Genomic DNA, 115,343 nt, shown 5'->3' on the forward strand with positions numbered 1-115,343 from the left:
AAGCTTTGCATCACCAATCGCATATCCAATACGAAAAGCAGCTAATCCATATGCTTTTGAGAATGTGCGTAGCACCATAAGATTTTCGTACTTTTCAAGAAGAGGTAATGTTTGCGGATAATCTTCTGCCCCAGCATATTCATAATATGCTTCGTCCATAATAACGAGCGCTGACTTTGGAACTGATTCTAAAAATGAAAGTAATTTTTGTTTTTCTACATATGTACCTGTCGGATTATTCGGATTACAAATCCATACAATCTTCGTTTTCTCATCTACTTGTTGTAACATTGCATCTAAATCGTGAATGCCATCTTTAAGTGGTACTTCACGAACTTCTGCTCCTTCAATAACAGCATGGTGATGGTATTGCGAGAACGTAGGGTTCGCCATTACAACATTTGTTCCATTATGTAGCAAAGCACGACTAATCATTTGAATGACTTCATCTAGCCCACTACCAAATAAAAGTTGTTCCGCTTTTACACCTAAATGCTCTGCTACTTTCTCACGAAGCTCAAAAGCCGCCCCGTCCGGATAGAGTGCATATTGATTAGCTAACGAAGTTAATGCTTCTGTCACACGCGCAGAGCAGCCAAATGGGTTTTCATTCGACGCTAACTTCACAATTTTTGACAATCCATATTCTCTTTTTACTTCTTCAATATTTTTCCCAGGTACATATGCTCTCAAAGTTAACAATTGCTCTTTTACTCTCACTTTTCTTCCCCCAGTCATTGATATGATTTATAATGTCTTACTGTCACCTTTAATCATAACCGTCACCATTACGAGAATACCTTTAAATATGCATTTCATACCTGTTCTACGACTTTTTTACACCATATCCTTTTGAAATGCTTCTAACGCAATATGAACAGTCTCATCTGAAATAGATACGACATTCACTCCCCCATATTCCTGCATAAGCACCATATGAATTGTTCCAGCATTTGCTTTTTTATCTTGTTTCATCAACTGAACGAGACGTTCTACATTCAAGTCACTTGGCATTTTTGGATAACCGTATTTCAAGAACCACTGCTTCATTTCTTCATAAGAAAGATCAACTTTGTACACTTGCTCACTTAAAAACATAGCAAATAGCATGCCAACCGCTACTCCATCACCGTGAGTAATATTCCCATATCCTAACTCTTTTTCAAGAGCATGTCCTAACGTATGCCCAAAATTCAAATGGGCACGTACACCTTTTTCTGTTTCGTCTTGCGACACAATATTCGCTTTCACAGGAATCGCCTTCGTTAATATATGAATTAACTTTTCATCACGAAGATCCGTTAACGTTTGCACTTCTTCTTTTAACCAATGATATAGCTCTACATCACCAATAAGAGCATGCTTTATCACTTCTGCATAACCTGATCGCCACTCTTTTTCAGGAAGTGAATGTAAAAATGGCGTATGATATACAACAGCTTCTGGCTGATGAAATGCTCCAATCATATTTTTTCCTAGTGGATGGTTAATTGCTACTTTCCCGCCTACTGCGCTATCGTGAGCTAATAAAGTCGTTGGAACTTGGACAAAGCGAATACCACGCATAAACGACGCAGCAACAAATCCAGCCAAATCTCCAATCATTCCGCCTCCAAGTGCGATGATTAAAGAATTTCTATCTAATTTATTTTCAAGAGCCGAAGTGTGAGCCTCATAGAAATTTTCAAAAGACTTCTCTTTTTCGCCACTCGGTACAACAAACGAAAATACTTTTTGCTCTACTTGCAATGCATCAACAACTGTCTGTAAATGCAGTGATGCAACAGCTTCATCAGAAATGATCATTATGTTCGATACTGCAGGATTCATTTTTTGAATAAGCGTTGTTAAGTGTGACAACGCCTCCCTTCCAACATGTACATCATATTCTTTTGATTTCGTTTGAATATGTATGTTCTCCATTAAAATCCCCTCGCATATTCATTATGTTTCTCAATATTTTCACGTATAAGATCGATACGATCTAATCCAAATTGTTCAATTAAAGCTGTTGCGAGCTCCCAAGCCACAACAGCTTCAGCCACAACGCTAGCTGCTGGCACTGCACAACTATCTGAACGTTCAATACTCGCTGTAAAAGGTTCTTTCGTATCAATATCAACACTTTGAAGCGGTTTATATAATGTCGGTATCGGTTTCATAACACCGCGCACAACAACCGGCATACCAGTTGTCATGCCACCTTCTAATCCACCTGCATTGTTCGTTTTTCTTCTGTACCCTTGCACTTCATCCCAAAGGATTTCATCATGCACTTCACTTCCAGGTCTATGTGCTGCTTCAAAACCAATTCCAATTTCAACACCTTTAAAAGCGTTAATACTCATAATTGCCGCTGCTAATTTTGCATCTAATTTTCTATCATAATGTACATAGCTACCTACCCCAATTGGCATTCCTTCTACAACTACTTCAACAATACCACCGATAGAATCACCATTTGCCTTCGCATCATCAATTGCTTGCATCATCTTTTTACCGGCCTCTTCATCTAAACAACGTACAGGAGATGCTTCTGTAGTACTTTGTAATTCCACAATAGAGTTATATTTAATATTTGCTGCCTGTACACCACCAATCTCGATAACATGTCCCGCTACTTGTATACCTAATTCCGCCAATATTTTTTTTGCAACTGCACCAGCTGCAACACGAACTGTCGTTTCACGTGCTGAAGAACGCTCTAATACATTCCTCATATCTCTATGACCATATTTAATCGCACCATTTAAATCAGCGTGTCCAGGTCTAGGTTTCGTAACTTGTCTTTTCATTTCTTTCTCTTCCTGCTCAGTTAACGGCTCTGCACCCATAACCTTTGTCCAATGTGTAAAATCACGATTTTCAACAACAAGTGCAATCGGGGACCCCATCGTCTTCCCATGCCTAACACCACTTACAATTTGCACTTGGTCTTTCTCAATTTGCATGCGTCTACCGCGTCCATATCCTTTTTGTCTTCTAGCTAATTCTTCATTTATATCATTCGCTACTAAAGATAACCCTGCCGGAACACCTTCTAAAATTGTCGTAAGTTGCGGACCGTGGGATTCACCAGCTGTAATATATCGCATACGTTATTCCTCTTTTCGCATATGTATTTATCCCGCTACATAAAGCAGCTATATTATCTTCCATCACTCTTTAAAATACAAAGAAATTATATAGTAAATCGAATGTTTGCTTTCCCTACTTGTAATTGCTCGATTATTTTCATAATAGTAGACCTTTTACTTTACATACCAATATATCATAACAGTCCTAACTTCGTAACTGATCGAAATAAAAAAAGTGCAAGAAGAATACCCCTATTCTTCTCGCACTTTTTACTATTATCACAGTTATTAAAGCGTTTACAAATTATTTCAAAATAATTAGTAAATCCATTGATTCATTAATTTTGAGTAGTCTACTAATTCTTCTTCCTTAAAGAAAATAGCAATCTCGCGTTCTGCACTTTCTAAAGAATCCGAACCGTGGATAATGTTTTTCGCAACAGTTACACCGAAATCTCCACGAATTGTTCCAGGAGCAGCTTCATGTGGTCGTGTTTTACCCATCATATTGCGTGCTGTATCTACTACACCTTCACCTTGCCATACCATTGCGAATACAGGACCAGATGTAATAAAGTCTACTAATTCACCAAAGAAAGGTCTTTCTTTATGCTCACCGTAGTGTTGTTCAGCAATTTCCGGAGTAACTTGCATTAATTTTGCACCAACTAATTGAAAGCCCTTTTTCTCAAAACGAGCTACAATTTCCCCAATGAAGGCACGTTGTACACCGTCTGGTTTTACCATTAGAAATGTTTTTTCCATAAAAAATCTCTCCACTTCTGAATTATGTATGTAATTGTATATCCCCACACACATATTAACACCCTTATCACAATTGCGCAATAGTTTTGAAATAGAGAGATTATTTTATTTTTTAGACAAAACACTAAAATTTTCGTTTTCCAATATACTTTGCGACATTTTGCAACGCATACTTCGCCTGTCCACGAGGGAGTGGTTTTATTATTTCTAATGCTTTATGTAAATAACGTTCACTAAACGAAAATGCTTTATCAATAGCTTCGCTCGCTTTAATATCATCAATAATTTCTTTCATTTCACTTGCTGTTGTATTTTCATGTACAGATGTAATTTTTTGACGAAGAACTGGATCTTCCATGGCATACAAAACAGGTAATGTAATGTTACCTTGTAATAAATCACCACCAGCAGGCTTTCCAAGCTTCTCTTCTGTCGATACGAAATCTAAAATATCATCAATAATTTGATAAGACATACCAACAAAATATCCGTACCAAAATAGACGATTTACAGTATCACGATTAGCACCAGCAGCAATCGCTCCCAACTGACAACTTGCGGCGATTAACAATGCTGTTTTTCGTTTTATCCTTCTTAAATACGTTCTTAAATTTTGATCATAGTTATACTTATCTTTAATTTGTTCGATTTCACCTTTACAAACTTCTAAAATTGTATGAGACAACGCTTGATGTGCATCTGGAATTTCTATATTTGTTATACATTCAAGAGACTTCGCAAACAAGTAGTCTCCTGTATACATTGCAATACGATCTCCCCATTTCGCATTCACTGTTGCGCTACCGCGTCGTAAAAACGCAGCATCAATGACATCATCGTGAACAAGCGAAGCCATATGAATTAGTTCTAATGCAACCGCAACATGCTTAATTGCATCTAACTTATAATCCCCAAATTTCCCTGCAAGCAAAACAAAAACAGGGCGAATCCGCTTCCCACCTGCTTCAATAAGCTGTAATGCCGCTTCTTCTACTAACGGCTGCTCAGAAGCAACTGTCTTCTTCAATTCTTTTTCTATAACATTAATATCCGATCGTAAAAAAGAGTACATAAGTTGTAACTTCATATTGTTCACCTTAACCTAAAACGTCTTTTTTCTATTTTCTATTTTGATTCTGGTTTAATACCTAAATGCATAGCTGCTACACCAAAAGTAAATGGTTTCACTTGCACATTCTTAAGCCCAGCTTCTTCAAACATACGTGCTAACTCTTTCATCCCTGGGAATGTACTAGCAGATTCCTGAAGCCATGAATATTCTTTATAACTTTTCGCAAACATCTTTCCAAATAACGGCATGATATATTTAAAGTATAAGACATACCCTTGACGAAAACCTATCATCGTTGGTTGGGATGTTTCCAGGCAAATTACTTTTCCACCAGGCTTTACTACACGCGTCATTTCTTTTAATACTTGCATGTAATCCGGAACGTTACGTAACCCAAAACCAATCGTTACATAATCAAACGTATTATCTTCATAAGGAAGTTCCATTGCATTTCCATGCATAAGTTCTACTTGCTTTAATTCTAAAGCTTCTACCTTTTGTTTACCGACAGCTAGCATATTTTCGCTAAAGTCTAAACCGTAAACCTTCCCATCTTCACCTACAGCTCCCGCTAGTGCAATTGTCCAATCTGCCGTCCCGCAGCATACATCAAGTGCCTTACTCCCGGGTTTCACATCCATAATTCGCATCGTTTCTTTGCGCCATGCCTTATGCCTTTGAAAACTAATTACAGAATTCATCACATCGTATTTATCAGAAATTTTCTCAAATACGTCATGTACTCTTTCTTCTTTTGATTGTTGCATGCTCGTACCTTCTTCCAATGTAAAGTTGCTTATTTCCTTGATTTATCTCTTAACATAGAAATTATCTCATTAACTTCTGTATGATTCTCTAAAAAATTTTCTTCCTGCTTTCTCATTTCCATAAGCCATTCATTAATTACTGTTTCCAGATTTTTATCATCATCCAATGAGATTTTTTGGACTGCTTGAAAAACAGGTGAATTTTGTTTATCAGCATACAATTGACACTCTTTTTGAAGACGATTTTTTCCTAACACATAAGTTATATATGGTTTCCAATTAGATAACTGAAAATGATCACATGTTTTTTGCAAAAGCGCAGATTCAATTATTACTACACTTTCCATTATGTCTTGAATCGCCACATGTGCTTTTTGATATAGCATAATTTTATGTTCATTAATCTCCTTAATTCCTTCAGCAAGTGCACGAATTAAGATAATATCACAATTCATTGACAATAAGTAATAGTATAGACCACTATAATAATCCCCTGCAAGAACTGTCAATTGACGACGCTTATGGAATCCACTCGTCTCTTCGTTTGCTTTATTTGATACTTTTTCATGTGTATCAAGAGCAATTTGTACAAGCATAATCGTTACGACATAATGATCAATTTGTTCTTTATGTATATTTGCACTTTTTAATGCACCGTATAACAGCGCTATTTTTTCTTCATCAATAAATGGTTCTTCAATATAGTTTATAAAATAAGGATGGCGTAATTTCTCCATCAATTTCTCTTTAATACCCGCATACCCTCCGTAGATGTCACACACAAAAAATCACCCTTGTTTTCTAATTCATAAAATTTATTATAACACATACATTCTATTTTCTATAATCAAAACTTGGCTACTTCTGCCAAACTGCCACCGAATAAAGCCTCAACTTTTATTCATACAAGTTATCTTCGTCTCTAACAACTACAAACATTCATTTACACAAAAGGCAGAAGTAATTTTCAACCTTTATATTCTTGCTCTTTAACATTAAAACTATATCATTTTTTTGTATATAAAAAAAAGAAAAGCAGTTTCCCGCTCTTCTTTAATTCGTCTTAATAAACGATAAAATTTCACTACGTGCTGCTGCATCATTTTCTAACACGCCGCGCACCGCAGTCGTTACTGTTTTCGCACCAGGCTTTTTCACACCACGCATCGTCATACACATATGCTCTGCTTCTACTATTACCATTACACCATGCGGCTCTAGTACTTCCATAATAGAGTTAGCTACTGTTGATGTAATTCGTTCCTGTAGTTGTGGACGACGCGCAATCGTGTCTACAGTACGAGCTAATTTACTTAGTCCTGTTACTTTTCCACCTTGCGGAATATATGCAACGTGAGCAACTCCATAAAACGGAACAAGATGATGCTCACACATCGAATAGAATGGTATATCTTTTACTAGCACAAGCTCTTCGTGGTCTTCTCCGAATACTTTGTGTAAATGCTCTTTCGGATCCTCATGCATTCCTGAGAATACTTCTGCGTACATTTTCGCAACACGTTTCGGTGTATCAAGTACTCCCTCGCGATTTGGGTCATCTCCGATTGCCTCTAAAATAAGACGTACTGCATGTTCAATTTGTTCTAAATTAACTTTTGCCATCCGCTAGCCCTCCCGAAAAACCTAAAAGTGATACGAACACATTCTAGCATATTTATGTTTTTAAAAGCAAAAAGAAGAGTTTCCAAAAAGGAAACTCTTCTTCCCTGTTAATATGTAAGGATTATTTAACCGCATCTTTTAACGCTTTACCAGGTTTGAATGCAGGTACTTTACTTGCAGCGATTTCAATCTCCTCACCTGTTTGTGGGTTACGACCTTTACGAGCCGCACGCTCACGAACTTCGAAGTTACCGAATCCGATTAGTTGTACTTTATCACCTTGTTTTAAAGCTTCTAAGATAGAATCAAAAACAGCGTCCACTGCTTTTGTTGCGTCCTTTTTAGAAAGGGAACTTGCTTCTGCAACAGCATTGATTAAATCTGTCTTGTTCATGCCATTCACCTCCTCCCAAAGATAAGACTGTATAATGATCATAAAATGAGTCTTACTTTCATTTGTAGGCAATTTTTACAAATTCTATACTACAAAGATGTAGATAAATCATTATCAACGCCTATATTATACGATTCTCCTTTATAATTCAATATTTTTAAGGAAATTGTTACTCTAAAAATGTGAAATTCTGATGAAACTTGACAATTTACAACAAAATATTAGATAATGACTGTTTATTTTTCTATTACGTACTCAAAAAGAAAAAAATCCCTCTGCAATTAGAGGGATTTTTTTCTTATAATATAATCGCAATTAATCCGCCAGATCCTTCATTAATAATTCTTTCTAGCGTTTCTTTTAATTTATAACGAGCGTTTTCTGGCATTAGAGATAACTTCGCTTGAATTCCTTCTCTAACAATAGAGCTAAGAGAGCGCCCAAATATATCAGAATTCCAAATTGATAGCGGGTCATCTTCAAAATCTTGCATCAAGTAACGAACTAGTTCTTCACTTTGTTTTTCAGTACCGATAATTGGTTCAAATGTTGATTCTACATCCACTTTAATCATATGAATAGACGGCGCAACCGCTTTTAATTTAACACCGAACCTTGAGCCGTGACGAATAATTTCCGGTTCATCTAAGCTCATATCAGCTAATGCAGGCGCTGCTACTCCATATCCGGTTTGTTTTACCATCCGCAAGGCATCCGCCACTTGGTCATATTCTGTTTTCGCATGAGATAAATCGAGCATAAGCTTTAATAAATGATCTTTCCCTCGAATCTCTACTCCTACTACTTCTTTTAAAATTTGATCATACAATTCATCTGGCGCATATAAATCAATCTCTGCCACACCTTGCCCCATATCGATGCCAGCTAGACTCGCTCGATCAATAAATTCATATTGACTAAACTGCCAAACGACACGGTCCACATCACGAAGACGTTTTATATCCTTTACAGTCTCTTGAACCGCTTCCTGATAACTTTGGCGTAACCAATGCCCTTCATTTAGTACCATTACCCAGCTCGGAAGGTTTACATTCACTTCTAAAACCGGGAACTCGAATAATGCTTCTCGCAGTACGTTATACACATCTGTTTCTCTTAAACTCTCTACACTCATCGCAATTACTGGGATATCATATTCTTCTGATAAACTTTGACGTAACTGCTCCGTATCTGGATGGTATGGCTGTACAGTATTGATAATCATAATGAAAGGCTTTCCTACTTCTTTTAACTCATTTACAACGCGTTCTTCTGCCTCTATATAATCTCTTCTTGGAATTTCACCAATTGTTCCATCTGTTGTAATAACGACACCAATTGTTGAATGCTCTTGAATTACTTTACGTGTTCCGATTTCTGCAGCTTCATGGAATGGAATAGGCTCTTCATACCAAGGAGTATTAATCATGCGCGGACCATTCTCATCTTCATAGCCTTTTGCTCCTGGAACCGTATATCCAACACAATCTACTAATCGAATATTCACTTCAAGACCTTCATCTACTTCGATAGAAACCGCTTGGTTTGGAACAAACTTCGGTTCCGTCGTCATTATTGTACGACCAGCAGCACTTTGAGGCAGTTCATCCTGCGCTCTTTGACGGTCTGACTCATTTTCAATATTGGGAATAACAACAAGTTCCATAAATTTTTTAATAAATGTTGATTTCCCTGTTCGAACAGCTCCTACAACTCCAAAATAAATATCACCGCCTGTGCGTTCCGCAATATCTTTAAAAATATCTACCTTTTCCAAGTGATTCCCTCCCTCAATATTTTTGGGAATAATTCCACGTTTATAGTCAACTAATACCTTCTCTAATGTTGCCTATAATATCTGATATAATATAATGGTATTCTAGAAGTTCGGACAATATATCATATAATTTTGTCCAATTTCATATGACTATTTAAAAATACCTTTTGTTTGCATCGCAAGTTGTATAACATAAAAAACCTTTCTTCTAGAACTTATTCACTAAAAGAAAGGTTCATGACTTATGATTTTAAAAAAATTGGTTCTCCATTTTTTACTGTGTACGGCAAAGAATATGCAGGAACAAACGGGGAATCCTTCGATAGTATACTCCGGATATCTTCACCTTCTTTAAATTGTCCTTCATTTTTTTTCAACGCTTCATATAAGTCGATTCTATAATCAACAAACAATTCTCCTTTTTCATTAATTACAAGAGGGAGACCTTTTCCTGAGTACGGACTTGTCACTTGTGGTACATCTTTATATCCTAGTTTTTTGAAGTCTAATTCATAAACACCATCTGTAATCACTTTTTTAAAAGGTGGATATTGATGTTCATCACGATACATCCTTAGCTTCAATGCCACTTCTTGAATTTGTTCCGCCATTCTCACATCAATTAACTTTACTGTCGGATTTTTTTCAACATCTATTAATACATATTGATATACCCCGCCACTTTCATACGCATTCCCTGGCGCCTCTTGTATGTACCTTGGAGCAATTTTTTGAAAATCAATTGGATACTTCTGATAAATCGGCGTACTCATATCACGCGTCTTAATTGGTAATAAACCATCCGTTTGCTCCTTATATGTATTAATGGCTTTTTGTACAACTTGCAACTGGTCTTCATAAGGAATAGCACTTTGTTTCATATTTTCTCTTGGATACATACACCCTGTTAAAATGCTCATGCAACAAAATATTAAAATAATATGGATTTTTTTCACTGACAATCACCTTTTCATGCTAGTATGGACTGTTGCTTTTGTAACATTTACCGACTACACATCCTTTATTGCTCAATAGGGCCACTAAATACAACAAGGAAAATAACAATTCCCGATACAATCATGAGGGTGTACGCTACTAAAGCTGTAATCCCTTTCAAAAATTTATTCTTCATTTTATGCCTACTCAATAAAATAAAACTTACTGCAAGAAACATAAATCCAATTGCCCCTAAAGCAAACCACATTTTCATAAGTCCTTCCGACATATATACACCCCTTTACTTTCAATCTATTTTTATACTATTTTAACAAATTAAAATCTTTAAACAAATAAAAATCATCATTTTTCCGTGAATTGATGATTTTTATTTAAAATAATAAAACCGAAGCACGAAATGATGCGCTTCGGTTGACCAAATATGCCCTTAACAGCTCTATTCCCATTCTTTCATAACTATCATATGCATTCTCTAAACTCTTTGTTTCTCATAATTTATTTTTTAAACATTTTACTTAACGAACCAAAATCCGCCGGCATATTATTGTTAATAATCGCTTTTACAATTTGATCCTCTTGCTCTTTCGGCACTTCGCGTCCTGCCATTAGAGCAACTTGATGAATCAATTGGCGAAGCACTGTCTCATCACGTAAGTTCGCATTTTGAACAGACGACGCTAATTTAAAAATATCTTCTTTGTTCACTTTCGCTTCTTTTTCAATGTTATTAAAAATGTTGTTATCCATTCTTTTCACCCTCTCCTCAAGTTACTCTTCATCCTATGCAGAGATGAAAAATTGGTGAAAAGACCCATAAAAAATAAAAAACGGTAGAAGTACGAAATGTACTTCTACCGCTTTCTTTATAACAAATCAGGTATCGCTTCAACTTCATGTTTTCGAACACGTCCCATCAATGAGCCTACTGCATCTTTCACATTATTCCCATTGAACAGCACGTCATATAAAGCAGCTGTAATCGGCATTTCAACTTCCATTTTCTCTGCCAATTCATGAGCAGCTTTCGTTGTTCTTACACCTTCTACAACCATACCCATACTTTCTAGCACTTCTTCTAAAGAGTGCCCTTTTCCAAGCATATTTCCAGCGCGCCAATTTCGGCTATGCACACTTGTACAAGTTACAATTAAGTCTCCCATACCAGTTAGACCAGCAAACGTTAACGGATTTCCGCCCATTTTTCTTCCTAAACGAGCAATCTCTGTTAAACCACGTGTCATTAATGCCGCTTTCGCATTATCACCTAATCCAAGCCCGTCAGATATCCCCGCAGCTAGTGCAATAATATTTTTTAAAGCACCACCAAGTTCAACTCCAACGATATCTGGGTTTGTATATACACGGAAATAGCTATTCATAAACAAATCTTGTACTCCCTCAGCCGCTTCCATACGCTTTGCTGCAGACGTAACAGTTGTCGCTTGACGCAATCCAACTTCTTCAGCGTGACTCGGCCCAGATAGTACAACAACATCCTTAATCAAGCTCTCTGGAATTTCTTCCTCAATCACTTCCGAAATACGTTTTGACGTACCTGGTTCGATTCCTTTACTTGCATGAATCCAAGTAATTGGCTCTGTAACAATTTCTTTCATCTCTTGCAATACGTCTCTGTACGCTTTCGTCGGTACTACTAGCAGTACTGTATTTACATCTACTAATGCTTCTTCTAAAGAAGAGTAGGCTACGATTGTGCTTGGCAATGTAATCCCTGGAAGATATCTACTGTTCTCACGCTTCGTATTAATTTCATTCATGAGTTCAGGACGGTTTCCCCAAATACGTACATCATGCCCATTGTCAGCTAATACCATCGCTAACGCTGTTCCCCAGCTACCTGCTCCTATTACTGTGATTTTTGTCATAAAATCACATCCTCTCCATTAGTCTCTTGCTCTAGCGATAATGTGAATCGGCGTTCCTACAAAACCGAACGCTTCACGTAAACGGTTCTTTAAGAAGCGCTCATATGAAAAGTGCATTAATTCTGTATCGTTTACAAATATAACAAATGTTGGTGGTTTTACCGCAACCTGTGTCGCATAGAAGATTTTCAGACGGCTACCATTATGTGTCGGCGTTGGATTCATCGCTACCGCATCCATAATTACATCATTTAATACATTCGTTTGTACACGGATGCTATGGCTTTCATTTACCTCATTGATAACCGGTAATAACGTTTGTGTACGCTTTTTCGTTTTCGCAGATAAGAATACAATCGGTGCATACTCTAAAAATTGGAAATGAGCACGGATGTTTTCTTCAAATGCTTTCATTGTTTTTTCATCTTTTTTCACTGCATCCCATTTGTTTACGACGATAATAACAGCACGTCCTGAATCATGAGCATATCCAGCGATTTTTTTATCCTGTTCAATAATTCCTTCTTCTCCGTCTAAAACGACTAAAACAACGTCAGAACGTTCAATCGCTCTAAGTGCACGAAGTACACTATATTTTTCTGTACTTTCGTATACTTTCCCTTTTTTACGCATACCAGCTGTATCGATGATTACATAATCTTGATCATCTTTACTATATGGTGTATCGACAGCATCACGTGTCGTTCCCGCTATATTACTTACAATTACACGTTCTTGACCAAGAAGTGCATTTACAAGTGATGATTTCCCTACGTTTGGACGTCCAATTAAAGAGAAACGGATTGTTTCATCGTCATACGCTTCTTCTTCAATCTTTGGAAAATGATTTGCAGCTTCATCTAACAAATCACCAAGTCCTAAACCGTGTGTACCTGAAATCGGGAATGGCTCGCCAAATCCTAATGCATAAAAATCATAAATATCACTACGCATGTCTGGATTATCAACCTTATTTACCGCAAGTACAATTGGTTTTTTAGAACGGTATAAAATTTTAGCAACTTCTTCATCTGCTGCAGTTACACCATCGCGACCATTCGTCATAAAAATGATAACATCCGCTTCATCAATCGCTACTTCCGCCTGTTGACGAATTTGTGTCAAGAACGGCTCGTCTCCAATATCAATTCCACCTGTATCAATAATGTTAAACTCATGATTTAACCATTCTCCCGCACTATAAATACGGTCTCGCGTTATACCTGGTATATCTTCTACGATTGAAACTCTTTCTCCAACAATTCTATTGAAAATAGTAGATTTCCCTACGTTCGGGCGGCCTACTATTGCTATTACTGGTTTCGGCATATACTTTCATCCTTTCAACTTGCTTCTGTTTATTATGTAAAAAACCCTTCTTTGTGCAAGAAGGGATTTGCATTCCAGAATATTTCTCAACGTATCAAAACACCTCACATTATACCACACGTTACTAATGTTTCACAATAATATATACATTATCTTGTAAGCGATGTGCAATACCATCTAAAATAGCCTCTAAATTATTTGCAACAAATTCCAGTTCCTCTGTCGACTCGCAAATAAATAAAGGAGCACCACCTGCAAATTTCTCTGGCGTTGTTGTAATGACTGCGAGAATAACACTTTCTAACATCATCTCTTATCTCCCCTTCCTTTCGGAGCTTCTGATGACATATGAACAGCACTCTCTAATGTTGGTACATTTCCGATTACCCCTATCGCTTTTTCTGCATCTTGATCTTGCGGCAGAACAAAAACCCCAACTCTCCCATCCTCTAAATCACGCTTCGCTAACGGTACAAGTGCCGGCGTTCCAGAATCTCTATATATTCCTAAAGCAACCGAAACATCATGTAAAATAGCTTGCCGTTGTCCTAAGTTTGAGATTGTAACCATCGCATCTATCGATTTTGGTTTTAAAATAAATCCCATTCCATATTTCATAATTTCTTCTTGCCTTGCTGGCAATCCAATATTCATAATGTAAATATTATCAATATAAAGTCCCGCTCCTTCAAAACGAAGTGGAACATGCTCTATTTCTACAAGGTCATGAAGTCTTTTACCTGACATTAATTTTTTCGCAATGAAAAAACTTACTATACCAGTAATTACCCCGGCAATCCATGAATCGAATCCTATATACGCAAACGTTGTTATAAACGACGTTAACATCGCCAAGTAGTTACGACTTTCAAATACTAATGCAATTCCTTCAATGTATGTATTACCACGTGGTACGAGCTCATATCCATCTAATTGTTGAAGTGTATTTCTTTCCATATTGCGCACATCACGAAATTGCGTCGCTGCTAACGTAAGAAATGTAATTGCAGAGAAATCTTTTTTCAAAACAGACGGAATCGCAATTGCTCCTAAGGCAGCCGCAATTAATCCCATCGCGATATGAATAATTTTCCCGTGAAGCCTCGTCGGATATTGCCTCGTATCGGTACGAAGCATTAACAACCTAGTTATTGTACCTGCAATTACGCCACATAAAATAGCTGGTGTATATTCAGTCATGTATTACCCTCGCCTTTCTTTTACGTGTTTTCCTCTTAAATTGTTCCATATATACCGATGCCTTTGTAATCCAAAGTAAAATCGCCATAAATAAAGTGGAAACAGCAGCAACATCTAAAAAAGCTAAACTGCCGTATTCATAAGGAAAATGTAATTTACGAAAAATCAGCGTCACCAATAATTCTCCTTGTAACATCCCTATATATAAGGAGCATAATCGTAATATGCGATCCCCGTGCAATAAAACCGATGCATACACAAGTGCACCACTTAACAGCAACAACCTATCAACCACAATCCAAATTGGATCATATACTTCTAACAAATGAAAGCTTGTATATAACATTGCGATAATAAGTGCCGAAAGTAAGGTATACAATTTTTTCCAAATAGAATATAACGCGATACCTACAAAAGAAATAATACAAAGCAAAAGGGCATTTACCGATATCGTGAAAGAAGCAATCGTCACATTTAACGGAGAACAAATAATAAAAATTAATATACAAGCACTTATCTTCCAACGAATAGATTCCTTTTTCATAAAAAAGGTCACGACAATCCACCCTATCCAAGCAACAAAATAAAAAGTACTCCCATCCATCATTTCACCTCCTATGATTTCCATTATGGGAACTTTTTATGAAAGTTAATCCTCCTTTTCTTTGTGCATAGTTTTTCTCATAACAGCAAAACTTTTAATAAGGAGGTGTAACTCACAATGGGTAAAGATCGCCAAGAACGAAAGCTAAGAGAATCACGCCGCGTTGAATCTGATCGCGACCAATCACTTCAATATCCCGGTGCAACAAGTCTTGATACACCGGAGCAAGCTCGAAAGCAAAATCAGCATTAAATAAAGTGAAACCTCAGTGGGGGGGATCCATCCCCACTGATTATTAGCCCACACCAATCAAGCTGCCCTCAAATAGGCAATACAAAAAGACGGTTTCGATATTGTACGAAACCGTCTTTTTACACAATTATTTTATTTATTTCTACTCGTAATATAATTCTTTTGTTTTCGCATTATAAACCCTATCACTCAACGAGGCATCAATCGTAACTACACCTGTTGTTTTTTTAGAATATGTAATAACATAATACGTATGTAGAGAAGGATTTTTACTCTTTACCTCTACACGTACATAATCCGTCTCTCCTATCTCATTTAACTTTCGCTCAACCTCTTTTTTCGCACCTACAATATCTTCTTTTTCTCCTTTAATTTCCCTACTCACAATGGTATTTCCTTGATCAGAAAGTAATACTACTTCAGCATTACTTAAACTCACTTCATTTGGTATATTAAAATAATAAATTGCATACGAATCTTCCGATGGATTTTTGTCTTCTCCTAATTCCCTTGGCAAAATTAGTGCTTCTATTCCCCTTCCTTCATTCACCGTTGGATTCCTATACAATTTATTCCCGACTGCGATTGCAATATTCGCCATTTTAATTGCTAATTGTGCTGTTGTTGAACTAGAATCTCCTTCTCTTACATTTGAAGTTAATGAAATTTCAACCTTTTTATTATATCCAGAAACCGCTGTATCTTCTCTTATATTTCGTGCATGGATGTTAACATCTTCACTATTATATGTAATGCGTCCTATTGTATTTTTACTATTTGAAGATACATTATCTCCTTTTTTATTAACATCCTCATCCCCTAAATTATCGTAAATTTTTCCTTGTTTCTTTTGACTCTTAAATAGCAATCTCTTATCTTGTTTTATCGCTAACCAGCTATATAGAGAGGAATACTTTCTTACTTTTACCATGTTTTTCTCCACCAACATGGCAAAAGTAAGATTCCTCCAATAATTCAGCAGCACATTTTCTACATTTCTTCATTTTTATAACCCTTTTTTCAATTTTAGCTTTTCTGCACGATATTTGTATATACTTTTATTATAATATAAATTCTCTCTTTTTTCCATTTATAGAATTATATAGAATGATAATTTCTCGCCCTCCCTCTTCATTTTACGAAAATAAAACGCAAAAAAATCAACCGGATGGTTGATTTTTTATCGCCTACTATAATGTGCAGTGTCAATCCCTCGCTGAGCTAACCAATGGTACGTTTCACCTTTTACAACAAGAGGTACAGATTGTAACTCTTCTATCGTCTTCACGCCAAGAGCTGTCATAATAAATTTTAAATCTGTATGTAAAAGATCAATTTCATCCACTAAATTCTCAACACCATCTTGCATTAAAATACGTAAAAAGTATCCAGCAAACGCAGTTGTATTCGCCCCTAATGCGATTGCCTTCGCCACGTCAAGTGCTGTTTGTATACCCCCAGATGCAATAAAAGAGAGGTTATTATTTGTAGAGGTTGCTTCAATAATCGAGGTAGCTGTTTGTATGCCCCAGTTATTAAAATAAGAAAGCATTCGCTGTCTTCTTTCATTTTCAACAGCAGCAAAATTCGTACCACCTTGTCCGCCAATATCAATTGCTGTTATACCTATATTCGCTAACTGTTGTACTGTTTCCTTACTCATTCCAAAACCGACTTCTTTTACGATGACAGGTACTTTACTTTTTAAAACTATTTTCTCAATCCGCTGAAGTACACCAGTAAAATCACGGTCTCCTTCTGGCATCGTTAACTCCTGTATGACATTTAAATGAATTTGCAGTGCATTCGCTTCGATCATATCAACGGCACGCTCTGCCTGTTCGACAGTTGCCTCACTTCCTAAGTTTGCGAAAAAAATCCCATTCGGATTTACTTTCCTAACAACTTTATACGAAGCCGCTTCACTTTCATCTTTTAAAGCTGCCATTTGCGAACCTACAGCCATAGCAAGGTTATGATGTTTCGCTACATATGCTAATTGCTCATTAATATGTAATGTTTGCTCTCCTCCACCACCAGTCATCGCATTGACAAAAATCGGCGAACTTAGTGAAAGTTCGCCGATTTTTGTTTCACATGTTATAGTGTCATAACTTGAATTTGGCAAGCTTTGATGCACAAAATCAATATCATGAAAGCCATGCGTACGAGACTGACCAGTAGAAAGAGCATATTCAATATGATCTAATTTACGTTTTGCCCTTACCACTTGTACCCCTCTTTATTTCTTTAATTTTTTCAGTTGTTCACCAATAATATCACTTAACTGGAAAGTAGCAGAATCAGCATTTGGCTCATATTGGCTATAATCTTCTGTTACATTATTTTCTTCAAGCGTTTCTTTTATGCTTAAAGAAATACGTTTTTCTGCTACATGGACTTCAAGTACTTTCACTTTTACTTCTTGTCCCATTTCCAATACTTCATTTGGATTTTTCACGTGACGATTTGCAATTTGAGATACATGCACAAGCCCTTCAACACCAGGTAAAATTTCAACAAATGCGCCGAATGTAACAAGGCGTTTTACTACTCCCTCACGAATATCTCCAGCCTTTATTTCGCCAGCAACATTTTCCCAAGGTCCCGGCTGAGCTGCTTTAATTGATAAAGAAATACGTTGCGTATCAGCATCAACAGATAACACTTTTACCTTTACCTTTTGACCTTGCTCTAATACCTCAGAAGGTTGCTCTACACGTTCGTGTGAAATTTGTGAAATGTGAACTAAACCGTCCACACCACCAACGTTAACGAAAGCACCAAAATCCGTTAATCGTTGTACTGTTCCTTCAACAATATCCCCTTCTTTTAACGAAGAGATTGCTTCTTTTTTCTTAGAATCTAGTTCTAGTTCTACTACCGCTTTATGTGAAAGAATAACACGATTTTTTTCACGGTCTAATTCAACAATTTTCACCGCTAATGTTTTTCCTTTATAGTCAGCAAAGTCTTCTACATAATGTACCTCTACAAGTGAAGCTGGGATAAAACCACGAACACCAAGGTCCACAACTAACCCACCATTCACGATATCTTTTACCGTAACATCAAATACATGACCAGAATCAAATTTTTCTTGTAATTCTACCCACGCTTTTTCTGCGTCAACAGCTCTCTTAGATAAAACAAGATCATCATCTTCTAATTTAATAATTTTCAATTCAAGTGTTTGATCTAATTCTACAACATCGCTTGCTTTTTCAATATGAACGTTAGCTAATTCACTAATCGGAATTACGCCATCTGTTTTGTATCCAACATTTACAAGAACTTGTTTCTCTTCAACTTTCGTTACAGAACCTGTAACAACGTCACCAACTTGTAATTCTTTTGAATTCATAACTTCTTCATTCATTTTCTCTACCATGGAAATACCTCCCTACAGAATTGACAAAGCATTTTTATGTATATACGAAATGAAAACAAATGTTTTCATTTGCATGTTTAAGAATTTATCATCACATATTCTGTTTCAATACAGTTCACAAGAAACTATATTAAATCTATATAAATAGTATACAGCAAAATCATCTTGAAGAAAGTATGATTTGAAATATAATAGCGAATATATTCTGACAGTTTTTTTCCTCTGTAACTAACTTCTTACAAATTAGCCCATTTGTCAAGAAAAGAGACTTATAATTAACTTATCCTTTACATTTCAAAAAAAAAAAAAAAAAAAGAAAGAGGATAGTCCTCTTTCTTTATTTCGCAAATACTCCTGAAACAATACCCATAATTTTTTGGACAACTTCTTCAATTGATAAAGAAGTTGTATCTAATTCCAATGCATCATCAGCTTTTTTCAAAGGAGAAACTTCGCGTTCTGAATCTAATTTATCACGCCTAGCAATTTCTTCTTTTAACTGCTCTAAATTAGAATCGAAACCTTTATTCATATTTTCTAAATGTCTTCTTTCCGCTCTTTCTTCTACAGAAGCAAGCATAAAGATTTTCACTTCAGCATCTGGTAGTACATGTGTACCAATATCACGGCCATCCATTACTACGCCGCCTTTTTTAGCTAATCCTTGTTGACGACGTACCATTTCTTCACGAACAAGACGATGCTTTGCTACAATAGATACGCGATTCGTCACATCTGGCGTACGAATCACCTCAGAAACATCTTGTCCATTTAAAAATACAAGTTGTGTATTTTCCCCTTGCTGAAATTCAATATTTACATTTTTTACGACTTCCATTAACTTTTCTTCATTTTCAATATCCACTTTTTGTTCAAGGGCTGCATATGTAATAGTACGGTACATTGCGCCTGTATCAATGTAAACATATGAAAGTTTTTTTGCAACAACTTTTGCAACTGTACTTTTCCCAGCAGCCGCTGGACCATCTATAGCAATCGAAATTCGTTTATCCATTGTAACACCTCATTTTTCACTTATAAAACAAAACGAAAAGCAGGTATTCTCCCCCTGCTTCTTCTCATTTGCCTCACGTCATTAAATCCTCAATAATTGTAGCATAATCCATCATAGAAGAAAATGAAAACTACTTATTCACCTGTAAGATTTCCGCCTTATTTTTCGTGACGACACCTTCGTAATAAACAATTTTCGATAAATATTTCACTGAAGATTTATGTATAAAAAGCAGTTGGACGACAGAAAGAAAAATAAATTGAATCAGTAATATACGAATTATAATTTTCTCCACTTTTTTCAAAAAAACTCACTCCTTCCCTCTCTACACTTACACATCTACTCTCATAAATTTCCATAAACAAAACCTAACCTAATAACCACTTACCGGAGCACACTTAAAGTAATTTATTTTATTGTCATTTTCTAAGCATACTTTTATACATTTTCATTGTCGAATTTACTCAAAACATGTTATGTTCTAAATGTATTTTTCAACTTGAAAGGGGTATAAGCATTGAAAAGAATCCTAGTTTTACACACAGGTGGAACAATTGCAATGGAGGAAGATAAAGAAACTGGGGTCGTACAACCAGGTAAAAAGAATCCTCTTTTAAAATTTATTCCTGATTTAGAAGGCGATGTTGATTTAATTGTCGAAGATGTGTTCCATCTTCCATCTCCTCACATGACTCCTAGCGAAATGCTACAATTGCAAGTCATCATTGACGAAAGAGTAAAACAAGACGATATTCACGGCGTAGTCATCACGCATGGTACCGATACATTAGAAGAGACAGCTTATTTTCTTGATTTAACAGTTCAAGCAACTATCCCAATCGTTGTGACAGGGGCAATGCGTTCTAGTAATGAATTAGGTGCCGATGGTCTATATAATTTCTTATCAGCTGTAAAAGTTGCTAGTAGTAATGAAGCTGCTGAAAAAGGCGTTCTAGTCGTATTAAATGACGAAATACATTGTGCTACAAATGTAACAAAAACGCACACAAGTAATGTCGCGACCTTCCAAAGTCCACAGTACGGACCAATTGGCATGGTAACAAAACGTGGTGTTGTTTTCCATCATGCTTTAGTGCATCACGAAACATGCACAGTACGACAGATTTCTAAAAACGTTGTCGTTCTAAAAGCATACGCAGGTATGGATGATACATTATTATCAGCAATCGAAACACTACCAGTAGACGGAATTGTTATTGAAGCACTTGGACAAGGTAATTTACCTCCAAGAACACTTCCTAGTCTAGGGCGATTAATAGAAAAAGGCATTCCAATTGTATTAGTTTCACGCTGCTTTAACGGTATCGTTCAAGACGTATACTCTTATGAAGGTGGCGGAAAACAATTAAAAGATATGGGCATTGTTTTCACCTACGGTTTAAACGCTCAAAAGGCGCGAATTAAATTACTAGTCGCACTAGAAAACACAAACTCTCACGAAACAATCCAACATATGTTTATGCACGATTAAAAAGAAGCTGTCGAAGATTTCGACAGCTTCTTTTTATTCTTCTCTTGATGCAATGGTTTGCGCAATCGCATCTCCATGGAATCTACCGTTCTCGATAAATATTTCATTTGCGTTATTCCCCGCAGCAATTACACCTGCAATAAAAATATTTTCAGCGTTTGTTTCCATACTACCCTCTATATAAATCGGGCGCCCTGTTTCTTCATCAATCCGAACTCCCATTTTTGTTAAGAAGCTGTGGTCTGGATGGTAACCCGTCATAGCAAATACAAAATCGTTTTGAATTGTATTTGCCTCACCATCTACTGTATACGTCAACGTATGCTCAGTAATTTCTTTTACATGCGCATGGAAATGCATTTGAATTATCCCATTTCGTACTAACGCCTCAAATTCCGGCAAAATCCACGGCTTAATACTTGGCGAGTATTCCCCACCACGGTATAGAACTGTTACACGTGCACCCGATTTAACAAGCTCTAACGCTGCATCTATACTTGAATTTTTACCACCTATTACAACGACATCTCGATCAAAATAAGGGTGTCCTTCTTTGAAATAATGAGCTACTTTCTCAAGTTTCTCACCAGGTACATTCATATAATTCGGATTATCATAATATCCAGTTGCGACAACAATATATTTCGCAACATATATTTCTTTGTTTCCGTCACGCTTCGTCGTTTCAACTTTAAAAACATCACCATCTTTTTGAACTTGTTCCACTCGTTCAAATGCATTTACACGTATAGATTTACGCTTTACTACTTCACGATAATACGCAAGCGCCTGATTACGAAATGGCTTACGATTTTCTGTAATAAAAGCAACTTCACCAATTTCTAATTTTTCACTAGAGGAGAAAAATGTTTGATGAGTTGGATAATTATAAATTGCATTTACAATGTTTCCTTTTTCGATTACTAACGGATTTAACCCCACTTTTTGCAACGAAATCGCCGCTGCTAATCCGCATGGACCGCCTCCGATAATAATAACTGTTTCTTTTTGCATACTTAGTTCACTCCTAGTCTTCTACCTCTGCTCTATTTATATAAACAAGAAAAAACCTACTTACAGCAGTAGGCATCTATCTTTATTGTATTCATTTTTCATATATTTGTCATCTAAACGAAACATACATCCGATAGACATCTGCTAAAAACTGCTGAAATTTAATTCCTTGTTGCCCTAATACATTCTCAGGATCGATTTTCCGAGTAGGATCCAACGTTTTGTGTGACACAATAGCCTTTTTAGGATTTAAACCGAAATTTTGACATAAATAAGCGTGATACCACGTAAAACGAGTATACGCCTCCCAAAAGTTTACGTCGCCACCATAGCAAAGTTCAACCCCAATTGCAGCCTTATTCGCATCATAACCGAATAACTCATTATCCGTTGGCACATTGTATCGAACATGGTACGCAACTTCATTTATAGGGACAATTTCTAATATTGTTTTATCATCAATAAATGTATGCGCTGAAGCTTTCGGTTGTATTTCATTAAAGTAATCCCGATTTCCTATCGCATTGCTACCAGGGTTCCCCGTGTCATGACTTACAATAAATCTTACTTTTGAAAGAGGAATTCCTGGTCGTGAATTTCCATACCCAATATAGTTACGCTCTATAGGGAACATCGCCATTACTACCAACTCCCGCTCTAAAAAATTACCTTACTTCCTTATATATGTATTCGGTGGCAATGTCCTTATGGCATATTTCTTATGCGAAGAGAACATCGAAAATATTTGATGTGAATACCATAAATAATACAATACTTACAGCCACCCCATAAAAACCGTAAAACCAAACACAATCTTCTTTCGTATCTAAACCGAAAAACTTATTTACCGATTGTAATAATGTGCCACGCTTGCTTTGTTTGTTTCGTAATACTTCCACTCGTTCTACAACATCTGCTGGCATCATAAATCTTTGGTCTACTGTCATTTTCATCATTTATCTCTCCTTAAAATCATTTCCGTTTTGCTTATCTAAGGAAAGTATAGCACGTTTGTTCGTACAGAACAAGCGTTCTTTTTTATTTTTTATTCTATTTTTCAACAAGCCAAGTAATAATTGTGAATATAAACGCGATAATTGGTCCAACTACAACTGCACCAAATATTAAAAACAATAATCCTTCACCGGACACCCGAACGATACTTGTTTTTCGGGCTCTCTTAGCTCTTGCAAGTTCACCCTCTAACACCTTAACCTTTTCTTCTAATTGGTCTACTCGTTCCATCATTTCATTCCCCATATACAACACCTCATTTAATACTTCAACAAAAAAACGCGATTCCCTCGAAAGGAAATCACGTTTTCTCAAAACATTATATATTATACCCAACCTCTGAAGCGACTAGCCTCAGCCATTTTACGAACACCAATCATGTATGCAGCTAAGCGCATGTTCACTTTACGAACTTGTGATGTTTCATAAATTGAATCGAATGATTTTACCATTACTTTTTCTAAACGTTGTTCTACTTCTTCCTCAGTCCAGTAGTAACCTTGGTTATTTTGTACCCACTCAAAGTAAGATACCGTAACGCCACCAGCACTTGCTAATACGTCTGGAACAAGTAAGATACCACGATCTGTTAAGATTTTTGTTGCTTCTAATGTAGTTGGACCATTTGCAGCTTCAACCACAATTTTCGCTTTAATCTTATCAGCATTTTCTCCTGTAATTTGGTTCTCAATTGCAGCAGGAACTAAAATGTCGCAATCAAGTTCTAACAGTTCTGTATTTGAAATTGTATTATTAAATAGTTTTGTTACAGTACCGAAGCTATCGCGACGATCTAGTAAGTAGTCAATATCTAATCCATTCGGATCATGTAGTGCACCGTAAGCATCTGAAATTGCAATTACTTTCGCGCCTGCATCATGCATAAATTTAGCTAAGAAGCTACCCGCATTACCAAATCCTTGAACAACAACGCGTGCACCTTTAATATCAATGTCACGTTTTTTCGCAGCTTCACGAATACAAATTGTTACACCTTTTGCAGTCGCTGTTTCACGTCCGTGTGATCCACCTAATACAAGTGGTTTACCTGTAATAAATCCTGGTGAATTAAATTCATCGATACGACTATACTCATCCATCATCCATGCCATAATTTGTGAGTTTGTAAATACATCTGGAGCCGGAATATCTTTTGTCGGACCAACAATTTGGCTAATTGCTCGTACATAACCGCGGCTTAATCTTTCTAATTCACGGAAAGACATCTCACGTGGGTCACAAATGATTCCACCTTTACCTCCACCATATGGTAAATCAACAATACCACATTTTAAACTCATCCAAATAGAAAGTGCTTTCACTTCATTTTCTGTTACGTTTGGATGGAAGCGAATTCCACCTTTCGTTGGACCAACAGCATCATTATGTTGTGCACGATATCCTGTAAATATTTTAACAGTCCCGTCATCCATACGAACTGGAATTTTCACTGTCATCATACGAATTGGTTCTTTCAATAATTCATATACTTCGTTTGGATAACCCAATTTTTCTAATGCTTCATTAATTACAATTTGTGTTGAATTTAACAATTCAAAATGTTGTTCCCCTTGTTGTTGTGTTTTCGTTTGAGTTCCCTTTTCGGCTACCATAGTAAGTAAACCCCCTGTAATTTCACTTGTTTAGTAAACCTTCATTGCCTAGTATACACCGTTAAATTTGGAATGCAATAGAAAACGCTAACAAATATATACAAACTATTTTGTATTGCAAGCGTTTTCACTATTATTATAGTCCTTTTATTGCTTTTAGAAAAGTAAAATACTTAAATATTTAAATATTTTTTATTTTCATCAAAATACATTCGATAAAACAATTATTTCATCAAGAAATACTGATTACATTTTAACATACAGATCGGCTAGTCTTGTTACCTACACTTCGTTTTATAGATTTTAGATTTTCAACTGAATAAAAATAAAACCTCAAGCTACGTTACATTAGCTGAGGTTTTGTTTTTTCACAAAGTAATTGTATATTTGTTCAATCGCTTGAGAATCCATTAATTCTTTACCATATTCCATTACGCGGTAAATTGTTGCTGTTGACGGATTACCGTACTCCGCTAAAATAGCTATAAAATCCGCCTTCAATAATTGAAATTGCTCTTCTTCTTCTATCCAAAGATAAAAACGATCATCCCACGTATACAACTTCCCATCAGTTACACCAAGGTTATATAAGCGATTTGACAAATTGATTACATCATCTAATGTAGCAAACTCGTAAAGTATATGTTCACTTTCATCAAGAGTCACTTGCATTTCAATAAACTCGTCACGGAACTCATCTTCTGTGTCCACTTCGTGATTTTCTTTTGTTACAATTACAACCATACCTTGAGCTTGTAGAGAAAATACTTCAACAGCAATCGGTCCATCCGCTTCAAACCCTAATTCTGTATTTGCTTCTTGCATCATATCACGGAATAGTTGCTGTACTTTCGGTGCATTTCTCCACAAATCTTCTTTCGTTAATCCTCGTTCAGATAAATCATCAAATGTTAGGAAAATTTTAATCTTATTATAATTTAAACGTTCCAGTCTCATCTCATACCCTCCCTACGTAACCATTGCATCTAATTTTTATTATATGAAATAGAAAATAGATGGTTCTTTTCGAACGACTATTCCGACATCTTTAACCATCCATCCCATTCTTCTTTCGTGTTACCAATTAGGATATTTTGAAGATTTAATTGATCTCCAATGCCTTTTCTTCCTATAAAACCACCAGAGATGTTTTCATTTTTTTCTTGTAACAAGTCAATAAATTCTACTGCCTCTTCAAGTTCTCGTTCATCATCAAAAGATATAAACAAATATTTAGGTTGTAATTGTTCAATAGCTAGTAAAATACCTTCTTCATCTAAACTTGTCCCCATATACATTGTTTGATATCCTTTTAGTCGTAAATACGTCGCGAAAATAAATCCTTTTAATATATTATTTTCTAAGACGAAAACTTTGTTAACGGAAGAATACACCGACGCATTATGATAGATCATTCCTAAACGTGTTTGTAAGAATGATACAACATATTTGAATTGCGACATTGTAATCTCATTATTACTTTTTAAAGTTAACAACTTGTTTGCCACTTGAAGAATGATGCTTGCAACAACCTTTTCCGTTGAATATATACTAAAAACCTCGTTTAATAATGCAGAAATTGTAATTTCATCAAATTCTAACAAAGCTTGTAGTATATCGTCCACTAAAACAACTTCTGTATCAGTAATTTTTTCTTTTTGAACGTTGTTCTGCAACCGATTCCCTTCTAATAACTGAACTGCTTGTCCAATCATCATCCCCTCAGAAACTTTGTTCATTAACCATTTCAAAATATGAATATGCTCTTCTGTATATAAACGATGCCCCGCACGATTTCTCTTTGGGGCAATAATATGATAGCGTCTTTCCCATGCGCGAAGTGTACTCGGTTGAATTCCGAGTATATTTGAGACAGCTTTTATATTATATTTTCCATTTGAATTCGGCATTATTTCCCTCCGCATAACGTAATGATATGTGTTTGGGAAGGTGCCCGAAAACGAAGAGGGAACAATGTTGTTCCATACCCATTACTAACAAAGAGAGTCGTATTAGAATGCTTATATACGCCACCCTTTAAATACTTTTCAGATGGAAACAACCGAATCTGGCCTCCATGTGTATGTCCACTTAATACGAGCGAAATTTGTTCATTACCAGACATTTTCTTTATTATATCTGGGTTGTGACTAATTAAAATGCGAAAACCTTCTTCTTTACAATCAGACAACGCTAAATCTAAACGATCTCGTTCTAATCCAACATCATCGATACCGAGTAAGCAAATTTTCTCTCCTAATTCAGACTCAAATACAACTCTTGTATTATCTAATACCTTCACATTATTTTCTATTAATAAAGCATCTAATTCGTGATATTCAATTTCATAGTCATTATTTCCCCATACAAAATATACAGGGGCTATTTCTCTTAACTTTTGAATATTTAAAGAGATTTGCGATAAAGGTACTCCTTTTTCAGCTAAATCACCGCCAATAATTACGATATCTGCTTTTCCTTTCACTCGTTCAATTAGCGAGCTAGAAATGATCCTTCTATGAATATCCGAAATAAAAAAAACTTTAACTTTTTGAAAACTTTCCGGAAATTCTTCGAATACTAAAGTATGTTCCAACACTGTATTACGCATCGCTTCTTTATACATTCCAAGAAGACATACAAAACCAATGCATATGAGAGTACATAATAATATAATCCATGACATATATTTTTTACTCTCCCTCCTCGTAAAGTATAGTCCTTAATTTTATGTGGAGCTATATATCACTCATTTAGCTAGCTCTCATACTTCGTGGACTTATCTTTTATAGGAATTTTCAATTCTTGTCCTACCTTCACTTCGTCTTCTTGTAAATCATTATACTTTTTTATTATTTCTATCCCATCTTCATCTGAGAAATATTGCTTCGCTATACTTTCTAAAGTTTCTCCATCTTTCACAACATGAGTTGCTACTTTCTCAGACTGCTTCTTTGATTCAGTCTTAGCGGAATCAAAGAAAATTACTTCAAACGCACTTTTCTCAGCATTATTACTATCACTTTTTACCTGTATATATTTATCCGTATACCATAGGATACTAATAGGTAACAATATGAACAAAAATGTTAACACTCGGACGAAAATGTGATTCATTTTAAACTTTGGTTTATTCTCTTTATTTCTATGAATTTCACTACGCGGCGGTAAACTTTCATCTTCTTCCACTTGCTCAACTTCTAACTCCTCTTCAAAATCAGGAATTCGTTTTCTCATGTTGTTCACCACCACCTTCCATTTATTTTCTTAATTGGAGCCCCATTATAAAATCAACAAGAAAGTGTGCAAAGATTGTTATAAACAAATTTCCTGTCCACTCGAATACATACCCAAAAACAAAACTAATAAAGCAGACGAAACAAAACAAAAAAGGCTTCGTTATATACCGAATATGTAACACAGCAAAAATTAAACTCGCTATTACAATTCCGAAATGAGTCTGCACTACACCTCTAAATAAAAACTCTTCCGCAAAGCCAATAATAAACGTGATAACGAGTAAATGCATGACAGAAATCCCTTGAAACATTCTATCGTTAATGCCACCATCATCAAACCAAGATTCTGGAAACACTCGCATTGCAACATAATCTAATAACACAATACAAATCGCTAACAAGCTACCTATTAAAAGTATAGAAACCGGTTCCCATTTCCATAAACTATAAACTTCTCTTTTATCTTGAAATAATATATATGCTAGTAAACAACCGATACCAATAATGATTAGTTGTGTTATGTAGAGATTCAGTCTTATTTCTCTCGGACTCATATCTTCAACATTATGCCTTTGAATGTTCATCATTCCTCCATCTTTCCTAGGCCGAAAAGCTTTTGTAACTCTGTTTCCCAATTATAGTCGAAAACTAACTGTTGCGCTCGTCTTTTTTTATAATCCGTTTTTGTAATACCACAGTAATCACAACAGTTTTCTATCTCTTTTTCTTTTCTATAACCGAATTGTTGTAATAAATATTCACGTCTACATCCTTGAACTTGTATCCATGACTTCATATTTTCTAGCTCACTATATTTATTACGCATTCTCACTTCCACTTCCGCTATTAATCTGTGCATTATTTCATCTGACAAGCTCTCTAACATGAGATTTCGCTGTTGTATGATTCCAAGATGTTCGAGATGATAACGTGTAAAGCGCCAATACTGTTCATTAAATCTTGCTGCATTATAACAAATTTCTTCTACATCTTCTAATGGTAATACTTTCGTTTGAAACATTCTTTCTTGTAGTAACGAAAATAAAAATTGTATTTGCGATTTACTTGGTAATTCATCTTCAATGATTGAAATTGGCAAATCGTGATCCAATGGACTACATAATAAAATGGCTATACTCAATTCTCCATCTCTTCCCGCTCTTCCAATTTCTTGTAAATAGGAAGCTACATTTGTCGGATATTGAAAATGAATAATATATCTTGTATTCGCCTTATTTACCCCCATCCCAAAAGCACTTGTACATATTACAATTTGCAACTGGTCATTCATAAACTGTTGTTGAATTAACATACGCTCTTCATGTTCCATACCACCATGATAAAAAGCTACACCTGTAATTCCTTTTCCTCTTAAATACTCGGTTAAACGCTCTGTCCAGGCCCTACTTGAACAATAAACAATACCAGGCCCTTGCAAATACATTACATGCTCAAAAAGCGCCTCTTTTTTTTCTTCTATTGTTTCCACAAATTGCACTTTCATCGCAATATTTGGACGATCAATTGAGTACACATGCTCAGCAATATTTTTTAGATTTAAACTTTCCGCTATATCTCGCAGTACATCCTTTGTCGCAGTTGCTGTTAATGCTAGTACTGTCGGAGATCCGATACTCTCAATTACTTTATCTAATTTTTTATAATCTGGCCGAAAATCATAGCCCCATTGTGAAATACAATGCGCTTCATCTACGACAAATAATGAAATATGAATTTTTTTCAATTCTCTTATTAGAAGTTCCGACTGCAACATCTCTGGTGATACGAAAACAAATTTATAAAAAGATAGCTTTTTCATTGCTTCTCTTTTTTCAATTAACGTCCGAAAACTATTCAATGCAATAACTCGATTTTTCACGACATACTTTAATTGCGTAACTTGGTCTTCCATTAAAGATAATAATGGTGATACAACAAGCACCGTACCCTCTTGCAGAAGCCCCGGAAGTTGATAACACATTGACTTTCCCCTTCCAGTCGGAAGCATTGCTACAACATCTTTCCCTTCCAATAAGTCCGTAATAACTCCTTTTTGCCCCGGACGAAATTCAGAATATCCAAACCACTTATATAAATATTCCTCAAGCTTCATTTATACCCTCCATCCGTGCCAATACAAGACGTACTTCAAAATAAGAGATTTCCTCTCCAACCGCTTGCTTCAACACACGCAATTTACGTGTTTGTAATGCTTCAATTACTTTTGTTACTTTTTCCATTTTTTCTTTTTCCATAAACATTTCAATAGAAAATTCTTTTTCTCGTAAAGCAATTTCTACAAAATGGTCTTCTATCGTGGCAACCTTCAAATTCCGAATTGTTGCTATTTCTTCTAAAGAGCGTCCTTGTCTCCAAAGATTATATGTTTTTTTCGTTGATAAACTAAATAAATCAGCTTTCTCATTTGGATACGATATAATTTCAGCTAATAATGGAAACTCGTTTTCTTTATTGCGAACTTCTTGAATAAGGAAATGAATTGTACCCCAAAATAAAAAATACACTCGAAATATATCTTGTTTCGTAATTTCCGCTAATTGTTGTAAAGTACACCCAATACGTTTATACCCAGTTAACCGATATATTACGATCGTCGCCTCTACTGGATTATTTTTTTGTAAAAGAGTATGCATTTCCTTCCATAATCTTTTAGCCAATTCACTTCTCATATACGGTATTCCAGTGAGAAAACGTTTCACCCACATCATTATTTCTGTATCCTGTTGAATTGGAATAAATTTCGTATTCGCCTGTTGTAAATTCGAAATGGTTTGAACGATCAATGATAATCTCTTCCAAAACGTTTCACCTATTTCCCCATAGTGTAAACCATTTAAATATGTCGGAAAGGCAAAGTCACCTTCCCATTTGTTTAATTGCACGTTACCAGCAGTCGTTAACACATATGTATTATCATGTATACCTTGAACTAAATCCGTTTGTAACAACTTTGCAACTTCTTGATCATAATCAGCTCTATTTAATGACTTATAAATCCCAAACAAAAAAGAAATTTGAAACATATTCCCATCTTGTAATGTTTGCGACGATCTCTTTCCTTTTAGTAAATAATAAATTGAAGAAACGGTTCTTTCACCATTCAATTGTTTTAAACAATATAATAAAGTATATTGTAGCTGCATTACCGCTTCCACCTCTCAGTCTAACTTCATTCCTTTTTCAATACGATTGCACATTAACTGCTATTCATTCAACTTATCATATTCACACTACATGCTTTTATATATTCTATTGTATCAAACGAAATAACATTTAAGTATTTTGAAAATCTTATGAAATAATTCAAAAATAAGTTGACACTCTAATTGATAAGCATTATCATTATAATTTTATGTTGAAAAGTTTTAAAAACCGTTTTACAATAAGATTATAATTTTTTGGCGAACTTTTCACATACATATTATCAGGAGGGAAAAAATATGGCAAAATATACAATCGTTGACAAAGATACTTGTATTGCATGCGGTGCTTGTGGTGCTGCTGCACCAGACATTTATGACTATGATGATGAAGGCATTGCATTTGTAATATTAGACGATAACCAAGGTATCGTTGAAATTCCAGATGTATTAATTGAAGATATGATGGATGCATTCGAAGGTTGTCCAACTGACTCAATTAAAGTTGCTGACGAATCATTTGATGGCGACTCTTTAAAATTCGAATAGTCTTTTATTAACTTCAAAAAATCCCCCTCATAAGTATGAGGGGGATTTTTTGAACTCTTTTTCATTCTCACTAACAAAAAAACCATTAGCAGTTACGCTGCCAATGGTTTAATATTTTTAAGCATTTTTCATTTTTGCAAATACCCATACTTTCAAGCGTGAAAATAATGCTACAAATACAATTGTTACAACAATTCCTTTAATTACATTAAACGGTAATATCGCCGTTACAATAGTTTGTCGCATAATATCACTAGACATAGCTGGTGAATTTAAAAACCAAGTGTACGCTGGTAAAATAATAAAGTAGTTTAACACACTCATAATAACTGTCATAGTAATTGTACCTAACATTAATCCTGTCGTTAAACTTTTTACTGTGCGATACTTTCGGAATAAGAATGCTGCTGGACCAATAAATAAACATCCCGCTATAAAGTTTGCTACTTCTCCTACTGGTACTCCCGTTAAACTTCCTTGAATTCCGTAATGCAAAATATTTTTTATCGCTTCTACAATTACACCTGCAATTGGACTAAAAATTATTGCCGCAATTAAAGCTGGCACATCACTAAAATCAATTTTTAAAAATGGCGGAAGCCCTGGGAATGGAAAATCCAACATCATTAGTAAATACGCAATACTACTTAGCATCGCTACACTCACCATCTGCACTACACTGTTTTTTTGTTTCATCTTTCTCTCTCCTTTTCCATCGATCTTCTCATGGAAAGTGGAAAGGTTCTGCTATGCCTATTTTTCATAGAACGAAAAAACCCTTTGTGATTTACACAAAGGGAGAATTTTAAGGCACATCAAACAGACGTTCAAATACTTATCTTTTTTGAACGCTTGAACCTCCATCTTCTCCCATCCAGACTGTACTGTCGGCTTTGGAATCACACCAAATCCTGCCTTAACGGCTCGCGGGCTTAGAACGAAATTATTAACTGTTCATCACCGCCGGTCGGGATTTTCACCCTGCCCCGAAGATAGACCGATATTCTATTTTCCACTTCATTATACAACAACATGATCGTATTGTGAACAAAAAAAGTGTAACTTACTAAAAATAAGTTATTGATTTTATATAATTAAAGAAACGATCACTATATTTTACAATACAACCCATATTTTTTATAATTCGGTATTTCTCCTATGAATCCCCCTAGTCATATGTCGTCAAAAGTGATAAGATGTTGAATTGTTAAGATAAGAACATTTTCTGAGTTATGGAGGAAATGTCATGAAGAAAGATAAAAGACACTCTATTCGAGAAGCAATGAAAAAGAACTTAAGAAAAGAATACTTTTATTTGAAAAAAGAATTACTTTTCTACTGTCCAATTGATCTAGGCACATTCTCAAGAGAGACATACTACGCTACTTTTGACCAAGATGGCATAAGTATTTATCAGTATGATAAAAAAACAGAAAGTAAATTAAAATTGTGTGAGCGTCATCCATGGAAGAGTTGGAATAAGGTAAAAGTTGATCACTATTTAACAACTTCTCAATTTATTTTCCAAGGTGAGCGAAACTGGATTTTATCCCTTTTCCAAAAAGGAAAAGAAGCTCAAAAAATAATTGAAGAACATACATCTTTACAAACGGAAGTTGTTTCCCGTCCGTTTTCCAAGAAGCTTCCTGGTTTCCGTTCTGATACACCATTGAATAAATACATCGGTAGCATTTGTTACACTGCACTTATTGCATTTTTATTAAAATGGATGATTCCATTTCAAGCACCACAAATCGCCCTGTATTCTCTTTCAATTGGCTTTATGCTTCTTGGTTTACTTTGTCTTACAATTGGTCTAATCGAACCAACTATCGTACTATATCGGACAAAAGAAAAAACAAGAACAAAAGTCTTTTACTTATATAGCTACTTAGCTATTACTGGATTTATATGTGTCTTTATTTTTTGGTAAAAGAAGCCGTCCCAAAAGATCTTTTGGGACGGTTTTTCGTTAAGGATAGGTTGCTCTTACTATCGCATTTTATTGTTAGTCGATATTTCTTGTCGAAATGTCGATATAATTTCATTTACTATCGCAATCTTAAATAAGAAGAAAATAAATTTATTCAAAAGTTATGCTTTTGGGACGTTGCCTTTACTTGACGTATAGTTGTTGGTTCGGATAGATTTGCTCTTGTCGCAATCCATTCCTCACTTTAATTTCCTCAACTGTCATACTAAATTTCCGGGCAATACCAACTAAAGTATCACCTTTTTGTACAATATATAGTGATGATGACACAACTTGATTTTTTTGTTCATTTAAAACAAGCAACGGATTCATCGCATTCCTTTTCTCCATCGTCCATCTCCCTTGATGCACTTCTAAATGTAAATGAGCTCCTCGCGATTCTCCTGTATTCCCTACCTCTCCAATTAGCTCTCCTTTTGAAATGTTATCACCTTGAACTACATATCTCTTATTTAAATGCGCATAAACAGCCTCATATTCTCCATGTTTAATAAACACAACATTTCCATAACTACTTGAAAAATAAGACTTTGTCACCTTACCATTTTGAATAGCTGCAACAGGCGTTCCAATAGGCGCAGCTATATCAATACCATAGTGTTTCCCATGTCTTGTCCCGAAATAATCACTTATCTGCCCATCAACAGGCCATATCCACTGATTCCCTTCAGCGTAAACATGTAATTGAGATAAAAATAATACACTCAATATCACCACGCCACATTTTAACGCTTTCATATACATCCTCCGTTTTCTAATAACCGTCATACCTTCTCTATTGTGGGATATTACAGAAAAAAGTATACAAAAAAAAGAAAGTGTATTACTCCACTTCCTTCTCTTCTTTATTACGAAAAACAAGTGCACTGCGGTTATATTCCACATCTTTCACTTGTAAACGCGCATTTATTACTCTAGCAAGCGCAAATAAATAATCAGATAACCTATTTACATACTTTAGAACAATTTCATTGGTTTCTCCTTCTTTTTGCAATGACACTATACAACGTTCTGCTCTTCTTATAACTGTACGTGCAATGTGTAGTGCAGCCGATATCTCGCTACCGCCTGGTAAAATAAAACGCTCTAAAGGCGGCGCTTCTTCTGTATACGAATCAATTCGTCTCTCTAAATACTCGACCATCTCTATCGTTACTTTATAAGGGATTTTCTTCTCTACTATTGCTAAATCCCCTCCACAATCAAATAGTTCATGTTGAATATTTTCAAGTTCGTTATAAATGTTACGAAAACATTCCTCTTGTAATTTAGACATGGCATATCCGATATGAGAATTCGCCTCATCAATTGTTCCATAAGCTTCTACACGTATATGATCTTTATCCACTCGGCCACCTATGACACTCGTTTCCCCTTTATCACCTGTTTTTGTATAAAGTTTCATTTCATTATGACACCTCTCTTTTTATTTTCATTCTGATTATTAAAGAAAAAAAACTCTACCATTCTTTATTTAATTGCACTTACAAAAAAATAAAAAAACAGTAAAGCTTTTATTCATGATCAACTTTTAAAAAACATATATATCTAAATTATACGATTTGGTAAATATACAGAGAATGTAGTTCCTTCTCCAACGACACTTGATACAGAAATTTTCCCGTCATGACCTTGAACAATATTTTTAGCAATCGCAAGCCCGAGTCCTGTTCCAACTTTTTTCCCTCGCGTTCTTGCTTTATCAGCTTTATAGAATCGATCGAACAAGAACGGAATATCTTCTTCTGGAATACCAGCACCTGAATCTTGCACTTCGAAAGTAAGGCCACTATTTTTCGTATTAATTACAAGTGTAACATGTCCACCTGCATTTGTATGACGGATTGCATTATCAATTAAATTCGTCAGTACTTGTTCCATACGGTCTGCATCAAACGGATATTGTTCAATTGGACTTTGGAAATCCACTGTTAATTGGACTTCTTTATCCTTTGCAATCCCCTGGAATTTACGGCCAATTTTTTCGACAAATGGATGAATATCTACTTCACCTATATGTAACTCTACATGTCCACTCTCCATACGGGCTAAATCTAATAACTCATTTACAAGTTTACCTAAACGAACAGATTCATCATAAATAATTTGAACAAACTCATTAATTTCTTCTTTCGTTTGCACAATATCATCTAAAATTGCTTCACTATATCCTTGAAGCATTACCATCGGTGTACGAAGTTCATGTGATACATTCGCAATAAAGTCTTGACGCATTTTCTCAAGACGACGCTCCTCCGTCATATCTCGCAATACTGCTACAGCTCCACGAATTTTTGTTTGATTGTAAAGCGGTGTCATAAGAACTACGTAGTTACCTTTTTGCAAATTAATTTCAACAACTTGTTGTTGCTCGCTTTCTACAACGAGATGGAATAGTTCAACAAGTTCAGAAGGCAGTTTTTTACTTAACTCTAATTCTTTTTCTTCTTGCCAAACTTGTAAGAAGTTTTCTGCCGGTGGGTTGATAACAACGACTTCACCTTCTTGATTTAACGTAATAACACCATCTGCCATACTACTCAAAATGCTAGCTAACTGCTCTTTTTCTTGCTGCAGGGCATTCATATTAAACTTCAACTGTTTCCCCATTTGATTTAAAGCAGTTGCAAGCTCACCAATTTCGTCCTGCGACACCATAGGGGCTTTCGTATCAAATTTCCCGCGCGCTACCTCAAATGCAACCTCACGCATTTTACGAAGCGGTGCCGTAATTCGAGTAGATAAGAAAAATGCAAAGAAAGTTGTTAAAATAATCGCAATCCCGGCTGATAAGAAAATAAAATCAGTCGTTCTCTCCATACCTTGTATTGGAACTTGCAATGATTCATATACAAACACTGCACTTTGATTTTTTGACTGTACTGGTTTCCCGACGATCATAATATCATTTTCAGTATTTTTATTCTTCCTACTATTAGAAGCTTTTCTAATATTATTCTTAATATCCTTTTTATCTGTAAAAACAGCTGCTAATTCTTTATCATTTTTCAAATCATCTATTGTAAGAGTAACTAATCCTTCTTGTTTCGGCGAAGAAGAAATTTCCTTACCGTCTTCTACAATGATAATCCTTGAAAGTGGATCAGAAAATTTGTAAGCAATATTCTCAATCGTTTTTACATCGGCACCTTCTTCAATTAATTCCGTGACACTTGTTGCAACTTTCTGAAGCCTAGCTTCACTCATATCAACATAATACGTTCTAAAAAACTGTGAAAGTAAAATAGCAACAAATCCAAGAACAAACGAAACGAGAAGTAATATGGTCATCCATAACTTCCCTACTACACTTCTCCAAAGCATCAGTCGTTCACAACCTCAAACTTGTAACCTACGCCCCAAACGGTAACAATCATTTTCGCTGCATCTGGTGATTGTTTACTTAACTTTTCACGTAAACGCTTTACATGCGTATCAACTGTACGTAAATCTCCGAAGAACTCATATTGCCATACTTCTTTTAACAATTGCTCACGGTCAAAAACTTTATCCGGGGATTTCGCTAAGAATAATAGTAATTCATATTCTTTCGGTGTTAAGTTTACTTCATTACCATCCGCTGTAACGCGGTGCGCATCATTATCAATTGTTAAATGAGGGAAAACAGTAACATCTTTCGTCGTTGTATCTTGTGTAAAGAATGTCGTTGGTACAGCGCGGCGTAATACCGCTTTCACACGAAGTACTACTTCACGCGGGCTAAACGGCTTTACAATATAATCATCAGTTCCAACTTCAAACCCTTGTACCCTATTTACTTCTTCACCTTTTGCTGTCAGCATAATAATTGGCGTCGCTTTCTTCTCACGAATCCCTTTACACACTTCGATACCATCTTTACCAGGCATCATAATATCCAGTAGGATTAAATCATAATCATTTTGTAACGCCATTTCTAAAGCTGTATCACCATTATCCGCTTCTTCAATTGTGTATTGCTCTCTTTCTAAATACATCTTTAATAAACGACGAATACGATCCTCATCGTCTACAATTAAAATTCTTGATTCATTTTCCATTTCTACCCGCTGCGTACTTTTACCACAACGGTTTACACCTACCCTTCTACAATATAATGTTGCACCTATCCTCGTTTAATTAAGCATTTTTTAACGTTCCACTTCCCATATTATGCTTCACAAGAATAATAAAGTTTGTTCATTTTTTTTCCAAAACTATGTATTTTTTTTGAACAGTATATTTGGTCCTCGACATCATTTTACAGAATCAACCGCTACTTTGTCATGTTTTTCTCAAAAAAGAAGAAAATTTGACAAAAATAAAATAGGAAAGTGACATACACTCTCCTATTTTAGTTCTCTATGCATATGAATGTAAACCCGCGATAATTAAGTTTACTACAATAAAGTTAAACATAATGATTGCAAAACCAATCACTGCAAGCCAGGCGGATTTTTCTCCATGCCATCCTTTAGATAAACGTAAATGTAATACCGCAGCATAAAAGAGCCAAGTAATAAGCGCCCAAACTTCTTTTGGATCCCAACCCCAAAAGCGCGTCCAAGCGATTTGAGCCCAGATCATTGCAAAGATTAATGCTCCTAATGTAAACACCGGGAATCCTATCGCAATAGAACGATATCCGATTTCATCTAATAAATCACTATTCGTATTCTTTACTAACGGCTGAAGTGCCGCTGACACTCGCTTACGTAAAACAAGTCTTAATACAATATAAAGTAGCGTTCCGACTAACACTGACCAAATAACAGTATTTAACTTTTTCGCATTTACAATCGCTGGAACTTCAACCGCCGGTTCTAATTTATTTTCTGTCATTAACTTCCCTTCATGCGGTCCAACTAAAGCAGGGAGATTATACTTCATTTCAACTTGTTGTTCATTTTTATCAATCCATTGAAACTTCGCTTCGTATTTCATACTAGAAAATACCGTTGTTATTCCAATAAACCCAACTGTACAAACAAGTGTGAAAACTACTGTCTCTAACCAAAATGTACGCTTACTTCTTGTTGATTGATCTACATTTTTCAGTAAATACATTACGCCTGTAATAAAACTAATTGCTAATATTGCTTGTCCCGCTGCCGCTGTCGTTACATGAATATGTAGCCAATTACTCTTTAAAGATGGGATAAGCGGCGAAATTTCTCTCGGGAACATACTTGCATAAGCGATTAATAAAAGAGCTACCGGTAAAGCAAATAAACCAATAATACTTACACGATATACAAAGTACATAATGATAAAAGCTCCCACAAGCATCATGCCAAAAAATGTACCAAATTCAAAAAAGTTACTAACCGGTGCATGTCCTGATGCGATCCATCTTGTAACAAAATATACTATTTGTGCAATAAATCCTAAAATTGTTATAGTTATACCTATATTTGCCCACTTGTTACCTTTTTCTTTAATTGCTCCTCCAAAAAATAAAGTTGCAATTAAATATAAGATAAACGCCGCGAACAGAAAATTACTACTTATTTGTACCATATCGTTTCCCCACCTTAACTAATTTTTTTCATTCATTTTATCGTGTGGTTGTGGAATCGCTGTTCCTTCTAGTACTCTTTCAATATCTTTCTTTAAGCCGAACCAATTTTTATTCGTATGGCCTGCAACCCACCATTCATCATTAACACGTTGTATCCAAATACGGCGATGGTTCCAATACATACCTTGAATCACACCAACCATAAATATAAATCCTCCAATACCGAGAATCAAAAGCGTCAAATCTTTTCTTACTGTAAGAGCTGTTGCATTTTGCATTTCCACACCTGCAAATGACATTTTATATTTATTATTCCCGTCAGGCTCTATGTTTTGCTGAATACCGACGAAACTAACCTCACCATCTGGTGTTTCCGGGGTAAACATTTTAAAGACGAATGCAGGATTATTCGGTAATTTTGTTTTCGTATTCGGCCTTCCATTCTCATCAAAATAAAAATCAGGAAAATAGCTTAATAGTTCTAGAGAATACCCATTTCCTAAATCATATTTTTCTGTAGGATTCGCTAAATCTACTTTAATCGGTCCCAACTTTTGATTATTTTCTTTGTTTTGCAAATGGAAAGACATGCTTTTAAATTCACTTTCTTTGTAATCCACTTGATAAACAGCAAATTGATCAAATTTCAGTGGCTCATTCACTCGAATTTCAGCTTCTTTTACCTTTTCTAATTTTGGTTTTTGACCCGCTATATTTTCTCCTACCGCTTTATATAATACAGCATTTGTTTGGAAGTTTTTCGCAATCATTTTATCACCAACACGATCAATTGCTTCATCAAAAACTTCTTTATCCTTACTCTTATCATAAACTTCCTTGATAAACTTTTCGTTTTTCAAATAGTATTGACCTTCTGTTCCTGGTATTTCTTTCGTTTCACCGTCACGTAACCAAAGTGCTTCATCTACATACATACTCGGTAAAAAACGTAGCATTGCACCGAATAGAAAGATAATAAGACCAATATGGTTTACATATGGACCCCAACGTGAAAAACGTCCCTTTTCCGCTAAAACGTTCCCGTCTTCCACTTTCACATTATAATTACGTTTCTTTAAATTAATTTGAACTCGTTCTAAGTCACCTTCATGCGGCGTACCAGTCCCGTGCACTCTCTGTCTTTTCAAAAAACTTGGGTGTCTTTTCACCCCTTGTTTTTTTAAAGCTTTATAAAGAGGAATGACACGGTCTAAACTACATATAACAAGTGAAATACCAATAGAAGCAATTAAAATCATGTACCACCATGATCCATATAAATTATTAAATCCTAATTGATAGTATAATTGTCCTAAAAATCCATACTCGGTCTTATAATATTCAGCTGGTTCGATTCCTGGAGTTATGTACATTTCTTGGGGAAAGATAGTTCCTATTGCCGATGCAGCTAAAGTTATTACGATTAACCATACACCTACTTTTACAGAAGAGAAAAAACTCCAAATTTTATCGACTATCGTTTTTGTATGTGTGAGAGATCTCCGAGCACTCCCCTCATATCTCATATCCAATAATTTTATATTTTCATTACTTTCAAATGGTTTCCCACATGCTTCACAAAAAATGGTTCCTATCGGATTAACATGTCCACATTCACACTTAATTTCTTTCAAAGCTCTCACCGCCCTTTTATCTATATGTACTATTGTATATTCCAGCTTAGAGTTACCGCAATACTCAGAATTTTTAAAGCGAAGGCGCTATACGTAAGCACCTCTTATGTAAAGGCTTTCTTAATTATGGAGTGATTTTCTTTAAGTACTCTTCCAATTGTTCCTTCGTTTGCTCACCTATAATTTGCTCTACTACTTTTCCTTCTTTATCAATTAAAAAGGTTGTTGGTAATGGTCCCACTCCATATGTACCTATGATCTTTTGCCCTTTATCAATTGCAACTGGGAATTTCAAATCATATTGTTTCACAAAGTTCTTCACTGCGATATCCGTTTCATCTGCATCTAAGGCAATAATTTCAACGCCTTTTTCTTTATATTTCGGATATAACTCATTCATATAAGGCATTTCTTTTTCACAAGGTTTACACCAAGTTCCCCAAAAATTTAAAAATACACCTTTTCCCTTTAAATCTTTTAATTCAATATTCTTTCCTTCTAAATCAGTTACAACAAAGTTAGGTGCTTCTTTTCCAATTTGCATTTTCTCTTTATCAGTAAAAAATCCTTGATATAGCGTAAACCCTACCGCACCGCTTAAAATGAGCAAAATGATAACACGAAATAATAAGCGATTTTTTTTCATGTTGTCTCCCCTCTCTTCGACGAGTGATAAATATATGTATTTTTTAATAAATCACCAGCGGAGCATTCCACTGGTGAAAGTTTCACAATATAGATTAGCGAGGCTTTGTAGAAGCCAATGCACGTAATTGTTTCACCTCATGTGGTGTTAATTCTCTTGCATCACCAGGACGCAAGCTACCCACTTCTAAAAAGGCATAACGTTCACGTTTTAATTTCATTACTTTACAATCTAACGCTTCAAACATGCGGCGTACTTGACGGTTACGTCCTTCATGAATCGTTAATTGTACAATCGCCATCTCTTTACGCTTGTCCCAAGAAATAATTTTCACTTGTGCTGGTGCTGTTTTCCCATCTTCTAATGCAACACCTCGTTCTAACATGCGAATTTTATCACCTGTTAATGGCCCTTTAATTTTCGCAACATACGTTTTTTCAACCTTATATCTCGGATGCATTAATACATTTGCAAATTCACCATCATTTGTCATCAATAATACGCCAGACGTATCATAATCTAAGCGTCCGATTGGGAATAAACGTTGTCTAATTTCAGGGAAAAAGTCTGTTACAACATTTCTTCCTTTATCATCTGATACACTTGAAATTACACCAGTTGGTTTATATAGTAAAAAATAAACAGGTTCTTCTTTTTCAAGAGGGATGTTATTTACTTCCACTTTATCTTGAGGAGTTACTTTTGTTCCTAACTCCTTCACTATTTTCCCATTAACTTTCACTTTTCCTTGCTGAATTAATTCCTCAGCCTTTCTTCTCGATGCAATACCTGCTTGCGCAATCACTTTTTGTAATCGTTCCATTTCTTTTTTTCACCTCAAATTTATCTTACCTTACATTAGAAAGACTTGGCAACCGCCTAAGCTTTATGCCATTTACTTCGCCTACCTTTAACAACATAGCAATGATAATAAACGTATAAAGGCTATATCACGTTTTCACCCTTTATTATTATTTACACTTTTTCATGTTGTCCACGATAAAAGTTCACCATTTTGTCAAAAATACCGCATAAAAAAACCACTATTAAACTACACGTTAATAGTGGTCGTATACGTATTATAAGCGAAATAGCGCAAAAAATGAATAGCATTACCGAAACAATAGGGAAACAAACACAATCGAACAAATAATTCCGATTAAATCTGCAAAAAGTCCTACCTTTAATGCATCTCCCATTTTTCTAATACCGACAGCCCCAAAGTATACTGTTAATATATAAAAAGTCGTATCTGTGCTACCTTGCATCGTTGAAGCTAACCTACCAATAAACGAGTCTGGCCCATATGTAGCGATTAAGTCGGTCGTAATACTTAAACCAGCAGATCCCGAAATCGGACGTATAAGTGCAAGTGGAACGATTTCGGCTGGTACATGAATAAAGTCTAACATCGGCTTCATTACCGATATCATTGCATCTAAAGCACCTGATGCCCGAAAAATAGAAATAGATACAAGCATTCCAACCATAAACGGCAAAATGGAAACCGCAATTTGAATCCCTTCTTTTCCGCCCTCAACGAACGATTCGTACGTTGGAACTTTCTTTATCGTGCCATACAAAAGGATAAAACCAATTACACAAGGAATTACCCATAATGAAATTGTATTTACAATACTCATTTTTTCCGCCCCTTTCTACTCCTTCTCCGGTAAAAATAGCGGTCAATCCAAATCGCTCCAATCATCGATAACACTTGTGCTATAAATGTTACGCCAACGATTTCAGTAGGGTTTGCTGATTCATAAGTCATTCGAATCGAAATGACAGTAGTCGGAATTAATGTAATCGCTGAAGTATTTAATGCTAGAAACGTCACCATAGAACGACTTGCTGAATCCTTTCCACCATTTAACTCTTTCAGTTGTTCCATTGCTTTAATACCTAAAGGTGTTGCTGCATTACCTAACCCAAAAAAGTTCGCCATCATATTTGATAAAATGAATCCCATTGACGGGTGATCCTTCGGTATTTCTGGAAATAATCTTTTTACTATCGGCATAAAAAGTGATACTAACTTCTTTAACAATCCAGCTTCCTCAGCAATTTTCATTAAACCGAGCCAAAATACTAAAACACTAATAAGTCCAATACAAATCGTTACAGCATCTTTTGACCCTTCAAACACTGCTTTGGTCACTTCTTCCATCGTTCCATTTATCATGGCATACACAATCCCTATAACTGCCATCGCTGCCCATACGAGATTAACCATCTATCCCAACACCTATCATGTAAGAGAAGATTTCTTTTACGTTATTCCAATACATTCCCGTTGTAGCTACTAACTTTCGTTTACTGTAAAACAAATTTCGTTCTCCAACTTTCTCGTTCCCTACATAAATTTCTGTCTTCCCAATCTTTACTCCATCCGTAAGTTTTGCACTTTTATCGAGCTCAACTTTCAATAACACGCTCTTTCTTTCCTCTTCAGTTAAAGGTACAGAAAAACTATTTTTCGTATAAACATGATTGGCATATTTCTTTTCATTTATTTCAGCGAGTGCGCCTTGTCCTAAAACTTTCGCTTGCTTATAGCGTTCAAAGCCTTTATCAAACAAATTCATATGATCATCCCAGTCACTAGAAGCACTCAAAGTTACGACAATTAAATCTAGTCCATCTTTTGAAGCTGTTGTGACAAGCGTCCGTCCTGCTTTCTTCGTAAAACCTGTCTTTCCCCCTGTTGCAAATTCATAATAAGATGTCACAAGCTTATGTTTATTTTTCCACGGATAATCCCAAGAATCTGATTTATACGTTTTTGTTCCAAAAATTTTCTTAAAGGTCTCGTTCCCCATTGCATATTTCGTTAATAATGCCATGTCATAAGCCGACGAATAATGCGATCCATCCCCATCCAAGCCATGCGGGTTTGAGAAATGCGTATCTTTCATTCCGATTTCTTTCGCCTTTTCATTCATTAAATATACAAATCCTTCTATACTCCCTCCCACATTTTCAGCAATTACTTGTGCTGCATCATTACCAGATCTAAGCATTAATCCGTAAACTAAATCTTCTAACTTAACTTTTTGTCCAGGTTTTAAATAAATTGCCGATCCTTCTACTCGTACCGCTTCATTACTAACCGATACTAATTCTTTCATTTTTCCTGATTCAGCAGCTAACAATGCTGTCATAATTTTTGTTATACTAGCAATTTTTTGTGGCTCATGTTCTAATTTCCCATATAGCACACGACCGGATTGTTGTTCCATTAAGACTGCGTTACGAGCACTGACACCACCGTTCATTTTTGCATATGCAGGAATTGGCATAACGCTTGCGTACATTATAATTAGCGTAATTATTATACAAATTCGTCTCATATTTCCCCCCACGTCCTTTTGGCACTTTTTGTACAAGTGTATGCTTGGCCTTTTAAAATATGAACGAAATCTTCCTTCCACCTCCACTAAAAAAGACGCATGAGATATGCGTCTAATACGGTGTCCATTCAATTTGCTTCGCACTTTCAAATCTCTTTTCTACATCTGGCCAATTTACAACATTCCACCAATTTTTAATATATTCATCTTTTCGATTTTGATATTGTAAATAATACGCATGTTCCCATACATCCAGTACAAGGAGTGGTATCGTATCCCACTGCGTAAACAATTGATGAAGCGTACTTTGCAAAATTTCTAACCTTCCTGAACGGGGTACCCATACAAGAATTGCCCATCCTGAACCTTCCACTTTAGAAGCGGCTTCCGTGAAATGCTTTTGAAAACGTAAAAAACTTCCGAAATCTTGCTCAATTTGTTGTGAAAAAGCCCCTCTCGGACTTCCACCACCATCTTTTTTCATGTTATTCCAAAATATCGTGTGTAAGTAATGACCTGATCCATGAAAAGCCGCTTCTCTTTCCCAATGCTTAATTAAATCAAATTGATTTGTTTTTCTCGCTTCTTCCATCATCTTCTCTGCTTTATTTAATCCTTCCACGTAACTACGATGGTGTTTATCATGGTGTAACATCATAATTTCTCGTGAAATGTACGGTTCTAGCGCATTATATGGATAAGGTAATGGCGGAAGGGTATGCCCCCCAATCGGAACAGCTCGTTCGCTATCCCCTCTTTCACATAGTTCATATTCCTCTCCTTCTTGCATAAATACTTCCTGTAAATGGTGTTGAATATGTTCTACATCATCACTTATTTCATACATAAACTCGGCATCTGTGTCGTATTCATGCTCTTTCATACGCTCTAATAACGTTTGAATTTTATAAGCAAGCATATGGACATCATACACTTCCATTGCACGGCTATCTAATACTTGAAGAACACTTTCACACCAGCTTTCTACTTCATGAAAGTAATCTGTAAATACACCTTGCTGACTCATGTCACACCTCCTTGATGCTATCCACTTTAACTATATTCAATTAAAATCCCTTATATAACTGGACAAAAGGAAAAGAAGCTAAGTATCCTTAGCTTCTTTTCCTTAATTAATATTTGTGCAACATTTTTGTTTGGTAATCTGTCTCATAATATTCTAGTTCTTCACGCATCAATTGAAATTTCCCTTCTAAATCCTTCATCATTCGTTCTATAGATCTAGGGGGGATTTGCTGAAAAACAATAGAATTTTTCCCTGTATAAGCAGAACGACTATTTTCATACCAATGATCATTCTTTGGCGAAAAAAACTCTGCAATTACTTGATGGTAAATCTTATATAAAACTGTTTCAGCTGCGGTCTTTCGAAATGGTTGGCTATTCAGCAAAACAAAACATGCATCAAGTCCTTCTTCACAAAAAACAAGAAGTCTTCTTATTGATGCTAATATCCCTTTATAGTATTGCTCGTTTCCTGTTGGTGTCTCCTCCAATAAAGAAGGTAACGTATGATAATTTACATAATTAGTTATCAAGGAAATTACATCTTCTAAAAATATAGAAACTTGTTCTGTTTGATTTTCAACCATCAAATTAGACATGGCTTCTCTCTCCTTTGCCGTTTTACGCTATTTCTACTCTTTTATTTTTATGTAATTCAGCTAATATTTCTTGTACTTTCACCACTGTTCCCTCATCAAAGTATCGTTGAAAGTCTGTTACTTCATTGAGATACAAGCGCTTCTGCGTGCGTAGCTCTTTATCTTTCAGTAAACAAGCGATCGCTACAATATCTCGTAAATATACGTCTTGTTCTTCTACTTTATAAACTGGATTTCCTTCAAAAGGGGTAATTTCTTGTAAAATTTCTTCAAAATATCGAACATATAAGACAGAAAAGGTTTTCTCTTGATTATTTAATATATATGTCACTTCAGATCTATTAAAAAAATCTTCTGATGTATTCGGTTTTGCTTTTTCTAACTCATATCCTGCATAACCTATTATAATCATCTACTTCCCCTCTCTTCCTTCTTTCATCTTATCTTAACTTAATTTTCTGATAAACGAAATATTCTTTTAAATATAACCTATATAAAAAATAGCTTCCCTATACAGGAATTTACCTTTTTATTTTTCTTGAAGTTTGTCATAATAATATTATTGTCTCAGTTTTCTTACACAAGGAGAGTTGTATTTATGTCGTTTTCATGGAAACGTTTCTTACAAATCGGGAAAATAATCTTCCCATTTGTTGTCTTAACAATTGTTTTCTTTCAAGCTAAAAAAGAATTAGCAGGCATTTCTTTTTTAGAAGCAATTGAAACAATTAAAAACATTCCAACTGGTGGGGTATTTTTAGCGATTACACTCGGTGCATTTGCCGTTTCAACAATGTTCTTTTATGACTTTGTTATGCTTCGTTACTTAAAAGCAGACATACCTGTACAAAAGATTTTCCGTATCTCATGGATTGCAAACACTTTAAATGGATTTATCGGTTTTGGTGGTCTTGTTGGTGCCGGTGTACGTACAATGCTATATCGTCCGCATATAAAAGATAATGGAAAACTTATTAAAAGTATTGCTTGGATGACAACCGCTTTTATTAACGGATTAGCCATTCTGTCATTCCTCGGCCTTATTGGAATATTAGACACTAGTTTTATTCTGCACGAAAAACCGTGGTTATGGCCTGTTCTTATCTTCTTTGCTCTTTTCGTTCCTATATATATTGGGTTTTCTAAAATTAAAAATAGAAAAACAAAACAGCTAGACGGACAAGAGGAAGAAGAAGAAGAGAAAAATCCAACTGTTTTATATTCATTAGTTTCATTAGTCGAGTGGGTATCTGCCGGTATCGTTATGTACGTCATTTTAATATTGTTTGGAATTGATATCGAATTTCAAAAGTTTTTAGGTGTTTACGTAATCGCTGCTTTAGCTGGTGTCGTAAGTCTTGTTCCAGGTGGCCTTGGTTCATTTGACCTTGTTTTCTTAACTGGACTAGGACAATACGGCGTTGATACAGGCGTATTACTACCTGCTATGTTATTATACCGACTTGTCTATTACATCTTACCATTCTGCCTAGGTCTCATTTTTGCAGCCTTTGAAATGACAGGAGCGGCCATAAAAAAAATTGAAGATAAACCCTTTATTGCACCTGCGTTAGAAACAACTGGTGTAATTTGGACTTTACAACGTGATTTTTTAGGGAAATTAGGTTCATGGGCATCCGCCGCTTTAACAGTATTCGCTGGCTTAATGGTTATTCTATCAACAATTTTACCGACTAGTATAAATCGAGCTCACGCCTTACATATTTTAGCTCCAAAGCACCTTATTCAATTTTCTTTTAGCTTATCATTAACATTCGGTATTCTCCTCCTGATTCTTTCGCGAGGCATATATTATGGAACAAAGCGTTCTTACTATATGACGATTGTTTCTTTAATTGGAGCAGCAATCTTTAATACCCTAAAAGGAATTGACATTGAAGAAACCTTTATTTTATTAATCGTACTTGCTGTGTTGTATATGCTTCGTAAAAGATTTATACGCGAGAAAATGGAAGTCTCACTTTCTGATATCGTAAAAGTATTTATCTTCTTATTACTTACGCTATATTTATATAAAAACTTAGGTATTTTATTTGCGGGTGCAAAAGAAGCGTTCCAACCTGATTTTGTCGTTCGAAATATTACACAAGTTAAACGAAGTGCATTAGCAGCAGCCTTTTTCGTTCCTACTTTTTTACTTATCGGCTCACTAATTGCCAATCGTTATCGTAGTCAATTTCCCGGGCAACCAGCTAATGATAAAAGGTTAGAAAACTTCTTAGATGAACATGGCGGGAATGTACTTAGTCATTTAGGTTTTTTAGGAGATAAACAGTTCTTCTTCAGTAGTGACGGAAAAGCACTTCTTCTCTTTTCAATTACTGGAAAACGTCTTGTTGTACTAGGTGATCCAATTGGTGATCCATCCTCCTACCGCACTGTGTTGCAAGAATTTTTGACTGAAGCTGATCGATTTGGGTATATTTGCGTATTCTATCAAATTGAAAGCAAATGGATGAGCTTATACCACGATTTTGGCTACAACTTCTTTAAACTTGGTGAAGAGGCTGTCGTTGATTTAAATACGTTTACAATAACAGGAAAGAAACGTGCTGGTATGCGAGCCACTTTCAACCGTTTTGAACGAGAAGGTTATACATTCTCTATTCATGAGCCACCATTCTCAGACGAATTATACGAGGAATTAAAGAAAGTGTCTGACGCTTGGCTCGGCGGAAAAAAAGAGAAAGGATTTTCACTTGGGTACTTCGATCGTGAGTATATTAGTCGTGCCCCTATCGCTACATTATCTGATGCAGAAGGAAAAATCATTGCATTCACAACCTTTATGCCAGTATATCAAAGTGGCATATTATCTGTTGATTTAATGCGTTATTATCCAGATGCCCCTAGCGGAATTATGGATGCAATTTTTATCCACTTATTCCACTGGGCAAAAGAAAATGAATACCATTCCTTTAATATTGGTATGGCACCACTCTCAAATGTCGGTTTATCAACGCAATCGTTCTGGTCTGAACGAGTTGCTGCTGCAATATTTAATAACGTTCGTTACACATATAGCTTCAGCGGTTTACGACATTTCAAAGAAAAATATAAACCTGCATGGAGTGGAAAATATTTAGCATTTCGAAAGAATCATTCTTTACCAATTACAATGCTCTCTGTAACAAAATTAATAGGAAAACGAAAAAACAGCTAAGTACTTAGCTGTTTTTTCGTTTTTGCACTTGTATACTAAACTCCTTTTCATACTTCTTACCATTTATATAGAAATCCCCCCATATTTTATATGTTCCTTCTTCTGGAAATGTAATACGATATTGTAATTGCTCATCCGTATCAACAGGAATGGCATATAAAAAATGTCCCCTCGTTTCATCAACGATATATAGCGCGTTGACTTCGCCTCTCCCTGAATTTAATTTCAGCTTTTCTCCCTTTTTCGCTTGAAACTGAAATGTTAATGTCGTTGCCTCATTCGGATGTAATGCACCAAATAAAAGAGACACTTGATGCTCTCCTATATTTTTTGTAAGTACAGTATCGACAGGTAGTTTCTTTTTATTCTTGTCCTTGTTTGTCTCCTTTTTTTCTTCACCAAAATCTTTCTTAGCAAATGATTCCACGGACTTGTTTTCATTTTCATACAAAAATATCGTGTACCCTTCACCTTTTGCTACATCTGAAGATAGCTTATACGATCCATTTCCAGCAAATATAGGCTTCGTTTGTTGTATGTTTTTCAAATTCCCATCCACTATCACTGCTCGAATTTGATCGTTCACACCACGAACTTCATTATTCATTTTATTTAGCAATTGAAACGAAATATCGGCTTTTTCATTTCCCTTTTTATTTTTCACATCCCATTTCACTTCTTGAACATCTCCGGTCGTTTCTACAGTTTCTTGATATTTTTTTATGTAAAATCCTCCTGCCACAATAAGTACTAGTGCAATAAGCCCAATGACAAGATTTTTCAAAATATCACCTACCATTTTTATTGTCTTTATCCATGCAAAACCTCTTAAATATATATTCTAGATTATGATTTATGAAATCCTCCTCTTTTGCACATATTACAAATAAAAAAGATTTTAATTGAAAGGAGTCGTAGTGTATAATGCAAATGATATTGATTTCTATCAATACATTATAAGGAGGATTTTTCATGAGTGTACATATTGAAGCAAAACAAGGCGAAATTGCTGAATCTATTCTATTACCTGGTGATCCATTACGTGCAAAATATATTGCTGAAACATTTTTAGAGGATGTTACTTGTTATAATAACGTGCGTGGCATGTTAGGTTTTACTGGAACTTACAAAGGAAAGCGTGTATCTGTTCAAGGTACAGGTATGGGTGTTCCTTCTATTTCTATTTATGTAAACGAATTAATTCAAAGCTACGGAGTGAAAAATTTAATTCGTGTTGGGACATGTGGTGCAATTCAAAAAGATGTTAAGGTACGTGACGTTATTATTGCGATGACGGCTTGTACAGATTCTAATATGAATCGCTTAACATTCCCGGGTTTTGATTTTGCTCCTGCTGCAAACTTTGATCTTTTAAAGAAAGCTTACGATGCTGGAACAGAAAAAGGATTACACGTTCGTGTTGGTAACGTATTAACAGCAGATGTATTTTATCGTGAGAGCATGGACATGGTTAAAAAACTTGGAGATTACGGTGTATTAGCAGTAGAGATGGAGACGACTGCTCTTTACACATTAGCAGCTAAATATGGTGTAAATGCATTATCTGTATTAACAGTAAGCGACCATATCTTCACTGGTGAAGAAACAACATCTGAAGAGCGTCAAACTACATTTAACGAAATGATTGAAATCGCTTTAGATGCAGCAATTCAGCAATAGTACACTAAAGAACTCGTCATACGTCTGGCGAGTTCTTTTTTATGCTAAAATACTTCCATAGTCACTGTACCGTCTCTTTATGTGACTTTCTATAAAAAACTACTTTAGAGAGAGACAGATTTATCCCCTCTACTTTTTTGTAACCTTTGTTATAATTAAGAAATCATTTATATTACAGTATTTTTCATACGAGGTGAAACAGTGAAGAACAGAAGCATCGTCTTTAAACTATTTTTATTAACATCAACTTTATTTACAATCATATTTCTCCTTTTTTTCCTTGGACAATCTCTATTTTTAGAGAAGTTTTATATTAATAAAAAAGTAAAAACCGTTCAAACGGCTTTTGAAAAATTCGTAGATAATTATGAAAAAAGCGACAAAAGTTTTGAGGAAATCAGAAAGCTAAAACAAGAATTTCACGATAAAACGAATGCTGAAATGCAATTTTTAGATTCTAACGGCATTATTAAAAGTGAAAACAATTACTACATTGAGGTAATTAACCCTAATAACAATAAAACCTATTCCATCCCACTTAATAATCTTTTAACACCCGAAGAATATAATAAATTCGAAAATTTAGGCTTAAAAAAAGAGGGCATGATTCACGTAGAGGGATTTTTACAAGATAATATAATAACGCCACTAGAACTGACGACTAATTATAATCGATGGCGAAATGAAAATGTCAATTCGGATTTTCAAACAATTAGTGGTAACCCCTCTAAAAATAGACTCACAAATCGATATAAAACTACGTCTCAGATCAGTTTTACCGGTGTGATATCTAAATTACATATCCCTTCCAAATCTGAGGTTCGCCTTGCAAATGATTTTGAAACATTACAAGCTGTTGAATATTTTGCAAGCACTATTAGACAAGGTACTTCTAATTCAAATCAATTAAACACGTATATTTTAGATAGTGGGGAAAATATAAAAAACAGTGTCTTTGTAAAGCCTATTATGGAAAACGGAAAAACTAAGGAGTACGCTTTTGTGATAGCATCTTTACAACCTGTGAATGAAGCAATGCTCGTTTTAAAAGATTATTATGTCTATGCCTTAATTATCGTGTTTCTCGTTATTATTTTGTTATCCTTCTACTACTCAAAAATCATTGTTAAACCATTAATTAAGATAAATCGTGTTACAAAAAAAATGGCCAACTTTGATTTTAGCGAGAAGTTACCTGTTACAGCAGACGATGAAATTGGCGGGTTATCAAGTGGTATTAATACACTCTCTGTAAATTTAAAAGATCGAATCGACCGATTAAATGTTGCTAATACAAAATTACAACAAGATATTGAACGCGAACGTCAATTGGAAAAAACGAGAAAAGAATTCATTTCTGGTGTATCTCATGAATTAAAAACACCACTTAGTGTTATTCGTAGCTTCGCTGAAGGTATTCAAGATGGCGTAAGTAAAGATACGACATATTATACAAATGTTATTTTGGAAGAGACAGATAATATGAACAGGCTCATTGTTGAAATGTTAGAATTAGCAAAACTAGAATCAGGTACGTACAAACTAGAAATGTCGACATTCTCGATCGGTGAATTAATTCAACAAGTCTATACAAAATTATTATTTAGCATGGAGGAAAAACATTTACAAGTGGACATCCATGCTGACTCTTCTCTATTTGTTAAAGCAAATCGTAGCCGTATTGAGCAAGTCGTTGTAAACTTACTTAGCAATGCAATTCGATATACTCCAGATGGTGAAAAAATACACGTCTCTATTATAGAAACGGAAGATACAGTGAAAATCAAAATTGAAAACACAGGTAATCCTATTCCAGAAGAAAGCCTTGAAAAAATTTGGGATCGCTTCTACCGTTTAGACGCTTCTCGTAGCCGTCATACTGGAGGTACTGGCCTTGGGTTATCCATTGTGAAAAACATTTTAGATCTCCATCACGCTGAATACGGCGTGTATAATACCACTAATAGCGTTGTATTTTATTTTAATTTACAAAAAGTAAAAGAAGTCAAATAATTTGTCTTAATTTCACTAGGAGTTCACATGAAATTCACACTCTCCCTTTATAGTAAGAAACAAGTTAATCCTTTCCTTTACACATATAAAAGAGGAGAGTGCGTGAAATGAAACAAGCAGGACAACCTATTCAAAATGAAAAACAATTAGAAACTATCAAAAATATACTTTTACAATCTTCGAAACGTGATGGCTTATTATTCGTATTAGCTGTAAATTCTGGCTTAAAAGTAAGTGAAATCTTACAATTAAAAGTTAGTGATGTAATCGATGAAGACGAAAATGTTCGCCATTCCATTTTATTTTACAATGAAAAAGTAAAGAAACATAAATGGTTTGCTGTAAATGAAGACTTACAGCACGCAATCGAAGACTACATGAAAGAACGTAAAACTTGGAAACGTAATGAACCATTATTAAAGTCTCAAAAAGGAACAAAGTCTATTACGAGACAACATGCATGGTACATTTTAAACAAAGCTGCAAAAGAAGTTGGATTAGAAGGGATTAGCTCACATACACTTCGAAAAACTTGGGGCTATTGTGCATACAAATCAGGTGTTGATATTGCATTTTTACAACACTTCTTTGATCACAGTACTCCATCCAAAACTTTAAAGTATATCGGTATTGCTTAATAACTCTTATACATAAAAAGGTTACCATTTGTAAATTTGGTAACCTTTTTTATGTTTCATATTCTCTTTTCTTGTCTCTCCTATACTGTAGTGGTACTCTAATAGTAAGGGGGAGAAATTATGAACACATTAACAATTGAATTACCGAAAGAAACGGCTGAAAAACTTGATTTATTAAAGAAATCTTATGAAAAGAAAACAGGTGCTACAATTTCTGAAAGCACTCTCGTTCAAACACTTATCTCAAAGGAATTTATCCAAGCGATAACTCCTTTTGATTTACAACAAATCATCAATGGAAAAGAACAGCAGTAATTGCTGTTCTTTTTTTATTACTATTTAAAATATAAAGTGAAACTTTAATCAGTGGGGGTCTTGTTCATCCCCCACTGATTATTAGCCTTCACCAATCGAGCGTTTACGGGCAGCAGGGCTCCCACCTAACTTCTTTGCTCCAGCCGAATTTTGAGGTAGGAGTTTTACTGCCGTAAATAGCGGGATAAAAAGTTTTTTATTTATTTTCCGAAAAACTATTGACTATGATAATGATAACCATTATCATTTATTATGAAGCCAACAATTGATGAATCAACCAAACGCTCAGTAACATTGTTACCCCTCTTTTTCATATAGAAAGGCACTGTACATTCCCCCTGTTTGTACAGTGCCTTTCTTGTTTATCATCATTCAAACAAATTTAATTGCTCAGGCTTCGGCTCACCATATGTAATGTTCATCATTTTCATAAGCTGTTTCGCATTATCCGCTGCATCTCCGCCCGAATTATTATTAAACAATACAAATATATCCTTCGTCTTCTTTTTCAATCGCTCTAATCGTTCTACCCATTCCGCCAATTCTTTACTATTATAACGATATAGACAGCGAACCGCTCTCCAATTTTCTCCTTTATCCAGCCAACCATGAATATTTCGGCCATGAAAACGTATTAACGCCATGTCCGAGTTTGTTGCCTCTAATATAAGCGGTACTGATCCTATTCCAGCCTGAGGCTCATCGCAAATTGTATGAATCCAGTTTTCTTTTTCTAAAAACTGTAACGTCTTATCTCTCATTTCTGGATAAAACCATGTTTGATTTCGAAATTCTATTGCACATGGTAAATCTTCCATTTTTTCTTTCGTGTATCGAAGTAAATCTACATTTTTCACTTTACAATCAAACCATGGTGGATATTGAAATAAAATCATTTTTAATTTATTTGCTTCTATTAAAGGAAGAATGGATTGTTTATACACATCAAACATCTCATCGAACGTAGAAAAAGGGATTTCCCCTTTCATATGTCCTGTCATTCCTTGATAGGCTTTTACTATAAAAGAAAAATCTTTCGGCGTTTCCATCGCCCATTTTGTATAATTCCGCGCAGGTTGTATCGCATAAAATGAACTATCTACTTCCACAATGGGAAAATGTTCACTATAAGTTCGCAATTTATTTCTATTTTCATAGGGATTTATATATAAAGAATCATGATCTCCCCACCCTGTCACTCCAATGAAAAGCAAATATATCCCTCCCTTTTTAACTTCACCTTCTATCCATTCTACTCACTTCCCGGACATTTCAGCTAATCAATTTCATTAAGTAGCCCCTTCTTTAAGAGTATCCGTATAAAAATATGATATACTAAATGGAAGAATTTTTAAATTGAGGGGTTATTTATTTATGCTTCCAAACGATGATATTGTATCTCATGAAAAACGAATAGAAGAACTAGAAAATAAAGTGCGGTTATATGAAGAGCTTGTGAATCAATTACCACATCATTTCACATACAAAAATCCACATATTGGTTTACAAATAAAGAAAACGAGAACGACTCATTCCATTCAAAACATACAAAAAGAGAATAAAAAGGCTGATTTTCAACTTACTTGCGATTCATTATTTTTATTTGAACAACTTGAAACATACTTTGTTCATATTTTTGATGCTTTTTCACATCATGTCACCTTTGTTGATAGTAAAGGAAATATAACTTTATGTAATCAAGCTGCAGCAGATGATTTTGGTGTAGTACGAAATGATATAATTGGAAAGCCAATTCAACAATTACTAAACTTGCCAGAAGAACAAATTAAAGCGATTGAAACATTAAGAACAGGAACAGAAATATATAATGAAGAAGTGTTAGACAAAAACTATGGTATTTTAAACAATCGAATTATTCGGGATTATAACGGAGAGATTTTTAGAGTTATTAGTGTCTTCCATTATTTAAACACAGAACGTGATGCAGAAAAATTTTCATTAGCAGGACGAATCGCAGCTGGGATTGCTCATGAAGTACGAAATCCCCTTACAACGGTACGTGGATACTTGCAATTTCTACAAGATAACGTTTCTCCATCCAATAAAGAATTGTTTAAAAGTCTACTCATTCCTGAACTAGATCGTGCAAATAGTATTATCACAAAATTTTTAGCCATTTCAAAAACGCGTGAATTTACTAGAGAACCTTTTCCCATCAATACGTTTTTACGCGAATATATTCAACAACTACTTGCTAGTGAAGTTTTTTTACACAACATTTCTATTGACTATGAATTTTCTACGGAATTAGATGGTGTACTTGTCAATATCGATCGTCATGAACTTGTGCAAGTTTTTTTAAATTTATTTCAAAATGCTATCGATGCTCGAGGCGAAAGACCTCTTTCCATTCAAATCTCTAGTTATCGCCTAGATAACTTTGTTCGGATTACTTTCACAGATAACGGAACTGGGGTTCCTCCAGCTATTCAAGAATATATCTTTGATCCATTCTTCTCAACAAAAGATTCAGGAACAGGACTGGGCTTGTCAGTAACGAAGAAAATTATTCAAAATCATAACGGTACATTAAAAATGTCTAGTAATCAAAACGGTACAACTTTCACTATTTCTATTCCAATTTTACCTAAAGCGAACTATGAACGAATTAATCATTAAAAAGGTTGGGCTGTTCCACGAACTGCACGCAAATTGTTAGATATAATCTAACAATTTGCGTGCAGTTTTTTTATTCTAACCTATTCTTTTTTAACTCATATAAATCTTTCTCTATCTCTTAATTGTTCTTTGTTTTACAAGATAGGTAAACTTCTTATTTTTTTAGAAATAGTAGTTTGTCCCTCACGAATTCAGTTTAGTTTTCATTTTATTATATAGTCACGACTATTTATTCTATAAAAGAAAGGAATGAACAAATGTCCAACAAAAATAAAGGGAAAGTGTTTTATGGTAATGATTGTTGCGAAGTAAGAGCTTGCAGTTATATTAACATCTCTAAGGCAGAACTAAAAGAGTATGCTAGACTTCTTCAAGCTCTTGGTCAAAGTATTCAAGCTGTATTTCAAAACCCTTCTCAAGATAACATCGATAAACTAATTACTCTCCTGAATAATCTTCAAAAATTCCTCAGTTGCTTAGATTTATCACCTGCACAAGAAAAGATTGGTAGTTCTATTATTGCTAACTTATTAACTATCCTAAAGTCCTCACCTTTCTCATGCGGAGCATTGTACGTTGAACTACAAAGTTTGCTTAATTATTTATTGTATATTGCTAAGTTATTCAAAATCGATTGCTGTACTATCGATAAACTAGTTAAGCTCATTACAGAAATTCAAGCTATCCTAGTTCAATATGGATCAGGTTGCCTTGGTGGAGGAACAATAGGACCTACTGGACCTCAAGGACCGGCTGGCGCTCGGGGTGCTACTGGACCTCAAGGACCTCAAGGTATTCAAGGGACTCAGGGACCGGCTGGTGCTCAAGGTGCTACTGGACTTCAAGGACCACAAGGTATTCAAGGTCCGGCTGGTGCTCAAGGTGCTCAAGGTACTCAAGGTCCGGCTGGTGCTACTGGCGCTCAAGGTGCTCAAGGTCCGGCTGGTGCTACTGGCGCTCAAGGTGCTCAAGGCGCTCAAGGTCCGGCTGGTGCTACTGGTGCCCAAGGTGCTCAAGGCGCTCAAGGTCCGGCTGGTGCTACTGGTGCCCAAGGTGCTCAAGGTACTCAAGGTACTCAAGGTCCGGCTGGTGCTACTGGCGCTCAAGGTGCTCAAGGTCCGGCTGGTGCTACTGGTGCTCAAGGTGCTCAAGGCGCTCAAGGTCCGGCTGGTGCTACTGGTGCCCAAGGTGCTCAAGGTACTCAAGGTACTCAAGGTACTCAAGGTACTCAAGGTACTCAAGGTACTCAAGGTCCGGCTGGTGCTACTGGTGCTCAAGGTGCTCAAGGTACTCAAGGTCCGGCTGGTGCTACTGGCGCTCAAGGTGCTCAAGGTACTCAAGGTCCGGCTGGTGCTACTGGCGCTCAAGGTACTCAAGGTACTCAAGGCGCTCAAGGTCCGGCTGGTGCTACTGGCGCTCAAGGCGCTCAAGGTCCGGCTGGTGCTACCGGCGCTCAAGGTGCTCAAGGTCCGGCTGGTGCTACTGGCGCTCAAGGTGCTCAAGGTACTCAAGGTCCGGCTGGCGCTCAAGGTGCTCAAGGTGCTCAAGGTGCTCAAGGTGCTCAAGGTACTCAAGGTCCGGCTGGTGCTACTGGCGCTCAAGGTGCTCAAGGTCCGGCTGGTGCTACTGGTGCTCAAGGCGCTACTGGACCGTCGGGCACACCAATCCCTGTAACTATAGCAGCAATAGGAAATTCTAATCCACAAACTATATCACCTGGAACGAATATCCAATTCAATCAAGTTTTCGAACTAAATAATCTCATTTTTAATGACACTTCAGATACTTTAACTATTTTAGAAACAGGAGTATACGATATTAGTTTCTCAGCATCTACAACCTTCCCGGGTTCTTCACCATTTGGATTCGGTATTTCATTCAACGGTCAACCACCTACTCGTAATTTTTCAACTAACGTTATCGGTAGTGCGGTTTCTTTCTCCACAATTGTTACTTTAACAGCTGGTACAACAATCTCTGTACAACCTACAGTAAATACTATTTCCATCCCTAACACTGGTGACACAACAGCTACACTATCAGTCTTCCGAATTTACTAATTTTAGTTTTCATTTTATTTTTGAACGACCAAGAATGTTTGATTTATAGTAATTTGTATTATTTTGATTGTATGTTAAATCTTTCTTTTAATAAAAAGGAGCACTTATTTTGGAGGATAAGTGCTCCTTCTTTACGTTTCTTTACTTCAAATTTACTCTAGCTTAATCCTCTTTTTGTATGATGAATAGTGAAGACAAAGACATGAAAGAGGGATGACAATGCGAATTATATCACTGACACGTTTTTGGTTTGTTCTTATGGTATGCATAATTTTATGTATAGGGTTTCTTTTAACTCTAAACTATTCAAATGTTTCAAAAGCAGAAAGAAAAACCATTCCATACGAACTTCTGTATACAAAACAAAACAACATCCCGTATTCCTCTTCCACACAAAATGAAAAAAAAGTTATAAAAGGAATGCTTATTACAGAAGCTTCTAGTTATGAAAACCTACTTCAAATCGCTGAAACGATTAAAGATCAATATAAAAATAAAGACGTTGATGAAATAACACTCTCTATCCATAATGAAAATACTGGAAGTTTCGAAGAGGAATTGCCATATGAACCTATTAGTAAAGGAATAATAACCGTCACGTATGATTCTCAATCCTTCGGTAGGACCAATGTTACGCTAAATAAACTGAAGCTTTAATCCGTGGCGCTTTTCCCATCCCCACGGATTATTAAGTTAAACCCATCAAATTTTTATAGGCAGCTCGATTCTCACCTAACTTCTTTTCTGTTGCCACATTTTGAACCGAGATAAAACCGCTCATTTCTCATAAAAAAGAGGCGAACTCGCTATTCGCCTCTTTTTTTACCAAAATGGAATCCACTCTTTCACTTTATCTATCCATTCATTTTGCTGTTCTTTTCTTTGTTGTTCCTCTTCTTTTCGTTTTTTCTCTTCTTCTTTCCTTCGTTTTTCTTCCTCAATCGTTTTTAATTGTTTTGTATAATCCGCCTCAGGTATTAGTGATAACTGAAATGCCTTTTGAGTTGGATTTCCATTCGCTTTCTTCATAATATCCCGGAACATTGTCGTTGTAATTTGGCTGCCTCCTGGCACATAATGCTCACTATCCGTTTTATCATACCCTACCCAAATCGCACCTACTAAATCCGGTGTGTATCCAACAAACCACGAATCCTTCGCACCAGTGCTTGGTCCATTTACAAGCTGGGTAGTCCCTGTCTTGCCTGCGGTATCGATATTATTAACTTTCGCTTTTTCACCTGTTCCCCTTTCAATAACACCTTTTAATAAGTATGTCATCTTTTGGGCAACTTTCTCGTTCGTCACACGAGTTTCTTTCTTATACCATTTTCCAATTGTTTCCCCTTCAGCATTTTGGATTTCTCTAATGGCATGAGCTTCTACTTGGACACCATCATTTGCAAGTGCGCTATACGCTTGAGCCATTACAAATGGTGAAGTCCCTACATGCATACCTCCTAAAGCAATCGGATACGTATGGTCTTCAGGCTCTAATGGAATACCAAACCGCTCTAAAGATTTCAATCCTTTATCTAATCCAATTTTCTCTAATAGCCAAACTGCTGAAACATTATATGACTTTGCCACCGCTTCATACATCGTCACATTACCATGGAACGTATGATCACTATTTTGTGGTGCATATTCTTTAATATTAAACGGTTCATCTTTTAAGACATCGTATACTTCATATCCTTGTTCTAACGCTGGTACATACACTGCAAGAGGCTTTAACGTTGAACCTGGCTGTCTTTTTAATTGTGTTGCATGATTAAACTGCAAAAATTGATAAGGACCTCTGCCTCCAACTAAAGCCGGAACACCGCCAGTTTTTGGATTCATAAGGACCACTCCAGTTTGCATAAGCTGATCTGAGCCACTATCTTTAAAATAACTATCATTATTCACAACATCTTCAACCGCTTGTTGTTTTTTCGAGTCAAGTTCCGTATAAATACGATAGCCACCTGCTAAAATTTCATTTTGTGTTAATTCATACTTGTCCATCGCTTCTCTAACAATATAATCTACGTATTGAGAATATTTTCCCTTATATTTATCGTCAACACCACGTCGTAATACAAGACCTGATTCTTTCTCCTGATTATATTGTTCTTCAGAAATATATCCTTGCTCCTTCATTAAACCTAATACGACATTACGTCTTTCAATTGATTTATTAAAGTTTTTATACGGCGAATACGCAGATGGCGCTTTAATTAATCCTGCAATCGTTGCGGCTTCTGAAATCGTTAAGTCTTTTACTTCTTTATCAAAATAAGATTTAGCTGCTCTTTTTATCCCCCAAGCACCTTCACCAAAATAAATTTGATTCATATACATTTCAACAATTTCATCTTTCGTATAAGTACGTTCTATTTTTTTCGTTAGAAAGTATTCCTTTATTTTACGCGAGAATGTACGGTCTTGCGTTAAAAATACATTTTTCGCAAGTTGCTGTGTAATTGTACTACCACCTGCCACAACTTCACCGGCTGTAATGTTCTTAAATACAGCACTTATAATTCCACTATAGTAAATACCATGATGACTAAAAAATTCCTTATCTTCTACTGCAACAATTGCTTGAACCATAATATCAGGAATATCTTTCCTTTTGACCCCTTCTGTTTTAGAAGAAGCTAATTTAGTCGCAACTTCATTATTTGCATCATAAATTAAAGTCGGTTGTGGAACAGCTTGTTTTAATTCAGATATATCTTGAATGGAAATTATTATATTTACAACAATAAATAGAGTAGCAAGTAAACTTCCCAATACAATTAATGAATTGCGTAGTTTCTTCCTCTTATTGAACCACTCAAGCGTTTTTTTAAAGTGAGTGTTCTTCAATTTCATTGGTTCACTTCCTTCATTTGTTTACACTCTTCTTTTTAAAAGGAAGAATATACCTCCTTTTAAATTTATTATAATAACGTAGTCGTTCCTATAGTGTAAAGCTTTTCTTTCACATTCATACTTTTTGCAAGAAAAGGACATTCTACAAGTAAGATATTCATCGTTGAGTATTAATATTATTAATACAACAATGAGAGTTATGTTAAGTTTTTGTAAACTTTTCGATAAAATGTTTTAAAAAACGACAGTTTTTTGTTAGAATTGATTAGCCAATATATTTTACATATATTACTTTTGTGGGGGTAACAATAATGGTCTTTAAATCAAAAAAAGATAAATTTTCTGAAATGCTTATGAACGTTTCCGAAAATTTAAAAGAAGGCGCGCAGTTTTTCGTGGAGTATAAAATTAAAAATGCTAGCGATTTAAAAGAGTTTTCTATGCGCATGAAAGAGTATGAGTCAAAAGGTGACTCATTCATTCACGAAATCATTATGGAGCTAAACAAAGCGTTTATTACTCCTATTGAACGTGAAGACATCCTACAACTTGCAATGAGTATGGATGATGTATTAGACGGATTAGATCACAGTGCTGGTCTATTCGAAATGTATTCTATTACAGAAGCTGATGAATACATGATTAAATTCGTTGAAGCAATTAATCAATGTGCGATTGAGATTGCAAATTCTGTTGAACTACTTTCTAAAAAGAAATTAGTCGATATTCGTACAAATGCGATCAAGATTAAGGATTACGAGTCACAATGTGATGATATTCGCCGTCATGCGATTAAGCACTTATTCTCTCGTGAGAAAGATCCGATTAAGATTATTCAATTTAAAGAGATTTACGAAGAGCTTGAAGAAGTAGCTGATAGCTGTCAAAGCGTTGCAAACGTATTAGAAACAATCATTATGAAGAACGCGTAAGGAGTTTGATCATGGATACACTCTTGATACTGACCGTTTTAGTAGTCATTTGCGCTTTAGCTTTTGACTTTATCAATGGATTTCACGATACAGCAAACGCTATTGCAACGGCTGTTTCAACGAAAGCTCTAAAGCCTAGACATGCAATTGTTATGGCAGCTATTATGAACTTTTTAGGTGCGATGACATTTACAGGTGTAGCAAAAACGATTACAAAAGATATTGTTGACCCGTTTGCTTTGCAAAATGGTTCTCTTGTAATTTTAGCTGCTTTGCTTGCGGCAATAGTCTGGAATTTGATCACTTGGTACTATGGCATTCCAAGTAGTTCTTCGCATGCAATCATTGGCGCAATCGCTGGTGCAGCAATTGCTGCTGCTGGTATTAGCGCATTAAACTATAAAGGGTTTATAAAAATTCTTGAAGCTTTAATCATTTCACCGATCATCGCTTTTGTTATTGGTTACATCGTATATAGTATTTTTAAAGTGGTATTTAAAAACTTTAACTTAACGAAAACGAACAAGAACTTCCGTATATTCCAGATTTTCACCGCTGCATTGCAAGCTTATACGCACGGTACGAATGATGCACAAAAAGCAATGGGAATCATTACGATGGCTCTTATGGCCAATAACTATCATACTTCTGGCGATATCCCTTTCTGGGTACAATTATCTTGTGCAATCGCAATGGGTCTTGGTACTTCTGTCGGTGGTTGGAAAATTATTAAAACTGTCGGTGGACAAATTATGAAAATTCGTCCTGTAAATGGTGTAGCTGCCGATTTATCATCATCACTTGTTATTTTCGGCGCAACATTTATTCACTTACCGGTTAGTACGACGCACGTTATCTCTTCTTCTATTTTAGGAGTTGGTGCTTCACATCGCGTGAAAGGTGTAAAATGGGGAACTGCAAAACGCATGTTAATTACATGGGTTATTACACTTCCTATTTCAGCTTCTTTAGCTGCATTATTTTACTACTTATTACACTTAATCTTTTAATCAAAAGTCGTCTTCCTTATTTTTCTAGGAAGACGACTTTTTTGTGAACAAGCCTATTTCTTATTAAAAAGCGTGTATAATGATTGATGGATAAGTTATATAGAGGAGTTGGCAATTTTGGAATACATCATGTTACTTTTCATCGGATTAATCGCCGGGACAGTCGGGAGCCTAGTCGGACTTGGAGGCGGAATTATTATCGTTCCGTTATTAATTGGATTACACAGTTTATCACCACAACTCGCAGTAGGAACTTCTATGGTAACAGTCGTTTTTACAGGGCTGGCTTCTACCCTTACTTATATGAAACATAAACGGGTAGATTATAAAAGTGGACTTATTTTATTTATCGGGAGTGGCCCTGGTGGTATTATCGGATCATGGGCAAACAAATTTTTAAACCAAGATACATTTTCTTTATACTTTGGGATTTTTCTTATATTCGTCTCCATTCTTCTTATACTACGAGACAAATTGAAACCTCTTTCCCTATCAAATATGACTGTAATTAAGCGATCTTTTACAGATAACGAAGGAAATACTGTAGACTATCAATTTCCACCATTTCTCGCTATCTTTATTGCCTTTATAGTTGGATTTATATCCGGATTATTTGGAATCGGTGGTGGTGCCTTACTTGTGCCAGCGATGATGCTCCTTTTTGCGTTCCCAGCACACATTGCTGTAGCAACTTCAATGTTTATCGTATTTCTCTCAGCAATTGTAAGTTCTTTAACTCACATCTCTCTAGGAAATGTCAGCTGGGCTTATGCATTAATTCTTATTCCTGGTGCATGGATTGGCGGAAAAATCGGGGCTTATATTAACACAAAATTAAGCGGTAATGCAGTAATTAATTTATTACGTATCACATTAATTATTCTTGGAACTAGATTAATCATTACTTCATTTTTATAACGCGTTCTTTCTAGAATGCGTTTTTTCTTATACACATGAATATAAAAAGGCTCCTAGGAGAACAAATAAAACTAAACAAACACTTAATAGCATAAAATTTGAAATATGTAATTTCTTCAAGTTGATCACTCCTATAGCTATGACTGTTATCTTTATGATAGCGAAAAAACAGTTATCTTACAGTTACAAAGCGCTAACAATGCAAAATCATTTATTACAAATTTTATCCTTATATTTCATTTCTTTGTATAATCTATCGATTCAATAAAAAAAGATGTCATATTGACATCTTTTTAGTGAAGAAGTGACCACCCCATAAAGTCTTCATGTACTTGGCACGCCCTCTTATCGTTTCGATCATATAATTCAGCATAACTATCTGTTTCTTCATCATAAGCCATCGTATAAATAATTTGGCCGTCTATTTCAACGGATAAAACGACTCCACCTTTCATCTCTTCTACATGAATGATAGCATTCGCCGGAATTCTCATATCCGTCATCTTCATCGCATCTAACAATATACTAAACCCCCTACAGCGTATTCATTGCTAGTACTATTACACACTAAATAGTATACTACTGTAATAGCATACATTTCGTCAATGAAATTGCTGTTTAAAAAGCATATTGTCTTTATACATTTACGCTAAAATATAAGAAATAGAAATGTTTTAATGGGGGGCTAACATTGATTCTACATAAGGGAGATGTATTATTCCGTCAAGGTGAGGACGGTCCATTATATTTTATAAAAACAGGTTTATTAAAAGTTATTCGGTTAGAAGAAGACGGAACACCATTTTTATTTAATATTATCGTTCCTGGTGAAACGATACCTCACCATTCTTTAATTTCACCGAAGGAATATCACGGTACAGCTATCGCTTTAATGAAAACAGAAGTTGAGCCTATAATTAGCCATGAATGGTACGACAAACTTCAGGCAAATCCTGCATCATATGAAAATATCGCTATACAATTACAATCGAAGTTAAGAATGATGCAACAGCGTATCGATCAATTGACAACTGTCTCTCCTAAAGAACGCCTTCATCGTTTACAAGAGTGGTTCACCTTTTATTTAGGTGACATCCCTATTTATGAAATATTAACACAAACTGAAATTGGGCAGCTCATAGGTGTACGCCGCGAAACAGTAAATCGCTTACTTAGAGAACAAGCAAAAAACGAGGTAAAATAATACCTCGTTTTTTGCTTGGCAACGTTAACCTATTGTAAGCTTGCTGCGGGACCGAAAAATTCATAATGAATGTTCTCTTGTTTAACACCCAAATCAATTAATGCAGTATTTATATGTTTCATAAATGGTACTGGACCGCAGAAATAAAATTCTGCTTCAGTCGTTGGAATAATAGTTTGTAACCATTCACGTTCAATGAATCCTTCTTGATCAAAATTCTTCATTTCCACATCTTGCTCTGTCGGTGAAGAATAGCAAGTATATGCTTTAACTTGTTCATACTCTTTTTCTACTGTCTCAACATGCTCTTTCATCGCATGTGTATTACTATTTATCGCCGCATGAACAAAGCATACATTACGCTTTGATTCTTGTTCAATTAACGTATTTAACATACTCATCATCGGTGTAATACCTACTCCACCACTAATTAGTACAACAGGTAATGTTGACTCCATATTTAATACGAAATCTCCCGCTGGTGCACTTACTGGTAAGACATCTCCTTCCCCTACATGATCATGTAAGTAATTAGATACTTTACCATCTGGTGTATCTACACCTTTTTCTTTCTTTACACTAATACGATAATATTCTTTTCCAGGAGCATCAGATAAGCTATATTGACGATTATGCGTATATGTTTCACCTTCAATATTTATTTGAATCGTTACATATTGTCCTGGGATGAATGAAGAAACTTTCCCGCCATCTTCAGGTTTTAAATAAAATGATGTAATAACATCGCTTTCCTTCACTTTTTTAACAATCACAAAGTTGCGGAAATCTTTCCATCCACCTTCTTTATGTGCAGCTTCTTCATACATACCCGCTTCAATGCTAATGAATGCATCAGCAATGACGCCATACGCTTCTCCCCATGCATTTAAAACTTCATCAGGTGCGCCTGCGACCTCTTTAATCGCTCGTAGTAAGCATGTACCTACTATTGGATAATGCTCTGCTTTAATACCTAAACTTCTATGCTTATGACCGATTTGTTTTACAACTGGAATAATAGCTTCTAAATTATCAATGTACATTGCAGCTGCATATACAGCATTTGCTAACGCTTGTTGTTGTCTTCCCTTTTTCTGATTCGTATGGTTAAAAATATTCAATAACTCCGGATGTTCCGAAAATAAAATTTGATAAAATCTCGTTGTAATTTCAACGCCTTTTTCTTGTAATAACGGTACTGTTGACTTTACGATTTCAATTGTTTTTGCACTTAACATTGTATCCCACTCCTCTATTTCCTTAACTGTTTTTAGTTTAACTGAATTGTATAATACATATTGTGATTTTAATCACTATTAACATGGTGTTTTTGTGAAAAATATATGAACAAAAACATATTAAATAAATTTTAACTAGTGGCGTGCTCCCATACGCTACTAATTATTAGCCCTCATTAATTGGGCTCAAAAAAAGGCTAACTAGAATTCTAGCTAGCCTACTACTTCGTTTGTATCGCTTGTTCAATTACTTGTATATTCTGCCCATCTCCAAACTCGGTATACCCCCATACATTCGTCTCACCTTTATATTTATTTACAAGTATATCCAAGTCATGATATACGCGATGAGCATAGACTACATACTCAATATTCTGAAGCCCCACACCTTTTTTTACAATTTCATAACTTCTATTCACATCGCGTTTTATTTTTTCATTTTTTATTTCTTTATGTATATTTTTTAAAGAAGGTTCTTGCTCTTGAAACCATTGTTTAAAATGTTTCCAATCCCCATCTGTATATTTCTCTGCCTTACCATAGTTCAAGAAATTATTATAACTTTCATGTGTCGTACGAACAAATTCGAGTGTCTTCTTCTTCTCTTGCACATCTTCTATTTGTGCTACTGTATTTACTCCAGCAGACTTATTCGCATAATACAATAGTACTTTCATAAGACTATAGCTCGCTATTGCCATTACAGTAATAGCTACCAATACACTTAACAATTTCTTCATATACAGAACTCCTTTTCTACTATGAATATTACAATGTACTGTTACACTTGTAACATTCTCTCGCAGAAATGTAATTCCTGTTTAAATCCTCCTTTTCATTTCGACACTATTTTTCTACAAACTTCTCCTTGGTAAATGCTCTTGTAAAACAACATAACCTTCATAAGCTGTATAACCGAGTATAGCCATTAATCCGATATAACAAGCAAATACTGTCCATTTCGTTTTCGTATCGACTTTATAATAATTTTCTTGTTGTTCCTTTTCTGTTTCCCATTCATTTAATTTTCTTTCTGACATTTCAAATGCTTCTCTTATATGAATTGTATGCATTTCTTTTTCATCTTCATATGGGACATAATCAAGTGGCTCAAATTTTGGTAAAAGGTACTCTAGCACTTCAATCTTTTGAAGTTCTCCTGTTTTTAATTCTTTTTCACGTTCTCTTTGTCTTAATACATTCATTTCATGGTGAATCATATAAATCGTTCGATGCACCGCATCAGTTTCTTTTAATTCCTCTTCAAGCCTAGTAACATATTCTTTTATTCCATCGATTTTATATCCTAATTCCTTAATCGGCTCATCTCTCTTTATTACTCTATATAGTTCCATACAGCCGATAATAAAAATAAATCCTCCTAAAATACTCTTGAAGTAAATAGAATAGCCGAGTAGTAAAACTAGCCCTGCCCCCCAAATTTTCGTGCTTACAACTGAAATTATTCGTCCACCATCTAATGGAGAAACTGGAATTAAGTTAAAGAAATTAATCATACTTCCAAGTAAAATAATAAGCGCCCAAAACGGCTCTTTCGTGATTATATACAGTGGGATCGCGGGTAAAAATGAAAGCAATCCGAAAAGAGGTCCCATATATGCAATGTAAGCTTCATCTTTTGCATTTTTCGGCATCTCTTTCATCCCAATAAGAGCTCCCATAAATGGTATGAAGATTGCTGGCGATGTTGGTATCCCTTTCTTTCTCGCTGCCCATAAATGCCCCATCTCATGTACAAACAATAAATATACGAGTGCTACCCCAAACTTCCAACCATATATGACTGCGTATGCACCAAGCGATAAAAACATACTAAATACTGTTGAAAATTTTGCTAACTTAAAAATTGCAAATACCCATTTTAACTTAGATAGTAAAAATAACCCTATTGCAACTATAACTCCCCATAATCCTTTTTTATTATTTTTCATATTCCTCTCCTTTATCTCGCTTTATTGAGCCATATACACTCATCAAAACTTATTCTTTTTCTCTATTATGACATATTTTTTTCTATTGTTAGAAATAATGTTTATTCCATCCATTTTTAGCCAAAAATAAAAATAAAAGGAGGTAAATACAAATGAAATTACAATCTCTTATGATAGGCGCTCTATCGTTTTTAGCTTCAACTCTTATTTTTTATACCGTCAGCTACGTATTATTATTAGATTGGTTGCCAAATCACTTATTTATAGCCCTTATTATTCTTTCCGCTCTTATGATTTCCTTTCTAATTACACGAAAATCAATGAATGAGCCATCTGCAAAAGCAAAATAATAGAGGGGATCTTTCCCCTCTATTATCATTTCCTAGGAAAGGCCATATAGACTTTATGATTCTTACTGCCCGCTATTTACGGGCAGTAAGAATCCCACCTCAAAATTCGGCTGGAGCAAACAATTTAGGTAGGAGTCGTGCTAATAATCAGCGGGGGATGCCCCCACTGATTAAAATTTCACTTTATCTTTGTAAATTCATTTTTTCACCATACTCTTTAACAATTTGAATAATGTTTTGAAATGCTCCTACTTTTTCTTTCTTACTATTTAATATTTGTAAATCGTGATTATCATAATAGGTTTCTAGTGATTTTAATTGTGATTCTGAAGCATCTTTTATCGGAACAGTAACATTCAACTCATACTGTTTATACCCTTCCTTTACTTTTTCAGCTGAAATTATTTCACTCTCTTTTGCGCCAATTAATTTTTGAACCTTTTCCGGGAAAATTAATTGCAAATAATATTCTTGTTCCTTCGCTAACTTATTATATAGTGATTGTGAAATCGTATAACGTACTGTATAATTCATTTTTTGATCACCCGCTTTAATATGAAACGCAGTAATCTGCAAATCTTTTTTCGTTATTTCCGTTAAAGGCCCTACCTGCATCTCATCTTCTTTTTGTTCTGGAATCTTTGGAAATATAGCCAAAAGTTTTTCCGTATCTTTTTCGTTCAGCATATACATAGCTTTTTTATATTGCACCCATCCCCGTCGATCTTCTCCTCTTAACCATGCATAATACGTTTCTATTTTCCCCTCTCTACTAATTTGTATTTCATATTCTGCTTTACCAAAGCTACCTGTTACTTCTTGTTTTTCTGCTTTGCTTATAATATCCACCACTAACTCCGCATCCATTTTCTTTAATTTTTTTTCTTCTGTACCTTTTTGTATAACAGTTATTTGTAATGGTTCTTTCACTTCATTCACTGTCTCCTCTACTTGTTTCGATTCTTTCTTTTGCTCTGCTTGACCACACGACGCGAGTAAAATAACACATAAAACCATTAAATATTTCCCTTTCAAATCGATTCTCCTTTTCCAATAAGAAATTCTTATAATCCTCATACATAAAACAAAAACGTTACATTATATAGAATGAGCTATACTATACAATGAAGGGAGGATTTTACAATGTCCATTAATTTTCATGATGCAAATAATAAGTATACGTATGCAAGTCGTAACGCACATATTTCATGGCGGGAAACAATAAACAATATTGTAGATGTGCAAAATAAACAAGTAATTGATATAGGTTGTGGTGGCGGCATTTACACGAAAGAACTTGCTCTTATGGGAGCCAAAAGTGTTGTTGGGCTTGATTTTTCAAAAGAAATATTACAAGCTGCAAAAGAAAATTGTAACGGCTTCCCAAACATTTCATTCATTCACGGTGATGCACATAATATCTCATTCCCTAATGAAACATTCGACCTTGTCATTTCTCGTGCAGTCATTCATCATTTGCATGATATTCCCACATTTATACGAGAGGCTTCTCGCATATTAAAAAAAGACGGTATACTTATTTTACAAGACCGAACTATTGAAGATTGTACAATTCCAGGAAGTCCTGAACACCTTCGTGGATATTTTTTCTCTGTCTTTCCAAAACTCATTGAAACAGAAGCGAAAAGAAGACCAAAAACCACTACTATTCAGCAAGAATTACAACAATATTCTCTTCAAGCATTCCCCATACAAACACAATGGGAAGTACGAAAAGTACATGATTCTGTAGAGGCTTTGCTACAAGATTTATCTCCTCGAACAGGCCGATCCGTTCTATATGAACTAACAGATAATGAACTTTCTCAACTTCTACATCATATCCAAACGGCATTACAAAACGTCTCTCCTATCATCGAAAGAGATCGTTGGACAATTTGGAGCGCGAAAAAATTGTAAGGAAGGAAGCCTCACAAAGTAATGTGAGGCTTCCTTCTTTCATAATCTAATTTTGCAACACTCTTGATATCCTCCACTCCTGGCCTGTGCACTTCCACACTTCGGACATACTAAATATCTAGACTGATTTGTCAACAAACTACCTTTTTGAAAGAGTAAAACTTCTGCTTGTTTAAACGAACGCGAATAATATAACCACATAAAACCAATTATAGCAATAATGCCAAATAATACTCCCATCGCAAGCATTTCAGTCACCTCTTTTGGTTTGTTCTTTCCAGCAAGTGGATTGTTGTATTATTCTCTGCAAATTCAAACAATTCCTTCCTTACTCCTATAAATATCGATTTTCTCCATAATCTTTACAATTCTCTATAATGTTTTACAGCATTTTTACAAATAGTATTAACCCTTATATTCTCAGCTATATTTCTACAGGAAAGTGTATTTCCCAAAAAATATGTTGACTTTCTAAAAAAAACGTGTGAAAATACTGTCAGAATACTTGAATTAAAATTCATTGACGAGAACGAGTACGTTATAGGACTGTTCCCCAGAGAGTTGGCGATTTGCTGAAAGCCAACGTTCAGTGCTTAATCGAAAATCATCTCCGAGAAGTAGAACCGAATGCTAGAGTAAGTTCTTACCGGATGTCCCCCGTTACAAGGAACACGTATCATGTTGTACGTTGCAAAGCCGTATACATATAGATTTATTTCTACATGTATAAATTAGGGTGGTATCGCGGGTAAATATAACTCGTCCCTTTCTTTAGGGACGAGTTTTTTGTGTTCTTACAATGAATTTACAAAAAAGGAGGAAAAACAATGAACACTGTATCAAAAAAACATGTTTTTTTCACAGGCCTTATGCTATTTTCTTTATTTTTTGGGGCAGGAAATTTAATTTTCCCTCCAATGCTTGGACAAAATGCTGGTGAAAACTTTTGGCCAGCAATGATTGGTTTTTTACTAACAGGAGTCGGCTTACCACTACTTACTGTTATCGCTATTTCTCTATCAGGAAATGGAATGCAACAACTTGCAAGTCATGTTCACCCATTATTCGGAATATTCTTTACGGTAGTTGTATACATTGCAATCGGTCCATCTATGGGCATCCCACGTGTTGCTAATGTCGCTTATGAAATGGGGGTTAGTTCTTTCTTACCAGAAACTATTCGCTCTAGCAGCCTAGTGCTATTTTTATACACAGTCATCTTCTTTTCTATCGTATTTTGGCTTAGTTTAAACCCTTCTAAGCTCGTCGATCGTATCGGAAGTGTATTAACACCTATTTTATTACTCTCTATTTTTTTATTATTCGTTAAGAGTGTATTTACACCCCTCGGGCAATCTGGACCAGCCATGCAAGAGTATCAAACTTCTCCAATTTTCAAAGGTTTTATGGAAGGATACTTAACGATGGATACCATTTCAGCACTTGCATTTGGGATTATCGTTGTAAATGCAATTCGCTCAAAAGGTGTGAGTGATCGTAAATCAATTGCCATCGCTACAGCAAAAGCAGGACTTATTGCCGCTACTGGTCTCGTACTTGTATATGGTGCACTTGGCTGGCTCGGTACAACTAGTGTCTCTCTCGGATACGCAAAAAATGGAGGACAGCTACTTACCGTTATCGTACAACAATTATTCGGTCCATATGGTCTAATTCTGTTATCTCTTATCGTTACACTTGCTTGCTTAACAACATGCGTTGGACTTGTATCTGCGTGCAGTCAATACTTCTCAACATTATTGACAAAATTTTCATACAAAATGTTAGCAAGTGTCATTTGCTTGTTAGGATTATTAGTTGCCAACTTAGGTTTAACAAAAATTATCGCCATCTCTGTTCCTATTTTACTTGTTGTATATCCAGTTGCAATTGTACTCGTGTTATTATCATTCCTTCATAAATATTTCGGTGGCTATCGATCTGTTTATGTATGTGCTTTAATCGGAACAGCAGTTGTTAGCGTTTTTGACGGATTAAAACAAGGGAATATTCCTGTTTCATTTATCACATCTTATTTTGAGTTTATTCCATTATATAATGAAGGAATTGGCTGGTTAGTACCAGCGTTAGTTGGGGCTATTATCGGTTTTGCTATCGCAAAATTAAGTGGTGCAAAAACAGTACCATTAACGGAGCATTCACCTGAATCGAAAGTATCATAAAAAAACTCCCATTTCGGGAGTTTTTTACATTTGATAAGAAGTATGATTAAAGCTACTTACTTTATAAGCTTTCGTATAGTAATCAATATTCGTATCCACTGTTTCTACTTTTACAACATCATAGCAATCTTCTTGCTTCACTAGAAATAAATAATATTCTTCTGTTGCCTCAATAATTGCAATACGATCTGTTTCAATATCATATTGTTCACAAAGTGCTTGCAACGCATTCACATAGTTACCTAATTTTTTCGTTTCATCCATTCCAAATATCGTTTGAACTAACATACACTCTCTCCCCTTTGTATGTACTGTTAACACCTTAATGATAACGCTTACATAAATAACCGTCAATAAAAAGCTTTGACCATATATAGTCAAAGCTTCCTTCTTATTTCGTCAATTGGTGTCTAAATGCATAAATAACCGCCTGTGTCCGGTCACTTACATTTAGCTTATTTAATATATTACTCACATGCGTCTTTACTGTTTTAAGGGCAATAAACAACTCATCTGCAATCTCTTGATTACTTTTCCCCTCTGCAATTAATAACAAAATTTCAGACTCTCTTTCTGTTAACTCCTCATGCAAAGGTTGTTCTTTCTTCTGACGCATACGAGACATCATTTTGCCAGTAACTTTCGGCTCTAATACCGTTTCCCCATCATAAGTAGCTCTTACAGCATCTGCAATATCACTCGCTCTTGATGTTTTTAATAAATAACTTGTCGCCCCCGCCTCAATAACAGGATATAACTTTTCATCATCTAAAAAGCTCGTGACAACTACAATTTTCGCTTCTGGCCATTCTTGAATAATAGCACGTGTCGCTTCAACCCCGTCCATCTCATCCATAACAAGGTCCATTAAAATAATATCCGGTCTTAATTGCAAAGCTAACTCTGAACCTTTTCTTCCATTTTCAGCTTCTCCAACTACTTCAATATCTGGCTGCGTTGATAAATATGCTGATACACCCATTCGAACCATTTCATGATCATCAACTAGTAATACTTTTATCATGATTCTCCCCCTCTCTCAATCATAATAGGTACTTTCACTTCTATTTGCGTACCTTTATTCGGAAAACTAAGAACTTTTAATGTACCACCAATTTCATGAACTCGCTCTTGCATTGACCTTAAACCGTATGAACCAGCCTTATTAACACCGACTTTAAACCCAACACCGTCATCAATAATTTTCAAAATCGCATATTGATCAATTTTCCGAAGGCGTACTTCGGTTTTCTTTGCCTTCGCATGCCGTAAAGTATTAGACAGCGCCTCTTGTACAATACGGAATAAATGATCCTCTACACCTTTTTTTAATTGAATCGGTTCAATTAACCATTCAATTTTCATATGTTGCTTTCTAGACAGCTCTGTTAATAATTCTTCTATACCCTCTGTTAGTTTCTTACCTTCTAACTGCACTGGGCGTAAATGAAGGAGCAATGCTCTCATTTCTGATTGTGCATTTACAACCATATTCTCAACAAGCTGCAACTGTTTTTTCGTCGTGTCTGGAATTTCAGCTGCTTGCTCATTAATGGCTGACATCATCATCGACATTGCAAAAAGCTGCTGACTTACAGAATCGTGCAGCTCTCTCGCTAATCGATGCCTTTCTTGAGAAATCGCTTCTTGTCTCATCTCTTCATTCCAATGGGCTCGTTCATTCGTTACTTTTTGAAATAGCCCAGCTTGCTCCTCTAAGCGACGAGCAAGACCAATTACTTTTCGTTCCACTTCATGAAATTCATCGTCCGCAGTAAATGAAACATCACTCGGAAAATTCCCTCGCTCTACTTCAAATAGAAAAGTATTTAATCCTTGTATACGCTGTTCTATATAATAACCGATTGCATATCCTACAATTCCTCCGATAAGAAGACTCGTACTCATAATAAACAAGCCAATTGGAACAGAAGCAATGGATTCTTTCCAGAGTAAATCATAAACTTGTTGCTCGCTTTTCCATACATATACAATTGTACAAATAAGTGCGATACTCACAGAGGACAACATAGAATAACGAATATACATCCACGAAATATTCCTTTGTTTTTTCATTATACTTTCCTCACTTCCGTATCGCCTACGACAAGCGAAGAAATAATTTTAATACGACGAGGGGCTTCTTTATACTGTTCTGTTCTAAACGTAACATTACGGTTAAATCCAGTTTCTTCGTGTCCTGGCAGGAGGACTCGCCCAACAATAACAGAATGATTTAAAGACAATTCAATATCATATGGTACATATAAGCGAATATTACCAATGACGCCCCGAATCACAATAACCGTTTCTCCCTCTGGAATCATAGCAGTTGTTAAATCAATCTCGACGTCACAAGCACCATATTGGACGTTAATATCCTCTATTTCATAAATATGATCCATCATTCGTACATTACCTACAAACATATTTTTTATATACGGTTCTGTACGATATATTTGTTTTTCTTCATTTATATATCCCTTTTCTTTAATTTCAACTTTCATTGCTTTTTGCCGATGTCCTTGTTGAATAAGTTGATAACCAATTAAAGCTAAACAAGCAAACACAACAAGTACGAATGCCGCTGATGAAAATAAGAAGAATAAGAAGACAATACCACCGACAAATAAAAATACATTCCCTCTTACATAACGGTTCTTCTTTCGATAATGTCTTCCAAACATAATCATAATAAATGCAAATATTAGACCACCTGGTTCAAAATGTCCAAGTATCATATCAAGAAAAAGACCGAATCCAAATATGATGAGGAGCATCCCCATAAATTGTGTTTTTGAAAATTGCTTCTTCATTTCAGCTCCCCCCCTCCTTGTCACATATACATAGAAGAAAAGGCATTGCTTTCCAACACCTTTTCTCCTATCACTATATCATAAGCCTGTTTTATTATATACTACAATTATTTTGTTACTTCTTTCGTTAACGATACTTCATTTTTCTCTTTCATTTCACTCTCTAGTTTTGCAATTTTCATATCAAATGTATCACGCTCATGCTCTTCATTTATACGAAGCTCTATGTCACGAATGTGATCTTCAATTTCTTCGAATCGTAAGAACGGATTATTTTCATCCATTTTATGCATAGCAGTATTCATACGGCGGTTTGCATGCGCCATATTTTCACGTGCCATTAATTCCATACGCTTTGCGTTCATTTCTTTTAATTTATTTTTCATTTCTGAAAGACGACGCTCTAACTCATCAATTTGCTCTACAACACCAGCATACATTTCTTCTAAGCGAGTTACTTGCCCTTCATAATACGCTACTTCTTCTAATGCACGTTCATGCAATTGCAATTCGCCTGCTTCTTGTGCGATGATAGCTTGCTTTGATCTTTTATTAACGAAATAACGTGCTTGCTCAAGCTCACGAGCAAAGTTAGATTTCAATGTTTTATGACGCTGAATCAACTTCTCAATTTTTGTTATTTCACGCTCACTATCTCGTAAATATTGGTTTAACATAGCAATTGGATTTTTTCTTTCTTTCTCATCTAACACATTATGAAAATCAGCTAAAATTGCATCGCGTACACGTCCGAATAAAGATTGTTTCATTATAATCTTCCTCTCTTCTACTTTATAATTTGATTTATTTTATATTAGTTTTTCATTAACTTGTTCCACTCATCTTCAAAGTTGCTATATGGTTTAGCACTTTCTGGAGCAGAATCAACAACTACATTTTTTCCTTTTTTCCACTCACGGTATCCGTAGTATAAAACTACTAATGCTGCGATACCGATTAATGCTGGGGAATGAGAAAGTGCAATGGACAAACCGATTAAACCAACAATACCCCAAGCTAACTTTCCAAAGAATGATTTAGCTCGCACAAATGATTTATAGCTCCAGTACACAACTCCTGCTCCAATGGCGAATCCTACAATACCAGCAAGACTACCAAGAGCAATTAAAGCCAAAATACCGGCTGCGATAAACGCTAGAAATTGTTTCATCTTGTGCTTGCCTCCCTTCGATTTGATACTCTTATCTTAACTATTTTTTCATTTTTTCATAACGAGCTTAAGAACTGTTTTCGACTCAGACTTAAGACCGAGTTGAATTCAGCCTTTTGCAAAACGAACATGTATGCGATGCGTATAGATACAGAAAAATTCTTATTCAATAACGGATGAAAATCTCAACTTGCGCGTCCAAAAAATTAGCAATACATACAAACGTTTATTAAATTACATTAAATATATTATTAAGAAAATTATGTTAAAATAAATCAGAAGGCTACATTTAAATTAAAGGGGATATATCATGAATTTACACATTACGAAAGAAATCAATACCGCCGCTAAAAGCTATATAAACAACCAGCTTTATGAATATAATTTAAAGCACTTTCCATCTGATTTAAGAGACAGATACTTAGAGATTCATTTATTTCTTAAAGATGAAAATGGTAAAATATGCGGGGGAATATTAGGTGAAGTCTGTTGGAATTGGTTAGAGATTCACTCTTTTATCATCGATGAAGATATACGTGCATTAGGGTATGGAACTAAACTGTTATTAGAAGTAGAAAAAATCGCTTTAGAAAGAAATTGTGATTTTATAAAAGTTGACACTTTAAGCTTTCAAGCATTAGATTTCTATAAAAAATATGGTTATAAAGAGTATGGTATCCTCGATAACGTAGGAAGAGATTATAAACACTACTATTTGAAAAAGGATTTATAAATAATAAAAAACGCTCAGAGAATGTTCTCCGAGCGTTTTCAACTGCTAATAATAAATGTCTCTTTATGTTATGCAGTTTTATGATACTCTTTTTTTTCCGCCACTTTAGAAAATCTCGGGAAACCAATTAATATAGAAATGATTCCACATACTCCAACTAAAATTGGATAAAATGCATATGGTAACAATTCGACCGGAGATAACGCAGCAAATCCTGCCGCTGTTAACATTTGAGCACCATATGGGATTAACCCCTGTACACAGCAAGAGAAAAGATCCAGTACACTCGCTGATTTACGGGGATCAATTTCATACTGATCCGCAATATTTTTCGCAAGCGGACCTGTAAAAATGATAGAGATTGTATTGTTTGCTGTACACACATTCGTCATACTCACTAAGCCAGCAATACCAAACTCCGCTCCTTTTTTCGAACGAATATTACGTGTTAAAAGATTCATTAAATATTGAATGCCACCATTATACTGGATAAGTTCAACCATACCACCGATTAAAATGGCAAGTAACACTAACTCCATCATACCGCCCATTCCAGTCGTTACACTTTTAAAGAAACTCTCTAACGTATAACTTCCATCTATAAGACCGATAACACCAGATAATACCGTTCCACCAGTTAATACAATGAGTACATTCCAGCCAAGTAGCGCTGTAACAAGTACACCTGCATATGGTAAAATCTTCACCCAATCAAATGTATGAGCTTTAATTTCTGTATCATTACCTAAAGTAATCATTACTAATATTACAATTGTAATGACTGCAGCTGGCAATACAATTAAAAAATTCGTTTTAAACTTATCTTTCATTTCTGTTCCTTGCGAACGAACAGCAGCAATTGTCGTATCAGAAATAAATGATAAATTATCGCCAAACATCGCTCCGCCCACAACAGTAGCCATCGTAAGTGCAATTGAGATATCTGTTTGCCCACTAATACCTACAGCAATCGGTGCTAATGCAGCAATTGTTCCCATTGAAGTTCCCATCGCTAATGAAATAAATGCCCCTATAACAAAAATTCCAGCAACGATAAATCCTTGGGGTAAAATAGATAACGCTAAGTTAACAGTGGAATCAACTCCGCCCATTCCTTTTGCTGTTTCAGAAAACGCCCCTGCAAGTACAAAAATCAGAACCATGATCATAATATCAGGATTTCCTGCACCTTTAGCAAATCGTTCTACTTTCACATTAAAGCTTTCCTTACGATTCATCACTAAAGCAATTCCTACAGCAATTGAAATTGCTACGAGTATCGGCAATTTATAGAAATCACCTGTAATAATTCCAGAACCAATAAATAGCGCCAAAAATACTCCAAGTGGTAATAAAGCTAAACCATTTCCTCTCGTTTCTTTCAAAGTATCATCTCTCCCTAGTTTTCAACCTTTTCTAATGAATAACAAAAGACCTCTTCCGATGAGAAGAGGTCTTATACATCTATAAGAAACGCTCTTCTCATCTTTCAAGCACACGCTTGCTGGATTTGGCACAGCACTCTGAAATCGAGTCCGCTGCCGAGGCATCGTAGGGCCAGTCCCTCCGCCTCTCTTTATAAGAAGGTTTCATATTTATTTTTTAATAATAATTTCTTTCCTAACTTTACTCGCTTACAAAACAAAAGTCAATTATTTTTTGTATAGATTTTTTTGGTAATTATACAAAAATATGAATAAACCAATCATTTTAACTTTTTAATTTCTTTATCCAATATTGAGATCCAATAAAATTTTCTATTTTTTATCGTCGCGATAATCCATTTTGTTGTATTCCATGCTAACTCATATTCTTCTTTTGTAACATCACCAGTTTTATAAGCATCCTCTAACTCGTCTTCATCCAGTACATAGATCTCACCGTTCGGTAACAATACCACATCTAAATATAAATCATCAAAATAAGGTAAACCACGCTCGTCTATTTTATATTCTTTTGTCACATCGATATAATATTGCACTAATTGTTTTTGATTGTCTAACATAGCTGTAATCGCAAAGTTTTTTCCGTTTATAAAATATTGCATCCATGTATACCCATCACCTGCAATGCAAAGATTTTTACCATTGTATTCTTTATGACTAGGTTCTCTCACTTTTTTTATGTCCAGTATTCCTAACATTCCATCCTCTACTTGCTTAACCATATAATCCTTCTCTATTAGTCGCTTCCACGAAGAACCGTCACCATATTTACGTTTCATTACGTCCGCTCCTCTTCTATATATAGAAAAGCCCCCACATATTATGTGAGAGCTTGTTCATATTATAATTAAGCCGCTTGACCCTTTTCAGATATCTCTTTTAAATAGGCTTGTCCTTTTTCAGCGTCATATTGACCTTCCCACTTAGACATAACTACAGCCGCTAAAGAGTTACCTACAACGTTAACTGCTGTACGAGCCATATCAAGAATACGGTCAATACCTGCAATAAACGCTAAACCTTCAGCTGGAATACCTACTGTACCAAGTGTTGCTAATAATACAACGAATGATACGCCCGGTACACCCGCGATACCTTTTGATGTAACCATTAATACAAGTAATAACGTAATTTGTTGTGTAATGGATAATTCAATACCGTACATTTGAGCTAAGAAAATTGCCGCAATTGCTTGATATAAAGTTGATCCATCTAAGTTAAATGAATAACCTGTTGGAATAACGAAAGATGTAATTGCTTTCGGACAACCGAATTTCTCCATTTTCTCCATAATTTTCGGTAAAACCGTTTCTGAACTTGCTGTAGAATACGCTAAGATCAGCTCGTCTTTTAAAATCTTAAAGAATTGGAAAATGTTTATTCCAAATATTTTCGCTGTAAGTCCTAATACAACTACAACGAAGAAGATCATTGCTCCGTATACTACAATGAGTAATTTCCCTAATGGAATTAATGAAGCTAATCCGAATGTAGAAACTGTAACACCAATTAATGCGAATACACCAAATGGTGCAAACTTCATAACTTGGTTCGTTACATAAAACATTGCATCTGCTACACCTTGGAAAAATTGTAGAACTGGTTTACCACGCTCACCAATTGCTGCTACACCTAAACCAAATAATACTGAGAAGAAGATAATAGCAAGCATATCACCTTCAGCTAATGATTTCATAATGTTCGTCGGAACAATATTTACAAACGTATCTGCGAACGAATGACTTTGTACTTGCTCTGTCGTATGTGTATATTTAGAAATATCTGTTTTTGTTAACTTATCCATATCAACGCCTTTTCCAGGTTGGAAAATGTTTGCTATTAATAGACCGACAGCAATTGCAATCGTTGTAATAATTTCAAAGTAAATAATTGTTTTTCCGCCTAGTCGACCTAACTTTTTAACATCGCCAACACCAGCAACCCCAACAACAATACTCGCTACAACAATCGGTACAACAATCATCTTAATTAATCGGATGAAAATATCACCAATTGGTTGTAAGTACTTCACCACTTCCGGATTGCCAAAGAAAATCGCCCCAACTGCAATACCAAGCGCAAGTCCTATTAAAATTTGCCATGCAAGTCCTATTCTTTTCATACTTGTGGTAACCCCCTCTTCGATGTGTCACTCTATCTCTCATTCTATCTCTATAAAACTTGAAATTAAGAGTATTACATATTATTCGACAATTCACTACATTTTGTCCCTGTTGAAAATCATAAATCAAAATTTAAAATCTGACAACAAAATAAGTTTGCCCGAATGCAAATAATTTTCTTGACAAAAATAAAACCCATGTAAGAAAACCTAACATGAGAACGATCCCTCACTAGTGATTTAAAGGTTTTTAAAGTAATGTTTCACCATCGAAAACTCCATCATTTTCCATGTTTTTTTTAGAACAAAATAGAAAATGGTGCATTTTTGTATGCATGCAAAAATTTCACTTTATGACAAACACTACGAAAAGATACTAAATTCCGACAAAACTTAGCAAATTTATAAAGTTTTCTTTACATTATGATTACAACGATAGACACCCTTCTTCTTCTTATGATATATACATTCATAGGGAAAGGAGCAAGACAACAATGAAAAAGAAATTTGCAGCATTTAGTGTTTTAGCAGCTGGAACGATTTTCGTTTCCCCGTTACTTTCACCCGTATACGCTGAAACGAATGAAAATAAATTATCTAATATTCAATCCGAATTAGAAGGCAAACAAAATGACTTACAAAATAAATCAGCTGAGAAAGAACAAATAGAAAAAGAAATCCAGGAATTACAAAAAAAAATCGACGAATTAACTACTTCTATTAATAAAAACGAAGCTGAATTAAACGATACAAAAAAAGAAATTAGCAAAACGCAGCAAGCAATTGCTGAAAAAAAGAAACATATAGAGCAATTACAAACAAACATAGATACACGTCAAGAGGTTATTAAACAACGACTACAATCTATGCAAGAGAAGCCTCGTACGAGTATCATTACAGAAGTATTAACAAGTTCTGCAAATATCGCTGATCTTGTTGATAATATGTATTCTGTAAGTTTAATTTTAAATAACGATACCGATATTGTGAAAAAGCAAACAGATGATCAATATGCTGTAACGACAGAAAAAGAGGCTGTTGAGAAAAAAGAGCAACAACTGAAAGAATCTGAACAAAAATTAGAGCAAAAACAACAAGAGTTACAAAATAACCAACAACAGCAACAAACTCTTATTAAAGATCTACATACGAAAGTATCAAAAGTAGATTCCGAGATTGAAGGATTAGAAGAGTCACAAGGTATTTTAGAAAACCAGCGTCAAGCTGTTCAAAAAGCAATTGAAGAAGAAAAACGTGCGGAAGAAGCTCGGAAAGCGGAAGAGGCACGCAAGGCTGAGGAAGCAAAAAAACAAGCCGCCGCTTCTGCTAAAGAAAGCACACAATCCGCACCAACACCGCAAGATACGAACAAAGGTGGATTTATTAAACCAGCGGCTGGATCAAAAACTTCTGGATTCGGCACACGTTCTTTAGATAACCATAAAGGAATCGATATCGCAGCTCCGGGAACAGTTCCAATTATTGCCGCTGCAGATGGCGTTGTTATCCGTTCAGAATTATCCTCTAGTTACGGAAACGTTGTTTACTTATCTCACCGTGTTAATGGAAAAACATATACGACAGTGTATGCACATATGAATAGCCGCTCTGTATCAAATGGACAAACTGTAAAACAAGGCGATCAACTTGGCTTTATGGGAAATACCGGTCAATCTTACGGACAACATTTACACTTCGAACTTCATATCGGGGAATGGAATGTTGGTAAGACAAACGCAGTTGATCCGTCTCCTTATATCGGATTATAAAAAACTCGGTGCATACCGAGTTTTTTTACTACTTCACACTTTTTAGGCGTTTTACATAAACTAGAACTAAATGCCTATATTTTGCGGGGTGATAAATATGAATACACAATTACAAGAAGAAATAGAAGAAGCTAGAGAAACATACATTGGCCGGCTATTTACATTCGGCGGCTCAGCTTTATTTTTAATTGGATCATTTATCGCAGTTGTCACAGCTTATAAAGCATATAATCGCTTATTAAATACTTCTACAACATAATAAAAAGACGGAGATTTCTCCGTCTTTTTATTATGCAAACATTTTAAATACACCTATCGCATTTAAAAATACGATAATTACAGTTACCGGAATAACATAACGAAGCAAGAAGAACCAAATATTAAACAATGTTTTCCCTTTCGTTTCCGTAACTTCTAATTCTTTCATTAATAGCTCTTTACTCATTTTATTTGGTACAAATAACGAAATGGCTAGTACTCCGAGTGGCAGTAATACATTACTTACCGAAAAATCGACGAAATCAAAGAATGTCTTACCAAATATTTTCACATCACTCATAATTCCAAACGATAACGCTGATGGGATTCCAACTGCAAAAATAAGAATACCAATTAATAACGAAGCTGACGGACGCTTCTTCTCATTATCTTTCGCAACAGATGCTACTACAATTTCAAGCATTGAAATCGCAGATGTTAAAGTCGCAAAGAAGAATAAAACTAAAAACATAATGAAGAAAAATTGTCCAAATGGAATTTTTGCAAAGACAGCAGGAAGAACGATAAACAGTAGCCCTGGTCCTTCTGTCGGTTTAACTCCTAATGCGAAAATCGCTGGGAAAATCGCTAACCCTGCAAGTACTGTAATAAATACAGTTAAACTTACAATAGATGTTGCTGATTTAGCTAAATGCTCTTCTTTCTTTAAATACGAACTATACGTTACCATTACCGAGGCACCTACCGTTAGTGAGAAGAAAGATTGTCCCATCGCATATAAAATCGTATCTGCTGTAAGCTTTGAAAAATCTGGTTTTAAGAAGAACTCTACCCCAGCCATAGCACCATCAAGTGTTAACGCACGAATAATGATAGCAATAAATAAAATGAATAATAACGGCATCATGTACTTACTTGCTTTTTCTATGCCTTTTTCCACACCTTTACTAACAACAAAAATCGTACAAAGCATAAAGATGAATTGCGCCCCAATCGCACTTACTGGATTTGAAATTGTTTCAGCAAACAATTGTCCATAATCGACTACTCCGTTCCAGAAACTACCTGTGACACTATAGTATAAATAAAGTAAAATCCATCCACCTACAACACTATAAAAAGATAGTACGCTAAAACAAGTAACAACCCCCATACGACCAATCCAAGGATATAACTTGCTATTCGGTACTAATACTTTATAAGCTGTAACGGCCTCTTTTTGAGTACTACGGCCAATAACAAATTCAGCTAAAAGAAGAGGCATCCCAATAAATAAAGTTAATAGTAAGAATACAAGGAAGAATGCGCCTCCCCCACCATTACCTGCAACATATGGAAACTTCCATATTGCACCAAGACCTACTGCGGCTCCGGCTGCTGCGAGTACAAAGCCAATTTTCGACGTCCATTGCTGTGTTTCTTTCATCATAAATTCTCCTTTTCTGAATATTATAACTTTTATCAATTATACACTTTCATTTCATACTCGCACACCTCCTTTAGAAAATAAAAAAGTCCCCTACACGCAAATATGCATGTAGAGGACGATATATGTAATAGAATACCGTGGTACCACCTCAATTGGATCAATAAATCCCACTTGTTCAGGTACAGGAAAATTCCGATACCCTATCCTTTTAACGGCGGAACCCGGGTTGCCTACTGCAATGTTCAGCATACCTCTCGCAAGCCCATTCTGTATATTTTATCGTACCGGGCTCACACCTTACCCCAGCTCTCTGAACGCATCAAATATACGTACTCTTCTTGCTCATCGATTTCATCTTTTGAAGTTACTTGTGATTATAAATTATATTTTTATATTTGTAAAGCACAATTCATTCACTATCCTATATAAATTCCCCTCTCTAATTCTTGTAAAAAAAGCTCTCTTTTTTGTTCACTTTGAACATATATCGACTTTAATACTTCTTGTAACAATATATTTTTTTGCCTTTTCTCTACTTGTAATTCTTTCACTTTTAGTCTAACTTCATATAAAAAATCAAGATACGATTCATACTTCTCATCATATTTATTTGCGATATCATCACGAATTTTTTTTGCAAGTTTCGGACTTGCCCCTCCAGTAGAAACAGCTACATTAAGCAATCCACGATGAATTGCCGCCGGAAAATGAACATTTCCACTTTCCGGATTCGTAATAACATTTACCAATTGATTCACTGCGGCATCTTCAGCAATTTGTTCATTTAGTACCGAATCACTAGTCGCTGCAACTACTAAAAAAGCATCTTTAATATCACTTTTCTCATACTCTCTTTGATACCAACGAATTTGCTTTTCTTCTACAAGTTTCACTAAATTTGCATCTAATTCTGTACTTACTACAACAATATCCGCACCTTGTTTTAGTAAAGGAATAATTTTAAACCCCGCTACTTTCCCTCCACCAATGACAACAACACGTTTCTTATCAACTCGCACTGTAAGTGGATACATATTGATCTCCCTTCAATATTTCCTCTGTTTTCTGAATTAACATCTCTCGAAACGCTACATTCTTTCCTAAATAGGGACTTATTTTTATCTCTTCCGACTCATATTGACGCACTTCTTTCTCAACATGTTTCATGAGTAAGCCTGTAAATAATAAGTAAGGTAACACAACAATGTTCCGTTCTTTTTGTTCTACAATTTCTTTCAACCTCTCATCAAACTTCGGCTCCGCGGCTGCTAAATAACAAACTTCCACTTCTTTAATGTTCTCTTCTTTTTGAAATAAAGAAGAAATCCACTTTATGTCTTGTAAAGTTTCCGGATCACTACTCCCTCTTGCAACGAGCAAAAGTGTTACTTCTTCTTTATAGTCTTTAATACCACTTCCGTTGTATACCGCTTTTACAAGCACTTCTGATACACCAAATGGATTACCATACACTATTTTGATATCCGGATATTCCTCGTTTAACTTTCGTAATTCAAACGGAATATCTTTCTTTACATGTCCTGCCGCTAATAAAAAAACAGGAATAGCGACAATCTCTGTAGCACCACGCTTCACACATGTACGAAATCCTTCTTCAATAGAAGGATTCGCTAGCTCTAAAAAACAAATTTCTTGAATATTTGCCTCTACACGGTTCATACATGACGTAATAAATGCAACCGCTTCTTCTTTTGCTGCTTTCAAACGGCTTCCATGACATATATATATAACAGCCTTCATTTTACAATACTCCGCTTACTTGATATGCATTTTCCGTTTGTTTCTCAAACCAATGTATCTTTTCTCTAAAACGGACAACTTCTCCAATAACAATCATACTTGGATTTTGAATTCGTTCTTTTTTGGCAACATCTACAATTGTTCCTAACGTCGCTGTAACAGTACGTTGCATAGATGTCGTTCCCCACTCAATGATAGCGGCAGGTGTACTTTGATCTTTTCCATGTTTTATTAGTTGTTCACATATGTAAGGTAAATTACTAACCCCCATATAGACCGCTAATGTATCTACACCTTTCGCTAAACTTTCCCACTTCACTTCCTCTTCAGCCCCTTCTTTCCGGTGCCCTGTCACAACAGCAAAACTTGCACTTGCATCGCGATGCGTTACTGGAATTCCAGCATAAGCAGGAGCAGCTATACCCGCTGAAATACCAGGAATAATTTCAAATGGGATACTTTGCTTCGCTAACGCTTCAGCTTCTTCTCCACCTCTTCCAAATACAAATGGATCTCCGCCCTTAAGTCTCGTTACAACTTTTCCTTTTTTCGCATATTTAATAAGAAATGTGTTAATTGTCTCTTGCTTCATCGTGTGATAATTTGGGAGTTTCCCGCAATAAATTAAATCCGCTTCAGGCTTTGCATGAGAAAGCAATTCTTTATTTACGAGACGGTCGTACAATATAACATCAGCCTTCTCGATGCATCTCAACCCTTTAACAGTAATTAAATCCGGATCACCAGGACCCGCCCCGACGATATAAACCTTCCCCATAATCTCTCCTCATTTCTACTATAAAATGAAACTTCCACTTTTAATCACGAATGGAAGTTACTATTATTTCGTATTACATGTTCTCTACTCATGAATAACAAATGCCGCCCCTTTTCGAATCTTCTTTTTTTCAAACAAAGAAATCTCTTTCACTTCTGGTAACGGTAAAAAATGTTTTTCAAGCTCAATTTCCGCAAGCTTAAATGCCTGTTCTTCACTCTGAGCAACGACAACAATTGGAACAATACTATTTACTAATACAGCTTCAAATCGATATAAGTCCATATTGCCCCCTCCTAAGATGCTATTACTTCTTCTAATACACGATTTAGTACAATTTGTAATTCTTCCACTCCAACACGTCCTACGAAATCATAAAACGTTTCGGCTAGTAATTTATTCTTTTGGAAATAACTTAAAAAGGACACGAGAACATCCGGCAAATCTTCTCCATCTATTTTCCCTTTTAACTTTTCGTTATATGCTCCTCCGTCTAATAGTGTTCCGCCCACATATATTTCAAACGCCTCAACGATTCCCTTTTCCTTCGTTTTCAGTTTTATCCCTTGCAAACCAATATCAGCAATTTGACGTTGACCACATGAGTTCGGGCATCCTACCATATGAATTCGAACTGGAACATCGAGTGCAATTTGTGTATCTAAGTACTCTGCGATTTTGCGTAATCTTTCTTTCGTTTCTACTAACGCAAGATTGCAATACTCAATGCCAGTACATGAAACCGCATGACCGATAAACGATTTCGGATTTGCTGAAATTGCTTCAAACAACGGTTCACTTAATAATCCTGCAACATTTTCTGGCGGAACATTCGGAATAATGAAGTTTTGAGAGTTACAAGTTCGAATTTGCCCGTTTCCATATTTCTTTGCAATTCTTGCAATCTCAAACATTTCCTCTGCGTGTAAACGCCCTACTGGTACATTAAAGCCGACATACTTTAATCCTGCTTGTTTTTGATCTTGAACGCCATAAAAGTATCCTGCATTCCAGCCTTTGAGAGCACTTTCCCCTTTACTTTGCAATGGGCCTGTGTATTCTACTAGTTTCTCTTTAAATTTCTCAGCGCCCCAGTCAGCGACAAGAAATTTCAAACGTGCTAAGTGGCGTTTTTCACGATATCCAAAATCACGGAATATAGTAGCAATTGCAATCGACACTGCCTTCACTTCTTCTGGTAAAACGAATACATCTAATTCTTCCGCTAAGTACGGACGAGCTGATAATCCTCCGCCTATTTTTATATGAAACCCAACCTTTTCCTCACCATTTATTTCTTTCGTAGAAGGTGTAAACGCCACACAGTTAATCTCTGCATTTGCTGAATTATAAATGTTAGAACTAATAGACATTTTGAATTTACGTGGTAGATTAGAAAACTCTTCATTATGTTGGAAGTAATCGTATATTTCTTTAACAATCGATGTTGTATCAAATAGTTCATTCGCATCAATTCCAGCAAGTGGATTTCCTGTAATATTACGCGTAATATCACCGCATGCCCCTGCTGAAGATAAACCAACTCTAGCTAACCTCTTAAAAATATCCGGAATTTGCCCAATTTCTAACCAATGAAACTGAATCGCCTGTCTTGTCGTAATATCTAACACATCACGCCCATAATCTTCAGCAATGGAAGCCAGCACCTCTGCCTGCGTATTTGTAATAATTCCAGAAGGAATGTTGACACGCATCATAAAATAGCCCGCTTCTTTCGGTCTTTGCAAATACAATCCCGCCCATTTAAAAGCGTCCCACTCTTCTTTCGGAATAGATTCAAATCCATTCTCCGCATAGTAAGGAATATCATTAAAGATTTCTAATCCGTCTTTCTCTAATTTCTTTTTCTCTGTTTGATTTAATTTTTCATTATTAGCCCACACTTTTTCATAACTCATCTTTTATCCCCCTATATGAAACTACGCTCTTGTAAGTACTTCACAATTTGCTCTGCACATTCTTCAATAGAATACTTGTGCGTTTCTACAATTAATTCTGCTTGTTTTGGTTCCTCATACGGTGAATCGATACCTGTAAACTCTTTAATATCACCTTTTCTCGCCTTTTTATAAAGTCCTTTCGGATCACGTTTCTCACACTCTTCAATTGGACATTTTACAAACACTTCTATAAACTCATCTGCAGCTAATAGTTCCCTAACTTGTTTTCGGTCTACTCGAAATGGTGAAATAAACGCTGTAAGGACAACAGTTCCTTGATCTACAAATAACTTCGCCACTTCACCAATACGTCTTATATTTTCCATGCGATCACTTTCAGAAAAACCTAAATCCTTATTTAAACCTTGGCGAATATTATCCCCATCTAGCACATAATTTCCGATATTCTTTTCAAACAGTTTGCGAGCAACCGCATTCGCTACTGTAGATTTACCCGAAGCTGATAAACCAGTAAACCAAACTACAAAACTGTGATGCCCATTCTTCACTCTTCTCTCATCTTTTGAAATAGAAGCTGTATGCCAAGTAATATTCGTATCCATCTCGTTCTCTCCCTATTCTGTTACTACTTCTTTTTTCAAACCTTTAATTAGCACTTCCACTACTTCTTTACGACTAAATGTACTTGGCGGAATCTCACCATTCCTTAACATTTCTCGTACTTTCGTACCCGATAAGATGACACGGTCTTCTTTTCCATGCGGACATGTTTTCGTTGAAGCCATTGCTTCACATTTCGTGCAGTAAAAACTATGTTCAAAAAATAACGGCGTAATCCCTAACTCTTCTACTGTAAAATTCGTAAAGATTTCCTGCGCTTCATATGTTCCGTAATAGTCCCCTACCCCAGCATGATCACGCCCTACAATAAAGTGGGTACAACCAAAGTTCTTTCTTACTAGTGCATGAAATATCGCTTCCCTTGGTCCTGCGTAACGCATTGCTGCAGGAAATACACCTAAAAAGACACGATCTTTCGGATAATAGTTTTGAAGTAATACTTCATAGCTTTCCATCCTTACATCAGCAGGAATATCATCTGACTTCGTTTCCCCAACGAGCGGATTTAAAAAGAGACCATCTACAATTTCAAGGGCAGATTTTTGAATATACTCATGGGCACGATGTACTGGGTTTCTCGTTTGAAATCCAACTACTGTTTTCCAACCGCGTTTTTTAAATTCTTCTCTCGTTTCAATTGGATCTAAATGATAAGAAGGAAACGGATTATTTCCAAAGCGTTTTGTAAGAATAATAGCTCCTCCAATGTAAACGTTTGGTCGTTCATATAATTTTTTCACCCCTGGATGTGCTTCATCCGTCGTTTTATATACAAGTAACGCTTCTTTTTCTTTATCTGGTACAAAAATATCTTCTATTTGAATAACACCATATACATTTCCGGCGTTGACAAGTTTTACTGCCTCTCCAGCCTGCAGTTTCTCGGCTACTTCTTCTGTTACCGGTAGTGTAATCGGTATACTCCATACGCTACCATTTGCTAAACGAAGCGTTTCTACTACTGAATCATAATCTCTCTTCCCTAAAAATCCTGTAAGAGGGCTATATCCTCCTGTCGCCAAAAGTTCTAAATCACTAAGTGCAATTTTGTCTATCTCGATTTCCTTTACAATGTTCGATATTTCATATGTTTCATCAATGCGGTTTACTAATTCATTTGTTGTACTCATCTTCTTATATCCCTTCTTAGCTTTATTTCAAAATCTATCTCATTGAAAGTGAAGGCCACATTCCGTCTTCATTTTCCCAGCCCATCTTCCATCTCTTGAGTTGCCACCATCACCTACAGGTAATGTACATTTCTCACACCCAATACTCGGATAGCCAACATCATGCAATGGGTTATACGGCAAACTATGTTTATATACATATCGCCAAACTTCTTTCCAAGTCCAATGAATGAGCGGACAAACTTTAATAGATTGAAAACGACGATCTTGATTTATAAACTGTGTATGCTTACGCGTTTCTGATTGTTCCCTTCTTAAGCCTGATATCCACGCTTTTTCCGCTGCTAATGATTTTTCTAACGGTAAAATTTTTCTAATACTACAGCAAAGATTCGGATTACTTTCCCATAACTTCTCTCCATGAAGCTTCGCTTGTTCATCGAGTGTAAGTTCTGGCTGTTTTTCTATAATATTTAATGAAGGAAATCTCTCGCGTACCTTCTTAATTAATTCGTACGTTTCTTGAAAATGAACATTTGTATCCAAAAATACAACTTTAGCAGATGGATTTACTTGGTTTATAAGATGCAATAAAACCATTCCCTCCACCCCAAAGCTACATGCATATACAATTTCATCTTTATATTCGTTATAAGCCCAACTTAATACTGATAGCGCGCCTTTCGTTTCATCTTCTTCAGAAAATGAAACACTATTTTCTTTCCACGTTTCGTACGTCAACATGTTTTTTCCCCCTGTAAAAGCAAAAAGACGGCTTTAACCTATTAAAAATAGATTAAAACCGCCTCTAGTTTTTCTAGTCAGCGCTTTTTACTTTAAACGAACCTTTTCACTTTTTTCTAATTGAATCACTTTTCCATCTTGCACAACAATTGTAATGGAACCATATTTCATATCAGCAAGCATCGCTTGAATTTTCTCAGATACTTCATCAAAATGCTCCCGTACGCTCACGCAAACAGCCCCCCTTTTTATTCATAAAAAAAATCTTTCCCATTTCGAAAAGACTGTTCGGTAATATATTTTACCTTATCTTTCAAAATGGATTCCATTTTGCTGGATTTAGCACCTTGCTTTCTATAAGCAGGTTGCCGAGCTTCGTAGGGCCAGTTCCCTCAGCTTCTCTTGATAAGCTTTGTATTTGTATTTTATCACAATTCTGATTTTTTTCAATCCTAGTTTTCCGATATATTTAATTATTTTTCTTTTTTTAAAAGGAGTTGCCTTTACTAGACAACTCCTTCTTTCTCATTCACACCAGCTCTTTAATACGTATGCGATCGTTCCCAATGATATTTTCATATGTTTCACGTTCTACGACAATTTGTGACGTCCCGCCTTTTGCAAAGACGACAGCTGGTCTACGAATACGATTATAATTATTCGCCATCGAGTACCCATATGCCCCCGTACAAGAAATTGCTAGTAAATCAGAAGAAGCAACTTGCGGTAAGTTAATATCCCAAATCAGCATATCTCCACTTTCACAGCATTTCCCAGCAATCGAAACGAGTTCCTCATTCTCATCATTCCCTCGATTCGCCAACATCGCCTCATAACGGGCTCCGTATAGAGCTGGTCTTAAATTATCTGTCATTCCACCATCGACTGAAACATATTTCCGAATGCCAGGAATCTCTTTCACCGCTCCGACTGTATAAAGTGTTGTTCCCGCATCACCTACAATACTACGACCTGGTTCAATCCATATTTCTGGAAGCGGATATTCACATAATGTAAATTGTTCTCTTATCGTACTTGTTACAGCGTGCACATACGTTTCAAGTGTTAACGGTGTATCTGAATCCGTATAACGTATACCGAAACCTCCGCCCACATTTAATACTTTCATCACATAATGTGTTCGCTCTCTCACTTCTTCTAAAAATTGGCGGAGTACTTCAATTGCTCGAACAAATCCAGCCGTTTCAAATATTTGTGATCCGATGTGCGAGTGAATTCCTAGCACATTATAATTTGATTTTTGCAAGGCAAGCTCAATTGCTTGCATCGCTTGACCATTTGAAACACCAAATCCAAATTTCGAATCCTCTTGACCTGTTGTTATATATTCGTGTGTATGTGCCTCTACTCCAGGCGTTACACGGATTAATATGTTCACAAATTTCCCATGTTGCATTGCTAAATCGTGCAAGATTTCTAATTCTAAGAAATTATCTACTACAAAACAACCGATATTCGCCTGAAGAGCCATAATCATTTCTTCTTCTGTTTTATTATTTCCGTGAAAATGAATACGCGATGCAGGAAAACCAGCTTGGAGCGCAGTATATAATTCTCCTCCAGAAACAACATCTAAAGACATATTCTCTTCACGAGCTACTCGGCACATCTCCATGCACAAGAACGCCTTGCTTGCATATGCTACTTGATAAGAGAAACCACTTTCTTTAAAAGCACGATGAAACGCGCGGCACTTTCCTCGAATAGACTCTTCATCGTATACATAAAGTGGTGTTCCGTATTGTTTTGCTAGCTGCGTCGTATCGCACCCACCAATTTCTAAGTGTCCTTGCCCATTGATTCGGCTTGTGCCGTGTAAATACATTTAAATTCCTCCCTTATTTCCTCTAAAACTCATAACCCCAATCTTCTATTCATTGCAGCACGCTTTTAGATAGACAAAAAACGCGCGGAACAATGTTCACACGCGTTTCTTATTAGGAAAAATATATATTGAAAAAATAAACGAGTTGTTATCTTCTCAAAATAAGAAACCGCATCAACATCTCCAAATAGCTCTTCATAAAATAAATTTTATGACAGTACTACATTTATTCAATGCAGTCCCAATATATGAATAAGATGGTTATTCTTATATTTCGGCAATAGTCCCTTTCAACCTATGATCACAGATTCCACTAAATCTCCCATAGCTTACTCTTTCCTATCGCGGCCTCTACCTTTGAGAGTAGATGAGGTAAGTCTATTTAATTTTCAAACATCTAATTGTTGCTATTAACAATACCAAAGGACCATTTTATTTGTCAAACAATTTTTTATATTGTTTTTTTACAGTTTAATTTTGTATCATTTGGTAAGCGCTTTACTGAAACCTTTGTCACTTCCCATTCGCCCTCTTCGTTATTAAATGTAATCGTTACCTTCTCAAATGGTGGAACAATTTTCCCACCAACCTGTTCATACTTCGTTACTTCAATACTCGCTTGAAATAAATATGTACCACTATACACTTTTTTTAAACTAATAATTTTAGGACATTGATAAGGCTTCAAGCTCCCATATTGTTTTTCAATTGCCTTATTTATTTTTGGAAATAAAACAGAATAAAGGGCATCTTCCATAAGGGGTGCATCATATTGTGCTACCGACACACTCGGTGAAGCAAAAAGTATAACACTACTGCATACTATAAAATATAATAATTTTCGCATTATAACCTCCGTTTTATTACTCGATTCTTTTTGCGCACGATAATTATCATACATAGAAACTCCGTTTTATTGTCTCCCACTGCCCTTTTTCTACTCAATTATTATAAAAAAGCCCACAACTCTCTTTTATTTTCGTATAATGATACTCATAGTATAATAAACATAATAACAAAGGACTGTTCGTATATATAAAATGAGGCGCTAATCAAACCGGCTCACAAGAACCGTCATGCTTTTAGGAGAGGAGTATATTATGCTACAAAATCTGTTTCCAAAACTGCGATTTGCACTAGTTGCAGTCGTTTTATTATGGATAAAAACATATATTGTGTACAAGCTAGCATTTGATATTAGAATTGATAACTTCTTTGAAGAGTTTATGCTTTTTATTAACCCACTAGCTTCGTTGCTTTTATTTTTTGGTTTCGCTTTACTTGCATCTAAGTACCGAAACCGAATTATTATTGTAATTAGTTTTATACTGTCATTTATTTTATTTGGAAATGCAATGTTTTACGGGTTCTATAACGATTTTGTTACTTTCCCTGTTTTATTCCAAACAAATAATATGGCTGACTTAGGGACGAGTATAAAAGAACTCTTTACGTATAAAACATTACTTTTATTTGCAGACGCAATTATTTTAATGTTTATTTCGCGTAAATTCCCATCATTTGGTGATAAAACACCCCTTTCTCGCTCTGAGAAGCGAACTTTCTTTAGCGGTGTAACAGTATTATTAGCACTACAAATTGTTGTTTCAGTTATATATAAACCACAAATGTTCTCACGCTCATTTGATCGTCAAACTGTCGTGAAAAATTTAGGGTTATACACATATCATCTATTTGATATTACACTTCAATCTAAGTCTTCAGCTGAGCGTGTATTTGCAAGTGGAGACGGGTTCTCTGAAATTAAAAACTATACAGACTCAAAAGATAAACAAGTTGATAAAAACTTATTTGGAGCTGCAAAGGGTAAAAATGTAATTTTAATTTCAATGGAATCTACACAAAGTTTTGTTATTAATAAAAAAATAAATGGAAAAGAGATTACTCCATTTTTAAATGAGTTTATTAAAGATAGTTTTTATTTCGATAACTTCTATCATCAAACGGGACAAGGTAAAACTTCTGATGCTGAATTTATCGTTGAAAATTCCCTTTATCCGTTAGACCGTGGTTCTGTATTCTTTACTCATGCAACAAATGAATACACTGCCACACCAGAACAATTAAAGAAATACGGATATTCTTCTGCTGTCTTCCATTCAAACGATAAAACGTTTTGGAATCGTGACGTAATGTATCCTGCGCTTGGATATGATCGTTACTTTAATTTAAATGATTACGTAGGAACGGAACAAATGTCTGTCGGTTGGGGATTAAAAGATAAAGAGTTCTTTGAGCAATCTATTCCAAAGTTAAAATCTTTACCACAACCGTTCTATACAAAATTTATTACGTTAACAAACCATTTTCCATTTCTTCTAAATCCAGAAGATCAATATGTTGATGAATTTAATTCCGAAAGTGGTGTTTTAAATCGCTACTTCCCAACCGTTCGTTACACGGATGAAGCTCTTAAATTATTTATTAAACAATTGAAAGACGAAGGACTATATGATAATTCCGTTATTGTCATTTATGGTGATCATTACGGCATTTCTGAAAACCATAATGCAGCTATGGCTCAGTTCCTTGGGAAAGACGCTATTACACCGTTTGATTCTATGCAATTACAACGCGTCCCTCTCATTATTCATGTGCCTGGCCAAGAAGGAAAAGTCATCTCTAAAGTATCTGGTCAAATTGATATTAAACCAACGTTACTTCATTTACTTGGTATTAAAACAAATCAATCCGTAGAATTTGGAACAGACTTATTTACGAAAGAAAAAGACCCTCTTATGGTAATGCGAGACGGCAGTTTTGTTTCGGAAGATTATGTTTATACAAAAAATATGTGCTATAAAAGAAGCACAGGTGAAGAAGCTGATTTAACACTATGTCAGCCTTATATTGAAAAAGCAAAAACAGAATTAAAATTATCCGACAAACTCATTTATGGAGATTTATTACGATTTGATCCTAACAATCGATATAAAACCGGAACGATGACAACGAAATTTGAATAGTGTAGGAAGCAACTTTACAAAAGTTGCTTCCTTTTTTTACTTTTTTTTCAAATTTATCTTCTATACAATCTTTCACAAATTGGGAATTTTTTTCGTATGAGAAAGAAATTTATGGTATGATAAAATAAGTAAACTTTCATACACTAATTAAGAATTTATAACAGAAAGCAAGGGATCAGATTTTGTATAGAGCAGCTATTCCAAACTTATTTACGCTCGGGAATTTATATAGCGGATTTTTGTCAATCGGCTATGCATCTTTAGGATATTATAAATCAGCTGCTATTTTAGTACTGATCGGGATGATGTTAGATAGTCTTGATGGTCGTGTCGCTCGTTTATTACGCGTTGATTCACAAATGGGAAAAGAGCTTGATTCACTCGCGGATGTTGTAACATTTGGCGCAGCACCTGCTGTGTTAATGTATTACACATCTTTCTCCAACTATGGCATCATTGGACTATACATAGCGGGATTATTCCCACTGTTCGGAGCATATCGCTTAGCACGATTTAATGTAACGCCATCATCTACTTCTATGAAGTATTTCACTGGAGTTCCGATTACTGCAGCAGGAGGGCTTGTTGCTTTCTTAACATTATTTTCACATACCATTCCAAAAATCGTTCTCATTACCGTATTCGTAACGTTCGCATTTTTAATGGTGAGCCGTGTTCGTATCCCAAGTTTAAAAGATGTACCAATTCCACGATATAGCATAATTATTACACTATTTTTAGTTGGAATTATTATCACAATGTACCAAACAAGTTTTGGCAACATTTCTGTTTTCTTATTCATTGCCATTCCACTATACATTTTGTATATGTTATCTCAATTTATTAGACAAAGACCTTCTAAAAAAGCGAGTAAAGAAAAATAAAAAAACCTTCCGTATTTCGGAAGGTTTCTTTTTTATTTTGTAACTAATACTTTTTGATTTACAGGTGTTACAGGTTCTTCACCATTTAATACAGCTAAAATATTTCTTACTGCCATTTCAGCCATTGCATCACGTGTTTCGAATGTTGCATTTCCTACGTGAGGAGCAAGTACTACATTCTTTAATCCTTTTAGCTCTTCTGTAATTTTCGGTTCAAATTCAAATACGTCAAGAGCTGCACCTTCAATTTCATTCGTTTTTAGTGCATGAGCAAGTGCTGATTCATTCATAATTGGTCCACGTGAAGCATTTATAATATATGCTGTTTTCTTCATCATTTTAAACTGTTCTTCATCAATCATATGATGTAATTTCGGATTATAAGCACAGTTAATTGTAATAAAGTCCGCTGTTTGTAATAATTCTTCCAACATTACGTATGTCGCTTCCAGTTCACTTTCAGCTTCAGGCTTTCGATTTGGTCCTGTATATAAAACATTCATTCCAAATGCTCTCGCACGCTTTGCAACTGCCTTCCCGATTTCTCCAAGGCCAATAATTCCGATTGTCTTACCGTGCACTTCGCGGCCCAAGAAGAATAACGGTGCCCATCCGTTAAATCCAGTTGTACGACATAACGTATCACCTTCAGGAATTCTACGTGCAGCTGCTAAAAGAAGTGCAAACGTTAATTCTGCTGTTGCCTCTGTAGATACTTTCGGCGTATTTGTAACAGCAATACCCTTTTCTCCAGCATATGTGTAATCAATATTATCGTAACCAGCACCATAATTTGCGATAATTTTCAAGTTTGGTGCTGCGTCAATAACCTCTTTCGATACCTTCGTAGAAAGTAAGCTTAAAAGTGCATCTTTATCTTTTACACGTTCTGCTAGCTCTTCTACACTAATTAATTCTTCTTTATTGTACATTTCTACATCATGATTTTTCAATAATTCTAATCCGATTTCTGGAATTTTCCCTGCTACTAATATTTTCGCCACTACTAACACCTCTTCTATACAAAATATGATATCTCTTATATTTCATTGTAAGAAATCTACATATAAAAACCAAGGAATTTGATTATAGTTTTGAAAATCGACACTTTTCCATAAAAAAAGAGGAGATGCAACTCTCCCCTCGTTTTACGCTTTTTCTTGCGATTCTTTCCCAAGCTTCGCATCGATTGTTCCTTCTGCAACTGTATCGCTAATTTGTTCCTCAATAACTGAGTTAGCAGTATTATTTGTTTCAGAAGTATAGGCTTGACCTGCCGCTTGTACATTTTGTTTATTTTGTTGTTTCGCCATTTTTTATCCTCCTTTTCATTCTTTCTTATTTTGAACAAAAAGGGTGATTTTCATCAAAAAATCGTGTTTCATTTTGAAATTATTCCTTCTTCTTCAAGCAATCTCATCGTTCTTACTCGTTTCGTAAATGTAGCTATGTGAGAAATATCATGATTGCGTAATGTCTTTATATTCTCTTCCACATACTTTCCTAAATCATTCGGATAATGGGCATCTGAGGATAGAGTAATCGGAACTCCATGCTTAGCTAATACTTGTAAATAAAGCGGACTTGGGCACATTTCGCGCACAGGATATCGATAGTACAATCCCGCATTTATTTCTGTTGCTGTATTTGTTTCCACTAACGCACGAGCAATTTCCTTATAATAAGAAAGCTGTTCATTCTCATCCAATCGATAATTAAATACTTTTATGTTATCAAGGTGAGCTATAATATCAAAAAGCTCGGAACGAACAGCACTTTCAACTGTAGCGAAAAACGTGTGATATAAAGTATGTAACTCATGCGTACCAAAATACTCTTTCGTATCTGGATTATCAAATCCCCATCCATCTATAAAATGGACCGAACCGATTACATAATCAAAGTCTCCTAATGCTAGTAAACCTTTTAACTCTTGTTCACCCCCGATAAAATAATCCGCTTCAATTCCAAGTTTGAGCGTTATCCCTCGTTTACTCCATCGCTCTTTTGCCTCTTCAATCGCCTTTGTAAAATCATAAATAGACGTTACTCTTACTTGATCTAACCATTCTTTTTGCAGGCGACCAAGCTTAGAATCACTAATATCTACATACTTTTCATAATATCCTTTCGCTTCATGAAAACGATATAAATGATCGACAATGCCAACTTCTTTTATACCTTTTCGCACAGCTTCTTCTAAATATAAATCAATCCATTTCGCTGTAAATGGACCTTCCTTCACACGTCTTTGCAGGCGTTCTTGTGTTTTCATAAGCCATTCCATAGAATGTTTTTCTTCTTTAAGCGGTTCAAAATATTGTAGCGCATCATTTATTTTAGCTAGCCACCCTATTGAATATGGCCCTTCTTCTAAATGAATGTGATAGTCCACTTTCATCCATATTCCCCCTTATAATTTATCTATTTCTCTTCTGTCCCCTACTCGCGAAAGCTTTCCATTTCTTTCTTTCACTTCTTGCATGACATCTTCTAATGGAATATTTTTTTCGGCTAATAGAACAAAACAGTGATAGAACACATCAACCATTTCTTTTACTATTTCTTCTTTATCATTATTTTTAGACGCAATAATTACTTCGGTGCACTCCTCACCAATTTTCTTTAAAATTTTATCTTCACCTTTTGAAAATAAATAATTCGTATATGATTCAGAGAGTGGATTTTTCTTTCGTTCTTCAATTGTTTCAAATAATAACTTAAGGATATCTTCCATATGTATCCCCCTATATAATTTTGTAGTGAAAACACGTTTTTTCTCCCGTATGGCAAGCAGGCCCTACTTGCTTTACGACAACAACGATTGCATCTTGATCACAGTCTAAATAAAGTGATTGCACATATTGGGCATTTCCCGATGTACCTCCTTTATTCCATAACGATTGTCTCGAACGGGAATAAAACCATGTTCTTTTCGTTTCCAGCGTCTTGTCATACGCTTCTTCATTCATATAAGCTAACATTAAAACTTCTTTCGTATCTTCCTCGATAACAACAGCTGGTATCAATCCTTTTAAAAAGTTAGGTTTCATAACCGCACCTCAACCTTTGCTTCTCTTAATTTTCTCTTTACATCTTGTACAGTCGCTTCACCATAATGAAAGATTGATGCTGCTAATGCTGCATCAACTGTTGTCTTTTGAAATACTTCTATAATGTGATTCACATGACCACATCCCCCTGATGCGATTACTGGAACAGAAACGCTGTTTGAAATTGCTCCTGTTAAACGAAGATCATATCCGTTTTTCGTTCCATCTGCATCCATACTCGTCAACAAAATTTCTCCTGCCCCGAGCTTAACAACGTGCTTCGCCCATTCGATTGCATCCATTCCCGTATTAAGTCTTCCGCCATTTACGTATACATTCCATTTATCTTCTGCTACTTTTCTAGCATCGATTGCTACGACAATACATTGTGAGCCAAAATGCTCCGCACCTTCCTGGATTAACTTCGGATTTCTCACTGCCGCTGAGTTTATTGAAACTTTATCTGCTCCAGCTCTTAGTAAATTGTACATATCTTTAACACTTGAAATCCCCCCGCCAACTGTGAGAGGTATGAATACTTTTGAAGCAGTTTTTTCTACAACATCTATAATCGTTTTTCGCCCTTCATGCGTCGCAGTAATGTCTAAAAATACGATTTCATCTGCTCCCGCATCATTATATAATGCGGCTATTTCAACAGGATCACCGACGTCTTGTAACCCTATAAAATTCACACCCTTTACTACCCGCCCTTCTTTCACATCTAGACATGGAATAATTCGTTTTGCTAACATAGTTTTGTTACCTGTAACACTTTTTCTAAATCAATCGTTTTCTCGTAAAGTGCCTTCCCAATAATGACGCCATATATGTTCATATCATTTAATCTTTTCACATCTTGAATAGATGCGACACCTCCAGATGCAATCACACGAATACCCACGCTTTTTTGCAGTAACTCTAATTGCTCAAAATTTGGTCCTGCAAGTGTCCCATCTTTTGAAATGTCCGTAAACACAATCGTTTGAACACCTACACTTTCCATTTGCTTCGCTAAATCGATGTACGAAATTTCAGACACATCTAACCAGCCCCTCGTTGCTACGAAACCATTTTTCGCATCAATTCCAACTATGATTTGCTCCTTATATAGACGAACCGCTTCTTCTAAAAATGATTTATCGTAAAGGGCAGCCGTTCCTAATATCACTTTTTCTACACCTACTGACAACAACTTCTCCACTGCCGCGAGTGACCGAACTCCTCCTCCAATTTGCACTGGAATACGTACCGCCTTGCATATTTTTTCAATGACAGGTAAATTTACTGACTCCCCAACAATTGCTCCATCTAAATCAACAACGTGTAGTATTTTCGCTCCAAGTTTTTCAAATATGATTGCTTGTGCGACTGGATCTTCATTCATCACCGTTTCTTTACTAAACTCTCCTTGATAAAGCCTGACGCATCGTCCTTCTTTTATATCGATAGCTGGGAAGATTTCCATGCTTCTACCACCCCTTTGAAATTTTTTAACATTCGCATCCCAATTTCCCCACTTTTTTCAGGATGAAACTGTGCACCAAATATATTTCCTTTTGCTACAAAACCAGGTACTTTCACTCCATATTCACTTGCCCCATACACAATTTCATTCGGACAATCTGCATAATAAGAGTGGACATAATATACGAAAGAACCGTCCTCTACTCCATTCCAAAGCGATATTTCTCCTTCTTTTTTTAATTCATTCCACCCCATATGTGGAATTTTATAAGGAACTTTTAACTTTCGAATAACACCTGGCAATAAATTTAATCCGTTACAATTTTGTAGTTCCTCACTTTTTTCAAATAAAAGCTGCATTCCTAAGCAAATACCCAGAAGCGGTTTTCCTAAGCTCTCAACTTCTTTTAGCACACATACTAAATCTTTTTCTTCTAAAACGCCCATCGCTTTCGGAAATGTGCCTACTCCTGGTAAAATAACTCCATCACTTCTCAATATTTCTTTTTTATCATCCGTTATGATGTACTCTGTTCCAATATATTTTAATGCTTGTTCCACACTACGAATATTTCCCATTCCATAATCTATAATTGCAATCAATTACAACATCCCTTTCGTTGAATTTACGCCATTAATATTGGCATTTTTATCGACTGCCTCTCTAAGCGCTCGACCGAACGCTTTAAATAAAGCTTCAATTTTGTGATGTGTATTGCTTCCGTATAAAATGCGAGCATGTAACGTAATATTTGCAGCATGAGCAACTGCTCTAAAAAATTCTTCCGTTAATTCTGTGTCAAAATCCCCTAGCTTCGGATTTGTTAATTCACCTTGAAATACAATATATGAGCGCCCGCTTATATCAATCGCGACAAATCCTAAAGATTCATCCATCGGTACATACGCTGAGCCGTAACGGTTAATCCCCTCTTTATTTTGCAATGATTCTTTCAAGCAAGTTCCGAGTACAATTCCAACATCTTCAACCGTATGATGAGCATCAACGAATACATCACCTTCAGCTTCAATTTGCAAACCAAATCTTCCGTGTCTAGCAAATAAAGTTAGCATATGATCAAAAAATCCAACTCCTGTTTGCACAGAAACATTCGTACTTTCATCAAGTTGCAAACTTAATTTAATTTTTGTTTCCGTCGTCTCACGTACTTGACTAGACTCGCGCATTATTCTTCCTCCTTAAACCTAATTTGGATTGCTCTTGCGTGTGCATGTAAACCTTCTTTATTTGCAAGTTCTACAATATGATGCTGTACACTTCTTAACGCTTCTTCCGTGTACGAAACGAAGCTTGATTTTTTTACGAAATCATCGACGGATAACGGAGAAAAAAATCTTGCCGTTCCACTTGTCGGTAATACGTGATTCGGCCCCGCCAAATAATCTCCGAGCGGTTCAGGTGCATATGGACCAAGAAAAATTGATCCAGCATGCTTTACATAAGCTAGAGCATTCATTGGCTCTTTTATGTGTAACTCTAAATGTTCTGGAGCGATTTCATTTGATAAATGAAACGCCTCTTCTAAAGAAGGGACAATAAAAATTGCTCCATTTCTTTTTATGGATTCACGAGCGATTTCACTTCTAGGCAACGTCTCTAGCTGCCTTTCTATTTCTCTTTCTACTTCTTTAGCAAGCTTTATATTTGTTGTAATACAAATAGCTGTTGCCCTCTCGTCATGTTCTGCCTGTGATAATAAATCAGCAGCAATATATTCGGCATTTCCTGTTTCATCTGCGATAACTACAATTTCTGATGGTCCAGCAATCATATCGATATTGACTATCCCATATACTTCTCGCTTCGCTAGCGCGACATATAAATTCCCTGGTCCAACTATTTTATCTACTTTAGGAATCGATTCCGTTCCATATGCTAGAGCAGCAATTACTTGAGCACCACCGGCCATATATATTTCATCTACACCTGCAAGACTTGCAGCAGCTAAAATATGCGGATCAATTCCTCCTTGCTTCGGCGGTGTTACCATTACAATTTTTTTCACTCCTGCGAGTTTTGCTGGCAATACATTCATTAATACTGATGAAGGATACGAAGCAGTCCCGCCCGGCACATATACACCTACATTTTCTAACGGACGAATAAGCTGCCCTCTAATTACCCCTTCACTCACGCAATCAAACATAGATTGTCTTTTTTGCTTTTCGTGATACGAGATAATATTTTTCTTCGCCTCTTTTAACGCTTCTAAAAAAGCTTGTTCTACAAACTTACTTGCTTGTTTTATTTCTTCCTCACTTACACGAAAATCTTTTGTCTCTACACCATCAAACTTTTTTGTATAGAACGATAAAGCCTCATCTTTACTCTCCCTTACGTTTTGAACAATTTCACTTACACTTCTTTGAACAGTTTCTTCTATTATATTAGCGCTTTCTCGTAGCGATTTTATTTTCGATAAAGCCTCTTGGAAATCTTCAAAAACTATCTCCATTTAAAATCCCCCTATTTCCCTGACAAAATTTCTTGTTCCATCATATTTATAATACAGAATATTTCGTCTTTTTTAGTTTTCAATGCAGCCTTATTCACAATCATTCGAGCTGATATAGAGCACATTTCCTCAAATACAATTAACCCGTTTTCTTGTAATGTTTTTCCTGTTTCAACAATATCAACAATTGCATCTGCCAAACCTAGAAGTGGAGCAATCTCTACAGATCCTTCTATTTTAATAATTTCTACATCCTCCCCTTTATCATGAAAATATGTAGAAGTAATGTGCGGATATTTCGTAGCAATTCGTTTTTTTCGATAACTCTTCGGATTATACGTAGGAATAGAAGCGACACAAAATTTACACACGCCCACTCCTAAATCGACCATCTCATATATATCTTTCTCAAATTCCATTAATATATCTTTTCCAACGACTCCAATATCAGCTACGCCATGTTCTACATAAGTAGCAACATCTACCGCTTTCACTAAAATAAATGAAATGTTTGTGTTTTTACTTTTAAACACAAGTTTTCTTCCTTTATCTTTGAGCTCTGAACAATCAATTCCAATTTTTTCAAACAGTGGAATAACATGCTTTTCTAATCTTCCTTTCGTTAACGCAATTTGAATGTTACGCATGAAGCCTCCCCTTCTTTCTGGATGATCCATTTCTCTCTCCATACATATTCCACTAGTGACTCACTCTTCGCCTCAACGACTGTCATTATTTTATTCTTGTTTGCAAATTGAAAAGTATCGTTTAAATTAGAGAATAAAGATAACTGGGCATTCTTCCCGTCCTTTTGAAGTAAATTTCGTAACCTTTCCGCTTCTGCTAATCTATTTAACTCATAATGAATCATAATATCTATTCTCTTTCGTTTATATGGTTCTTGCTGCTCTTGAAGTGCCTTAACTATTTGATTTACTTGCACCGCGAGCCCAACCGCTGGCATCATCTCTCCAAAATTTCCAATTAACTCATCATACCTTCCGCCACTAACAATCTCTTCTCCAATTTCATATATATACCCTTTGAAAATAACACCCGTATAATAATCCAAATGTTGAACCATACCTAAATCAATTGATATGTAAGAGCCATATCCTAACTGTTCAATTGTTTCATATATTTCTTTCACTCTCGCAATGGCCATTTTCATTTCATTACTTGAGGCGAGTTTTTCTGCTTCCTCAACAACATCTAAACTCCCGAATAACCTTGGTAGTTTCTCAAGTAACCTTACTGTTTCATCACACCGATTTAATTTCTTTTCTTCTATAAAGTGTGAGAGTGCGGCATAATTTTTACTTTCAATATACGTTCTAAGTAACTTCTCTTCTTCATCATTAATGGGGAGCTTTTTTACGATACATTTATATAACTGCACTTGCCCAATCTCAATTGTGAAAGATTGCACCTTTAATTTTTGAAGTGCTTGAATTACGCTTATCACACATTCAATTTCAGCCCTTACATTTTCAATCCCGATAATTTCAATACCACTTTGCACTATTTCATTATATTTCCCAGTAAGGGACTCATTCGCCCGAAATACATTCCCCCTATAAGTTACTTTAAGAGGAATATCCCCTCTCTGTGTTCCAATTACTCTTGCTAAAGGAATTGTCATATCTGGGCGTAAAACGATAATCCGTCCTTTTTCATCGAAAAATTTATACATCTTTTCTTCATCTATCGGCCTGTTTTGAAATGCAAAAACATCATAAAATTCAATTGTAGGTGTCCTTATTTCTTCATAACCTCTCTCTAAAAAGGTCCGTCTTAATTTTTGTTCCACTTCTTCAATTAACGTACATTCTTCGAATAAGTAATCTCTCGTTCCATTCGGATTTGCCCGTTTCCACTTTGTCATCTCATTTCACACACCTTTCCCTCTTTAATTTATGCCCCTTCGATCCACCCAAACCGAAAATAAAAAGAGCCTTGTAGACAAAATACCTACAAGGCTCTTTAGTAGAGTGTAGGTACAACGGGAATAACCCTTGTGCCTACACGTTTTCACGTTAGGTTCAAGGGTTTCATGTATGATGATGTAGTTGTGTAAGCATTTTTATAGATTGCACGATATTCATAATACTTACTCCCTTTCTCCTCTGATTTTCACATAGTATATAACAGTTAATTCTGAATGTAAATACATTTTTAATATTCCGTTATTTCTTAATATAAGGCTATCTCTCTTTCATACTCTCCAATTTCTCGTTCGTATTGCATCGTAATGCTGATTTCATCTAGACCATTTAATAATTTTTCTTTCCACATTTTCTCGATTGTAAAATGAAACCTGTGCGTATTCGTAATAATTACTTCATTCTCTAAATCAACTTCCATTTGATCTCTCGCATTCGTTTTGGCAAGTTGTTCACGCATCTCTTTATCCATTACAATCGGTAACATACCATTCTTCATACAATTCATATAAAAAATATCTGCAAACCCTCCGGCGATAATAACGCGGAAACCATAATCCGCAAGCGCCCACGGAGCATGTTCTCTTGAAGAACCACATCCAAAATTATCACCTGTAATTAATATACTTGCTCCTTTTCGTTCTTGTGCATTAAGGGGGAAATTAGGATTTTCATGGCGCTCATTATCGTAACGCCACTCATCAAATAAATATTTTCCAAATCCCGTCCTTTCAATTCTCTTCAAATATTGCTTCGGAATAATTTGATCTGTATCAATGTTATCATTCATAAGTACTGCGGCAGTACCTTTATGAATATGAAATGGTTCCATCGTAACTCTCCTTTCTAATATCAACAAAATGACCATATAACGCAGCTGCTGCAGCCATAGCTGGACTTACTAAATGTGTTCGTGCTCCTTTCCCTTGCCTTCCTTCAAAATTACGATTTGAAGTAGAAGCACAATGTTCTCCTTCAGGTACTTGATCTGGATTCATCCCAAGACACATTGAACATCCAGGCTCTCTCCATTCAAATCCCGCTTCTTCAAATATGCGATGTAAGCCTTTTTGCATCGCCCGCTCTCTCACACTTTTTGATCCTGGTACAACGAGTGCTCGCACACCTTCTTTTACCTTTTTCCCTTTTACAACAGATGCAGCAATTTCTAAGTCAGATAAACGTGAATTTGTACAAGAACCAATGAAGACATGCTTAACAGGAATTTCAAACGTACTTTGCCCAGGGCTCAATCCCATATATGAAAATGCTCTTTCATCATTTTCGTTATGCTTCTCTGGTAATTTTTCATCAATAGGAACACCCATACTAGGATTTGTTCCCCAGGTGACATACGGTGCTAAATCCGTAACATCTACCGAAATATGTAAATCATAAATTGCATCTGAATCTGTATAAAGCTCCGACCATTTTCCCGTAAACGTTTCATAGTCTTTCGGTGCATATTCACGCCCTTTTACATAAGAAAATGTTTTCTCATCTGGTGCAATGATGCCAGCTTTCGCTCCCCCTTCAATTGCCATATTGCAAAGTGTCATTCTCTCTTCCATACCCATATCACGAATCGTCTCTCCGTAGAATTCCATTACATGCCCCGTTCCAACCGCTACACCGTACTTTGAGAGAAGATGCAAAATAATATCCTTTGCATAAACGCCTTTCGGTAACTTTCCTTTTAATTCAATCCCCATCGCTTTCGGTTTTCGTTGCCACAACGTTTGAGTTGCTAATACATGTTCTACTTCACTCGTACCAATACCAAACGCTAAAGCACCGAAAGCACCGTGGGTTGCTGTATGGCTATCACCGCATACAATCGTTTTCCCCGGTTGTGTGAGCCCAAGTTCTGGTCCTATAACGTGAACGATTCCTTGCTCTTCATCACCAATATCGGCTAATCGCACCTTAAATTGTTTACAATTGTCACGAAGTGTATCCAATTGCTGCTTCGCAATGCGATCGGTAATATTCCAAACATCTTTCGTTGGAATATTATGATCCATCGTTGCAAACGTTAATTCCGGTCTCCGAACAGTTCGATTTGCAAGCCGCAAGCCTTCAAAGGCTTGCGGTGACGTTACTTCATGAACGAGATGAAGATCGATATATAATAAATCCAATCCATTTTCATTAGTTACAACTACATGTCTTTCCCAAAGCTTATCTAGTAACCTTTTTCCCATTATCTTCCTCTCCCTACTAGTGCCTGCTCTTCCATTTCTTGAATAACTGCCCTCGTAAATGAAGTTGTCGTCTCATTCCCCCCAATATCAGCTGTACATTTCCCAGATTGAAGAACTGCAGAAATTGCCTCTTCAATCGCATACCCTTCTCTCGTTAATCCAAATGATTGCCCAAGCATCATCGCTACTGAACGCATCATCGCAATTGGATTCGCTTTATTTTTACCTGCAATATCTGGCGCTGATCCATGAATAGGCTCATATAAAGACGGCCCGTTTTCCGCATGGCTCGCTGATGGAAGCATTCCTAATGACCCTGCTAATACAGAAGCCTCGTCGCTCAAAATATCACCAAATAAATTTTCTGTTACGATAACGTCAAATCTCCTTGGGTTTCGAATTAACTCCATAGCAGCTGCATCTACTAAAATGTGCTCTAATTCAACATTAGGATAACGAAGAGCTACTTCTTCCGTAACAGCTCTCCACAATTTACTAGATTCTAAAACATTCGCTTTATCAATAGAAGTTACTTTTTTCTCTCTCTTACTCGCTAATTGAAAAGCATACGACACGATACGTTCAATTTCATGACGATGGTACGTAAGTGTATCAGTTGCCGATTCTTCCGTTCTTTCTTTCGGATAAGAGAAATAAATACCGCCTGTTAGTTCACGAACGACAACGAAGTCAATTTCATCTGCGTTTTTTAATGGCGATAAATGTGCAGTTGCGCTTTCTACTGTTACAGGACGAACGTTCGCAAATACACCAAGTCCTTTTCTTAAAGCTAATAATCCTTTCTCTGGCCTTTCTTTCGCATCATCCCACCGCGGTCCACCAACCGCTCCAAGTAAAACTGCATCACTCGCTAAACAAGCGGCAAGTGTTCGCTGTGGTAATGGTTGCCCATTTAAATCGATAGCCGCTCCGCCAAAGTACTCATCTTGTAAATGAAAGTGATGTCCATATAGCCTCTCTACCATATGCAATACTTCCTTCGCGCTTTCCATAATTTCCGGACCAACACCATCACCCGCTAAACAAACGATACGTTTTTCCAATTAAAACACTCCTTTTTGTCTGAATTTTCAGAAATACACTTTGATAAGTAAGGGACGATCCCCTCACTTATCAAACAGTTACTTCACAAGAGTAATAAAAGATTTTAATTTTCCGGCCGCATGAACATACGCTCTCGCCGATGCTTCTAATACGTCTTGCGCAACACCAAAACCTGATACTTGATGAGTTCCTTCTTTTAATTCAACATGAACATGTGCAAGTGCATCTTGACCTTGCGTTATAGATTGTATGCGATAATCCGCTAAGTCACATTCTAATCCTAAAATTCTTTGAATTGCATTATAGATCGCTTCAATACTTCCAGAACCAGTTGCTGCATCTTCGTACATATTTCCTTCCTCATCTTTTAGTACAACCGTTGCACACTGTGTACTATTTGATACGAAATGTACTTGCAATTGAGTAATGCTATATTGCTGGGCCGCAAATGCTGCTTCACCAAGCATAAGCGCACGTAAATCTTCTTCTGTAATTTCTTTTTTACGGTCAGCCAAGTTTTTAAATGCTTCAAACACCACATCTCGTTCTTCTTTTGTAAACTCATAACCAAGTTCTTTCATTTTTTCAGTAAACGCATGGCGCCCGGAATGCTTTCCTAATACAAATAAATTTTGTGACTCTCCAATCAGTGATGGTTCAATAATTTCATACGTCGTTACTTCTTTTAATACACCGTCTTGATGAATACCTGATTCGTGAGCAAAAGCATTTGCTCCAACAATCGCCTTATTTTTCGGTACAACCATACCCGTTAACCGACTTACTAACGTACTCGTCGCTTTAATTTCTTTTAATGTCATAGAGGATTCTGCTTCATAGAAATCTTTTCTAATATGGAGAGCAACCGCGACTTCTTCTAGCGCCGCATTCCCCGCTCTTTCTCCAATTCCATTAATCGTTCCTTCTACTTGTAACGCTCCGCCTTCAACCGCTGCTAACGAGTTCGCTACTGCCATCCCAAGATCATCGTGACAATGACAAGAGAAAATTGCTTTTTCATACGACGGAACGGATTCTTGTAAGTATTTAAAAAGAGAATAATATTCTTCTGGATTCGTATATCCAACTGTATCAGGAATATTGATTACATTCGCTCCTGCGCGAATCGCGACTTCTACTGCTTCAGCTAAAAATGCTCTCGATGTTCTTGTTGCATCTTCTGCTGAAAATTGAACTGTTGGAAATAGTGATTTCCCGAGCGTAACCGAGCGATGTATGCTATCTAATACATCTTCTTTTGACATACAAAGCTTATATTTCATATGAATGTCACTCGTAGCTAAAAATACGTGTAAACGAGGAGAGACAGCGCCTTTCACAGCTTCATAGGCTCTTCGAATATCACTTTCTTTCGCTCTAGCTAAACTCATAACCGTAGCATTTTGAATGGTATTTGCGATACGTTTTACCGATTGAAAATCACCTTCAGAAGCTGCTGCGAATCCAGCTTCCATTACATTAATACCAAGTCTCTCTAGTTGCCTCGCAATCTGTAATTTCTCTTGTTCATTTAAATTAACTCCTGGTGATTGTTCGCCATCACGAAGCGTCGTATCCATGAACAAAATTTGCTTCATATTATTTGACCCCTGCCTTTACTCGCGGCTGTACAAACGGCATCATTTCACGTAATTTACGTCCAACTACTTCGATTTCATGTTCATTTTCTTTTTCATTTGTCGCATGGAAATTTGGTTTTCCTGCTTTATGCTCTGCGATCCAGCCTCTTGCAAATGTACCATCTTGAATTTCTGCTAGCACTGCACCCATCGCTTTCTTCGTATCTTCCGTTACAACGCGTGGTCCTGATACGAAGTCGCCCCACTGCGCTGTATCTGAAACTGAATATCTCATATTTTCAAGTCCGCCTTCATACATAAGGTCAACGATTAGTTTTAGTTCATGTAAACATTCAAAATATGCAACTTCCGGTTGATAACCAGCATCAACTAACGTTTCAAACCCAGCTTTTACTAGTGCAGTCACTCCACCGCAAAGTACAGCTTGCTCTCCAAATAAATCTGTTTCTGTTTCTTCTTTAAACGTTGTTTCTAATACACCTGCTCTCGTCGCCCCAATTCCATCTGCATATGAAAGTGCCTTTTCAGTCGCAACTCCTGTTGCATCTTGATATACTGCAAATAATGCAGGAACAGCTCCCCCTTCCGCAAACGTACGACGTACTAGATGTCCTGGACCTTTCGGTGCTACTAGAAATACATCTACATTAGCTGGCGGTTTTACTTGATCAAAGTGAACATTAAATCCATGCGCGAAAACGAGAGAATTGCCGCCTTGTAAGTTTGGTGCAATTTCAGCTTCATATACTTCCGGCTGTAATTCATCAGGTAGTAGAATCATTACTACATCTGCTTTTTCTGCTGCTTCCGCTACTGTATATACAGAAAAACCGTCTTCTTTCGCCTTATCCCATGACTTCCCTTTCCTCAGTCCTACTACCACATCAAATCCGTTATCACGTAAGTTTTGCGCATGCGCATGGCCTTGCGATCCATATCCGATGATTGCTACTTTCTTTTCCTTTAATACATTTACCGTTACGTCTTTTTCATAATAAACTTTCGCCATTTTCATTTCCCCCTATTTTTTAAATAATTATTGAATTAACATAACTTGTTTATCTTGTTTTTTCATACTACGTGTAAATGCTGTTACACCTGTTCTAGCAATTTCTTTCAAACCATATGGACGAAGTAATTCAATTAACGCTTCTACTTTCTCCTGGGTACCTGTTACTTGCACCACTATGGAATCCTTCCCAACGTCTATTACAGCGGCTCGGAACGGTTCAATTAAACTATATAATTCTGCTCTTGCTACAGACGTTGCTACTTTAATAAGTGCAAGTTCTCTAGCGATCATCGCTTCTTCTGTAATATCTGATACTTTCAGTACATCGATTTGCTTATGAAGTTGTTTAATTAACTGCTCAACTTGCTGTTCATTTTCAACGTGTACAACAATCGTCATTCTCGAAATATCCGATGATTCCGTATGACCTACTGAAATACTTTCAATATTAAAATGTCTACGTGTCATAACACCTGTAATTCGATTTAACACACCGCTTTGATTTCGAACTGTCGCTGTTACAATTCTCTTCACCTTTTCTCCACTCCCTCCATTTGATGAACGCCTTTTCCTGGGGCAACCATCGGCATTACCTTTTCGGATTGAAGTACGCGGCAATCAATTACAACAGGCTCTCTTAACTCAATTGCATACTGTAATTGTTGCTTTGCAAGAAGTGGGTCTTCAATACGAACACCTTTTATGCCATAAGCATTGGCAAGCGCAACAAAATCTGGTTGGGATGAAAGTAAGGAGTGCGAATATCGCCCATTATAAAATTCCTCTTGCCATTGTCTTACCATCCCTAAAGCTTCATTATTTAAAATAAAAACTTTAACTGGTAAAGAATGCTCTTTTAACACACTAAGTTCTTGCAGGGTCATTTGAAATCCAGCATCACCGACAATTGCAATAACTAGTTCTTCAGGCTTTGCGATTTGTGCACCTATTGCTGCTGGAAACCCGAAGCCCATTGTTCCTAAGCCTCCAGAAGTTACCCATTTATCTGGATTTTTCAGCGGATAATATTGAGCTGCCCACATTTGATGTTGCCCAACATCTGTCGTTACAATCGCTTCCCCTTTCGTAATTTCGTATAGCATATCAATTGCATATTGAGGCTTAATACATTCCGAATGCTCTTTGTAAGAAAGAGGGTATTTTTCTTTTCTACTATTCAATAATGAGAGCCAATCATTGTGATGTACTTCCCCTTCCTTAAAGTTGAGTAGAGCTTCTAATGCTTGCTTCGCACTCGCAACAATTGGAATTTCAGTCGGCACATTTTTTCCGATTTCCGCTGGATCAATATCTATATGTGCGACAATCGCTTCTTTAGCAAAATAAGCTAAATTTCCAGTAAGACGATCGTCAAATCTTGCTCCTATATTTATAAGTAGATCACATTCATATAACGCCATATTAGCCGTGTAAGAACCGTGCATTCCTCCCATCCCAAGAAATAATTTATCATCTGGCGGAAAACCACCAAGACCAAGTAATGTATGAACAACAGGAATTTCATATTTACGAGCAAAGCTTGTTAATTCTTTCGATGCCTTTGCATGCAATACACCTGCTCCAGCTAAAATTAACGGTTTTTTTGAAGTCGCAATCGCTTGTAATAATTTGTTTATTTGTAGTAGGTTCGGTTCGTAATTAGGCTGGTATCCTGGTAAATCCATTTGTACATCACTACATCGCTCACCTTGCTCTACTACCATATCTTTCGGAAGGTCAATTACGACTGGGCCTGGTCTTCCTGTTCTAGCGATATGAAATGCTTCTTTAATAATTCGGGGTAAATCCGATGCTTTTCGTACTTGATAATTATGTTTTGTCACCGGCATCGTAAGCCCCATAATATCAGCTTCTTGGAAAGCATCACTCCCGATTAACGTTGTTGCTACTTGCCCTGTAAATACAACAAGTGGCAATGAATCAATCATCGCGTCAGCTAGACCAGTAATAACATTTGTAGCACCCGGTCCACTTGTTGCAATTACCACTCCTGGATTTCCTGTAATTCTTGCATATCCTTCAGCAGCATGAATTGCACCTTGCTCATGCCTCGTTAAAATATGCGGAATTTCACAATCATAA

At 35.9% G+C, this 115,343-nt stretch carries 123 protein-coding genes, 4 riboswitches and 2 other annotated features (2 of these 129 cut by a window edge); of the genes, 24 read left to right on the forward strand and 99 right to left on the reverse strand.

Annotated elements, in window-relative coordinates; all coding sequences use genetic code 11:
- From hisC to ABH955_RS11950, 18 genes are all read right to left on the reverse strand, one after another.
- Nucleotides 1-720: the 5' portion of a histidinol-phosphate transaminase gene (hisC, locus tag ABH955_RS11865; protein ID WP_404447439.1), read on the reverse strand. Its footprint begins 393 nt before the window's first position; only the first 720 of its 1,113 coding nucleotides appear in the window; its start codon is at nucleotides 718-720; its stop codon lies beyond the left edge, outside the window.
- 117 nt (nucleotides 721-837) lie between these two features.
- Nucleotides 838-1,923, reverse strand: coding sequence for a 3-dehydroquinate synthase (gene aroB, locus ABH955_RS11870; protein ID WP_002011826.1), 1,086 nt, complete (start codon nucleotides 1,921-1,923; stop codon nucleotides 838-840).
- Nucleotides 1,923-3,095, reverse strand: coding sequence for a chorismate synthase (gene aroC / locus ABH955_RS11875; RefSeq protein WP_002030766.1), 1,173 nt, complete (start codon nucleotides 3,093-3,095; stop codon nucleotides 1,923-1,925). Before aroC ends, aroB begins: the two co-directional genes overlap by 1 nt.
- Nucleotides 3,096-3,395: 300 nt before the next feature.
- The gene (ndk, locus tag ABH955_RS11880) at nucleotides 3,396-3,842 is read right to left on the reverse strand and encodes a nucleoside-diphosphate kinase (RefSeq protein WP_000415879.1); all 447 of its coding nucleotides are present in this window, start codon (nucleotides 3,840-3,842) and stop codon (nucleotides 3,396-3,398) included.
- A gap of 124 nt (nucleotides 3,843-3,966) precedes the next feature.
- A complete protein-coding gene (gene hepT / locus ABH955_RS11885; RefSeq protein WP_002011823.1) occupies nucleotides 3,967-4,929 on the reverse strand; it encodes a heptaprenyl diphosphate synthase component II in 963 nt (320 codons plus the stop codon).
- Nucleotides 4,930-4,967: 38 nt separating this feature from the next.
- Nucleotides 4,968-5,681: a 2-heptaprenyl-1,4-naphthoquinone methyltransferase gene (gene menG, locus ABH955_RS11890; RefSeq protein ID WP_002086620.1), complete on the reverse strand. Its 714-nt coding sequence runs from the start codon at nucleotides 5,679-5,681 to the stop codon at nucleotides 4,968-4,970.
- 29 nt (nucleotides 5,682-5,710) lie between these two features.
- Nucleotides 5,711-6,463, reverse strand: a complete 753-nt coding sequence (locus ABH955_RS11895) for a heptaprenyl diphosphate synthase component 1 (protein WP_215587527.1) — start codon at nucleotides 6,461-6,463, stop codon at nucleotides 5,711-5,713.
- A gap of 271 nt (nucleotides 6,464-6,734) precedes the next feature.
- The gene (folE, locus tag ABH955_RS11900; RefSeq protein ID WP_113937052.1) at nucleotides 6,735-7,304 is read right to left on the reverse strand and encodes a GTP cyclohydrolase I FolE; all 570 of its coding nucleotides are present in this window, start codon (nucleotides 7,302-7,304) and stop codon (nucleotides 6,735-6,737) included.
- A gap of 121 nt (nucleotides 7,305-7,425) precedes the next feature.
- On the reverse strand, nucleotides 7,426-7,698 hold the full coding sequence (locus tag ABH955_RS11905; RefSeq protein WP_001043860.1) for an HU family DNA-binding protein: 273 nt from the start codon (nucleotides 7,696-7,698) through the stop codon (nucleotides 7,426-7,428).
- Between the two features lie 298 nt (nucleotides 7,699-7,996).
- Nucleotides 7,997-9,475 (reverse strand): stage IV sporulation protein A, encoded by a 1,479-nt coding sequence (spoIVA, locus tag ABH955_RS11910; RefSeq protein ID WP_000416521.1) that lies wholly within the window; start codon nucleotides 9,473-9,475, stop codon nucleotides 7,997-7,999.
- 242 nt (nucleotides 9,476-9,717) lie between these two features.
- Nucleotides 9,718-10,431 carry a hypothetical protein gene (locus tag ABH955_RS11915; RefSeq protein WP_002126422.1) on the reverse strand — a complete coding sequence of 238 codons (714 nt, stop codon included), beginning with the start codon at nucleotides 10,429-10,431 and terminating at the stop codon, nucleotides 9,718-9,720.
- 65 nt (nucleotides 10,432-10,496) lie between these two features.
- Nucleotides 10,497-10,700, reverse strand: coding sequence for a DUF2768 domain-containing protein (locus ABH955_RS11920; RefSeq protein ID WP_002011815.1), 204 nt, complete (start codon nucleotides 10,698-10,700; stop codon nucleotides 10,497-10,499).
- A 227-nt stretch (nucleotides 10,701-10,927) separates the two neighbouring features.
- Nucleotides 10,928-11,179, reverse strand: coding sequence for a stage VI sporulation protein F (locus ABH955_RS11925; RefSeq protein ID WP_000369753.1), 252 nt, complete (start codon nucleotides 11,177-11,179; stop codon nucleotides 10,928-10,930).
- 116 nt (nucleotides 11,180-11,295) lie between these two features.
- The gene (locus tag ABH955_RS11930) at nucleotides 11,296-12,318 is read right to left on the reverse strand and encodes an NAD(P)H-dependent glycerol-3-phosphate dehydrogenase (RefSeq protein WP_002011813.1); all 1,023 of its coding nucleotides are present in this window, start codon (nucleotides 12,316-12,318) and stop codon (nucleotides 11,296-11,298) included.
- Nucleotides 12,319-12,336: 18 nt separating this feature from the next.
- On the reverse strand, nucleotides 12,337-13,647 hold the full coding sequence (gene der / locus ABH955_RS11935; RefSeq protein ID WP_002011811.1) for a ribosome biogenesis GTPase Der: 1,311 nt from the start codon (nucleotides 13,645-13,647) through the stop codon (nucleotides 12,337-12,339).
- Nucleotides 13,648-13,771: 124 nt separating this feature from the next.
- Complete coding sequence (locus ABH955_RS11940; protein ID WP_002086624.1) at nucleotides 13,772-13,957, reverse strand: capping complex subunit for YIEGIA; 186 nt, start codon at nucleotides 13,955-13,957, stop codon at nucleotides 13,772-13,774.
- Nucleotides 13,954-14,847: a YIEGIA family protein gene (locus tag ABH955_RS11945; protein ID WP_404447454.1), complete on the reverse strand. Its 894-nt coding sequence runs from the start codon at nucleotides 14,845-14,847 to the stop codon at nucleotides 13,954-13,956. The genes ABH955_RS11940 and ABH955_RS11945 overlap by 4 nt, the downstream gene beginning before the upstream one ends.
- Complete coding sequence (locus ABH955_RS11950) at nucleotides 14,840-15,451, reverse strand: YphA family membrane protein (protein ID WP_002086626.1); 612 nt, start codon at nucleotides 15,449-15,451, stop codon at nucleotides 14,840-14,842. The genes ABH955_RS11945 and ABH955_RS11950 overlap by 8 nt, the downstream gene beginning before the upstream one ends.
- Before the next feature lie 117 nt (nucleotides 15,452-15,568).
- Here ABH955_RS11950 and ABH955_RS11955 point away from each other — a divergent pair, with 117 nt between their 5' ends.
- Complete coding sequence (locus ABH955_RS11955; protein ID WP_000513901.1) at nucleotides 15,569-15,703, forward strand: YpzI family protein; 135 nt, start codon at nucleotides 15,569-15,571, stop codon at nucleotides 15,701-15,703.
- A 142-nt stretch (nucleotides 15,704-15,845) separates the two neighbouring features.
- On the opposite strand, the gene ABH955_RS11960 is transcribed toward ABH955_RS11955, so the two are convergent.
- From ABH955_RS11960 to ABH955_RS11980, 5 genes are all read right to left on the reverse strand, one after another.
- Nucleotides 15,846-16,634, reverse strand: a complete 789-nt coding sequence (locus ABH955_RS11960) for a hypothetical protein (RefSeq protein WP_404447458.1) — start codon at nucleotides 16,632-16,634, stop codon at nucleotides 15,846-15,848.
- 249 nt (nucleotides 16,635-16,883) lie between these two features.
- Entirely contained in the window at nucleotides 16,884-17,933 is a 1,050-nt protein-coding gene (fni, locus tag ABH955_RS11965; RefSeq protein WP_404447461.1) for a type 2 isopentenyl-diphosphate Delta-isomerase, read from the reverse strand.
- A 12-nt stretch (nucleotides 17,934-17,945) separates the two neighbouring features.
- Nucleotides 17,946-19,094: a 30S ribosomal protein S1 gene (rpsA, locus tag ABH955_RS11970; RefSeq protein ID WP_404447464.1), complete on the reverse strand. Its 1,149-nt coding sequence runs from the start codon at nucleotides 19,092-19,094 to the stop codon at nucleotides 17,946-17,948.
- A gap of 337 nt (nucleotides 19,095-19,431) precedes the next feature.
- Complete coding sequence (cmk, locus tag ABH955_RS11975) at nucleotides 19,432-20,109, reverse strand: (d)CMP kinase (RefSeq protein ID WP_002086629.1); 678 nt, start codon at nucleotides 20,107-20,109, stop codon at nucleotides 19,432-19,434.
- 130 nt (nucleotides 20,110-20,239) lie between these two features.
- Nucleotides 20,240-20,413: a DUF5359 family protein gene (locus tag ABH955_RS11980; RefSeq protein WP_002135263.1), complete on the reverse strand. Its 174-nt coding sequence runs from the start codon at nucleotides 20,411-20,413 to the stop codon at nucleotides 20,240-20,242.
- Nucleotides 20,414-20,626: 213 nt separating this feature from the next.
- Between ABH955_RS11980 and ansA the strand changes: the two genes are divergently transcribed.
- A complete protein-coding gene (gene ansA, locus ABH955_RS11985) occupies nucleotides 20,627-21,601 on the forward strand; it encodes an asparaginase (protein ID WP_002030754.1) in 975 nt (324 codons plus the stop codon).
- Between the two features lie 33 nt (nucleotides 21,602-21,634).
- Here the strand turns inward: ansA and ABH955_RS11990 are convergent, their stop codons facing one another.
- The 12 genes from ABH955_RS11990 to ABH955_RS12045 all read right to left on the reverse strand — a co-directional run bounded on the left by ABH955_RS11990 (nucleotide 21,635) and on the right by ABH955_RS12045 (nucleotide 31,645).
- Complete coding sequence (locus ABH955_RS11990; protein ID WP_002126406.1) at nucleotides 21,635-22,615, reverse strand: YpdA family putative bacillithiol disulfide reductase; 981 nt, start codon at nucleotides 22,613-22,615, stop codon at nucleotides 21,635-21,637.
- A 109-nt stretch (nucleotides 22,616-22,724) separates the two neighbouring features.
- The gene (locus ABH955_RS11995; RefSeq protein WP_002011791.1) at nucleotides 22,725-23,255 is read right to left on the reverse strand and encodes a peptidoglycan recognition protein family protein; all 531 of its coding nucleotides are present in this window, start codon (nucleotides 23,253-23,255) and stop codon (nucleotides 22,725-22,727) included.
- Between the two features lie 79 nt (nucleotides 23,256-23,334).
- Nucleotides 23,335-23,571: a DUF3961 domain-containing protein gene (locus tag ABH955_RS12000; RefSeq protein ID WP_219301819.1), complete on the reverse strand. Its 237-nt coding sequence runs from the start codon at nucleotides 23,569-23,571 to the stop codon at nucleotides 23,335-23,337.
- A 94-nt stretch (nucleotides 23,572-23,665) separates the two neighbouring features.
- The gene (locus tag ABH955_RS12005; RefSeq protein ID WP_404457316.1) at nucleotides 23,666-23,875 is read right to left on the reverse strand and encodes a hypothetical protein; all 210 of its coding nucleotides are present in this window, start codon (nucleotides 23,873-23,875) and stop codon (nucleotides 23,666-23,668) included.
- 80 nt (nucleotides 23,876-23,955) lie between these two features.
- The gene (gudB, locus tag ABH955_RS12010; protein ID WP_113937042.1) at nucleotides 23,956-25,242 is read right to left on the reverse strand and encodes an NAD-specific glutamate dehydrogenase; all 1,287 of its coding nucleotides are present in this window, start codon (nucleotides 25,240-25,242) and stop codon (nucleotides 23,956-23,958) included.
- 348 nt (nucleotides 25,243-25,590) lie between these two features.
- Nucleotides 25,591-26,199, reverse strand: a complete 609-nt coding sequence (locus tag ABH955_RS12015) for a genetic competence negative regulator (RefSeq protein ID WP_002011786.1) — start codon at nucleotides 26,197-26,199, stop codon at nucleotides 25,591-25,593.
- Nucleotides 26,200-26,276: 77 nt separating this feature from the next.
- Entirely contained in the window at nucleotides 26,277-27,152 is an 876-nt protein-coding gene (locus ABH955_RS12020) for a MerR family transcriptional regulator (protein ID WP_002166076.1), read from the reverse strand.
- Entirely contained in the window at nucleotides 27,152-27,928 is a 777-nt protein-coding gene (locus tag ABH955_RS12025) for a metallophosphoesterase (RefSeq protein WP_002126398.1), read from the reverse strand. Before ABH955_RS12025 ends, ABH955_RS12020 begins: the two co-directional genes overlap by 1 nt.
- Nucleotides 27,929-27,999: 71 nt before the next feature.
- Nucleotides 28,000-28,479, reverse strand: coding sequence for a LysM peptidoglycan-binding domain-containing protein (locus ABH955_RS12030; RefSeq protein WP_002030746.1), 480 nt, complete (start codon nucleotides 28,477-28,479; stop codon nucleotides 28,000-28,002).
- 22 nt (nucleotides 28,480-28,501) lie between these two features.
- Nucleotides 28,502-29,065: a CPBP family intramembrane glutamic endopeptidase gene (locus ABH955_RS12035; RefSeq protein ID WP_002064506.1), complete on the reverse strand. Its 564-nt coding sequence runs from the start codon at nucleotides 29,063-29,065 to the stop codon at nucleotides 28,502-28,504.
- Nucleotides 29,065-30,594, reverse strand: coding sequence for a RecQ family ATP-dependent DNA helicase (locus ABH955_RS12040; protein WP_404491136.1), 1,530 nt, complete (start codon nucleotides 30,592-30,594; stop codon nucleotides 29,065-29,067). The genes ABH955_RS12035 and ABH955_RS12040 overlap by 1 nt, the downstream gene beginning before the upstream one ends.
- Nucleotides 30,584-31,645 (reverse strand): YpbB family protein, encoded by a 1,062-nt coding sequence (locus tag ABH955_RS12045; RefSeq protein WP_002086645.1) that lies wholly within the window; start codon nucleotides 31,643-31,645, stop codon nucleotides 30,584-30,586. The genes ABH955_RS12040 and ABH955_RS12045 overlap by 11 nt, the downstream gene beginning before the upstream one ends.
- A 297-nt stretch (nucleotides 31,646-31,942) precedes the next feature.
- On the opposite strand from ABH955_RS12045, the gene ABH955_RS12050 reads away from it, so the two are divergent.
- Nucleotides 31,943-32,191, forward strand: a complete 249-nt coding sequence (locus ABH955_RS12050) for a ferredoxin (RefSeq protein ID WP_404447477.1) — start codon at nucleotides 31,943-31,945, stop codon at nucleotides 32,189-32,191.
- A gap of 117 nt (nucleotides 32,192-32,308) precedes the next feature.
- Here ABH955_RS12050 and ABH955_RS12055 read toward each other — a convergent pair whose 3' ends face one another.
- Nucleotides 32,309-32,887: an ECF transporter S component gene (locus ABH955_RS12055; RefSeq protein ID WP_002011769.1), complete on the reverse strand. Its 579-nt coding sequence runs from the start codon at nucleotides 32,885-32,887 to the stop codon at nucleotides 32,309-32,311.
- A 162-nt stretch (nucleotides 32,888-33,049) separates the two neighbouring features.
- Nucleotides 33,050-33,189, reverse strand: a riboswitch (FMN riboswitch).
- 248 nt (nucleotides 33,190-33,437) lie between these two features.
- On the opposite strand from ABH955_RS12055, the gene ABH955_RS12060 reads away from it, so the two are divergent.
- Nucleotides 33,438-34,124 carry a hypothetical protein gene (locus tag ABH955_RS12060; RefSeq protein ID WP_404457320.1) on the forward strand — a complete coding sequence of 229 codons (687 nt, stop codon included), beginning with the start codon at nucleotides 33,438-33,440 and terminating at the stop codon, nucleotides 34,122-34,124.
- A 183-nt stretch (nucleotides 34,125-34,307) separates the two neighbouring features.
- Here ABH955_RS12060 and ABH955_RS12065 read toward each other — a convergent pair whose 3' ends face one another.
- The 14 genes from ABH955_RS12065 to ABH955_RS12130 form a co-directional block, all read right to left on the reverse strand.
- Nucleotides 34,308-34,922: a peptidoglycan DD-metalloendopeptidase family protein gene (locus tag ABH955_RS12065; RefSeq protein ID WP_002141020.1), complete on the reverse strand. Its 615-nt coding sequence runs from the start codon at nucleotides 34,920-34,922 to the stop codon at nucleotides 34,308-34,310.
- Nucleotides 34,923-35,007: 85 nt separating this feature from the next.
- Complete coding sequence (locus ABH955_RS12070; protein ID WP_002011763.1) at nucleotides 35,008-35,589, reverse strand: cob(I)yrinic acid a,c-diamide adenosyltransferase; 582 nt, start codon at nucleotides 35,587-35,589, stop codon at nucleotides 35,008-35,010.
- A 143-nt stretch (nucleotides 35,590-35,732) separates the two neighbouring features.
- Entirely contained in the window at nucleotides 35,733-37,508 is a 1,776-nt protein-coding gene (resE, locus tag ABH955_RS12075; RefSeq protein ID WP_087973906.1) for a sensor histidine kinase ResE, read from the reverse strand.
- Nucleotides 37,508-38,224, reverse strand: a complete 717-nt coding sequence (gene resD / locus ABH955_RS12080; RefSeq protein ID WP_002011758.1) for a DNA-binding response regulator ResD — start codon at nucleotides 38,222-38,224, stop codon at nucleotides 37,508-37,510. Before resD ends, resE begins: the two co-directional genes overlap by 1 nt.
- A gap of 301 nt (nucleotides 38,225-38,525) precedes the next feature.
- Nucleotides 38,526-39,683 (reverse strand): cytochrome c biogenesis protein ResC, encoded by a 1,158-nt coding sequence (gene resC, locus ABH955_RS12085; RefSeq protein WP_219301816.1) that lies wholly within the window; start codon nucleotides 39,681-39,683, stop codon nucleotides 38,526-38,528.
- Nucleotides 39,684-39,701: 18 nt separating this feature from the next.
- On the reverse strand, nucleotides 39,702-41,318 hold the full coding sequence (resB, locus tag ABH955_RS12090) for a cytochrome c biogenesis protein ResB (protein ID WP_404447486.1): 1,617 nt from the start codon (nucleotides 41,316-41,318) through the stop codon (nucleotides 39,702-39,704).
- A gap of 124 nt (nucleotides 41,319-41,442) precedes the next feature.
- Complete coding sequence (gene resA / locus ABH955_RS12095; RefSeq protein WP_002064495.1) at nucleotides 41,443-41,964, reverse strand: thiol-disulfide oxidoreductase ResA; 522 nt, start codon at nucleotides 41,962-41,964, stop codon at nucleotides 41,443-41,445.
- Nucleotides 41,965-42,058: 94 nt separating this feature from the next.
- Entirely contained in the window at nucleotides 42,059-42,787 is a 729-nt protein-coding gene (gene rluB, locus ABH955_RS12100) for a 23S rRNA pseudouridine(2605) synthase RluB (protein ID WP_002064494.1), read from the reverse strand.
- A 289-nt stretch (nucleotides 42,788-43,076) separates the two neighbouring features.
- Nucleotides 43,077-43,607, reverse strand: a complete 531-nt coding sequence (spmB, locus tag ABH955_RS12105) for a spore maturation protein SpmB (RefSeq protein ID WP_002086660.1) — start codon at nucleotides 43,605-43,607, stop codon at nucleotides 43,077-43,079.
- Nucleotides 43,604-44,200, reverse strand: coding sequence for a spore maturation protein SpmA (spmA, locus tag ABH955_RS12110; RefSeq protein ID WP_002086662.1), 597 nt, complete (start codon nucleotides 44,198-44,200; stop codon nucleotides 43,604-43,606). Before spmA ends, spmB begins: the two co-directional genes overlap by 4 nt.
- Nucleotides 44,193-45,317: a D-alanyl-D-alanine carboxypeptidase family protein gene (locus ABH955_RS12115; RefSeq protein WP_002086664.1), complete on the reverse strand. Its 1,125-nt coding sequence runs from the start codon at nucleotides 45,315-45,317 to the stop codon at nucleotides 44,193-44,195. Before ABH955_RS12115 ends, spmA begins: the two co-directional genes overlap by 8 nt.
- 112 nt (nucleotides 45,318-45,429) lie before the next feature.
- On the reverse strand, nucleotides 45,430-46,344 hold the full coding sequence (locus tag ABH955_RS12120; protein ID WP_002030730.1) for a superoxide dismutase: 915 nt from the start codon (nucleotides 46,342-46,344) through the stop codon (nucleotides 45,430-45,432).
- 106 nt (nucleotides 46,345-46,450) lie between these two features.
- Nucleotides 46,451-46,942: a YpuI family protein gene (locus tag ABH955_RS12125; RefSeq protein WP_002135239.1), complete on the reverse strand. Its 492-nt coding sequence runs from the start codon at nucleotides 46,940-46,942 to the stop codon at nucleotides 46,451-46,453.
- 22 nt (nucleotides 46,943-46,964) lie between these two features.
- Entirely contained in the window at nucleotides 46,965-47,354 is a 390-nt protein-coding gene (locus tag ABH955_RS12130; protein WP_404457322.1) for a hypothetical protein, read from the reverse strand.
- A gap of 186 nt (nucleotides 47,355-47,540) precedes the next feature.
- Between ABH955_RS12130 and mprF the strand changes: the two genes are divergently transcribed.
- The gene (mprF, locus tag ABH955_RS12135) at nucleotides 47,541-50,126 is read left to right on the forward strand and encodes a bifunctional lysylphosphatidylglycerol flippase/synthetase MprF (protein WP_044438005.1); all 2,586 of its coding nucleotides are present in this window, start codon (nucleotides 47,541-47,543) and stop codon (nucleotides 50,124-50,126) included.
- A gap of 4 nt (nucleotides 50,127-50,130) precedes the next feature.
- Here the strand turns inward: mprF and ABH955_RS12140 are convergent, their stop codons facing one another.
- Nucleotides 50,131-50,925, reverse strand: coding sequence for a hypothetical protein (locus tag ABH955_RS12140; protein ID WP_044438004.1), 795 nt, complete (start codon nucleotides 50,923-50,925; stop codon nucleotides 50,131-50,133).
- A gap of 173 nt (nucleotides 50,926-51,098) precedes the next feature.
- Here ABH955_RS12140 and deoD point away from each other — a divergent pair, with 173 nt between their 5' ends.
- From deoD to ABH955_RS12160, 4 genes are all read left to right on the forward strand, one after another.
- Nucleotides 51,099-51,806, forward strand: coding sequence for a purine-nucleoside phosphorylase (gene deoD, locus ABH955_RS12145; RefSeq protein WP_000110707.1), 708 nt, complete (start codon nucleotides 51,099-51,101; stop codon nucleotides 51,804-51,806).
- 201 nt (nucleotides 51,807-52,007) lie between these two features.
- Nucleotides 52,008-53,819, forward strand: coding sequence for a sensor histidine kinase (locus ABH955_RS12150; RefSeq protein ID WP_002141011.1), 1,812 nt, complete (start codon nucleotides 52,008-52,010; stop codon nucleotides 53,817-53,819).
- 107 nt (nucleotides 53,820-53,926) lie between these two features.
- Nucleotides 53,927-54,457 carry a tyrosine-type recombinase/integrase gene (locus ABH955_RS12155; RefSeq protein ID WP_000806230.1) on the forward strand — a complete coding sequence of 177 codons (531 nt, stop codon included), beginning with the start codon at nucleotides 53,927-53,929 and terminating at the stop codon, nucleotides 54,455-54,457.
- Nucleotides 54,458-54,577: 120 nt separating this feature from the next.
- Nucleotides 54,578-54,772, forward strand: coding sequence for a DUF3924 family protein (locus ABH955_RS12160; RefSeq protein WP_002011737.1), 195 nt, complete (start codon nucleotides 54,578-54,580; stop codon nucleotides 54,770-54,772).
- 368 nt (nucleotides 54,773-55,140) lie between these two features.
- Here ABH955_RS12160 and ABH955_RS12165 read toward each other — a convergent pair whose 3' ends face one another.
- The gene (locus ABH955_RS12165; RefSeq protein ID WP_002166082.1) at nucleotides 55,141-55,986 is read right to left on the reverse strand and encodes a DUF72 domain-containing protein; all 846 of its coding nucleotides are present in this window, start codon (nucleotides 55,984-55,986) and stop codon (nucleotides 55,141-55,143) included.
- Between the two features lie 160 nt (nucleotides 55,987-56,146).
- Here ABH955_RS12165 and ABH955_RS12170 point away from each other — a divergent pair, with 160 nt between their 5' ends.
- The 3 genes from ABH955_RS12170 (at nucleotide 56,147) to ABH955_RS12180 (ending at nucleotide 60,129) form a co-directional block, all read left to right on the forward strand.
- Complete coding sequence (locus tag ABH955_RS12170) at nucleotides 56,147-57,412, forward strand: ATP-binding protein (protein ID WP_002126365.1); 1,266 nt, start codon at nucleotides 56,147-56,149, stop codon at nucleotides 57,410-57,412.
- A gap of 257 nt (nucleotides 57,413-57,669) precedes the next feature.
- Entirely contained in the window at nucleotides 57,670-59,472 is a 1,803-nt protein-coding gene (locus ABH955_RS12175) for a Gly-Xaa-Xaa repeat protein (protein WP_404491138.1), read from the forward strand.
- Between the two features lie 219 nt (nucleotides 59,473-59,691).
- Nucleotides 59,692-60,129, forward strand: a complete 438-nt coding sequence (locus tag ABH955_RS12180) for a hypothetical protein (protein ID WP_113937030.1) — start codon at nucleotides 59,692-59,694, stop codon at nucleotides 60,127-60,129.
- 165 nt (nucleotides 60,130-60,294) lie between these two features.
- On the opposite strand, the gene ABH955_RS12185 is transcribed toward ABH955_RS12180, so the two are convergent.
- Nucleotides 60,295-62,334 (reverse strand): transglycosylase domain-containing protein, encoded by a 2,040-nt coding sequence (locus tag ABH955_RS12185; RefSeq protein WP_002086687.1) that lies wholly within the window; start codon nucleotides 62,332-62,334, stop codon nucleotides 60,295-60,297.
- Between the two features lie 311 nt (nucleotides 62,335-62,645).
- Between ABH955_RS12185 and ABH955_RS12190 the strand changes: the two genes are divergently transcribed.
- The 3 genes from ABH955_RS12190 (at nucleotide 62,646) to ABH955_RS12200 (ending at nucleotide 65,194) form a co-directional block, all read left to right on the forward strand.
- The gene (locus ABH955_RS12190) at nucleotides 62,646-63,266 is read left to right on the forward strand and encodes a DUF47 domain-containing protein (RefSeq protein ID WP_000231445.1); all 621 of its coding nucleotides are present in this window, start codon (nucleotides 62,646-62,648) and stop codon (nucleotides 63,264-63,266) included.
- An 11-nt stretch (nucleotides 63,267-63,277) separates the two neighbouring features.
- Nucleotides 63,278-64,276, forward strand: coding sequence for an inorganic phosphate transporter (locus ABH955_RS12195; protein ID WP_002030715.1), 999 nt, complete (start codon nucleotides 63,278-63,280; stop codon nucleotides 64,274-64,276).
- A gap of 117 nt (nucleotides 64,277-64,393) precedes the next feature.
- Complete coding sequence (locus ABH955_RS12200; protein WP_002086690.1) at nucleotides 64,394-65,194, forward strand: sulfite exporter TauE/SafE family protein; 801 nt, start codon at nucleotides 64,394-64,396, stop codon at nucleotides 65,192-65,194.
- A 293-nt stretch (nucleotides 65,195-65,487) separates the two neighbouring features.
- Here ABH955_RS12200 and ABH955_RS12205 read toward each other — a convergent pair whose 3' ends face one another.
- Nucleotides 65,488-65,715 carry a hypothetical protein gene (locus ABH955_RS12205; protein WP_000883004.1) on the reverse strand — a complete coding sequence of 76 codons (228 nt, stop codon included), beginning with the start codon at nucleotides 65,713-65,715 and terminating at the stop codon, nucleotides 65,488-65,490.
- A gap of 170 nt (nucleotides 65,716-65,885) precedes the next feature.
- On the opposite strand from ABH955_RS12205, the gene ABH955_RS12210 reads away from it, so the two are divergent.
- Nucleotides 65,886-66,398 (forward strand): Crp/Fnr family transcriptional regulator, encoded by a 513-nt coding sequence (locus ABH955_RS12210; RefSeq protein WP_404447509.1) that lies wholly within the window; start codon nucleotides 65,886-65,888, stop codon nucleotides 66,396-66,398.
- Nucleotides 66,399-66,427: 29 nt separating this feature from the next.
- On the opposite strand, the gene hmpA is transcribed toward ABH955_RS12210, so the two are convergent.
- The 3 genes from hmpA to ABH955_RS12225 all read right to left on the reverse strand — a co-directional run bounded on the left by hmpA (nucleotide 66,428) and on the right by ABH955_RS12225 (nucleotide 69,588).
- Nucleotides 66,428-67,636 (reverse strand): NO-inducible flavohemoprotein, encoded by a 1,209-nt coding sequence (gene hmpA / locus ABH955_RS12215; protein ID WP_404447513.1) that lies wholly within the window; start codon nucleotides 67,634-67,636, stop codon nucleotides 66,428-66,430.
- Between the two features lie 221 nt (nucleotides 67,637-67,857).
- Nucleotides 67,858-68,376, reverse strand: a complete 519-nt coding sequence (locus ABH955_RS12220) for a hypothetical protein (RefSeq protein ID WP_113937027.1) — start codon at nucleotides 68,374-68,376, stop codon at nucleotides 67,858-67,860.
- Between the two features lie 114 nt (nucleotides 68,377-68,490).
- Nucleotides 68,491-69,588: a site-2 protease family protein gene (locus ABH955_RS12225; RefSeq protein WP_404447519.1), complete on the reverse strand. Its 1,098-nt coding sequence runs from the start codon at nucleotides 69,586-69,588 to the stop codon at nucleotides 68,491-68,493.
- 152 nt (nucleotides 69,589-69,740) lie between these two features.
- On the opposite strand from ABH955_RS12225, the gene ABH955_RS12230 reads away from it, so the two are divergent.
- On the forward strand, nucleotides 69,741-69,938 hold the full coding sequence (locus tag ABH955_RS12230) for a hypothetical protein (protein WP_000776287.1): 198 nt from the start codon (nucleotides 69,741-69,743) through the stop codon (nucleotides 69,936-69,938).
- A gap of 183 nt (nucleotides 69,939-70,121) precedes the next feature.
- Here the strand turns inward: ABH955_RS12230 and ABH955_RS12235 are convergent, their stop codons facing one another.
- Nucleotides 70,122-70,973, reverse strand: coding sequence for a YhfM domain-containing protein (locus ABH955_RS12235; RefSeq protein ID WP_404491140.1), 852 nt, complete (start codon nucleotides 70,971-70,973; stop codon nucleotides 70,122-70,124).
- A 108-nt stretch (nucleotides 70,974-71,081) separates the two neighbouring features.
- Here ABH955_RS12235 and ABH955_RS12240 point away from each other — a divergent pair, with 108 nt between their 5' ends.
- Nucleotides 71,082-71,858, forward strand: coding sequence for a class I SAM-dependent methyltransferase (locus tag ABH955_RS12240; protein ID WP_404491141.1), 777 nt, complete (start codon nucleotides 71,082-71,084; stop codon nucleotides 71,856-71,858).
- 39 nt (nucleotides 71,859-71,897) lie between these two features.
- On the opposite strand, the gene ABH955_RS12245 is transcribed toward ABH955_RS12240, so the two are convergent.
- Nucleotides 71,898-72,107, reverse strand: coding sequence for a hypothetical protein (locus ABH955_RS12245; protein WP_000880630.1), 210 nt, complete (start codon nucleotides 72,105-72,107; stop codon nucleotides 71,898-71,900).
- Between the two features lie 262 nt (nucleotides 72,108-72,369).
- Nucleotides 72,370-72,628: a binding site (T-box leader), on the forward strand.
- Nucleotides 72,629-72,685: 57 nt separating this feature from the next.
- On the opposite strand from ABH955_RS12245, the gene brnQ3 reads away from it, so the two are divergent.
- Entirely contained in the window at nucleotides 72,686-74,041 is a 1,356-nt protein-coding gene (gene brnQ3, locus ABH955_RS12250; RefSeq protein ID WP_404491143.1) for a branched-chain amino acid transport system II carrier protein BrnQ3, read from the forward strand.
- Nucleotides 74,042-74,065: 24 nt separating this feature from the next.
- On the opposite strand, the gene ABH955_RS12255 is transcribed toward brnQ3, so the two are convergent.
- From ABH955_RS12255 to ABH955_RS12280, 6 genes are all read right to left on the reverse strand, one after another.
- Nucleotides 74,066-74,422 carry a DUF3992 domain-containing protein gene (locus ABH955_RS12255; protein WP_002126339.1) on the reverse strand — a complete coding sequence of 119 codons (357 nt, stop codon included), beginning with the start codon at nucleotides 74,420-74,422 and terminating at the stop codon, nucleotides 74,066-74,068.
- A 10-nt stretch (nucleotides 74,423-74,432) separates the two neighbouring features.
- Nucleotides 74,433-75,065 (reverse strand): response regulator, encoded by a 633-nt coding sequence (locus ABH955_RS12260; protein WP_000598709.1) that lies wholly within the window; start codon nucleotides 75,063-75,065, stop codon nucleotides 74,433-74,435.
- On the reverse strand, nucleotides 75,062-76,117 hold the full coding sequence (locus ABH955_RS12265; RefSeq protein ID WP_002011673.1) for a sensor histidine kinase: 1,056 nt from the start codon (nucleotides 76,115-76,117) through the stop codon (nucleotides 75,062-75,064). The genes ABH955_RS12260 and ABH955_RS12265 overlap by 4 nt, the downstream gene beginning before the upstream one ends.
- Nucleotides 76,117-76,857, reverse strand: coding sequence for a cell wall-active antibiotics response protein LiaF (gene liaF, locus ABH955_RS12270; protein ID WP_002126337.1), 741 nt, complete (start codon nucleotides 76,855-76,857; stop codon nucleotides 76,117-76,119). The genes ABH955_RS12265 and liaF overlap by 1 nt, the downstream gene beginning before the upstream one ends.
- Nucleotides 76,858-76,964: 107 nt before the next feature.
- Nucleotides 76,965-77,627 (reverse strand): PspA/IM30 family protein, encoded by a 663-nt coding sequence (locus ABH955_RS12275; protein WP_002011675.1) that lies wholly within the window; start codon nucleotides 77,625-77,627, stop codon nucleotides 76,965-76,967.
- A 44-nt stretch (nucleotides 77,628-77,671) separates the two neighbouring features.
- Complete coding sequence (locus ABH955_RS12280) at nucleotides 77,672-78,028, reverse strand: lmo0954 family membrane protein (RefSeq protein WP_002011676.1); 357 nt, start codon at nucleotides 78,026-78,028, stop codon at nucleotides 77,672-77,674.
- 310 nt (nucleotides 78,029-78,338) lie between these two features.
- On the opposite strand from ABH955_RS12280, the gene ABH955_RS12285 reads away from it, so the two are divergent.
- Nucleotides 78,339-78,761, forward strand: a complete 423-nt coding sequence (locus ABH955_RS12285; protein WP_404491145.1) for a GNAT family N-acetyltransferase — start codon at nucleotides 78,339-78,341, stop codon at nucleotides 78,759-78,761.
- A 68-nt stretch (nucleotides 78,762-78,829) separates the two neighbouring features.
- Here the strand turns inward: ABH955_RS12285 and ABH955_RS12290 are convergent, their stop codons facing one another.
- The 3 genes from ABH955_RS12290 to gltP all read right to left on the reverse strand — a co-directional run bounded on the left by ABH955_RS12290 (nucleotide 78,830) and on the right by gltP (nucleotide 82,328).
- Nucleotides 78,830-80,146 (reverse strand): Na+/H+ antiporter NhaC family protein, encoded by a 1,317-nt coding sequence (locus ABH955_RS12290; RefSeq protein WP_002011678.1) that lies wholly within the window; start codon nucleotides 80,144-80,146, stop codon nucleotides 78,830-78,832.
- A 94-nt stretch (nucleotides 80,147-80,240) separates the two neighbouring features.
- A riboswitch (SAM riboswitch) is annotated at nucleotides 80,241-80,346 on the reverse strand.
- Nucleotides 80,347-80,466: 120 nt separating this feature from the next.
- Nucleotides 80,467-80,985: a ribonuclease FAU-1 family protein gene (locus ABH955_RS12295; RefSeq protein ID WP_197218955.1), complete on the reverse strand. Its 519-nt coding sequence runs from the start codon at nucleotides 80,983-80,985 to the stop codon at nucleotides 80,467-80,469.
- 68 nt (nucleotides 80,986-81,053) lie between these two features.
- On the reverse strand, nucleotides 81,054-82,328 hold the full coding sequence (gene gltP / locus ABH955_RS12300) for a glutamate/aspartate:proton symporter GltP (RefSeq protein WP_071744847.1): 1,275 nt from the start codon (nucleotides 82,326-82,328) through the stop codon (nucleotides 81,054-81,056).
- 494 nt (nucleotides 82,329-82,822) lie between these two features.
- On the opposite strand from gltP, the gene ABH955_RS12305 reads away from it, so the two are divergent.
- Both ABH955_RS12305 and ABH955_RS12310 read left to right on the forward strand, forming a co-directional pair.
- Entirely contained in the window at nucleotides 82,823-84,097 is a 1,275-nt protein-coding gene (locus ABH955_RS12305; protein WP_404447541.1) for a murein hydrolase activator EnvC family protein, read from the forward strand.
- 97 nt (nucleotides 84,098-84,194) lie between these two features.
- The gene (locus ABH955_RS12310; protein ID WP_002158647.1) at nucleotides 84,195-84,356 is read left to right on the forward strand and encodes a hypothetical protein; all 162 of its coding nucleotides are present in this window, start codon (nucleotides 84,195-84,197) and stop codon (nucleotides 84,354-84,356) included.
- A 30-nt stretch (nucleotides 84,357-84,386) separates the two neighbouring features.
- On the opposite strand, the gene ABH955_RS12315 is transcribed toward ABH955_RS12310, so the two are convergent.
- From ABH955_RS12315 to ABH955_RS12370, 12 genes are all read right to left on the reverse strand, one after another.
- Complete coding sequence (locus ABH955_RS12315) at nucleotides 84,387-85,742, reverse strand: sodium-dependent transporter (protein ID WP_002140989.1); 1,356 nt, start codon at nucleotides 85,740-85,742, stop codon at nucleotides 84,387-84,389.
- A gap of 111 nt (nucleotides 85,743-85,853) precedes the next feature.
- Nucleotides 85,854-86,100, reverse strand: a binding site (T-box leader).
- Between the two features lie 61 nt (nucleotides 86,101-86,161).
- Complete coding sequence (locus ABH955_RS12320; RefSeq protein WP_002166092.1) at nucleotides 86,162-86,779, reverse strand: NAD(P)-binding protein; 618 nt, start codon at nucleotides 86,777-86,779, stop codon at nucleotides 86,162-86,164.
- Entirely contained in the window at nucleotides 86,754-87,506 is a 753-nt protein-coding gene (locus tag ABH955_RS12325; protein WP_002030685.1) for a sirohydrochlorin chelatase, read from the reverse strand. The genes ABH955_RS12320 and ABH955_RS12325 overlap by 26 nt, the downstream gene beginning before the upstream one ends.
- Before the next feature lies 1 nt (nucleotide 87,507).
- A complete protein-coding gene (gene cobA, locus ABH955_RS12330; protein ID WP_002030683.1) occupies nucleotides 87,508-88,284 on the reverse strand; it encodes a uroporphyrinogen-III C-methyltransferase in 777 nt (258 codons plus the stop codon).
- A gap of 84 nt (nucleotides 88,285-88,368) precedes the next feature.
- Nucleotides 88,369-88,569, reverse strand: coding sequence for a DUF3906 family protein (locus tag ABH955_RS12335; RefSeq protein WP_000366913.1), 201 nt, complete (start codon nucleotides 88,567-88,569; stop codon nucleotides 88,369-88,371).
- 11 nt (nucleotides 88,570-88,580) lie between these two features.
- Nucleotides 88,581-90,203, reverse strand: coding sequence for a nitrite/sulfite reductase (locus ABH955_RS12340; protein WP_404491146.1), 1,623 nt, complete (start codon nucleotides 90,201-90,203; stop codon nucleotides 88,581-88,583).
- An 11-nt stretch (nucleotides 90,204-90,214) separates the two neighbouring features.
- Complete coding sequence (gene cysC / locus ABH955_RS12345; RefSeq protein ID WP_404447551.1) at nucleotides 90,215-90,808, reverse strand: adenylyl-sulfate kinase; 594 nt, start codon at nucleotides 90,806-90,808, stop codon at nucleotides 90,215-90,217.
- A 12-nt stretch (nucleotides 90,809-90,820) separates the two neighbouring features.
- Entirely contained in the window at nucleotides 90,821-91,957 is a 1,137-nt protein-coding gene (gene sat, locus ABH955_RS12350) for a sulfate adenylyltransferase (RefSeq protein ID WP_404491147.1), read from the reverse strand.
- Nucleotides 91,958-91,996: 39 nt separating this feature from the next.
- The gene (locus ABH955_RS12355; RefSeq protein ID WP_002011694.1) at nucleotides 91,997-92,701 is read right to left on the reverse strand and encodes a phosphoadenylyl-sulfate reductase; all 705 of its coding nucleotides are present in this window, start codon (nucleotides 92,699-92,701) and stop codon (nucleotides 91,997-91,999) included.
- An 87-nt stretch (nucleotides 92,702-92,788) separates the two neighbouring features.
- Entirely contained in the window at nucleotides 92,789-92,932 is a 144-nt protein-coding gene (locus ABH955_RS12360) for a YezD family protein (RefSeq protein ID WP_000116159.1), read from the reverse strand.
- Between the two features lie 72 nt (nucleotides 92,933-93,004).
- Nucleotides 93,005-93,113, reverse strand: a riboswitch (SAM riboswitch).
- A 117-nt stretch (nucleotides 93,114-93,230) separates the two neighbouring features.
- Entirely contained in the window at nucleotides 93,231-94,547 is a 1,317-nt protein-coding gene (gene lysA, locus ABH955_RS12365; protein WP_002126306.1) for a diaminopimelate decarboxylase, read from the reverse strand.
- A gap of 180 nt (nucleotides 94,548-94,727) precedes the next feature.
- A riboswitch (Lysine riboswitch) is annotated at nucleotides 94,728-94,909 on the reverse strand.
- Between the two features lie 89 nt (nucleotides 94,910-94,998).
- A complete protein-coding gene (locus tag ABH955_RS12370) occupies nucleotides 94,999-95,394 on the reverse strand; it encodes a DUF3888 domain-containing protein (protein WP_016092994.1) in 396 nt (131 codons plus the stop codon).
- Between the two features lie 253 nt (nucleotides 95,395-95,647).
- Here ABH955_RS12370 and ABH955_RS12375 point away from each other — a divergent pair, with 253 nt between their 5' ends.
- Both ABH955_RS12375 and pssA read left to right on the forward strand, forming a co-directional pair.
- Nucleotides 95,648-97,534 carry an LTA synthase family protein gene (locus ABH955_RS12375; RefSeq protein ID WP_002086724.1) on the forward strand — a complete coding sequence of 629 codons (1,887 nt, stop codon included), beginning with the start codon at nucleotides 95,648-95,650 and terminating at the stop codon, nucleotides 97,532-97,534.
- A 182-nt stretch (nucleotides 97,535-97,716) separates the two neighbouring features.
- Entirely contained in the window at nucleotides 97,717-98,418 is a 702-nt protein-coding gene (pssA, locus tag ABH955_RS12380; protein ID WP_404447561.1) for a CDP-diacylglycerol--serine O-phosphatidyltransferase, read from the forward strand.
- Between the two features lie 32 nt (nucleotides 98,419-98,450).
- Here pssA and ABH955_RS12385 read toward each other — a convergent pair whose 3' ends face one another.
- The 19 genes from ABH955_RS12385 to ilvB all read right to left on the reverse strand — a co-directional run.
- Nucleotides 98,451-99,431 (reverse strand): 2-hydroxyacid dehydrogenase family protein, encoded by a 981-nt coding sequence (locus tag ABH955_RS12385; RefSeq protein WP_404491148.1) that lies wholly within the window; start codon nucleotides 99,429-99,431, stop codon nucleotides 98,451-98,453.
- 135 nt (nucleotides 99,432-99,566) lie between these two features.
- On the reverse strand, nucleotides 99,567-99,731 hold the full coding sequence (locus ABH955_RS12390) for a YozQ family protein (RefSeq protein WP_002193236.1): 165 nt from the start codon (nucleotides 99,729-99,731) through the stop codon (nucleotides 99,567-99,569).
- Between the two features lie 68 nt (nucleotides 99,732-99,799).
- Nucleotides 99,800-100,819 carry a histidinol phosphate phosphatase domain-containing protein gene (locus ABH955_RS12395; protein WP_002030669.1) on the reverse strand — a complete coding sequence of 340 codons (1,020 nt, stop codon included), beginning with the start codon at nucleotides 100,817-100,819 and terminating at the stop codon, nucleotides 99,800-99,802.
- A 12-nt stretch (nucleotides 100,820-100,831) separates the two neighbouring features.
- The gene (hisE, locus tag ABH955_RS12400; RefSeq protein ID WP_404447566.1) at nucleotides 100,832-101,155 is read right to left on the reverse strand and encodes a phosphoribosyl-ATP diphosphatase; all 324 of its coding nucleotides are present in this window, start codon (nucleotides 101,153-101,155) and stop codon (nucleotides 100,832-100,834) included.
- 10 nt (nucleotides 101,156-101,165) lie between these two features.
- The gene (gene hisI, locus ABH955_RS12405; RefSeq protein WP_404491150.1) at nucleotides 101,166-101,471 is read right to left on the reverse strand and encodes a phosphoribosyl-AMP cyclohydrolase; all 306 of its coding nucleotides are present in this window, start codon (nucleotides 101,469-101,471) and stop codon (nucleotides 101,166-101,168) included.
- Nucleotides 101,468-102,226, reverse strand: a complete 759-nt coding sequence (hisF, locus tag ABH955_RS12410; protein WP_404447571.1) for an imidazole glycerol phosphate synthase subunit HisF — start codon at nucleotides 102,224-102,226, stop codon at nucleotides 101,468-101,470. The genes hisI and hisF overlap by 4 nt, the downstream gene beginning before the upstream one ends.
- Nucleotides 102,220-102,939: a 1-(5-phosphoribosyl)-5-[(5-phosphoribosylamino)methylideneamino]imidazole-4-carboxamide isomerase gene (hisA, locus tag ABH955_RS12415; RefSeq protein WP_404457338.1), complete on the reverse strand. Its 720-nt coding sequence runs from the start codon at nucleotides 102,937-102,939 to the stop codon at nucleotides 102,220-102,222. The genes hisF and hisA overlap by 7 nt, the downstream gene beginning before the upstream one ends.
- Nucleotides 102,912-103,541 carry an imidazole glycerol phosphate synthase subunit HisH gene (gene hisH, locus ABH955_RS12420; protein ID WP_404457340.1) on the reverse strand — a complete coding sequence of 210 codons (630 nt, stop codon included), beginning with the start codon at nucleotides 103,539-103,541 and terminating at the stop codon, nucleotides 102,912-102,914. The genes hisA and hisH overlap by 28 nt, the downstream gene beginning before the upstream one ends.
- The gene (gene hisB / locus ABH955_RS12425; RefSeq protein ID WP_002030662.1) at nucleotides 103,542-104,126 is read right to left on the reverse strand and encodes an imidazoleglycerol-phosphate dehydratase HisB; all 585 of its coding nucleotides are present in this window, start codon (nucleotides 104,124-104,126) and stop codon (nucleotides 103,542-103,544) included.
- A complete protein-coding gene (hisD, locus tag ABH955_RS12430; protein ID WP_002126285.1) occupies nucleotides 104,126-105,415 on the reverse strand; it encodes a histidinol dehydrogenase in 1,290 nt (429 codons plus the stop codon). The genes hisB and hisD overlap by 1 nt, the downstream gene beginning before the upstream one ends.
- Before the next feature lie 11 nt (nucleotides 105,416-105,426).
- Nucleotides 105,427-106,062, reverse strand: coding sequence for an ATP phosphoribosyltransferase (hisG, locus tag ABH955_RS12435; protein ID WP_033708301.1), 636 nt, complete (start codon nucleotides 106,060-106,062; stop codon nucleotides 105,427-105,429).
- A complete protein-coding gene (locus tag ABH955_RS12440; protein ID WP_404457342.1) occupies nucleotides 106,038-107,300 on the reverse strand; it encodes an ATP phosphoribosyltransferase regulatory subunit in 1,263 nt (420 codons plus the stop codon). The genes hisG and ABH955_RS12440 overlap by 25 nt, the downstream gene beginning before the upstream one ends.
- A gap of 308 nt (nucleotides 107,301-107,608) precedes the next feature.
- Nucleotides 107,609-108,190, reverse strand: coding sequence for a 3-isopropylmalate dehydratase small subunit (gene leuD, locus ABH955_RS12445; protein ID WP_113937007.1), 582 nt, complete (start codon nucleotides 108,188-108,190; stop codon nucleotides 107,609-107,611).
- Nucleotides 108,168-109,562, reverse strand: coding sequence for a 3-isopropylmalate dehydratase large subunit (gene leuC / locus ABH955_RS12450; RefSeq protein ID WP_002011716.1), 1,395 nt, complete (start codon nucleotides 109,560-109,562; stop codon nucleotides 108,168-108,170). Before leuC ends, leuD begins: the two co-directional genes overlap by 23 nt.
- Nucleotides 109,562-110,626 carry a 3-isopropylmalate dehydrogenase gene (gene leuB / locus ABH955_RS12455; protein ID WP_002011718.1) on the reverse strand — a complete coding sequence of 355 codons (1,065 nt, stop codon included), beginning with the start codon at nucleotides 110,624-110,626 and terminating at the stop codon, nucleotides 109,562-109,564. Before leuB ends, leuC begins: the two co-directional genes overlap by 1 nt.
- Before the next feature lie 78 nt (nucleotides 110,627-110,704).
- The gene (leuA, locus tag ABH955_RS12460; protein WP_002064438.1) at nucleotides 110,705-112,225 is read right to left on the reverse strand and encodes a 2-isopropylmalate synthase; all 1,521 of its coding nucleotides are present in this window, start codon (nucleotides 112,223-112,225) and stop codon (nucleotides 110,705-110,707) included.
- A 1-nt stretch (nucleotide 112,226) separates the two neighbouring features.
- Nucleotides 112,227-113,243: a ketol-acid reductoisomerase gene (ilvC, locus tag ABH955_RS12465; protein ID WP_003188179.1), complete on the reverse strand. Its 1,017-nt coding sequence runs from the start codon at nucleotides 113,241-113,243 to the stop codon at nucleotides 112,227-112,229.
- A 21-nt stretch (nucleotides 113,244-113,264) separates the two neighbouring features.
- Entirely contained in the window at nucleotides 113,265-113,774 is a 510-nt protein-coding gene (gene ilvN, locus ABH955_RS12470; protein ID WP_000822948.1) for an acetolactate synthase small subunit, read from the reverse strand.
- Nucleotides 113,771-115,343, reverse strand: partial view of an acetolactate synthase large subunit gene (gene ilvB, locus ABH955_RS12475; RefSeq protein ID WP_404447591.1) — the 3' portion only. The gene runs 128 nt beyond the window's last position; the window shows 1,573 of its 1,701 coding nt (coding positions 129-1,701); its start codon lies beyond the right edge, outside the window; its stop codon occupies nucleotides 113,771-113,773. The genes ilvN and ilvB overlap by 4 nt, the downstream gene beginning before the upstream one ends.

This window comes from Bacillus sp. RC240 (assembly GCF_044907945.1).
GTDB classification, from domain to species: Bacteria; Bacillota; Bacilli; order Bacillales; family Bacillaceae_G; genus Bacillus_A; species Bacillus_A mycoides.

Excerpts from the sequence above, each read along its gene's own strand:
- aroB (WP_002011826.1), bottom strand. The coding sequence starts at position 1,923 with ATGGAGAACATACATATTCAAACGAAATCAAAAGAATATGATGTACAT.
- aroC (WP_002030766.1), bottom strand. The coding sequence starts at position 3,095 with ATGCGATATATTACAGCTGGTGAATCCCACGGTCCGCAACTTACGACA.
- ndk (WP_000415879.1), bottom strand. The coding sequence starts at position 3,842 with ATGGAAAAAACATTTCTAATGGTAAAACCAGACGGTGTACAACGTGCC.
- hepT (WP_002011823.1), bottom strand. The coding sequence starts at position 4,929 with ATGAAGTTACAACTTATGTACTCTTTTTTACGATCGGATATTAATGTT.
- menG (WP_002086620.1), bottom strand. The coding sequence starts at position 5,681 with ATGCAACAATCAAAAGAAGAAAGAGTACATGACGTATTTGAGAAAATT.
- folE (WP_113937052.1), bottom strand. The coding sequence starts at position 7,304 with ATGGCAAAAGTTAATTTAGAACAAATTGAACATGCAGTACGTCTTATT.
- ABH955_RS11905 (WP_001043860.1), bottom strand. The coding sequence starts at position 7,698 with ATGAACAAGACAGATTTAATCAATGCTGTTGCAGAAGCAAGTTCCCTT.
- ABH955_RS11920 (WP_002011815.1), bottom strand. The coding sequence starts at position 10,700 with ATGTCGGAAGGACTTATGAAAATGTGGTTTGCTTTAGGGGCAATTGGA.
- ABH955_RS11925 (WP_000369753.1), bottom strand. The coding sequence starts at position 11,179 with ATGGATAACAACATTTTTAATAACATTGAAAAAGAAGCGAAAGTGAAC.
- ABH955_RS11930 (WP_002011813.1), bottom strand. The coding sequence starts at position 12,318 with ATGACAAAAATCACAGTAATAGGAGCAGGTAGCTGGGGAACAGCGTTA.
- der (WP_002011811.1), bottom strand. The coding sequence starts at position 13,647 with ATGCCGAAACCAGTAATAGCAATAGTAGGCCGCCCGAACGTAGGGAAA.
- ABH955_RS11940 (WP_002086624.1), bottom strand. The coding sequence starts at position 13,957 with ATGATGTTAGAAAGTGTTATTCTCGCAGTCATTACAACAACGCCAGAG.
- ABH955_RS11945 (WP_404447454.1), bottom strand. The coding sequence starts at position 14,847 with ATGACTGAATATACACCAGCTATTTTATGTGGCGTAATTGCAGGTACA.
- ABH955_RS11950 (WP_002086626.1), bottom strand. The coding sequence starts at position 15,451 with ATGGATGGGAGTACTTTTTATTTTGTTGCTTGGATAGGGTGGATTGTC.
- ABH955_RS11955 (WP_000513901.1), top strand. The coding sequence starts at position 15,569 with ATGGGTAAAGATCGCCAAGAACGAAAGCTAAGAGAATCACGCCGCGTT.
- ABH955_RS11960 (WP_404447458.1), bottom strand. The coding sequence starts at position 16,634 with ATGGTAAAAGTAAGAAAGTATTCCTCTCTATATAGCTGGTTAGCGATA.
- rpsA (WP_404447464.1), bottom strand. The coding sequence starts at position 19,094 with ATGGTAGAGAAAATGAATGAAGAAGTTATGAATTCAAAAGAATTACAA.
- cmk (WP_002086629.1), bottom strand. The coding sequence starts at position 20,109 with ATGGATAAACGAATTTCGATTGCTATAGATGGTCCAGCGGCTGCTGGG.
- ABH955_RS11990 (WP_002126406.1), bottom strand. The coding sequence starts at position 22,615 with ATGCAAAAAGAAACAGTTATTATTATCGGAGGCGGTCCATGCGGATTA.
- ABH955_RS11995 (WP_002011791.1), bottom strand. The coding sequence starts at position 23,255 with ATGGCGATGTTCCCTATAGAGCGTAACTATATTGGGTATGGAAATTCA.
- ABH955_RS12000 (WP_219301819.1), bottom strand. The coding sequence starts at position 23,571 with ATGATGAAAATGACAGTAGACCAAAGATTTATGATGCCAGCAGATGTT.
- ABH955_RS12005 (WP_404457316.1), bottom strand. The coding sequence starts at position 23,875 with ATGGGGAATGAAATGATGGAACGAGTAGACCAATTAGAAGAAAAGGTT.
- gudB (WP_113937042.1), bottom strand. The coding sequence starts at position 25,242 with ATGGTAGCCGAAAAGGGAACTCAAACGAAAACACAACAACAAGGGGAA.
- ABH955_RS12015 (WP_002011786.1), bottom strand. The coding sequence starts at position 26,199 with ATGAGACTGGAACGTTTAAATTATAATAAGATTAAAATTTTCCTAACA.
- ABH955_RS12020 (WP_002166076.1), bottom strand. The coding sequence starts at position 27,152 with ATGCCGAATTCAAATGGAAAATATAATATAAAAGCTGTCTCAAATATA.
- ABH955_RS12025 (WP_002126398.1), bottom strand. The coding sequence starts at position 27,928 with ATGTCATGGATTATATTATTATGTACTCTCATATGCATTGGTTTTGTA.
- ABH955_RS12030 (WP_002030746.1), bottom strand. The coding sequence starts at position 28,479 with ATGAGAAAACGAATTCCTGATTTTGAAGAGGAGTTAGAAGTTGAGCAA.
- ABH955_RS12035 (WP_002064506.1), bottom strand. The coding sequence starts at position 29,065 with ATGAACATTCAAAGGCATAATGTTGAAGATATGAGTCCGAGAGAAATA.
- ABH955_RS12040 (WP_404491136.1), bottom strand. The coding sequence starts at position 30,594 with ATGAAGCTTGAGGAATATTTATATAAGTGGTTTGGATATTCTGAATTT.
- ABH955_RS12045 (WP_002086645.1), bottom strand. The coding sequence starts at position 31,645 with ATGCAGCTACAATATACTTTATTATATTGTTTAAAACAATTGAATGGT.
- ABH955_RS12050 (WP_404447477.1), top strand. The coding sequence starts at position 31,943 with ATGGCAAAATATACAATCGTTGACAAAGATACTTGTATTGCATGCGGT.
- ABH955_RS12055 (WP_002011769.1), bottom strand. The coding sequence starts at position 32,887 with ATGAAACAAAAAAACAGTGTAGTGCAGATGGTGAGTGTAGCGATGCTA.
- ABH955_RS12060 (WP_404457320.1), top strand. The coding sequence starts at position 33,438 with ATGAAGAAAGATAAAAGACACTCTATTCGAGAAGCAATGAAAAAGAAC.
- ABH955_RS12065 (WP_002141020.1), bottom strand. The coding sequence starts at position 34,922 with ATGAAAGCGTTAAAATGTGGCGTGGTGATATTGAGTGTATTATTTTTA.
- ABH955_RS12070 (WP_002011763.1), bottom strand. The coding sequence starts at position 35,589 with ATGAAACTTTATACAAAAACAGGTGATAAAGGGGAAACGAGTGTCATA.
- resE (WP_087973906.1), bottom strand. The coding sequence starts at position 37,508 with ATGCTTTGGAGAAGTGTAGTAGGGAAGTTATGGATGACCATATTACTT.
- resD (WP_002011758.1), bottom strand. The coding sequence starts at position 38,224 with ATGGAAAATGAATCAAGAATTTTAATTGTAGACGATGAGGATCGTATT.
- resC (WP_219301816.1), bottom strand. The coding sequence starts at position 39,683 with ATGGTACAAATAAGTAGTAATTTTCTGTTCGCGGCGTTTATCTTATAT.
- resA (WP_002064495.1), bottom strand. The coding sequence starts at position 41,964 with ATGAAAAAAAATCGCTTATTATTTCGTGTTATCATTTTGCTCATTTTA.
- rluB (WP_002064494.1), bottom strand. The coding sequence starts at position 42,787 with ATGGAACGATTACAAAAAGTGATTGCGCAAGCAGGTATTGCATCGAGA.
- spmB (WP_002086660.1), bottom strand. The coding sequence starts at position 43,607 with ATGAGTATTGTAAATACAATTTCATTATGGGTAATTCCTTGTGTAATT.
- spmA (WP_002086662.1), bottom strand. The coding sequence starts at position 44,200 with ATGGTTAATCTCGTATGGGCAGCGATGGCAGTTATAGGGATTGTGTAT.
- ABH955_RS12115 (WP_002086664.1), bottom strand. The coding sequence starts at position 45,317 with ATGAGACGAATTTGTATAATAATTACGCTAATTATAATGTACGCAAGC.
- ABH955_RS12120 (WP_002030730.1), bottom strand. The coding sequence starts at position 46,344 with ATGAGTCAGCAAGGTGTATTTACAGATTACTTTCATGAAGTAGAAAGC.
- ABH955_RS12125 (WP_002135239.1), bottom strand. The coding sequence starts at position 46,942 with ATGTCTAATTTGATGGTTGAAAATCAAACAGAACAAGTTTCTATATTT.
- ABH955_RS12130 (WP_404457322.1), bottom strand. The coding sequence starts at position 47,354 with ATGATTATAATAGGTTATGCAGGATATGAGTTAGAAAAAGCAAAACCG.
- mprF (WP_044438005.1), top strand. The coding sequence starts at position 47,541 with ATGTCGTTTTCATGGAAACGTTTCTTACAAATCGGGAAAATAATCTTC.
- ABH955_RS12140 (WP_044438004.1), bottom strand. The coding sequence starts at position 50,925 with ATGGTAGGTGATATTTTGAAAAATCTTGTCATTGGGCTTATTGCACTA.
- deoD (WP_000110707.1), top strand. The coding sequence starts at position 51,099 with ATGAGTGTACATATTGAAGCAAAACAAGGCGAAATTGCTGAATCTATT.
- ABH955_RS12155 (WP_000806230.1), top strand. The coding sequence starts at position 53,927 with ATGAAACAAGCAGGACAACCTATTCAAAATGAAAAACAATTAGAAACT.
- ABH955_RS12160 (WP_002011737.1), top strand. The coding sequence starts at position 54,578 with ATGAACACATTAACAATTGAATTACCGAAAGAAACGGCTGAAAAACTT.
- ABH955_RS12170 (WP_002126365.1), top strand. The coding sequence starts at position 56,147 with ATGCTTCCAAACGATGATATTGTATCTCATGAAAAACGAATAGAAGAA.
- ABH955_RS12175 (WP_404491138.1), top strand. The coding sequence starts at position 57,670 with ATGTCCAACAAAAATAAAGGGAAAGTGTTTTATGGTAATGATTGTTGC.
- ABH955_RS12180 (WP_113937030.1), top strand. The coding sequence starts at position 59,692 with ATGCGAATTATATCACTGACACGTTTTTGGTTTGTTCTTATGGTATGC.
- ABH955_RS12185 (WP_002086687.1), bottom strand. The coding sequence starts at position 62,334 with ATGAAATTGAAGAACACTCACTTTAAAAAAACGCTTGAGTGGTTCAAT.
- ABH955_RS12190 (WP_000231445.1), top strand. The coding sequence starts at position 62,646 with ATGGTCTTTAAATCAAAAAAAGATAAATTTTCTGAAATGCTTATGAAC.
- ABH955_RS12195 (WP_002030715.1), top strand. The coding sequence starts at position 63,278 with ATGGATACACTCTTGATACTGACCGTTTTAGTAGTCATTTGCGCTTTA.
- hmpA (WP_404447513.1), bottom strand. The coding sequence starts at position 67,636 with ATGTTAAGTGCAAAAACAATTGAAATCGTAAAGTCAACAGTACCGTTA.
- ABH955_RS12220 (WP_113937027.1), bottom strand. The coding sequence starts at position 68,376 with ATGAAGAAATTGTTAAGTGTATTGGTAGCTATTACTGTAATGGCAATA.
- ABH955_RS12225 (WP_404447519.1), bottom strand. The coding sequence starts at position 69,588 with ATGAAAAATAATAAAAAAGGATTATGGGGAGTTATAGTTGCAATAGGG.
- ABH955_RS12230 (WP_000776287.1), top strand. The coding sequence starts at position 69,741 with ATGAAATTACAATCTCTTATGATAGGCGCTCTATCGTTTTTAGCTTCA.
- ABH955_RS12240 (WP_404491141.1), top strand. The coding sequence starts at position 71,082 with ATGTCCATTAATTTTCATGATGCAAATAATAAGTATACGTATGCAAGT.
- ABH955_RS12245 (WP_000880630.1), bottom strand. The coding sequence starts at position 72,107 with ATGCTTGCGATGGGAGTATTATTTGGCATTATTGCTATAATTGGTTTT.
- brnQ3 (WP_404491143.1), top strand. The coding sequence starts at position 72,686 with ATGAACACTGTATCAAAAAAACATGTTTTTTTCACAGGCCTTATGCTA.
- ABH955_RS12260 (WP_000598709.1), bottom strand. The coding sequence starts at position 75,065 with ATGATAAAAGTATTACTAGTTGATGATCATGAAATGGTTCGAATGGGT.
- ABH955_RS12265 (WP_002011673.1), bottom strand. The coding sequence starts at position 76,117 with ATGAAAAAACAAAGGAATATTTCGTGGATGTATATTCGTTATTCTATG.
- liaF (WP_002126337.1), bottom strand. The coding sequence starts at position 76,857 with ATGAAGAAGCAATTTTCAAAAACACAATTTATGGGGATGCTCCTCATC.
- ABH955_RS12275 (WP_002011675.1), bottom strand. The coding sequence starts at position 77,627 with ATGAAACAATCTTTATTCGGACGTGTACGCGATGCAATTTTAGCTGAT.
- ABH955_RS12280 (WP_002011676.1), bottom strand. The coding sequence starts at position 78,028 with ATGAAACAATTTCTAGCGTTTATCGCAGCCGGTATTTTGGCTTTAATT.
- ABH955_RS12285 (WP_404491145.1), top strand. The coding sequence starts at position 78,339 with ATGAATTTACACATTACGAAAGAAATCAATACCGCCGCTAAAAGCTAT.
- ABH955_RS12295 (WP_197218955.1), bottom strand. The coding sequence starts at position 80,985 with ATGAAACGTAAATATGGTGACGGTTCTTCGTGGAAGCGACTAATAGAG.
- gltP (WP_071744847.1), bottom strand. The coding sequence starts at position 82,328 with ATGAAAAGAATAGGACTTGCATGGCAAATTTTAATAGGACTTGCGCTT.
- ABH955_RS12305 (WP_404447541.1), top strand. The coding sequence starts at position 82,823 with ATGAAAAAGAAATTTGCAGCATTTAGTGTTTTAGCAGCTGGAACGATT.
- ABH955_RS12310 (WP_002158647.1), top strand. The coding sequence starts at position 84,195 with ATGAATACACAATTACAAGAAGAAATAGAAGAAGCTAGAGAAACATAC.
- ABH955_RS12315 (WP_002140989.1), bottom strand. The coding sequence starts at position 85,742 with ATGAAAGAAACACAGCAATGGACGTCGAAAATTGGCTTTGTACTCGCA.
- ABH955_RS12320 (WP_002166092.1), bottom strand. The coding sequence starts at position 86,779 with ATGTATCCACTTACAGTGCGAGTTGATAAGAAACGTGTTGTTGTCATT.
- ABH955_RS12325 (WP_002030685.1), bottom strand. The coding sequence starts at position 87,506 with ATGAAGGCTGTTATATATATATGTCATGGAAGCCGTTTGAAAGCAGCA.
- cobA (WP_002030683.1), bottom strand. The coding sequence starts at position 88,284 with ATGGGGAAGGTTTATATCGTCGGGGCGGGTCCTGGTGATCCGGATTTA.
- ABH955_RS12335 (WP_000366913.1), bottom strand. The coding sequence starts at position 88,569 with ATGGACTTATATCGATTTGAAGCTGTATTAGTAAATAGTATTGTTCCA.
- ABH955_RS12340 (WP_404491146.1), bottom strand. The coding sequence starts at position 90,203 with ATGAGTTATGAAAAAGTGTGGGCTAATAATGAAAAATTAAATCAAACA.
- cysC (WP_404447551.1), bottom strand. The coding sequence starts at position 90,808 with ATGGATACGAATATTACTTGGCATACAGCTTCTATTTCAAAAGATGAG.
- sat (WP_404491147.1), bottom strand. The coding sequence starts at position 91,957 with ATGAGTACAACAAATGAATTAGTAAACCGCATTGATGAAACATATGAA.
- ABH955_RS12355 (WP_002011694.1), bottom strand. The coding sequence starts at position 92,701 with ATGTTGACGTACGAAACGTGGAAAGAAAATAGTGTTTCATTTTCTGAA.
- lysA (WP_002126306.1), bottom strand. The coding sequence starts at position 94,547 with ATGTATTTACACGGCACAAGCCGAATCAATGGGCAAGGACACTTAGAA.
- ABH955_RS12370 (WP_016092994.1), bottom strand. The coding sequence starts at position 95,394 with ATGCGAAAATTATTATATTTTATAGTATGCAGTAGTGTTATACTTTTT.
- ABH955_RS12375 (WP_002086724.1), top strand. The coding sequence starts at position 95,648 with ATGCTACAAAATCTGTTTCCAAAACTGCGATTTGCACTAGTTGCAGTC.
- ABH955_RS12390 (WP_002193236.1), bottom strand. The coding sequence starts at position 99,731 with ATGGCGAAACAACAAAATAAACAAAATGTACAAGCGGCAGGTCAAGCC.
- ABH955_RS12395 (WP_002030669.1), bottom strand. The coding sequence starts at position 100,819 with ATGAAAGTGGACTATCACATTCATTTAGAAGAAGGGCCATATTCAATA.
- hisE (WP_404447566.1), bottom strand. The coding sequence starts at position 101,155 with ATGGAAGATATCCTTAAGTTATTATTTGAAACAATTGAAGAACGAAAG.
- hisI (WP_404491150.1), bottom strand. The coding sequence starts at position 101,471 with ATGAAACCTAACTTTTTAAAAGGATTGATACCAGCTGTTGTTATCGAG.
- hisF (WP_404447571.1), bottom strand. The coding sequence starts at position 102,226 with ATGTTAGCAAAACGAATTATTCCATGTCTAGATGTGAAAGAAGGGCGG.
- hisA (WP_404457338.1), bottom strand. The coding sequence starts at position 102,939 with ATGGAAATCTTCCCAGCTATCGATATAAAAGAAGGACGATGCGTCAGG.
- hisB (WP_002030662.1), bottom strand. The coding sequence starts at position 104,126 with ATGCGCGAGTCTAGTCAAGTACGTGAGACGACGGAAACAAAAATTAAA.
- hisD (WP_002126285.1), bottom strand. The coding sequence starts at position 105,415 with ATGGAGATAGTTTTTGAAGATTTCCAAGAGGCTTTATCGAAAATAAAA.
- hisG (WP_033708301.1), bottom strand. The coding sequence starts at position 106,062 with ATGCGTAACATTCAAATTGCGTTAACGAAAGGAAGATTAGAAAAGCAT.
- ABH955_RS12440 (WP_404457342.1), bottom strand. The coding sequence starts at position 107,300 with ATGACAAAGTGGAAACGGGCAAATCCGAATGGAACGAGAGATTACTTA.
- leuD (WP_113937007.1), bottom strand. The coding sequence starts at position 108,190 with ATGGAACCATTTCATATTCATAAAGGTACTGCCGCAGTACTTATGAAT.
- leuC (WP_002011716.1), bottom strand. The coding sequence starts at position 109,562 with ATGGGAAAAAGGTTACTAGATAAGCTTTGGGAAAGACATGTAGTTGTA.
- leuA (WP_002064438.1), bottom strand. The coding sequence starts at position 112,225 with ATGAAGCAAATTTTGTTCATGGATACGACGCTTCGTGATGGCGAACAA.
- ilvC (WP_003188179.1), bottom strand. The coding sequence starts at position 113,243 with ATGAAAATGGCGAAAGTTTATTATGAAAAAGACGTAACGGTAAATGTA.